This window comes from Frankia sp. Hr75.2 (assembly GCF_949319125.1).
Lineage (GTDB): Bacteria > Actinomycetota > Actinomycetes > Frankiales > Frankiaceae > Parafrankia > Parafrankia soli.
Window position 1 is genome coordinate 1 of record NZ_CASGGV010000299.1, and the last position, 115,343, is coordinate 115,343.

Consider the following 115,343-nt stretch of genomic DNA (forward strand, 5'->3'; position numbering starts at 1 on the left):
CTCGTCGAAGGCAATGATCTTCGGCATGGTGTCTGGGTCCTCCCAGGGGGATGGCAGTTCGATGGCCTGGCCACAACGACGCCCGCGACGGACGGCTCCGACCCGGCCCCCGTGCGAACGGAAGGATGACCAGGAAGCCTCGTCGTTTCAGCCCTTGGCACTCCCATGGGGAGAGTGCCAAGTCCTGTTTAGCACTCGGCATGGGTGAGTGCAAGCTCGCCCCCCGTGTCCCATCGGCGTGGCGGCAGGCCGCCGAGGCCTCCCCGCCTGCGGCGACATCCACGGGAAATCGGTGTGGCCCCAGGCGGAATCGGTGTCGAACAACGCCATCCTGACCAGCCGCGCACAACTCCCCGCCCGGCTACGCGCACACGACGCCGACCGACCACCACCGGGCTCGGTTCGGCCCGCGACCGGCCCACCACCGGTTCGGGCTGGTCCACCACCGGGTTCGGCCGGGCCATCGCCCGGTGCGCCCGGGCCCCACCGGCCCGTTCCGCGGGAGGCCCCGCCACCGCTGCGCGAGAGCCCCGGGCGCTGCCGCTCCGTGGGCCCGGGTGTCACCCGTTCTGCGGGCGCCCGGGAGCCGCGGTTTCGCGCGGGTCCGGGCGCCGACGCTTCGTCGGGGAGAGCGGGAGGCTAGTCGTCGCCGAGGCCGGCGGCCTCGAACGCGGAGAGCGAGGGCGGGATCGTGGCGGTGGGGCCACCTGTGGAGACCAGGGGGTCGAGGGTCTTCAGCCCGTCGCCGGTGTTGTAGATCACCGTCTCGACGTCCGGGTCGAGGAGGCCCTCGTTCAGCAGGCGGCGCAGGCAGGCGACGGTGACGCCGCCGGCGGTCTCCCCGAAGATCCCCTCGGTGCGGGCCAGGAGGCGGATGCCGTCCACGATCTCGTCGTCGGTGACGTCGGTGATGGCGCCGCCGGTGCGGCGGGCGACGTCGAGGGCGTAGGGGCCGTCCGCCGGGTTGCCGATCGACAGCGACTTGGCGATCGTCGACGGCTTCACCGGGGCGACCGTGTCGGCGCCGCGGGCGTAGGCGGCGGCGACGGGGTTGCAGCCGGCGGCCTGGGCGCCGAAGACCTTGTACGGGGTGGGCTCGACGAGCCCGAGGCGGCCGAGCTCGCCGAACGCCTTGTCGACCTTGGTCAGCAGGGAGCCGGAGGCGATCGGCACCACGACCTGGCCGGGGATGCGCCAGCCGAGCTGCTCGGCGACCTCGTAGCCGAGGGTCTTCGAGCCCTCCGCGTAGAACGGCCGGACGTTGACGTTGACGAACGCCCACTCGTACTCGCCGGCCAGCTCGCTGCACAGCCGGTTGACGTCGTCGTAGTTGCCCTTGATCGCGACGAGGGTGCCGCCGTACACGGCCGTCGACACGGTCTTGCCGGCTTCCAGGTCGTGCGGGACGAGCACGACCGAGCGCAGGCCGGCGGACGCGGCGTGGGCGGCGACGGACTGGGCGAGGTTCCCGGTGGACGCGCAGGCGACGGTGTGGAAGCCGAGCTCGCGGGCGGCGGTGAGGGCCACCGAGACGACCCGGTCCTTGAACGAGTGGGTCGGGTTCGCGCTGTCGTCCTTGACCCACAGGGTGCGCATGCCGAGCTCGGCGGCGAGGCGCTGGGCGGGTCGCAGCGGGGTCCAGCCGGCGTCGAGGGAGACGCGCCGTTCGGCGACGTGCCCGGCGGGCAGCAGGCCGACGTACCGCCACAGGTTGGACGGCCCGGCCTCGATCGACGCCCGGGTGACCTTGCGCAGCCGGTCCTCGTCGTAGGCGATCTCGAGCGGCGCGAAACACTCGACACAGACGTGGGTGGCCGACAGCGGGTAGGTGGCACCGCAGTGACGACAGGACAGCGAGACGGCGGGGTTGGCGGCGTCCGGGCTCGGGAGAGTGGCGCGCTCGGGCGCGAGAGTCATGCGGAACTCCTCATCTTTCCCGGGAGCCGGCTGCGTCCCGGGTCGGAATTAGCACCTGCCGCGCATGGATGCGACGGTGGTTGCCGGGGCTTCGCTGGGCCGTTCCCTCTGCCCCTCTGGATGAGCCAGATGAAGTTGTCTGTCCGTACTGTAGACCGCGTGCGGACAGGCGTGCACCGGAGTTCCGGCGGTTTGCCGTGTGCCACAGGTGCTTCGATGACACGTCCTGAGGTGGGCCGCGGTCGGGTCGAGGGGCCGTGTGCCCGCGTCACCTGGGCCGCTTGCCGCCGGCCGCGATCTCGCCGGACCGACACCAGGGAGCCCGAAGCGTGAGCGTTCGTGTGGTCTACACCGATCTCGACGGAACGATGGTCGGCCCGCGGGGCTGCTTCTTCCGGGCCGAGGGCGGCGACACCACCCTTGACCCCGCCCGCGCACTCGTCGACCTGCACGACGCGGACATCGCGCTGGTGCTGGTCTCCGGGCGGACGAGGCCGCAGCTCGTGGAGGCCGCCGGGATCTTCGGCGCCGACGGGTTCATCGGCGAGCTGGGCGCGATCATCGGATGGAACACCGGGCTCGACACCGAGATCCTGCGCGGCGCGATGCCCGACTCGTTCGAGCGGGTGCCGGAGAGCCTGCTCGACGAGCTGATCAAGCTGCACCCCGGCCGCCTGGAGCTGCACACCCCCTGGCACACCGGCCGCGAGGTGGACGTCATGCTGCGTGGCCGGATCGACGTCGCCGAGGTGGACGGCTGGCTGGCCGAGTCCGGTTTCGGCTGGCTGAGCATGCGCGACAACGGGCTCATCTCACCGGCGCACATGCCCGATCTCGGCGTGCACCCGCACGTCTACCACCTGGTGCCGGACGGCGTCAGCAAGGGCGACGCCGTCGCGCACGACCTCAGGCGGCGCGGGGTGGACCCGGCCGAGGCGATCGCCATCGGCGACTCCGCCAGTGATCTCGCGATGGCCCGTTCGGTGGGGCGGATGCACCTGGTGGCCAACGCGGTGCGCCACCCGGACATCGCCGCGCTGCTCCCGGCCTACGACAACGTGGTGGTCGAGGACGGCCCGCTCGGTGCAGGTTGGGCCACCGCGGTGCGCGCCGCGCTCGGCGCCGGCTGACCGCGGGCCCCGTCGCGGCGGCCCTGCCGGGCGGCATTCCGGCGGCGCGCACCCGCGGTGCTTGCGGGTGGCGCCCCGACAGGGCACTCGATGGCCTACGCTCCGCTGTGTGCGTCACATGCCGGGCATCGGGGAGTTCACGGCGCCCGGGAGCGAGTACCCGGCCCAGGCCGATCTGCTGATCGCGTCGAACCGGGGGCCGGTGTCGTTCGTCGTCGGCGACGACGGCCTGCTGCATCCCCGGCGCGGCGGCGGCGGTCTGGTCAGCGGCCTGGCCCAGGTCGTCCAGGACACGCCCGAGGACGGCCGGGAGATCGTCTGGGTCTGCGCGGCCCTCAGTGACGCCGACCGGCGGGCCGCCCGCTCCGCTCCGGGCGGCCGCATCGACCGCAGCGGCTACGACACCGGCGGCGCCTCGGTGCGGATGCTGGACCTCGACCGCGTGCTGTTCGACCGCGCCTACAACGCGGTCGCCAACCGGACGCTCTGGTTCGTCCTGCACCTGTTGCACGCGCCGGCGACGGAGCCGAGCTTCGGCGCGTCCTTCCGCAAGGACTGGGCCGCCTACGAGGCGTACAACGCGGCGTTCGCGGACGCGCTGGCCGAGCTGGCGGCGCCGGGGGCGTGCGTGCTCGTCCAGGACTACCACCTGACGCTGGTCCCCGCCCGGCTGCGCCAGATGCGGCCGGACCTGCGGATAGCCCATTTCAGCCATACGCCGTGGTCCCCGCCGGAGTACTTCCGGATGCTGCCCGACGACGTGTCCGCGGCGATCCTGCACGGCATGCTCGGGGCGGACCGGCTCGGCTTCCTCGCCCCGGCGTGGGCGGCGGCCTTCCGCGACTGCTGCGCCGAGATCCTCGGCGCCGAGGTGGTGGGCGACACCGTCACCGCCGGCGGGCGCACCGTGCGCACCAGCCTGTACCCCCTTGGAGTGGACGCCGCCGAGCTGCGGGACCGCGCCGCCCGCCCCGACGTCCGTGCCCGCGCGGCCGAGCTGCGCGAGCTGGCGGGGGGCTGCCGCCTGGTGGTCCGGGTCGACCGCACCGAGCTGTCCAAGAACATCGTCCGCGGCCTGGACGCCTACCGCGAGCTGCTCCGCTCGCACCCGGAGTGGCACGGTCGGGTCATGCACCTGGTGTGCGCCTACCCGTCCCGCCACGACCTGCCCGAGTACCGCGAGTACACGGCGGCCGTCCAGCGCCTCGCCGCCGAGATCGAGGACGAGTTCGGGACGGACACCTGGCTGCCGGTGCATCTGGAGATCAACGACGACTTCCCGCGCTCGCTGGCCGCCATGACGCTCGCGGACGTCCTCGTGGTGAACCCGATCCGGGACGGGATGAACCTCGTCGCCAAGGAGGGGATGGTGGTCTCGGTCGACGGCGGGGTCCTCGTCCTCTCCCGGGAGGCGGGGGCGTGCTCGCAGATGGGCGCCGACGCGGTCGTGGTGAACCCGTTCGACGTGACGGCCACCGCGGAGGCGATGCACACCGCGCTGGTCATGCCGGCGGCCGAGCGGCGCGAGCGGGCCCGGCGGCTGGCCGCCGTCGCCGGTGAGCTGCCGCCGCGGGCCTGGTTCCGGGCGCAGCTGGACGAGATCCGCGGCCACGCGCCGGCGGAACCGGACCGCGCCGGCTGATCCGGTTCCCCGGGCCGGGCCGGCCCCCGAGCCCGGTTCCCGGGTCAGGCCCCGAGCGGCCGTCCCGGGTCATGCCTCGAGTCGACGTCGCGGGTCAGGCGCCGAGGCGGTCGGCGAGTACCTCCAGCAGGGTGACCATGCCGGTCGGGCCGCTGACGACCAGATCCGCCCGCTCGCGCAGCACGTCGGGCACCTCCGGGCTGTCGCTGCACACGGTGATCGCGCCCAGGCCGCCGGCCCGCAGCTCGTCGACCGCCTCGAAGGCGGGGAGATCCCCGTAGTCGTCGCCGGCGACGAGGACGGACCGGGCCGCCCGCTCGGCGACGAGCCCGCGCAGGGCACGGCCCTTGTCGTGACCGGGCGGGCGCAGCTCCAGGACCCGCTTGCCCGGCGCCGCCTCGAGCCCGTGCTCCTCGGCGAGCCTGGTCAGCGCCGGGGTGAGCGCCGCCAGCGCGGCGTCGGGGTCGGCGGTCCGCCGCACGTGGACGACCAGCGCGTGCCGCTTGTCCTCGACCGACGTCCCGGCCGGGGCGTCGTGCAGTGCGTCTGGCAGGGCCGAGCGCAGCGCCTCCACCCCGGGCAGTGGTTCCGGGGCGGTGGTCTGCCGGGTCTCGGCGTCCCACCGCTGCAGCCCGTACTGGCCGAGGACGAGCAGGTGCCCGAGATCGGTGAACCGCTCCACCCCGGTGAGCTCGAGGACGGCGTCCACCGGCCGGCCGGTGATGATCGCGACGGTGCCGACGCGGCGGGAGATCCGCCCCAGCGCGGCCATCGCGCCGGGCGCGGGCACCGCGTCGGAGGGCCGGGAGACGATCGGGGCGAGGGTGCCGTCGTAGTCGAGGGCGACGAGCGCCTTGTCCGGCGTCGTCAGCAGGGCGGCCAGGCCGGCGCCGCCGGCCAGGGTGCGCGGGGCGGGGGCAGGCTCGGCGGTGGCGTGGGCACCCGCGGGAGCGGGCGGCGAGGGCGCGGAGGAGTCGGTCACGATCCCTTCCCGGTCACGTCGTTTGTGAGGGATGGTGGCTGCTGGTGGGCCGTTGTCAGGGCTGGTCGTCGGTCGGGAAGTCACGGGTGACGACCAGGATCAGGGTGTCGGTCTCGATGATCCTCGTTTCTGCGCGGGGCACCATGCGCTCGACGCCGGGAACCGTCTCGAGCAGGGTGCGCGCGGCGTCGGCGTCCTCGGGATCGTAGAAGACGGTCGAAACCGGCACGTTGTACTGGCCCAGGTAGTTGCCGACCCGTTCGACCCGGAAGCCGGCCGCCTCCACCCGGTTGGCGGCGCTGTCCGCGAGACCCGCGATCCGGGAGTTGTTCAGCACGACGACGGGCGCGAAGACCTTCGGCGCCCCGGTGGCCGGGGCCGCGGGTGGCTGCGCCGGGGCGGATTGCGGCGTCGGCGACGGCCGCGGGCCGGGTGTCGGGCTGGGCGACCGGCTCGGGGTCGCCCGCTCCGACGGCGTCGGGCTGGAGGAGTCCTCGGGGCGGTCTGCGCCCTGCGCCGGCTCGCCCGAGGGGGCGACGGGCTCGCCGGTCACCGCCGGGGCGGCGCCGTCGTCGGAGTCGCCGGACCCGTTGAACAGGTTCACCAGCAGAATTCCGGCCAGTACGGCCAGCACGGCCACCAGGGCGGCACCTGCCATGCGCAGGCGGTCACCACCCGGGTGCCGGGAGAAGTCGTGGGAGCCTCTGGGCACGGGCTCTCCTCAGGCGTCGTCGGAACCGTCGTCGCCGGGCTCACCGGCGTCGTCCACATGACCGGCGCGGGCGCGCCGGCGTTGCTCGCGCAGCCGCCGCAGTCGGCGGACGAGCATCGGGTCGGCGGCCAGCGCGGCCGGCGAGTCGATCAGAACGTTCAGGATCTGGTAGTAACGGGTTGACGACAGGCCGAACTCCGCCCGGATGGCGGCCTCCTTGGCGCCGGGATAGCGCCACCACTGGCTTTCGAAGGCGAGGACCCGGGCTTCCCGTTCCGTCAGCCCGTTGGCGCCGCGCCCGTTCTCGCCGGAGCCACCCTCGCCGCCGCCGGTCGCGCTCCCGCCTGCCGCCGCCTGGCTGGGCCCGGAGTTTTCCGGCCCTGAACCGGTTGGCCTGGAACCTGCGGGCCCTGGATCCGCGGGCCTGGATCCGGTGGGCCCGTGACCTACGGGTCCGGCGCTGGTGGGCCTGGAGTTCGCAGGCCCGGAACCCGCGGGCCTGGTGCCGGCGGGGCCGGAGCCGCCTGGGCCGGTGTGGCCGCCGGGGCCCGTGTCCGCGGAGCCGCTCCGCCCCGGGCGCGGCGACGAGGCCGGGCCCGGGACACTTCGGCGCCGGGCCTCGGCATGGGCGGCGTCCACGCTGGGACCTCCTTGTGGGCAGCCTCGCTACGGAGGCGCTCAAGCGGGCGTACGCGCACCACGGTCGCGTGGTCGCCGCCCACTATTTCACCCTGTGCGTCCGACATCCCCGTTCGTTCCCGGGACACACCCTGGCGCGTCGGTCACGCTGCCCCCGCACGGACCCGTCCGGTGGCACGGAGCCCGTCCGGTGGCGCCCGGGCCGGGCGGCCCGGGCGCGCCCTGCCCTACCGTTGAACTGTGCAACCGCCTGAGGACGGGCCCGGTGCCGCCCGGGGCGCCGACGACGGCCGCCGGTTCGCCCGGACGCCGGAGGACTTCGCGTGCCTGGTGTGCGGCGCCGCCGTGCGCGGCGACGGGTACACGAACCACTGCCCGGCCTGCCTCTGGTCGCGGCATGTCGACGTCAACCCCGGCGACCGCGCGGCGCCGTGCCGCGGGCTGATGCGTCCTGTCGGGGTGGAGATGCGTGCGCGCGAGACCGTCCTGACTCACCGCTGCGAGAGCTGCGGGCACCTGCGGCGCAACCGGACCTCGCCCGCCGACGCCGAGTCCGCGCTGTTCGCGCTGGCCGCCCGGGTCGCGGACGAGGTGAGCCTGCGGGGCCCGGGCGACGCCGGCCTCAGGGGTGGGGCGGCCGTCAGGGGTACAGGCCGCGGGTCCGGTGCGCCTCGGCGACGCGGGCGACCCCGATGATGTGGGCGGCCGTCCGCAGGCTCACCCGCCGTTCGCGGGCCAGCGCCGACACCTCCTGGTAGGACCGCTGCATGAGAGCGCGCAGCCGGTCGTTGACCTGGTCCTCGGTCCAGAAGTACGCCTGGATGTCCTGCACCCACTCGAAGTAGGAGACGGCGACCCCGCCGCCGTTGGCGAGGATGTCGGGGACGATCACCGTCCCCTTGCCCGTCAGGACGTGGTCCGCCTCGGCGGTTACCGGCCCGTTCGCGCCCTCGACGATCAGCGGTGCCCGGACGCGGTCCGCGTTGCCGATGTTGATGACCCCCTCCAAGGCGGCGGGGACGAGCATGTCGACGTTCAGCTCGAGCAGCTCGGTGTTGGTGATCGTGTCGGTGCCCGGGTAGCCGACGACGGTGTCGGCCCCGCGGGCCAGGTGGCGGATCAGCGCGGACGGGTTCAGCCCCGCCCGGTTGTGGATGCCGCCCTTCACGTCCGACACCGCGACCAGCCGGCAGCCGGCGTCGTGCAGGTACTGGGCGGCCAGGGCGCCCACCTTGCCGAACCCCTGGACGGCGACCGTGGTCTCCCGAGGGTCCCGGCCGAGCTCGCGCAGCGCGGCGAACGCGGCGAGCTGGACCCCGCGGCTGGTCGCCCCGGCACGCCCGGCGGACCCCCCGATGGACAGCGGCTTGCCCGTGACGACTCCCGGGGCGGTGTGGCCGGTGTGCGTCGAGTAGGTGTCCATGATCCAGGCCATGGTCTGCTCGTCGGTGCCGACGTCCGGGGCCGGGATGTCCTTGTCCGGCCCGATCAGGGGGACGAGCTCGGCGGCGTACCGGCGGGTCATCCGCTCCCGCTCCTGCCGGGAGAGCAGCCCGGGCTCGACCGCGATGCCGCCCTTCGCGCCGCCGTAGGGGATCCCCATCAGCGCGCACTTCCACGTCATCCACATGGCCAGCGCCTTGACCTCGTCCAGGTCGCAGGCCGGGTGGTAGCGCAGCCCGCCCTTGGCCGGCCCGCGGGCGAGGTTGTGCTGAACGCGGTAGCCGGACAGGACGAGCAGCTGCCCGTCGTCCCGCAGCAGCGGGACGGAGACGGTGATCGACCGCCGCGGCGTGCGCAGCAGGTCGTGCATGCCGTCGTCGAGACCCAGGTGCTGGGCCGCGTCGGCGAGCTGCACGCACGCCGTGTCCCAGGCGGAGCCGGTCCCGAGGATCACAGAACACCTCCGCGGCGCGTCCGGCCACCCGTAACGCGCGGAGCGCGCCGTCGGGCTCCGCGCTCACGGGCGCAAATGCGCACCGTGGAGTGACTCCTGCTGTCGGTAGCAGGTACGTGGGCTCGAGGCACGTAACCGCTCGTGTGACGCTAGGTTGCGCAGCGTACTCGCATGGCTACGACTGTCCCACGTCGGTACCGCGCTCGCCGCCGCGACCGGTACCTTCCGGGGATCGTGAACAGCGCGGGAGTAGCAGGTCCGGCAGGACGGGCGCGCGGCCCGGCACGCTGGTACGCGGCCCTGCGAGGACGGCCGCTGGTCGTCCGGTGGGTCGTCAGCCGGGCCCTGCTGCTCACCCTGGCGCTGGCCGGCCAGGTGTTCGGCGCGCAGCAGAGCGTTCTCGGTGATGTCGATCTCTACCGGGAGTGGGGCCACACGCTCGTCGGTGACAGGACGGTGCCCGGGGACGAGAAATGGCAGTACCCGCCGGGCGCGGTGGTCGTCCTGGCGCTGCCCGCGGTGCCGCGCGAGCTGGCCGGCGTCCCGTATGAGGTGTCCTTCTACCTGCTGATGCTCGTCGTGGACGCGGTGCTCACCCGGGCGCTGGCCCGCCGCTCACCCGCGGCAGCCCGGTACTGGCTGCTGGCCACGCTCGCCCTCGGCCCGGTGATGCTGACCCGGTTCGACCTGGTGCCGGCGGCCGCGGCGCTGGCCGCGGTCCTCGCCCTGGACGGCTCCGCGCCCGGTGGCACCCATGGCTCCGGTGACGCTGAGCCTCCTGATGGCGCTGGTCGGCCGGGGCACTCCCGGCGCCTCCGCCCGTTCAGTTTTTTCGGTGCGCTTGGTTCACTCGGTCGTTTCGGTGGCTGGGTGGCGCTGGGCGTGGCGGTGAAGGTGTGGCCCGGGTTGCTCCTGGTGGCCCTGGGACGACGCGGGCTGACGCGCCCGGGCTCGCCGGTGCTGGGCCGGGTGGCGCGGATCGTGGCGGGTGCGGGTGTGACGGCGGCCGTCCTGGCCGCCGTCCTCGTGCTCGCCGGTTGGTGGCGGGGCGCGCTGGGGTTCCTGGACGCGCAGAGCGCCCGCGGCCTGCAGATCGAGGCGGTTCCGGCCACCCCGTTCGTCGTGGCGCGGATGCTCGGGATCGGCTCCGCCCCGGAGTACTCCTACGGGTCACTCCAGTTCGACGGCGGGCTCGCCAGGGCGGTGGCGACGGCCTGTTCGCTCGCCGAGGTGATCGTGATCGCCGCCGCGGTCCTGTGGTGGTGGGCGCGGCGGTCCCCTGGTCGGGCCGTGGACGCCTCCCCCCGGCCGGGCGGGGACGGTTCGATGGACGCGGAGGGCACATCGTCGGTTGCCGGGCGTGGCCTCGCGCTGGTCCTGCTGATTGTGATCACCTCGCGGGTGCTCAGCCCGCAGTACCTGGTCTGGCTGCTCGTCCTCACCGCCGCCGCCGCCGCCGTCCGCCCGTCCACCGCCGGCGCCGAGCGTGTGCGGGCCGAGTCATCGGACCACTCCGAGAGCACAGGCGGCCGGCTCGGGTGGTCCGGGTGGCGTGGGTGGCGTGGGCGGAAGGTCGACGCGGCGGGGCTGCTCGCCGTCTGCGCCGTGCTGTCGCAGGTCGTCTACCCGTGGCGCTACAACGACGTCGTGCAGGGGCGGGTCGTCGGCGGGCTGCTGCTGGTCGCGCGCAACGCCGTGCTCGTCACCGCGGCCTGGTACGCGCTTCGGGCCGCGGCGCGGGAATCGTCCGGCGACGGACAGTCGTCCGGCGACGGACCGCCGGCACAGTCGCCGCCGACACCACTGCCGCCGACACCACCACCAGGGCAGCGCCGAGCAGCGGGTCGGCCCGGCCGAGCAGTCGCCAGGTGGCGGCGAGCGGCGACAGCGTCGCGAGGCACAGCCAAACCGACGTGACGGCGATCAGCCCGACGGCCGCGCGGGTCTGCCGTCCGGGCGGGGATGGGGCGAGTGCGACCAGCGCGGCCAGGAACGGCACGCTCAGAGCGAGATACCACGGGTAGACCACGGGGGAGCCGAGCACCAGGGCCATCCCCCCGAAACCCACGACAACCAGGTCGTCCCGGCGGCCGGGCTCCGGCCCGGTCGGCCTGACGGCGTCGGGCGTGAGCGGCCGGGTGGCCTGTGCCGCCGGTCGCGCCGTCGCTCGCGCCGGCCAGGTCCGCAGCGCGAGCCAGGCTACGGTCAGGCCGACAACGGCCAGCACGAGGGCGCGGGTGGCGCCGAGCACGGCGTCGGAGTCTCCGGGCCACTCGAGGCCGACGATCCGCGGCGCCAGGTCGACGAGGGTCGCGAAGACCGAGGCGGGCGCGATGCCGGTCTCGAGCTTGCCCGAGGTGGCCAACGCGCCTATCCAGGTCGGCCCGAATCCGCCTGCGGCCATCCCGGCCAGCAGCGCCAGGGCCGCTGCCACGGTGTCCGCGGCGAGCGCCGTCCCGATCGTCGCCGCGCGCCGGCCGGGCCGCCCGGTGGCCGCGGCCGGTCCGGAGTGCCAGGCATCGCGGACGTGGACGAAGACCAGCCAGCCGGCGCCGAGGAACGCGGTGGCCTTCACGCTGCCCGCCAGACACGCGAAGGCCACTGCGGTGGCGCCGAGAGCCCAGCTGGGAGCGCGACCGGTCCCGCGGCCACGGTCGATCACCAGCGCCGCGACGAGCAGCGCTGCGGCGAGGGCGTCCAGGTGCGCGCCGCCGACCAGATGAATGATCACAAACGGGTTCGCCGCCAGCAGCGCGAGCACGATCGCCACCGTTCGACCAGAACGGCACCGACCAGAACGGCCACCCTGGTCCGCTCGGCGCGGGCCGCCGGGCAGCCTCAGGGCCAGGGCGACCAGGAGCACGGTCGAGATCAGGGCGACCACCCGCAGCGCGGCGACCGTCCCGGCCGCGCCGGTCCCGAGCAGGTCACCGAGCGCCGCGCACGCGCGTTCGACACCCACCCCCAACCCCCCGTAGGGGGCGTGTGTGTCGCGCCACCGCGGATCGACCGCGGCGATGAACAGACCCCCGCCTGCCTCCCGCGAGAGCAGGCTGTTGATGCCGTGCGTCGCCGGGTCGAGACCGTGCCGGGCGAGCTCGCCCTGGGCGGCGTAGGCGTAGACGTCCCGGCTGAACAGCGGCGGTCCCACCGCGAACGGGACGGCCCACGCGAGCGCGGCGGCGCCGGCCGCCCGCGGCGAGATCGTCCCGCGGCGCGCGCGTGCCAGCAGGAGCAGCCAGCTCAGGCAGAGCCCGATCACGGCCAGCCCGGCTGTGGCGGCAAGCACGCCCCTGGCCGTGTCCGCGGGCTGTCCGGATGGGAGAATTCCCCACCAGGACGACGGGTCGGCCACTTCAGGATCTCGCGGCCCGAGCCGAGCCTCACTGATCATGGCGAGCGCGGCGGCGATCGCGCCGGCCAGGATCAGCCGCCACGCGGGCCGGTCGCCGGCCCCTCGGTCGACGCGGCCGTGCCGCTCGGGATGGGATGGTCCCACGAGCTCGGCGGGGCCGTCCGCCCGAACGGCCGCGCCCCGACGGGCGGCCCGTGGGTCGCCCTGGGTGGTCACGGCGCCGGACGGACCGGCGGCGGAAGGTGGGGAGGTGGCGGGTGGGTCTGCTCGCGACGCCCGAACCACCGGTCGGAACCACCGTGGACGCCCCGGCCGCGTCGGGGATCCCCCGGCCGGGCGGAACCGGGCGTCGCCACGACTCACTCGCACAGACCTCCTGCCTCGCCGTGGGACCCCGTCGCCGTAACAGGCTGGTCGAGGGGGCCGTGACCCTGGGTACGGCGGTGCGGCGGCGCCCCTGGCTGCTGACCGCCGTCCTGTGCCTGATCTGCGTGTGCCTCGATGTGACCGGCCCCGACACCCCTGCCCAGGAGTATCGGGTGTGGCTGTTCGAGCACGGCGGCGCGGTGCTGTGGGACGACGGCTGGTACGGCGGCCATACGATACCGGGCTACAGCGTCCTGTTCCCCCCACTGGGCGCCCTCCTGGGTGTGCAGGCGGTGGGGGCGCTCGCGTGCGTCGCGTCGACCGTCGCCGTCACCAGGCTGTTGCGCGGGCCGGGGGTGCGCCGCGGTCAGGACCTGCCGCTGCTGTGGTTCGCGGTGGCCACCGTGGCCAATCTGGTGGTCGGCCGGATGCCCTTCGCGCTCGGGATGGCCTTCGGCGCGGTCGCGCTGGTCGGGGCACGCGAGCGCCGGGTGTGGCTGGTGTGGGCCGGGGCGGTGTTGGCCTCGCTGGCCTCGCCGTTGGCCGCCGGGTTCGTGCTCATGGTGGGGCTGGCGCTGGCGCTGACCGGGTCGCTGCCCCGCCGCGTGATCCTCGCCTTCGGCGGGGCCGGAGCCGGGATCATCGTCGCCCTCGCCTTCCCGGAGGAGGGCTACCAGCCCTTCCCGGCTGTGACCTTCCTGTCGTTGCTCGCCCTGATCGGTGGCGGGCTGCTCCTTGTTCCGAAGGAGCACCGGGCGGTCCGCAACGGGCTGTTGCTGTGGGCGGGCGCGGCGATCGTGTTCTTCTTCGTGCCCACCCAGGTCGGGGGGAACATCACCCGTCCGGCGACGCTTCTCGCCGGTCCCGCCGCCGCGGTGTTCCTGGCCACCCGGCCGCGGGCGCTCGCGCTGGTCGCCATCCCGTTGATCGGATGGCAGATCGGGCCCATCCACGGCGCGTTCGTGACTCATGGTGATCCGTCCGCCGCTCCTGGGTACTACACCGACCTGCTGGGCTACCTTGACAACGGCGGGCCGGTACCGGCCGGGCGGGTCGAGATCCCCTTCACCCAGGCGCACTGGGAGGCCCGGTACGTCGCCCCGAAGCTGCCCATGGCCCGGGGCTGGCTTCGCCAGCTCGACAGCAAGTACAACGCCCTGTTCTACGACGGGACGCTCACCGCCGAGACCTACCACGAGTGGCTGCTGGCCCGCGGCGTCACGTATGTCGCGCTGCCCAACGTCGACCTCGACCCGTCCGCGGTCGCCGAGGCCAAGCTGCTCCGGTCCGGCCTGCCCTACCTGGAGCTGGCCTGGCAGAACGCCGACTGGAAGGTCTGGCTGGTCCGGGATTCGTCCGGCCTCGTGCGGGGCCCGGCGACCCTCACCGAGCTGGGCGTCAGCTCTGTCGCGGTGTCGTTCGCCAGCCCGGGGGTCGCCACGGTCCTGGTGCACTACACGCCGTACTGGCAACTGACTGAGGGTGACGCCTGCGTGTTCCGGGCCGCGGGGGGCTGGACGGGCATCCTCACCCAGTCGGCCGGCGCCGTGCGCCTGTCCGCCCGGCTCTCCGTGGACGGCCTGACCCGGGCCAGCGCCCTTGACTGCCCGGCCGACCACCGCCTGCACTGACGCAGCGGGTCCAGCCAGGCGAGCGGTCAGCCGGGTGGGCGGTCGGGTGGGCGGTCAGTCGGGTGGGCGCGGTGTCATCCGCACGATGCGCAGGCCGGCTGTGGCCAGCACCTGGGGCATGTTGCGCACCACGTCGCGGTCGCGGTCCTGGTCCGCCGGGGAGAGCTGCTCCCAGTCGACGAGGGACGGGTGACGCGGATCGGAGCCGCCCCGCTCCACCGGCCCGTACCGCACCCCGCGGCTCTCCCGCTCGCGCCGCCAGCGGGCATGCTCCGCCTGGGCCAGCTCCTCCAGCTCCTCCGGCGTGAAGACGAACTCCGGGTCGTGCTCCCCGGCCGGCATCAGCATCCAGTTCCGCCGGCGCAGGACGTCGCTGTACCCGATCGCCTGCGCCAGGTTGGCGGCCCGCAGATCGTCGTCCAGCTCGTCCCAGGGGCGCAGGCTCCGCCGCGAACGCAGGACCGCGCCGCCGGTCATCTCCTTGAACAGGTACTTCTCGTGGATGATCCGCGCGAAGCGCTCGATGAGGTCGTTCGCCCCGGGATCGAGGGGCAGCGCCTCGTCGTTGACCGCGAAGAACCGCAACCCGCCCTGGACGTCGTCCAGCAGCGCACCGCCGCCACGCCGCCCCGGGCCGGGCGGCGGCGGGACGGGCGCGTCCGGGTCGTCGTCGGGGCCGTCCGGGTCGGGCGCCTCGCGCGGGCCGAAGACGTCCTCGAAGCTGCGCTGCCGGCCGGTGCGCACGACGACCCGGGTGCCATGCTCGCCGAGGCTGGCGGCGCCCAGCGTGCGCGCCACCTCCAGCCCGCGCAGCAGCGCCTCCTCCTCGTCGCCGTGGCAGACGTAGACGAACTCCGGCGGGACGGTCCGGGTGCCCTCGACCGGGTCGTCGAGCTCGAGGACCGCCACGGGCAGCTCCCCGGACGGACTGTCGTTGGCCAACAGCTCGACCCGGGCCAGCGCCGGCTCCCGCGAGCGCATGGCCGCGGCCTCGACGGTCGCGTTCCGCCCCGACAGGACGATCCGCAGCGGTGGCGAGCCGGGCGAGCTGTAGTCGCGCCAGCGCCGCGCCAGCTCCATCACCACGGCCTGGCCCAGGTCGGACATCCCGAGAACGACGACCGGCGCCGGGCGCGCCCGCAGGTCGGGAAACTCGTCCGGCCGGGCCCAGGCAGGCGCGTTGCCGTTCAGCATGGCGTGCGCGCCGAGCACCTCCACCGCGAAGAAGTCGAGGCGGAAGCCAGGGTCGTTCTCCAGGCCGATGCGGCGGGCCCGCAGGTGCGGCAGCAACGAGAGGTCGCCCACCTGGGCCAGGCAGCGCAGCGGATGGTCCAGCCGGGCGGAGGAGATCCGGCGGCTGCCGGCCCGGCTGGTCCGCACGACGCCACGGGCGGTGAGCGCGACGGCGAGGTTGGAGGCGGTGTCGTCCAGGCAGCTGTAGACGACGTCGGCCCGCATGATCCCCGCGCTGGCCAGGACGAGCCGCTCCACCGGGTCACCGATGACCCGCAGCAGGTTCGGGGGCCGCTCCGCGTCGGGATACTCCCGCTCGGCGTCCTCGGCGACGAGCACGACCCGGCTGTTCCCGACGAGCTTGTCCACGAGCGCGGAGGCGGTCGGCCCGGTGCCGCAGACGATGACGTGCCGGTGCGCGTGCCGGGCGCGGAACCGTTCGAACCGGTGCGCGAACAGGGTGCTGGCGGCGTCGGCGACACCGACGGCCGTCGCCAGCGGGGCGAGGAAACGGGCGATCTCCAGCGCCGGGGGGAACTGCCCGCCGTTCTCGAACATCGTGCCGTCGGCGAGGAAGAGCGTCGAGGCGAAGAAGATCACGTTCGCCCAGGTGAACGTCTCGGGCTCCGCGGAGAAGTGCTGGTACGAGCCGATGAGGCTCAGCACGAGGGCGATCAGCCCGAGCACGAGGAACGTGCCGAGCAGGTGGCGGCGCAGCCATCGGCCGATCCGCCCCATCCGGCCGAACAGCAGCGTCGCGTAGAGCCGCGCCGCCCGCGCCACCACCCCCCCCAGCAGGTGGCGCGGGTCCAGTACCCGGGCGAGCCGGCCTAACCGGCCCGGTCTGCCGAACGGACCGGGAGGACCCGGACCGCCCGACGGACCTCGGGAACCGCCGGCGGTCACTCCGGGCGGTGAGCCGTCATCGCGCCGACGGCTCCGAGACCAGGTCTGCGACGACGATGGTCGTGTCGTCGCGGGCGCCGGCCAGCAGCGCCGCCTCGACCAGGGCGTCCGCGGCCCGCTCCGGTGGTTCCGGGCCGAGCTCGGTCATCAGCCCCAGCAGCTGCTCCGGGGTCATCACCTTCGTGATGCCGTCACTGGCGAGGATCACCCGGTCACCGGCCCGCACCGCCTCGCGCAGGATGTCGGCCTCGATCCGGTCGGCCAGGCCGATGGCGTTGAGCAGCGGGCCGTTCTTGATGGCGTGCGGCGTCGTGACCTGGCGCGGTCGGCCCTTCTGCGGCTGCAGCCAGACGGAGCTGTCGCCGACGTGGGCGATGAACAGCGTCTCGCCCGTCGACTGCTGGCGGCCGAGGATGACCACGTCGAGGGTGCAGGCCATACCTCGCCAGGACGGCTCCTGCCGGGGCTTCTCCCGCACGACCTGGTTCGCCCGGGCGACCGCCTGGCGCAGCCCGTCGGCCGGGTCCTCGGCGTACTGGGGACGGAACCCGGCCACCGTCGTGACCGTCAGCGTCGAGGCGATCTGGCCGGCGGCCTCCCCGCCCACGCCGTCGGCGACGGCGAGCAGGCCGTCGGACACGACGTAGGCGTCCTCGTTGGGGCCGCCGCGCTTGCCGCGCCGGGTGCGGCCGGCCGCGGCCAGCCGCAGGGCGGGAGCCGTGGTCTGGGCCGGCTCGGCCGCGACCAGGCCGGGCGCGGAGGGGTCGGGGGTGGGCACGGTCGGCGCGGTCATCGCAGGTGAGGCCGCCGCGGGCGGCGCGCCCCAGACCGTCTCGCCACCCACCGGGGCCGCCCCGTACCCGTCGGCGCCGGGCCCGGTCGGCGCGGTCGAGCCGATCCGCATCGTCTCGCCGGCCGTCGGGTCGGGGTAGGAGGCCGGTCCGGAGTACCCCGACGACCCCTGGTGCGGGAAGCCACCGGCGAGCGGGTCGTGGTCGTCGACCGCGAGCCGGTAGGCGGCGTCGTCCGTCTCGCCATGGTGCGGGCGCCCGCTGGGGGGCGGAGTCCACCCGGTGGCGTCCGGGTCTCGGCTGTCGTTCATGTAGGTGTCCCTGCCGCCTGAGTCGAGTCCACTCACGTCGATACCCCCCGTGCCGTGGGCACCGGCGTGGGGCCCGCCGGGCTGTGCGGCTCCGGCGAAGTACGCCCCCGCATGGGACGGATCCGCCGGCGCCGCGCCGGTATCGGCGCGTGACGTGTACGCGCCACCGATATTGTGACCTCCGGTCCCGCCGCTTTCCGTAGCGGACGCGACCGTGTCGGTGTCATTCGCTGTACTTCCCGCCGTGCCGGGAGGCCCGTGGCCGGGATCGCGCAGACTGTCGATGCGGGTGGCGTCGGCGTCGCCCCACCCGCTGTCGTCCCAGGCGGAACCGTCACTCCAGGCGGAGCCGGTGTCCGGGCCAGGATCGGCCGCGCTGCCGGTGCCGCGACTCGTGCCGTCCGCGGCCTGCGCCACCTCCACCGCGGCGGGAGCGCTCGCGGGCGCGGTGAAGCCGGGCACGACGCCGTCCGGTGACTGCGGGTCCGGCGCGCGCGTGTCCGGCGCGGCCGGAGCCGACGGCTCCGGGGCGTCGCGCAGCGGGATGCTGCCGGGCCGCGAGCGTCTCGTCTCCAGCGAGCGCTTGCGCCCGGATCCGTAGCCGGTGCGTGGTGCGCGACTGGACAGGACGACGAAAACCACCGCGCCCACCAGAAGCACCACGATGAGCATGATCGGTACCAGTGAGCTACCCATGGCCTCCGTCCCCGCCACGACAACCCGATCACGCTATAGGACGTGTCGGCAGCCGTCTCCATACATAACCAAAGGCAACAACTCGGCGAAGACCGGGCCGGTGTCAGGACTGCGACAGAAAGCTGCTGATTCCACCGGTGCCGCGTCAGGGGCCTGCCGGTCACCGGCAGCAGGTGTCGGGTTCCCGTCCGTATCACCCAAAGGTCAGTATCGCCGGAAGTGCGGCGTCACCGGAAGGGCCTGTCGATCCCGAAAACGGGTCGGGATGTGGCGCCGAGCGGGCGCGGCGGATGAGGTCGCGTCGGCGGGCGGGTACGGGGAGGTCGCCTGGCGCGCGGCGGATCAGGTCGCGTCGGCGCGCGGGCGGGCGAGGGTGAAGGTGTCGAAGGGCACGGGCACGGCGTCCGCCGAGTCGTAGACGGTGACCTGGATGCGGGTCGTCCCGCCCGGCTCGCCCGGATCGACCGTGAGCGCGGCGAACGCGTACGGATGCTCGGGGAAGCGGGCCGCCAGCCACGGGGCCGGCTCGACCGCACGGATCGAGGAGCGTTGCCGCTGCCCGGGCTCCCGTTCCCGCACCCCGACGACCACCCGGCAGGCCGGCGGGTCGAACAGCTGCCCGGCCGACGGCGTGGACGAGCCGCCGGTGCCGATCAGCATGTGCACCGTCCCGGCGGACGTGTCGAGCGTGGCAGTACCGCCCCCGCCGCCCCCCGCGACGGACACCGAGCCCGGGACCGGCCGCGGGGTCAGCGTCGCGCTGCCGTCCACAACCCCCCGTAGCGGGTGTGTGCGCTCGTAGTGGTGTTCGTGCCCGGAGATCACCAGGTCGACGCCGTACTGGTCGAACAACGGCAGCCAGGCCTCGCGCAGGCCGAGGTCCGCGCCGTTGTGGAACTCCGCTGTGGAGACTGCTGCCTGGTGCAGGACCACGATGATCCAGTCGACCGCCTGGTCCGCCCGGGCCTCGGCCAACTGCCGCTCGAGCCAGGCGGTCTGCCGACCCGAGCTGTAGCCGTGCAGGTAGACGCGGCCGGCGTCCTGGTAGCAGACGTCGTCGCCGCTGAGCACGACGAACCGTACGCCACCCACTGTGAAGGCGTACCAGAGGCCGGCCAGGTACGGCTCCTCGCCGTTGTCCGGCGGCTGGAAGTAGGTCTGGTAGGCGGCGAGGCCCAGCGCTCCGTTTCCCCGCTCGGTCTCGTGATTGCCGACACTCGGCATCCACGGGCGGCGCGCGGCCGAGGTGCTGATCATCGCGAACCAGTCCGCCCAGGCCCGCGGCGGGACGTCGCTGACGTTCGAATAGGCCAGATCGCCGTCGACCAGGGTGAACAGCGGGTCCACCCGCTCGACGCCGGCGACGAGCGCGCTGGAGGCCGGCGTGCCGAACGGGTTGTCGGACGCGTCGGTGCCGTGATCGCCGAAGCAGGCGAAGGTGAAGGCGGCCCGGCCGCGGGGGGCCGTCCGGAACGACGCCCGGCCCACCTCGCGGACGACCCCGGCCGCCGTGGTCTGGTACGTGATCTCGTAGGTGTACTCGGTGTCCGGCGCCAGCTCGTCCAGCAGCGCGTGGTGCGCGTAGATCTCCCACCCGGTAACCGCGTCCGTGTACGACCTGGTGCCGGCCCCGACCTCGCGGACTGCCTCGGCGGTGCCCGTGACCACCCGGGCCAGCGGCCGGACGACGGGCTCCCTGGTGATCCAGGAGACCACCATCGACGTCGCCGGATCCGCGCCGAAGGCGAGGTGCACCCCGTGCTCGGCGTGCGACGGCCCTCCGCCGGGCCGCGGCGGGGCGTCGCGTGGTGCGGCGTCTAGTGGTGCGGCGTCTCGTGGTGCGGAGGCCGGCGACTCGGAGGATCGTGACCGGGAACGTCGTGGACCGCGAAGGCTGTGAGGCATGACTTCCGGTGGCTACGGCTGGCTACGGGGCTGGCTGCGAATGGCTACGGCTGGTTGCTGATGGCCGCTCACGCCGAAGGGCGGCTGCGCTGGCGCGCAACCGCCCTTCGGATGGGTCTGGCCCGGGTGGGCGACGGCCCGCTCCAAGGCGGAACCGGCCGTCACCTCACGCGCTGGGCGTCCTGCGGCCCGATGTCACTCGCTGGACTTGGCGAGGTCGATCGGTGGGGAGTCCGGCACCGAGTTCGGCTTCGGCTCGCCGCGGAAGACGAACTTCGCCTCCTCGCCCTCACCCTCGACGTCGCCGACCACGATCTCGCCGGGACGCAGCGTCCCGTACAGGATCTTCTCGGACAGGATGTCCTCGATCTCCCGCTGGATCGTCCGGCGCAGTGGCCGGGCGCCGAGTACCGGGTCGTAGCCACGCTTGGCGAGCAGCGCCTTGGCGGCCGGCGTGAGCTCCAGCGCCATGTCCTTGTTCTTCAGCTGGCTGTCGACCCGGGCGAGCATGAGATCCACGATCTGGATGATCTCGTTCTCGGAGAGCTGGTGGAAGACGATGATGTCGTCGATCCGGTTGAGGAACTCAGGCCGGAAGTGCTGCTTGAGCTCGTCCTGGACCTTCGCCTTCATCCGCTCGTAGTCGACCGCGCCCTGGCCGGTGGCGAACCCGATGCCGGGGCCCTTGGAGATGTCCCGGGTGCCCAGGTTCGACGTCATGATCAGGACGGTGTTCTTGAAGTCGACCAGCCGGCCCTGGGAGTCGGTCAGGCGACCGTCCTCCAGGATCTGCAGGAGCGTGTTGAAGACGTCCGGGTGGGCCTTCTCGACCTCGTCGAAGAGGACCACGGAGAACGGCTTGCGCCGCACCCGCTCGGTGAGCTGGCCGCCCTCCTCGTACCCGACGTAGCCGGGCGGGGAGCCCACCAGCCGCGAGACAGTGTGCTTCTCCATGTACTCGGACATGTCGAGCTGGATGAGCGAGTCCTCGTCGCCGAAGAGGAACTCCGCCAGCGTCTTCGACAGCTCCGTCTTACCGACACCGGACGGGCCGGCGAAGATGAACGAGCCGCCGGGGCGCTTCGGGTCCTTCAGGCCGGCGCGGGTGCGCCGGATCGCCTGGGAGACGGCCTTGATGGCCTGCTCCTGGCCGATGACCCGGCGGTGGAGCTCGTCCTCCATGCGGAGCAGACGCGCGGTCTCCTCCTCGGTGAGCTTGAAGACCGGGATGCCGGTCCAGATCGCGAGGACCTCCGCGATCTCCTCGTCGCCGACCTCGGCGACGACGTCCATGTCGCCGGCCTTCCACTCCTTCTCCCGCTTGGCCTTCTCGGCCAGCAGGGTCTTCTCCTTGTCGCGCAGCGACGCGGCCTTCTCGAAGTCCTGCGCGTCGATCGCGGACTCCTTGTCCCGGCGGACGTTCGCGATGCGCTCGTCGAACTCCCGCAGGTCCGGCGGAGCGGTCATCCGGCGGATGCGCATCCGGGAGCCGGCCTCGTCGATCAGGTCGATGGCCTTGTCCGGCAGGAACCGGTCGGAGATGTAGCGGTCGGCCAGGGAGGCCGCGGCCACCAGGGCGGCGTCGGTGATCGAGACGCGGTGGTGCGCCTCGTACCGGTCGCGCAGACCCTTGAGGATCTCGATGGTGTGCGCCACCGACGGCTCCGCGACCTGGATCGGCTGGAACCGCCGCTCGAGAGCGGCGTCCTTCTCCAGGTGCTTGCGGTACTCGTCCAGCGTGGTCGCGCCGATCGTCTGCAGCTCCCCGCGCGCCAGCATCGGCTTGAGGATGGAGGCGGCGTCGATCGCGCCCTCGGCGGCACCCGCACCGACGAGCGTGTGGAGCTCGTCGATGAACAGGATGATGTCGCCGCGGGTGCGGATCTCCTTGAGGACCTTCTTCAGTCGCTCCTCGAAGTCACCGCGGTAGCGGGACCCGGCGACGAGCGCGCCGAGGTCGAGGGTGTAGAGCTGCTTGTCCTTCAGGGTCTCGGGGACCTCGCCCTTGACGATCGCCTGCGCGAGCCCCTCGACGACGGCGGTCTTGCCGACGCCGGGCTCGCCGATCAGGACGGGGTTGTTCTTCGTCCGGCGCGACAGCACCTGCATGACGCGCTCGATCTCCTTCTCGCGCCCGATGACCGGGTCGAGCTTGGACTCACGAGCGGCCGCGGTGAGGTTGCGGCCGAACTGGTCGAGGACCAGCGAGGTCGACGGCGTTCCCTCGGCCGGGGCGCCGGCGGTCGCCGGGTCGCCCTTGCCCTGGTAGCCGGACAGGAGCTGGATGACCTGCTGACGGACCCGGTTGAGGTCCGCGCCGAGCTTGACCAGCACCTGGGCGGCGACGCCCTCGCCCTCGCGGATCAGGCCGAGCAGGATGTGCTCGGTGCCGATGTAGTTGTGGCCGAGCTGGAGAGCCTCACGCAGGGACAGCTCGAGGACCTTCTTGGCCCGGGGCGTGAACGGGATGTGCCCGCTCGGCGCCTGCTGACCCTGCCCGATGATCTCCTCGACCTGCGACCGCACACCCTCGAGCGAGATCCCGAGCGACTCGAGGGCCTTAGCGGCGACGCCCTCGCCCTCGTGGATCAGGCCGAGCAGGATGTGCTCGGTCCCGATGTAGTTGTGGTTGAGCATCCTGGCCTCTTCTTGGGCCAGGACGACGACCCGACGTGCCCGGTCGGTGAACCTCTCGAACATGTGCGCTCCTTCGAGCTGCGACCGACCACACGACAGCCGGTATCCGCATGCTAGCTCCGCCGAGGCATGTCCTCACGCATCGAACAGAAACCTACCCGCCGGAACCGTCCCCCTCGTCGGGGACGGCGTCGCGGCCGGATTGCCGGCCGACCAGCGGAGACGTTCATCGCAACCGTGGCCGACCAGGCATGATTCCGTCACGTGGTTCCGCCAAGAGCGGAACGACATGGTGACCCCGACAGTTCGTGGCCGGGGCTCGACGGGCAGATGATCAGAACTTGTAACCGGAGCCGCGATGCTCCGGGAACGGTGGCGGGAACGGGTGTCTGGGGCCCTGGCCACCGGCTGGACCCGAATCCAGCACTACCGACGGTAACCGATACTCAGGTGGCCCTTCGGTGTGATTCAGGCCACGTTGAGATCACGTCTGACCAGGTCGGGTGCGCCCAGGCCCAGATCCGACCAGAGCGCATCCCACCGGAGCGCGCCCGGTCAGACCACGTCCGGCCAGACCACGCCCGGCCTCGTTCGAGCCTGCCCCGTGGATGTCGGCTCACACCGCCAGACCGCCGGGACCCTGGGTGTCGATCCACTCCCGGAGCCGGTTCTCGCGCTCCTCGGCGGCCACGAACGGACACGCCGTGCAGAACTCGGCGGTGACCCGGTGCGCCAGGCAGCACGAGCCGCGCCGCATGCCCGTGTACGGCCGGCCGCGATGGACGAACTGCTGCCAGGTCGGTCTCGCCCGCAGCGGCGGTGACGCGCTCGCGAAGAAGGCGTCCGCCTCCAGGCGGCCGGCGTGGGGATCACCACTCACCCGTTCGGTGAGAAGAAAGGCACGGCCGCACTGCGCGGCGACGGCGCCCCACAGCGCCGCGTGGCCGAGACGGGCCCGCGGGCGCAGGTCGGCGAGCACGGGCTCGAGGTGGCCGACGATCTGGCTCACCAGCCGCGCGCGCAGCGTCTCGACGTCGGCCACGGCCTCCACGACCTCGATCGGGTCGTCCGCTGTGATGCCCTCGGGGTAGCCGACGCTGTCCGGGTAACTGGCGCTGTCCGGGGGGCCGACGCTGTCCGGGTAGCGGTCGTAGGTGCCGGCCGGGAGCACCTGTTCGGTGACGGGGCCGCCGGCCTGGGTGATCAGTTCTGATGCGATCCGCGCCGGCACCGGCGCCGTCAGGACGGGATCCGAGTGCATGATCGTCATCCGCCGCGTTCGGAACGCGGTGGCGTCGAACCAGCCGCCTTCGCGACAGCGCACCGAGATCCCGGCCGGGTCGAGGTCGGGGACCCGGCGGGTGAGGACGAACGCGGTGACGGCCGGCCCGACGATGGTCGCCGCATACCAGGCGGTGAGGTAGCTGACGGCGACCTCGGCGCTGGCCTGGTGATGATCGCGGATGACGCCGAGCGCCGCGTCCAGCCCCGCGGGGCTGCGCAGGTCGGTGGCGTCGATCCAGCCGTCGGCCGGCTCGGGCGACCCGGCGATCGCGTGGCGGTGGTCGAGGGCCGGGGCCACCGCTCGCAGGGTGGAGCCGAAACCCGCCAGGCCGACGGGCCGGGTCGCGCAGTTCTGGGCCGGAATCATCTGCGTGGTCCGGCAGTCGATCGCGCCGCCACCGTCCCGCTGGGCGGGTGGGCCGGGCACGGCGTCGGGGACAGGGTCCTCGTCGGGAGGACTGCCACCGGGAAGGCCGCGGCTGGCCCTGGGTGCGACCGGGGAGGCGTTGCGGAAGACATGGTGTTAGGTAAGCCTAACTTGACCGTCTCCGTCAACTCGGCGTCGCCCACCCGCCGCCGCGCCGAGAACATCGCGGCTGGTCCCGGGCTCGCCGGTCGGCAAGATGGATTCGTCACAGTCCGCCGAAGGTTTGGCGCGCGTGATGTCCGGGTTCACCCGGAAACGTCCACTACCCAGCCGCGTCCGCCCTGGTGGACCCGGCCCGACCGCCGACGGCTCGGCGGACGGGCCCGCCGGGTGCCACCTTCTATCTTCTTTGCCTGCCCCGCGCGCAGGACCACTGAACCGACCGCGGACGGATTCGCCGTGGCCGACCTACGCGACTGGGCAACTCGGCGACCTGTGACCGATCTGACCTGTGACCCAACTGACCTGTGACGCGCCTGACCCGAGACTGACCCGACCCAGGGCCATGTCCACGAGATCAGCAAGTGAGGTTGACCTTATACCCCGCGCCCTCGGCGGTCCGGCATCACAGTGGGAGGCCGGGGTGGCGCCGACGCGACCTGCGCCACGGTTCCCTGATCCGGAGTTGGCCGAGTCAGCCGGCGCGGCCGGGGCGGGGGCGGTCGGGACGCACCCGGGGCATGGCGACGGTGGGTGGCAGCCCCGGCGGCAGGGGAGCGGCCATCGAGACCGGGCCGACGGAGTCCGGGCTGGTGGCGACGCTCGCCCCGGGGGCGACGGAGGCGCCGGCTATGACCGGCGCGCTGGGCGCACCCGCGACCGGCCCGGCTGGTAGGCCTGCCACCGGCCCTCCGGGCCGACCCGCGACCGGGCTGGTGGAGACGCTCGCGGCCGGGCCGGCGGCGAGCGTCGCGCGCGGAGCGGTCTCGCTCCGGGCGAGAGGAACCCGACTCAGGGCCACCTCGGCGTCGGGGCCGAGGGCCGGGCGCGGACCGCCTCCCGCCCCGAGACCTACCGTGAGGCCTGCAGCGGGACCTGCCATGGGACCTGCCGCCGGACCTGCCGTGGGGCTCGTGCCCGGCGGCCGTCCACCCGCGGGGCGGTGATCCACCCGAGGCGCCGGCTCCAGCTCCCGGGGACCGGGCTGCCGCTCGGCCTCGGCCATCCGGCGCGCGATCCGGACGGCCAGCGTGGAGAAGTCGCGGTAGGCGCGCTGTGTGGTCTGCAGGTGGCTTCCGACGATGCCGTCCGACGGGCGCAGCGCGAAGACCGGCCGCCGGGCGAGCTGCGCGAGCGGCATGAGGCTGCGGTAGTGCTGCACCTGGGCCAGGCAGTGCTGATCGACGGCGATGTCGACCGGCACCCGGGGAGCGACGCCGAGGACCTCCTGGGCGTAGACCGTCGGCATGCGGGAGATCCAGCGGCTGTGCGCGCGCGACGGCCGGTCGGAGCGCCCGTGCGGCGTCAGCATGACGTAACCGAGGGGGCGCATACCGCCACCTGGCAGGCCTGTGACGTCACGCGGGGCCCGGGCCAGCCGGTCGGCCCAGCCGTCGCGCCACGCCCGCAGGGCCGGGCCGAGGTTACGCAGGCCCTGCATGCTGAACAGGTCCGGGGCGAGCGGGACGACGACATGGTCGCTGGCCACCAGGGCGGCCCGGTTGATCACGCCGAGATTCGGGCCGACGTCGATCACCACGATCTCGACGTCGTGCAGGTCGGCCACCGCGCGCACCAGCCGGCCCAGCGCGCTCATGACGCGGAAGGCCCGGGGGTTGCCGGGCCCCTCGAGGCAACGTGGCCAGGCCTGCGAGAGCTCGTCCTCGAAGCCGGAGAGCTCCAGGTCGCCGGGGAGCAGGACGAGGTTGTCGCCGACCAGCTGGCCGGGCGCGGGCGCGATGTCGCCGGTGCCCTCGATCAGCGGGCGCAGCATCCCGTGGATGGTTCGCGCCGGTGCGGCGGACCGCCGGGCCTCGGGGTGCCACAGGCGTTCGAGCGTGTCCTCGTCCAGGAAGGAGGCGGTCAGGTTCGCCTGTGGGTCGAGATCAGCCGCGAGGACGCGCCGGCCGAGGTCGGCGTACATGTTCGCCAGGTGGTAGACGAGGGACGTCTTGCCCACGCCGCCCTTGTTGTTGAAGAACGCGACCACTGCGGCGGACATGCGCCTCCCCGTCGTCGACCGGAGGATCCCGCGGCCCCGGTCGTTCATAGTGGCACGGACGAGACATTCTTCCCGCAGTCGGCGCGCTCGCGGTGCCGATTCGGCAAGTCCGCGGGACGAGACGGCGCGGCCACCGAGACTTGGCAGCCATGACGACCTCACCGCGAGTGCTCTACCACGTCGTGTGCGCGGCGCTGCCCGCGCTGGCCGCCGCGGACTTCGCCACCGAGGCCCGCCGGGACGGCTGGGACGTGTGCGTCGTGACGACGCCGCGGGCCGCCGCCTGGCTGGACCTGCCTGCCCTCGCCGCGGCCACGGGACATCCCGTGCGCACCGACTACAAGTTTCCGGGCCAGCCCGACGTCCTCCCGCCGCCGGCCGCCTTCGTGGTGGTCCCGGCGACCTTCAACACGATCAACAAGTGGGCGGCCGGCATCGCGGACACCCTCGTGCTGGGGCTGCTCACCGAGGCGCTCGGCCTCGGTCTCCCGGTCGTCGCGGCGCCCTGCCTGGCGGAGCCGCAGGCGGCCCATCCGGCCTTCGCGGCGTCGTGCCGCACGCTGCGCGGCGCCGGCGTGCGGCTGCTCGACCGCTGGACGGCGCGCGATCCCGGCCTGGCCGCCGGCGGCTGGGAGACGGCCGACACCCGCCGGGTGCTCGCCGAGCTCCGGTCCGCCGCGGGCTGACGCCAGCCGTCAGCGGTCGTCGAAGAGGGCCCTGTGGACGGTTTTCGCCAGGGCCTCCTGGCCGGCCCGGGTCGGATGGGCGCTGAGACTCCGGCTCGCGCCGAAAAGGCCGATCGGATTCACCCAGGAGTCCTTGGTGCACATTTCATGCCCGCGCAGGGACCGATCGGTCGATACGTACTCGACACCGGCGTCGGACGCCGCTCTGCGGATAGTCCGGTTGAGCGCGTTGTTCAGGCTGGCGAGCTGGCGGCGCTCACTCTTGTCGAGCCATCGGCAGGTGTTGTCGCTCTGGGACCGCGGAACGACGGTGGGATACCCGACGACCACGATCCGGGAGTGCGGCGCCGCGGCCTTCACCTCTTTGTAGGTGGCGACCAGGACGTCGGGAAGCACGTCCTCGACGTAGTCCCGCCGGCGGCGGTCGTCGCCGTCCCAGAAGCACTTCCATGCGACACAGCTGAACATGACCTGGCTGAACCCGGCGTCGTTGCCGCCGATGGTCAGCGTCACCACGTCCGGTGGGGTCGGCAGGGCGCGCAGCTGTTCGAGCTGGGGCGGAGAGCCCCGCTGAGGCTTGGTCATGGCCTCTGTCGTCGCGCCCCCGCACGCCGCGTGCAGGACGTTGGTGGCCGGCGGGTCGAGGGTGGCGAGCAGCCGTGGCCACGCCCCGGCGCTGCGGCGGCAGCTCGCGAAGGCCGCTTCGAACGGGGGCGTTCCCTCACCGGAGGAGTACGAGTCGCCCAGCGCGGCCACGGTCAGCGTTCCCGGGGCCGCGGTCGCCGCCCCGGCCGTCCCCATCGGTGTCCCGAGGAGAACGAACAGTGCGGCCGAGACGAACAGTACCGTCCAGGTGAACGGCGCTGTTCGGTTGAACGTCGCTGTTCGGTTGAACAGTGCCGTCCGGCCGTGCCGGCCGTGCGGGCCGTGCGGGCCGTGCGGGCCGCCGAATCGTGAGGTCGCCCCCGTGCTGTGCCGCATGAGGGAAAGGCTAACCCGGGCACGCCGGTGCCGGACGGTTTCCTGCCCGGAACGGGGATGTAGCTGGCGGCGCGTCACCGGATTACCGCGGAGTCCGGCTGTTCCGTCCGGCGGCGCCCGGATGGTTGTCGGAAATCCGATAGAGACGGCGCGGACCGGGTCTTCCCGGACTTCGCCTCAGCGCGGTTCGGTGTTCTTCTCGAAGACAAGCCGCAGCCCGATCAGGGTCAGGTGCGGCTCGTGATTGTCGAGGGTCTCGCTCTCCTTGATCACCAGCGGGGCCAGGCCGCCGGTGGCGATCGTGGTGGCCGGTGTGCCCAGCTCGGCCCGGATGCGGCGGACCAGCGCGTCCACCTGGCCGACGACGCCGTAGATCATCCCGGACTGCAGTGCCTCGACGGTGCTCTTGCCGATCACCGAACGGGGGGTGGTCAGCTCGACGTTGCGCAGCTGCGCGGCACGGGAGGCCAACGCGTCCAGCGCGACCTCGATGCCCGGCGCGAACGCCCCGCCGAGGAACTCGCCCCGCGCGGACACCACGTCGATGTTCGTGGCCGTGCCGAAGTCGACCACGATCGCCGGGCCGCCGTAGAGGTGGTGGGCGGCCAGCGTGTTCATGATCCGGTCGGCGCCGGCCTCCTTCGGGTTGTCGATGAGGATCGGCACCCCGGTGCGGGTGCCGGGCTCGACGACGACGGTCGGCATCGCCGGGAACGTCCGGCTGACCATCCGGCGGATCTCCCGGAGGGCGGCCGGCACGGTGGAACACACCGAGACACCGCCGATCGGGTGGTCGCCGAGGAGGCCGCGGTAGAGCCAGCCCAGCTCGTCGGCGGTCGCTCTCGGGTCGGTGCGGACCCGCCACGAGTTGGCGAGCTGATCGCCGTCGAAAACACCCAGCACGGTGTTCGTGTTGCCTACGTCGATCGTCAGCAGCATGTTTCGGCCGTCCAGGGTCTGTCCGCTCGGGGGGTGGGGTGCGCGCGGTGCGCGGGCGTCAGCGGGGAGCCGGCACCGCGAGGTCGAAGCCGAGGTCCAGCGCGGGCGCCGAGTGGGTGAGCCCGCCGACGGCGAGGAAGTCGACCCCGGTGGCGGCCACCGCGGCGGCCGCGTCGAGGGTGAGCCCGCCGCTCGCCTCCAACAGGACCCCGGCCGGCCGGGCGACGGCGACCGACGCGCGCAGCTCGTCCAGGGACATGTTGTCACAGAGGATCAGGTCGGCTCCGGCGCCGACCGCCTCGACGACCTGCTCGACGGTGTCGCACTCGACCTCGACGGGCAGGTCCGGGTACCGGGCGCGCACCGCGGTGAACGCCGCCGCCACGCCGCCGGCCGCGATCACGTGGTTGTCCTTGACCAGCGCGGCGTCGGCCAGCGACATCCGGTGGTTGCGCCCGCCGCCGCAGCGCACCGCGTACTTCTCCAACGCGCGCAGCCCGGGCAGGGTCTTGCGGGTGTCGCGGACGGCCGCGCCGGTGCCGGCGACCGCGTCGGCCCACAGCCGGGTCACACTGGCCACCCCGGAGAGGTGGCAGAGCAGGTTGAGCGCGGTCCGCTCGGCGGTGAGAAGCCCACGGACGGGACCACGCACCCGGAGCACCTCCGTGCCCGGAACGACCCGGTCCCCGTCGGCGAGCATCGGCGTCACGGTGACCGCGGCGCCGAGCAGCACCTCGAACACGGCCGCGGCGACCGGCACGCCCGCCACCACGCCGTCCGCCCGGGAGACCACGGAACCGGTACTGATCAGCGCCGCGTCCACGGTCGCCGCGGACGTCGCGTCGACCGCCCAGGCCGGCTCGCCCACCTGCGGGGCCGCCTCACCACCTGGCGGGGCTGCTTCGTCCGCCGGCCGGGGTGCCCCGCTGACCTGCGGGGACGTGGCCACGGGAAGATCCTCGGCGAGGGCCCGACCGATCACGTCGAGGACCGCCGCCGCCTCCAGCCCCGCGGACTTCAGCCCCGCGAGGACGGCGGCCGAAAGCTGGTCGGGGCCGAGCGGCGGCCCCGGCCGCCCGCCACTCACGCCGACCGCGCCTGGGACGCCGTCGACCGGCCCGACGGGGCTGACGGGGCTGACGGGGCCTGCGACCGGGCCGACGGGCCCTGCGCCGCGCGTGCCCCGTTCGACCGTTCCTCGGCCGGCGGTGCCTCGTAGGTCACGATCAGCTTCCCCTCCTGATCCAGCCTGGTCAGCACATGCCCGCGCCAGTGCTCGTCGTCGCGGGCGCCGAAGTCCTCGCGCCAGTGGCAGCCGCGGGTCTCGGTGCGCAGCTCCGCCGCCGCGACCAGCGCGGTCGCCACCGTGCGGAGGTTCGTCATCTCCCAGGCCGCCGGCCCGGCCTGCACGGTCGCCCCGCTGACCCGCAGGTCACCGAGGCCGGCGAGCATCTTGGACGTCGCCCGCAGGCTCTCGGTGCTGCGCAGGACGCCCGCCCCGTCGGTCATCACCCGGGCCAGGTCACCGCGCTCGGTCGGATCGGTCAGGCCCGATCCCCGCGCGCCCGTCGGCTCCCCGGTGGACGGCGTGCCGCCAGGTCCGTCCACCGGGCGGACCCCGGGCAGCCCGGCGATGTGCTCGGCGATCCGTGCCGCGAACACCAGCCCCTCCAGCAGGCTGTTGGACGCCAGCCGGTTCGCCCCGTGCACTCCCGTGCAGGCGACCTCCCCGCACGCGTACAGCCCGGGGACGCTCGTGCGCCCCCACACGTCGGTGCGGACCCCGCCACTGGCGTAGTGCGCCGCCGGGGCCACCGGGATCGGTGTGGTCACCGGGTCGATGCCCGCGGCCCGGCACCGGGCGGTGATGGTCGGGAACCGGCGCAGGAGCGTCTCGGTGCCCAGGTGGCGGGCATCGAGGAACAGGTGGCGCACCCCCTGCTCGGCCATCACCCGCGACATCCGCTTCGCGACGACGTCCCGGGGCGCCAGGTCGGCCAGCGGGTGGACGCCGGCCATCACCCGCCGGCCGGCCGCGTCCACCAGCAGCGCGCCCTCGCCGCGCATAGCCTCGCTGACCAGCGGCTGCTGGCCCGACTCGTGCTCAGGCAGCCACAGTGCCGTCGGATGGAACTGGACGAACTCCAGGTCGGTCACGACCGCCCCGGCACGCAGGGCGAGCGCCACCCCGTCGCCGGTGGAGACCGCCGGATTGGTCGTCGACGCGAAGATCTGCCCCATGCCACCGGTGGCCAGGACGATCGCGCGTGCCGTCACGGCGCCGACGCCGTCCCGGCTGCCCTCGCCGAGCACGTGCAGCGTGGCTCCGACCGCCCGCCCGCCTCGGTCCGTGAGCAGGTCGAGGACGAGCGCGTGCTCGAGCACCTCGATGGACGGGTCGGCGTGCACGGCGGCGATCAGGGCGCGCTCCACCTCCAGCCCGGTGGCGTCGCCACCGGCGTGCGCGATGCGATCGCGCAGGTGGCCGCCCTCGCGGGTGAGTGAGAGCGCCCCGTCGGGCTCCCGGTCGAACCGGGCGCCGAGCGCCGCGAGCTCCCGCACCCGGGCGGGACCCTCGGTGACCAGGATGTCGACCGCCACCGGGTCGCACAGGCCGACCCCGGCCACGAGGGTGTCGCGGTGGTGCTCGGCCGGGGAGTCCCCGACGCCCAGGGCCGCGGCGATGCCGCCCTGGGCCCAGCGGGTCGATCCGGCGTCCAGCAGGGCCTTGGTGACCAGCAGGACGCGGCTGTCCGGGCTCGCCGCGCGCGCGTGCAGCACGGTGGTGAGCCCGGCGATTCCGGACCCGATGACCACGATGTCGGCGTGCCTGGTCCAGCCCGGACGGGGCGCGCCGAGTCGGTGCGGAAGAACAGGCACCTCGCTACGCCCCCCCGCCCAGGCCGCGAGCGCCGGCCGGGTCCAGGACGTCGCCCCGCAGGCTGGACGGATCGCCCGGCAGCGCCGCCGCCGGATCACCGCCCTGCCCGATGATCCGGTTCTCCGCGTCGACGAACAGGACCTTCGGGACGTGCCGGCGTGCCTCGGCGTCATCCATGATCCCGTAGGAGATGATGATGACGAGGTCGCCGGGGTGGACCAGCCGGGCGGCCGCCCCGTTGATCCCGATGATTCCGCTGCCGGCCGGGCCGCTGATCGCGTAGGTCTCCAGCCGGGCGCCGTTGTTGATGTCGACGATCGTCACCTGCTCGCCGGGCAGCAGGTCGGCGGCCGCCATCAGGTCGGCGTCGATCGTCACCGAGCCCACGTAGTGCAGGTCGGCCTGGGTGACCGTCGCCCGGTGGATCTTCGAGTTGAGCATGGTCCGGAACACCGGTCAGACCTCCTTGCCCTTGCCGGCGTCGTTGCGAGCCTCGTTGTGGTCTTTGCTGCGGGCTTCGTCGTCGACGGGGCCCGGCCCGGCCCCCGTCAGGACGAGTTCGACGTTGTCGATCAGCCGGGTGTTCCCGACCCGGGCGGCGACCAGCAGCAGCGCCGGCCCGACCTCGACCGGCCCGAGATCGGACGGGTCGGCCAGCGTCAGGTAGTCGACGCCCACACCCGGCTCGGCGGCCAGCACCGACCGGGCCGCGGACAGTACGGCCGCCGCGCCCGCTCCAGCCTGCCCGGTGCCGGCGGACAGTGCCCGGGAGAGCGCCAGCGCGCTGCGCCGCTGCTCCGGCCCAAGGTAGGCGTTTCGGCTCGACAGGGCGAGACCGTCGGTGTCCCGCACCGTCGGTACTCCGACGATCTCCACCGGGAACGCCAGGTCGGCGACCATCCGGCGGATGCAGACGAGCTGCTGGGCGTCCTTGCGGCCGAAGAAGGCCACATCAGGGCGCACGAGGTGCAGCATCGTGCCGACCAGGGTGAGCATCCCGTCGAAGTGGCCCGGCCGGGACGCCCCCTCGAGGACGTCGCCGAGCGGGCCGGCACTCAGGGTGACCAGCGGTGCGGGATCATGGACCTGGGTCGGGGCGTAGACGGCGTCGACACCCTCGCGCGCGCAGAGATCGAGGTCTGCCTCGAAGGTGCGGGGGTAGCGGTCGAGATCCTCACCCGGCCCGAACTGCAGCGGGTTTACGAAGATTGTGACCACCACCTGGTCGGCCCGGCGCCGGGCCGCTCTGATCAGCTCGGCGTGCCCGCGGTGCAGGGCGCCCATCGTCATCACGACGGCGCGCACCCCCCGCGCGGGGCCGTTCCCGACGGGGGACGCGGCGGGTTCGCTCAGCAGGGCGGCGAGCTCGGCGCGGGTGCGGGCGACGGTGGGCCGGCCCGTTCGGACCGGTGATCCGGAGGCGGTGGTCCCGCCCCCCGGTCCGGCTGACGCCGATGGCGAGGTCGGTGCGGCCGGCGAGGGCAGCGAGGTCGGTGCGGTCGGCCCGGAAATCGGGCGGGCGGGCGATTGGGCAGGCATGTGAACAGGCATCTGTCCGTTCCAGTCCTCGGATGGGGTACCGGACGTCGCCGGACACTGTAACCCGCATGCAACCTCCCCCGGCCCGGTCTGTGACCGGGCCGTCTTTCGCCGCGCAAGCCTGGCCGGGACGGCATCGGGCCGGCTCGCGCCGCGGCCGGAGACCCGAGAAGACACACCGCCCCCGGCCGCTACGGCGCGACCGGGGGCGGTGACTGGACGGAATCGGTGACTGGACCTGCGCGGTCAGTCCTGGCGGTGACGGGGGAAGTCGCCCATGCCGGAGAACGGGCCGTGGCCGGCGGGTGCGGGGGGCACGGCGGGCGCGGGGGCCTGCGCCGGGAGCTGCGGCCGGCGGTCACCCGCCGGCACCGGGACGGCCGTCCCCCGGTCGTCGTCGTCGGCGGCGACGGCGGCGGGCCGGCGGCGCCACGCCCGCTCGCCGATCAGCGTCAGGACGGCGGGCATCAGGATCACCCTGATCACGGTCGCGTCCAGCAGGATCGCCGCGCCGAGCCCCACGCCGAGCTGCTTCATGCTCACCTGCGACAGGGTGGCGAAGATGCTGAACACCGCCACCATGATCACGGCCGCGCTGGTCACCACCCCCGCGCTACGCCGGACCCCGACCAGCACCGCGTCGCGCATCGGCAGGCCCGAGTCGTAGGCCTCCCGGACCCGGCTGAGCACGAACACCTGGTAGTCCATGGACAGGCCGAACAGGATCACGAAGAGCATCAGCGGCAGCCAGTTGGTGATGGCCCCGGTCGAGGTGTAGCCGAGCAGGCCGTCCGCCCAGTGATGCTGGAACACCACCACGAGCAGGCCGTACGCCGCGGCCACCGACAGCAGGTTCAGCGCGACGGCCGCCGCGGCGACGATGGCGCTGCGGAACGCGGCCAGCAGCAGCAGAAAGGCCAGGACCAGCACGAATCCGATCACCAGCGGGGTGCGCCCGTTGAGCTGGGCGTTGAAGTCGGCCGAACCGGCAGTCCACCCGGTGACGTCCGCCGACATCCCGGAGACCGGGTCGATCGTGCTGGGGATGATCTCCCCGCGCAGCGTGTCGAGCACCCGCAGCGAAGCGTCGTCGGTGCCCTCGCCGGCGATCGGGATCGAGATCTTGGCGACCTGGCCGTCCGCGCTGATCTCGGTGGTGATCGGTTCGTACATCATTCCGCTGGCCAGCGCCCGCTCGCGCAGCGCGTCGATGGCTCCCACCGCCTGCGGCGCCCGCACGTCGGCGGCCGAGACCACGACGACCGCGGCCGTCTGCTCGCCCGGGAAGGCCGCCTGGACCCGATCGTAGGTCTGCATGATCGGAAGATCGTCGGGGATGTCGTCCATGCCCGGTTCGACGGTCCGCAGCCCCAGGGCGGGCACTGCCAGCAGGATCAGCAGCCCGCCGGTGACCACCGCGACGATGCCGGGGCGGCGCAGCAGTCGTCCCGTCAGGCCGGGCCGGGTCAGATCGACGCCAGCGGTGCCGGCGACGCTCGTGGTGCTCGTGGTCTTCCTGTCCGCGCCCGGGGCGCTGGCGGCGGCGGCGCGGGCGTCGGCGCGGCGGTGCCAGGGCAGCCGCAGGAGCTCGACCCGGTCACCCAGCCAGGACAGCACCGCCGGCAGCACCGTGAGCGAGCCGAGCACCGCGATCAGCACCACGATGACCGTGCCGCCGGCGATCCCGCTGAACACGCTCAGCCCGGTCAGCAGCAGGCCCGCCATCGAGACGGCGACCGTCAGCCCGGACACCAGAACGGCGTGACCCGAAGTGTCCGCGGCGATCTCCAGCGCGCGTTGCGGGCTGTGCCCGGCGGCCCGCTCCTCGCGCTCGCGGCGGATGTAGAACAGGGCGTAGTCGACGCCGACCGCCAGGCCGATGAGCAGCATGACCGAGGTCGCGGTCTCGTCCGTGGGCAGCAGCCGGCTGGTGAAGGCGACGACACCCAGCGCCCCGACGAACGCGGTCAGCGCGAGCACGACCGGCACCAGCGCGGCGACGACCGCGCCGAAGACGGCCAGCAGAATGCCGAGGGTGAGCGGGATGGCGAGCAGCTCGGCCCGCTTGAAGTCCTTGCCGATCGTGTCGCCGAGCGCCTTGTCGGCACTCGCCTCGCCGACCTCCTCGACGAGCAGCCCCGGATGCTCGTCGGCCGCGGCCGCGACGGCGGCCAGCACCGGGTCGATCCGGTCGGTGGCGGTGTCCTCGTCACCGCGCATCTCGAAGGTCACCATGACCGAACGACGGTCGTTGGACACCAGCCCGGGGTTCGCCTCCACCCCGGGCAGCGCGATCGGCGCCCGCAGGTTGGTCACCTCACCGGTGCCGTCGAGCCGCGCGGCGACGTCCGCGAGGGCGGCCCGCAGCTCGGGGTCGGCGAGCAGCTCCTCGGGGCTGGCAGCCTGCGCCGGCCGCTGGATCAGCACGTTCTCGTTGGCGGGGGAGGTGAACCCGTGCGCGTCCAGGGTGCTCTGGGCCCGCCCGTCCTCACCGACGCTGTAGTCGTCGTCACCGAGGGTGCTGGTCCCGATCAGGCTCCCCAGCAGAGTGACGAGCACGACGCCGAGGATCCAGCCGCCGATGGCGAGGCGGCGGTGCCGCACGCTCCACCGGGCCGCGCGGGCGGCCAGGTGGGTGGCGTGCGTGGGGCTGTCGGGGGACGCGCCGGTCGGCGCGGCCCGGTGAGCATGGCGTGGGCCGCGGTCGGCCGGCCCGTCCGAGGCGCCGGACCCCGACGGGGCGGGTGAGCGGCGCGGCGTCGATGCTGTCGGAGGTCTCGTGCGCATGGAACGACGATCTCGTTCCGACCGTTCCTGGTCACTGCGGAGAGCTACCAGGTTTGAGGTGCCGAAATCCTCCGGCACCCGGTGGGGTTCGCTCGCGACCCCAGGTGGGGCTAACCCCCGGCCGGCGGGGTGGTCACGCGGTGGACAGGTAATCCTTGAACGAGATCCCGGTCAGCCGCTCGTAGGCCTCGACATAGCGGGCGCGCGTCGACTCGACGATGTCGTCGGGCAGCTCCGGTGCCGGCGGGTTGCGGTCCCACCCCGTGCTGACCAGGTAGTCGCGGATGAACTGCTTGTCATAGGACGGCTGCGTGCCGCCCGGCGTCCAGGCGTCCGCCGGCCAGAACCGGGACGAGTCCGGGGTGAGTACCTCGTCGGCGAGCCGCAGCACGCCGTCCGCGTCGTGGCCGAACTCGAACTTGGTGTCGGCGAGCAGGATCCCGCGCTCGGCGGCCAGATCACTGGCGCGCCCGAAGATCTGCAGGGTGAGCCGCTCAAGCTCGGCCGCCAGCTCCGCGCCGACCCGGCCGGCCGCGTCGTCCCGGCTGATGTTCTCGTCGTGCTCCCCGATCGGTGCCTTCGTCGACGGCGTGTAGATCGGGTTCGGCAGCCTGCTGCCATCCTCCAGGCCGGCGGGGAGCGGATGGCCGCTGACGGTGCCGGAGCTCCGGTAGTCCTTCAGGCCGCTGCCGGTCAGGTAACCGCGGGCGACGCACTCGATCTGGACCATGTCGAGCCGGCGGCACAGCATCGAGCGCCCGCGCAGCTGCTCGGCGTAGGGCGCGAGTTCCGCCGGATACTCGTCCACACTCGAACTGATCACATGGCTCGGGACGAGATCACCAAGCTGGTCGAACCACCACAGGCTGAGCCCGGTGAGCACCGCGCCCTTGTCGGGGATCTCCGTGGGCAGCACGACGTCGAAGGCCGAGATCCGGTCGCTCGCCACGAGCAGCACCGCGTCATCCCCGACCGCGAACAGCTCACGCACCTTCCCCGAGCCGAGATGCGTCAGCCCGGCGAACTCCTCATGTGTCAGCGGCATGGTCCGACCGTACCGGTAGCCTCCTGCCCGGGACGCCCGCTCAACGTGCCTCTTCGTGATGCCCCCGCTCGGTTGCCCGGCGGCGGACCCGGGCCGGGGCGACCGGCCCGGGGTCCTGGTCGGGATGCGGATGCCGGCAGCCGCCGGCAGCATGTCGCCTTGTGGCGAGCGCCGGGGGCACCGCGGGCGGTTCAACGGCCGACGGCGTCTTCCGCGCCGCGGCCCAGGCCATCCTCTTCCCGCCAACCGGTCATCCCCGGCACGCCGTCTACGGGACGGTGCTGGCCGCCGGCCTGATCGCCGCCCAGGACCCTGATCAGGACTCGGCCGCCGAGATCATCGCCGCGGTCGCCACGACAATGGTCGTCTTCTGGCTGGCACACGGCTACGCCCACGCCATCGGCCACCGCGTCCGGCACGACACCGGTGACGGCATCGGGCGCGTAGCCGATCGCCGAGCCGACGCCGACGCCGACGCCGGCGCCGGCGCCGGCGCCGGCGTCGGCGCCGGCTGGTCTGGCGCCCGGCGCGCGCTGGTCGAGAACTGGCCGATGGTCCGGGCCTCGTTCCTGCCGCTCGCCGTGCTGGCAGTCGCCCGTGCGGCCGGCGCGAGCGTCAGTGACGCGCAGGAGGCGGCACTGTGGACCTCGCTGCTGCTGCTCTGCGCGTGGGGCCTGTTCTCCGGGCGCGCGGGAGGCCTACGCCGCTGGCGACTCGCCGGCTACACCGCGGGAATCGCCCTACTCGGCATCATTCTGATCGGCCTGGAGGTCGCCATCCACTGACCGTTGCCCAGAAGTAGCCGGCAACCGGCCAGGCGTGGCCGGTATTCGGGCATCCGCGAAGGTGCGGTGTGGGGGGAGGGTGGCTGGGATCCGGGTCGGTCCGGGCTGGTCCGGACCGATTCTGGCGCTCGGCTACTCGCCTTTTCGTTTCTTTCTCGCCGTTTCGGGTGGCTTTTCCGGTGGAACCCTGCCTGAAAGAGCGAGAAGGATGCCAAAGGGCGAGCAGGCTACCGGGGTGTGCGGCGTCGACCCGTGATCTCCGATCTCCGGGCCCCCGATCCCTGATCCCGGAGGCCCGATCCCGGAGGTCCGGAGGCTGGGCCCCTGGCCCCCAGGTCCAGAGGCTGCCGGCCCCGGGTTCCGAGGCTCCCCGGCCCCCGAGCACAGAGGTCGCCGGGCCCCAGGGGTCGCCGGGATGTACGAGGCCCGGGGTCGAGACCTCCGGGGCTGCCCCCGGCCCTTCGTCTCGCCGGCGCCTGCCCGGGATCCCTACCTCTGAAACCGGAAGACAAAAATATTGGGAAATCGTATTCGTGCTTATATCTTTAGTGCGCCTGACGGTTGGCTATCGAAGAATTTTCAGCCAGATCATCGATCGAGGGCTGGATATCGGCGCACGGCTGGATTTGCTCCTGGCACCGTGGAAGTCATGAGTCGCCACGACCCCGCGCTTGCTCGGGCCCTGGCGGTCGCGTGCCGCCAGAAGGGTGCGCTCACGCGCGTACAGGCGCGTTGTGCCGGCCTTACTGACCATCGCCTACATCAGCTGGTCCAGAACGAGGACTGGCTCAATCCCGTCCAGGGCGGATATGTCGTCCCCACCTGCGACACTTATCTTGGGCGCTGTCAGGCGGCGCTGCTCGTCCTGCCGTGCGCCACCCTCTGCGGCCTGACGGCAGCGCGCCTGCACGAGTTCCCAACCCTGCCGCCGTGCTCGGACGACGAGCCGATCCACCTGCTCCTGCCACCCGGTTCCTCGCGGCGGCGGAACAAGGGCGTCGTGCTGTGGTATGACGCGATGTCCGCCGAACAGCAGGAGCAGGTGCACGGCCTGCGGGCGACGAGTGCGGCCCGCACGCTCGTCGACCTGCTGGCGTCGGGATCACGTGACACCGCGGCCAGCCTGCTCGACCATGCGGCCGAGGGCGGCCTCGTCGCGCCCGAGGAGCTCGACGAGCTGCGCGGCGCCCTTGACACCCAGCCCGAGGCGACTCGGCCGGACCCCGTCCGGCCCGACACCTGACCTCGGCTTTCACCCGTTGCCCCCGACCCGACCCGACCGGCCTGGGCCAGGCCGGACCGGGTAGGGTCAGGCCCTTCCGTCCGGTCCGGCCCCGGTACGTCCGCTTCGCCTAGCTCAGCGCGGCCAGTCGGTCGAAGACGGGGGTGAGCCGCTCGACATAGCGTTCCGGTCGGCTGACCTCGTCCAGGCGAGCCTCGTCGAGCGGCAGGCCGCGGTCGCCCGCGTGCTTGCGCAGCGTCTCGCGGAAGGGGACGCCCGTCTGCCAGGTTTCCATCGCCGCCGCCTGGGTGACGGCGTAGGCGTCCTCGCGCGACAGCCCGGTTTCCACCAGCTCCAACAGCACCGCCGAGGTGTAGACGAGCCCGCCGGTGGCGTCGAGGTTCGCCCGCATCCGTTCCCGGTCGACGACGAGGCCGTCGACGAGCCGGGTGGTGAGGTGCAGCAGGTAGTCCACGCCGCAGGCGGCGTCCGGCAGGGCGATCCGTTCGGTGGAGGAGTGCGAGATGTCCCGCTCGTGCCACAGCGGGACACCTTCGAGGACGGGCACGTACTGGGCCCGGACGATCCGGGCGATCCCCGCGATGCGCTCCGACATGATCGGGTTCTTCTTGTGCGGCATCGCGGACGAGCCCTTCTGGCCCGACCCGAACGGCTCGGACAGCTCCCGGACCTCTGTGCGCTGCCCGTGCCGCACCTCGAGGGCGACCGCCTCGCAGACCGTCGCCAGGCCGGCGAGGGCCGCGACCCAGGAGGCGATCCCGTCCCGCAGGACGACCTGTGTCGCGACCGGCGCCGGGGTGAGGCCGAGCTTGTCCGCGACGTAGCCCTCCACGTCGGTGTCGATGTTCGAGTATGTGCCGACCGCTCCCGAGATCTTCGCGACGCCGACGTCCGCCCGCGCCGCGCGCAGCCGGTCACGGCAGCGGGCCATCCCGAAGGCCAGGTCGGCGACGCGGTGGCCGAACACCGTCGGCTCGCCGTGGATGCCGTGCGTGCGGCCGACCCGCAGGGTCCCGCGGTGCGCCAGCCCGAGGTCGCGCAGCGCGGCGACCAGCCGGTCGGCACGGGCGAGCAGCAGGTCGGTGGCCTCGACGAGCTGGCAGGCGAGCGCGGTGTCGAGCAGGTCCGACGAGGTCATGCCGAAGTGCACGTAGGCCGCGGCGGAACGCGGCTCGGTCTGGTCGGCCCAGGCGGTCAGGAAGGCGATCACGTCGTGCTGGGTGACGGCCTCGATCTCGGCGACGGCCTCCGGCGTCGGGGCCGCCGCGGCACGCACCGGGCCCACCGCGTCGGCCGGGACGCGCCCGGCCGCCGCGTGCGCCTCCAGGACCAGGACCTCGACCTTGCACCACAGCTCGTACTTGTTCGCCTCGGACCACACCCGACCCATGTCGGGCAGCGTGTAGCGACCGATCATGCGCGTGCCGCCGCGGTCGCCGCCGCCGCGACGTCAGCGAGAGAGTCGGCCGCTGCCTGCTCGAACTCGTCCTTGAACGTCGCGAGCTTCAGGCCGAGATCCGGGTCGCCCAGCGCCAGGATCTGGATCGCGAGGATCGCGGCGTTCGTCGAGTTGTTCAGCCCGACGGTGGCCACCGGCACGCCGGGCGGCATCTGCGCGATGGCGAGCATGGAGTCCATGCCGTCCAGCGCGCCACCGGAGATCGGCACGCCGATGACCGGCAGGGTCGTCAGGGCCGCGACGGCGCCCGGCAGCGCGGCGGCGAGCCCGGCGCCGGCGATCACCACCTGGATCTCCCGCGCGCGCAGCTTCCCGACGTACTCCGCGAGCGTGCGCGGGGCGCGGTGCGCCGAGAGGGAGACCTCCTCGTAGGCGACCCCGAAGCGCTCCAGGGTGGCGCCGGCCTTGCTCATGGTCTGGGTGTCCGACGGGGAGCCGTAGACGATCGCCACCCGCGGATCCGTCGAGCCGCCCCTTGCCCCGTTGCCCTGTGACGACTTGCCCTGCGACACGCTCACTCCTTCTTGTCCTGCTGGTCCTGCGACTGGTGAAGGTCGCCCACCCCGGAACCGGCGCGGTGGACGTCCACCGCGCCGCGCATCCGGGACGGGTCCCCGATGTCGGTGCGGTAGTGGGCACCGTCCAGCGAGATGCGGCTGATGGCCTCGTATGCCGATCCTCGCGCGGACTCGAGGTTCGAGCCGATGGCCGTGACGGACAGCACCCTGCCACCCGACGCGACCACCTGCCCCTGTTCGTCCCGGCGGGTCCCGGCGTGGAGCACGTCCACCCCCGCCAGCGCGCCGGCCGCGGCCAGACCACGGATGGGATCACCGAGCCGCGGGTTCGCCGGGTAGCCGGCGGCGGCGACGACCACGGTGATCGCGGCCCCCGACCGCCACACCGGCGGCCGCCGCCCGGAGAGCACGTCGGTCAGCGGCGTGTTGAGCAGTGCCAGGATCGCCTGTACCTCGGGGTCACCGAACCGAACGTTGAACTCGACCACACGAATGCCACGGGACGTCAGCGCCAGCCCGGCGTACAACAGACCGGTGAACGGGGTTCCCCGGCGGGCCATCTCGTCCACTGTCGGCCGGATCACCGTGCGGACCACCTCGGCGGTCAGGTTCCGCGGCGCCCACGGCAGCGGGGTGTAGGCCCCCATCCCGCCGGTGTTCGGGCCGGTGTCGCCGTCGCCGACCCGCTTGTGGTCCTGAGCGGGCAGCAGCGGCACCACCGAGCCGGACTCGGTGACGATCGCGAACAGCGAGACCTCGGGCCCGTCGAGGTACTCCTCGAGCACCACCCGGTCGTCCGGGCCACGCAGGCTCGCCCGGACGGCGTCGACGGCCGCGTCCCGGTCGGTGGTCACGGTGACGCCCTTGCCCGCGGCGAGACCGTCGTACTTCACGACGTACGGCGGGCCGAAACTATCCAGATCGGCCAGCGCCGAGGAGATCTCGGTGTGGTCCCGCGAATCGGCCGTGGGGACGCCCGCCGCTCGCATGATCTCCTTCGCGAACGCCTTGCTGCCCTCCAGCCGCGCGGCCGCGGCGGACGGGCCGAACGCCCGCAGCCCACGGGCCCTGATCTCGTCGGCCGCGCCGGCGACCAGCGGGACCTCGGGGCCGATCACCGTCAGATCGGCGCGCACCGACTCGGCGAGGGCGGCGACAGCATCCGGATCGTCGACCCGCAGCGGACGCGGCTCGGCCAACTCCGCCGTCCCCGCGTTGCCCGGGGCGCACACGAGCGAGCCGACATTGGGATCCCGGGCCAGCGCGCGGCACAACGCGTGCTCACGCCCGCCGGAACCGACGACGAGGACCTTCACAGCTCGGGGGAGGCCGGGGTGGCGGCCGCGGAAGTCACGGGGTCCAGGTTAGCGTGCACGTTGATCATCCTTTGCCTTGTGGCCCTGTCGGCGATGCCGTCCCGAGTGTCCCGGGGATCGACTGGTGCCAGCAATGTCCGCTTGCTCATCAGCAAGAAGAGACCACGACAGGACCCGTGCCGCCTCCACCGACCACCGCCGTGTCGCATGGTCCGGGCCCCCGCCCGGCGCCCGGCTCGGGCCGCGGGGCTCCGGGGGGCGCGCGTCGGCGCTGTCGACGTCCTTTTATCCGTTTCGATGAAGCGCGGCGACTGAATGAGTGCATGGACTCACTCGATCACCACACTTCTCTGTGCGCGCCGGAAACGGCGCCGGTGGTGGAGATGGAATTAGATGTGGCTAATAGATTAAGAAGGCGGAAGGGCTACAGGCCCACGCCGGCCTGCCAGAGCATGTGAGCCATTCCGTGCACCAGGTGAAGCGCGCAACGGCGGGCGTCCACCTCGGCCATGCCCTCGACTATCGACGGGGCGTCGACGGGCCACACCTGCACCTCACGGCCGAGCACCGTCAGCGGCGCGGGGGCGTCGCGGCCCTCGAAGGTGCGTCCGTCCGGTTCGACGAACAGGTGCAGGGAGCGTCCCGGGGCCGGGAAACTCTCGCAGCGCCAGTAGAGGAGCGGCCAGGCATGCAGCCGCTCGCGGCGAAGGAGCCGGCGGCGTGCCGGTGTGGTCCCCGACCGACGTCCGTGCCGGCCGGTGGGCGGCGGACTGGCGGTGTCGGGGTCCGCGTCGTCCTCGCCACGGCGACGGTCCTGTCTGGAGTCGTCATCCCCGGCCCGTGCGGCGGCGCGGTCCATGGTTGACGTCCGGAGTCGTGGCGTGCCGTTCCAGTCGGGGACATCGTCGTGGGACCGTTCGGCGCGGCGGCCGTTCGTGCGGACGATGACCGGTGGGGTGAGGCGCTCGGCCGCGCAGAAGCCCAGGAAGTCGTCGATCTGGGCCTGGACGTGCTCGGCGATCGCCGCCGCCCGCTCGAGGCGCTGGGCCTCGGCGCGCTTCGAGCTGCGGATGGCGTGACTGCCGCGCAGGAGAACGTCGGTCAGGGTCTCCGGCAGCGCCTCGCCGGTGGGGGAGAAACCGACCGGCCACGTCGCGGGGTCGATGCCGTGGCGTAGCGGATGGTCAGGATGGACGGTGGGTGACCAGCGTACCGGGCCTGGCTGGCGTGGCGCCGTCGCCGGCTCGAGTTCGGTCGAGGGTCGCGCGGTGGCGAGTGTCTCGTTCGTGATCTCGGAGCCGGCGCCGTCGGCGCCGTCGGCGTGCTCGTCGTCCCAGGAGGCCTGCGACGGGTATCCCGCCATCGCCACCACCCCCGGTCGTCGCCTACTGTGACCGGCCAAGCGTCGACCGTAACGCTCCGTAGCGCAACTCCGGCCCGACCCGATCACCGCGCGAGACTGTTCACCGCACGGGGGACCGGTCACGGCTCGGGTCTGGGCACGGCACGGGTGAGACTCTCGCCCGCGCGCCGGGCTGGTCGGGACCGGGCACGGCAGGGTGGACGGCTGTGGGGGCCGTGCCCGGGTCAGATCAGTTCGTTGATCACCAGGGTCTGGGCGCGGCCGGGGCCCACCCCGACCGCCGACACCGGGGCGCCCGCCATCTCCTCGAGTGTCGCCACATACGCCTGGGCGGCCTCGGGGAGATCGGCGAACCGGGTGACACCCGAGATGTCCTCGTGCCACCCAGGCAGCTCGACGTAGATCGGTTTCGCGTGGTGGAACTCCGTCTGCGTCATCGGCATCTCATCGGTGCGCTGACCGTTGATCTCGTAGCCCACGCAGACCGGCACCGTGTCGAAGCCGGAAAGTACGTCGAGTTTGGTGAGGAAAAGGTCGGTGAGGCCGTTCACCCGGACTGCGTAGCGGGCGATGACCGCGTCGAACCAGCCGGTGCGCCGGGCCCGGCCGGTGGTGACCCCGAATTCTCCGCCGATGCGGCGCAGCTCCTCGCCGACCTTGTCGTCGAGCTCGGTCGGGAACGGGCCGGCGCCGACCCGGGTCGTGTACGCCTTGATGATCCCGATCACCCGGTTGATGCGGGTGGGGCCGATGCCGGCGCCGGTCGCGGCGTAGCCGGCGGTCGGGTTCGAGGAGGTCACAAACGGATACGTGCCGTGGTCGACGTCCAGGAGGGTGCCCTGGGAGCCCTCGAGGAGGACGACCTTGCCCTCGCGCAGAGCGGTGTCGAGGAGCAGGCCGGTGTCGGCGATGTGCGGAGTCAGCCGCTCGGCGTAGGCGGCGTACTCCTCGACGACCTCGTCGACCTCGATGCGCCGCCGGTTGTAGACCTTGGTCAGGACCTGGTTCTTCTCCCGCAGCGCCAGCTCCAGCTTCTGCCGGAAGATGCCGGGGTCGAGCAGGTCCTGCACCCGGATGCCGGTGCGGGCGACCTTGTCCCCGTACGCAGGGCCGATGCCCCGGCCTGTCGTGCCGATCCGGGCCTTGCCCAGGTACCGCTCGGTGACCCTGTCCAGGGCGCGGTGGTGCGGCATGATCAGATGGGCGTCCGCGCTGATGAGCAGACGGGAGACGTCGACCCCGCGGGCCTGTAGGCCGTCCATCTCCGAGAGCAGCACACCGGGGTCGATCACGACGCCGTTACCGATCACCGGAACGCAGTCGGTGCGGAGCACACCGGACGGAATCAGGTGCAGGGCGTAACTCTCCGCACCGATCACCACCGTGTGTCCGGCGTTGTTGCCACCCTGGTAGCGGACGACGTAGTCGACGGCGCCGCCCAGGAGGTCGGTCGCCTTTCCTTTTCCCTCGTCGCCCCACTGGGCGCCGATGAGGACTAGTGCGGGCACCGGGCGAGGTTACTAGGGATATGGGCCCGTCGTGGTCCGTCCGCCAGACCCTGCGGGCCGGCGGCGGCGTTCCGTGGCCGGATGGCGGCTATGCGAGACCGAGTTCCGCGGCCGCGGCCGGGTCGCTGTCCGTGAGGAACTGCCGGCACCGGGCCGCCTCCTCGCCATCGTTGATCTCCGCCGCGGCGCGGGAGAGCGCGGCCAGCGCCCGCAGGAAGCCGCGGTTCGGCTCGTGGGACCACGGGACCGGCCCGTGCCCCTTCCAGCCGGACCGGCGGAGCTGGTCCAGGCCCCGGTGGTACCCGGTCCGTGCGTAGGCGTACGCCTCCACCGGGCGCCCGGCGCGCAGCGCGTCCTCGGCGAGGACCGCCCAGCCGAGGCTGATGGCCGGGAACCGGGCGGCGACCGTGTCCGGCGTGTCGCCGGCCCGCAGCGCGTCCGCGGCCGCCGCGTCGGAGGGCAGCAGCGTGGGCGGCGGGCCCGACAGGAGGTTCTGGTTCGCGGGCGGTGTCGTCATGACCTCATCCTGCCCGACGCCGGAGCCGTTCCGGGGCCGAGCCGCCCGCGGACGGCCACTGAACGGCCACGGACGGCCGCGGGCCCCGCCGGCATCGCGTCTGCGCCCCGTCTGCGCCCCGTCGGCGTCGTGCCGCCGCCGGCCCTGCTTCTCCTGTGTCGGTCGATTTCTTCCGTAGTCTGTCTGTTGGTTTTTAGATTTCTGCTTGACGGCAATCGAGGGCCGGGCGGACCACGGCACGGGCGCGGAGGCGAGATCGGGACCAGCCCGGGACCAGCGCCCTCGTGGAACCTCGTGCCAACGAGGCATAGCCCGACCTGCCAGACGGTCATGAGGACCCGGCGCCCGTCATCCGGAGGTACGCGTGGCCGCCGCAGGTCCGGCGCCGTCCGCGGTCCTGGCGGGTGGCGACGGCGATGTCAGGGGCTGTGCTCCGCCGGGCACCGCGGTCCCGCCCGGCCTGGCCCCACGCCCGGCCTGGTCTCGCTGCGGGTGGGCGGGCGCGCACGACGCCCGGCCCGGCGACATCCAGGCCCCGAGGCGCCTTGACATGGACGCCGCGCGACGTCCCGACGTGGCACCGCAGGCCGTCAGCGCCGGGCCGTGGCAGCCGCCAGCCGCTGACGGCGCTATCAGCCGCTGGGAGCGGATGCGGGTGCCCCGGCCGTCGGTCGTGCCGCCAGCCGGCTGACGGCGCTGTCAGCCACCTGGGGGTGCTGCCGACGGTGTGAGGGCGCTGCCGGCCGTCTCAGGGCGTGCGACAGCTGTCGACGCTGTCAGCTGTCGGCAACGTCCGCTGGCGCCGCCGACGTCGGCCGTCGACGGTGGTGTCAGGTGAAGCCGGCGGTGCCGGGGTGCCTGGCGGCGCTGTGCGTCAGGCGGCGCTGGTGGTGTCAGCCGCTGACGGTGACGTTCCACAGGTTCTGGCCGACCACGCCGGGCTGACCGTCACTCACTCGGGTGAGGTACGAGTAGAGCGCGGCGATGCCCTGCGATTCCGGGCCGAACTTGCCGTCGACGGTCAGGACGAACCGGCGGTCGCGCATCTCTGCCTGCCATATGAAGGCGTCCGCGCGCACGTCGTCGCCCATACCGACGTTCAGCGCCTCGCCGCCGAACTGGCCGCCGACCTCAGCCCGAGCGCGCTCGAGCGTCATGGGCGGCTCGGCCGGCGTCAGGGCCTGGGCGATCACGTCGCCGCCGGCACCGGACGACGCCGGCGCCGGGCCGTTCCTCGTGAGGCCGAGCTTGCTGGTGCAGCCGGGCCATGGTGACCAGCCGCGGCTGTTGTACAGCTTGTACGCGGCCTCGTCCTGCATCGCGGGAGGAGCCTGGTCGGGTCGGCCGGGGTAGCCCAGGCCCGTCCAGGTGCGCTGGTCGAACTGGTAGGCACCGTAGAAGCCGTTGCCGGTGTTGATGGCGTAGTTGCCGCCCGACTCGCACTTGCGGAGCTTCGCGAAGTCGTCGGCAGTCGCCGCTCCCGCGGGAGCGGCGGTCACCGCGAGCCCGGTGCCGACCAGCGCCGTCACGGCGCCGGTGGTGCGCAGGACCCGAGTCGCGGTGGACGGTCCCTGGGTCGCTCGGTGCCTTCCGCCACGGCCATTGGAACGGGCGGGAACACGATCATGCGATCGCATCAGAGTCCTTCCCGTCGCCTACGGGGTGAGCTGTCGGGTTCGGGCTGGAAGTTGCCCGGTCGGCGCCGCTGGCCCGGAGCCCGTCCTCGCGGATCGGTGTGCTCCCGGCCGCACGTTTCGCCGGCTTAACCCCTAGGACGCCGGGGGGCGTCCGGATGGTGGGTCCCCCGCTCCTGCCCGATGTTGTCCGTGCTCGTTCCGGCCATGGGGACGGGGGCAGGACTCGGCGTCCGTCCGCATGACCTCGCCCGGGGAGGCGAGTGGGCGGAACTGTAGCGAGATCTAGCTAGACGGCGCAAATTCGGGCGGCTAGTGGGGGATGCGAAAGGACCACATCGGAGCTACCCGAATGGGCTGATTGACGAGTGACGTAGCCGATTGTGACGAGACGCACTGATCCGGATGACGTTACCGCCAGGCCGCGGACGGCCGTCCGCCGGGGTGGGTCGGGCCGCGTGCCGTCGCGTCTGGACGGCTCCTCGAAAGTATGTTTGTCGTTCGTTTGTAGTTTTTTCCTAGATAATTACGTTTTGTATATCTAACATGACTATATGTAGGTTGATGGGGTTGTGGGCCCGGGGGCACGGGGCGCGGCGGAGGGAGGACCTGCACGGGCGACGGGATCGGGCTGGCCGTCCGCGGCGGGCGTGTCCCGGCCTGTGTGGGACACGCCCGCCTGCCGGGATCACCGGCGTGGACGGCTCCTCCTGCGGCCTGGGCCGGAGGAGATCATGCGGCGGGCTCGACCTAGCAGAGTCGGCGGCGGATCACGCGCCGCGGCGACTTGGCTGTCGGAGGGTTCGTCCGATCATCGGGTGGATCACGGATGAGAACACGGCCCCCGGCATCGGGACTTCGACGCCGGCTTGCCGCCTGAGTCCGTACCGCCTCCCGTGCCGCGCGGATCGTTGGGGCGATCCGCGCACCGGCCCCCGCCCGCACGGCGGGGTCTGCCCCGTGCGGGCGGGTCATACGGTCCTGGCGCCGGCGGGTCTTCGCCGCGGACGAACCGGGGCGACGCAGAGTGCCGATCTCGTGCTGGTGGGGGAATCGCGGTTGCGACAGCACGTGGTCGGCCGCGGGCGGGATGTCCGGAGACACACCGGCTGGGCGGAGTTGGAACACGGATGATTCGCCGGCGCCCGGTTCGAGGGCCTGAGTCCATGGAGGGATGGCTCACCGCAACGGGCGCGGGTGGGATGCCTCGTCCGGGGGAAGGACGCCTTGCGAAGGGGGCTCGACCGGTGCGTGGGGGCCACCGCGACCGGACGGCGGCGTGGGGGCGGCCGTCAGGAGGGTGCGGTGGGTCGGTTCAGGCCAGCGGGGGAGCGGGCGCCGCGTGCGGCGGTGGCCGTCAGACGGCCCGGCTGGTGACCGAGTGCGCCGGTCGGCAGACGTCAGCCGAAGGTGGCCGCCCAGGTCTGCGGACCCAGGACGCCGTCCACCACGAGGCCGCGTGCGGCCTGGAAGTCACGCGCCGCGGCCGCGGACCGTGGTCCGTAGCTGCCGTCGACCGTGAGGGGGTAGCCGAGGGAGGTCATCTTGGCCTGCCAGGAGCGGACTTCGTCGCTGACCTGGTTGACCATCGACGCGGTGTATGTCCGCGTCAGGTTCGGGACGCCCGCGGCTGCGGGCTGGGCGACCAGCGAGGTGCGCTCGGCCGCTCTGGACGCCTGGACCCCGGCGCCTGATGACGACGCGCCGGGCAGGAGCTGCTCGGAGCCCATTCCGCTCCCGCAGACCGGCCACTGGCCGAACCCGGAACGGAGTGCGAGTTGCAGTGCCGCTGCGTCCTGCACGGCGGGCGGAGCCGTGTGTGGCAGCCCCGAGTAGCCGAGGCTGCGCCAGGTGCCTGGCGAGAACTGGTAAGCGCCATAGTAGCCGTTACCGGTGTTCGTCGTGTAGTTACCGCCGGACTCGCATTGCCGTAGACCTTCCCAGGTCGTGGCGGCGTTGGCCGGCTGGCTCAGGGCGAGTGTTCCGCCGACCGCCGCGGCGATGACGGGGACGGAGACGAGAGTGCGGGCCCGGCTGCGGGTACTGCTGCGGCGTTGTCGGCCACTGGTACGTGCGTCGGACATGCGTGAGTTTTCCTTCCCCACGCCTGCGAGGTGAGCTGTCGGGTTCGGGCAGGGAAAAAGCCCGGCCGCCAAGTCAGGAACTCCGGAAATCCTGTGCCTTCGGCAACGGAGGACAAGCTTCCTCCTCGTGCCGTCGGCGTTAGCGGCTTCACCCCAAGGTCCCCAGAATCGGCGACCGGGTATTGGTTCCCCCGCTCCTGCCATCGGGTTTCTGTTTCCAACGGATGGGGGCAGGGATTCGGCGTGCCACCCGTCGGGTGCCCGGCCTGTCTCCGGGCACGGCGAAGACCATAACCACGCCGTCAGGTCGAATGACAAGCACTGAATGCCTCGGGTGAAAAAGAGCACACCGTCCGGTGGCTGCTTGAGGTTTGATCACGGTGCTGGTATCGCGCGCGCATGCGCGCTCATTAACTTGGCGACCGCGTCGTGGAGGGTGGTTCGTACCGACAGATCACACTGGTGAAAGATCGTTACCATTGGGCGTGCTGTCGGCAATCAAGCCGAATATGCGAGAAGGCTACCCGCGGCCGGCCAGGCCGTCATCAAGCAGCTAGAAAATTCATATCGTCGTGCTGATGCCGGCCCGCATGCCGTGATGTGTGAGAAACGCAACTGTAACTATGAGTTAACTTGTTGGGGTGTTTCTGTGACTTCTTGCGGGGTGGTGGCGTCCCTCGGGGTCGGGTCGGTACGTCCCGTTCGTCCCTCGGGTCGATCTTGGCTGAGGTGGGTCCGTGTGTGTCTCTCGCCCGTGATCGGGCGATCGCGTGGGCTGTCTGGTGCCTCTCTGCGTGCCCCGAAGTAGCCCCGTTCGGGCGGGAATCCGAGCTGTCCCGCGGGCCCGCGGGCGGGGCGGCTCGCGGTTCGGCCACGGGTGTGCGTCTCGGGGCGGGCCGGAAGAGGTATCACCGGGGCGCACGAACGGGTGCGCTCGGGTCACCGCGGCAGCAGCGTTCGGCGCGCGGCCGCATGTGTCGGCATGTGTCGGGTAGGACGCATCGGGGCCGCTGAGACACATAGGAGCCCACGCGAACGCTGCGTCCGGTGTGGACTCCGATGGGTCGTGCGCGTGGTCTCGGCAGGCTTTACCCGATCCGCAACCCATGAGGGGCCTGTGGTGGGCTGTGGGCTTCGGAGTGTCCTGGGTTGGTATGGGCGCCGATGTCGCGCCGACCGCCCGCACGATCTTCATGAGGCCTCGCCGGGCGGGTGACGCCTCGCGTCCACATCGAGGGTGCGCTTCCGCATGGATGGGAGCGGGTGCACACTCTGTTCCGAGTTGGCGCCGTGTGCTCCGCTGGGCACCGCGCGTCCACGATAGCTTTGTGTGCCTATTTGGGCACTATGCGTCCCGGGTGTCATTGGGTGTCCGGATGGCACTGAGCGTCCCGGGCGGCATCGGGCGGCACCGGGTGTCGGGCGGCACCGGGCGAGGGGCCCCGTCCCGGGTAAACGGTGCGTGTCCCGACAGGTACCTCATTGTTCCCGGGGAATGTGGTCCCCCGGGCGCGCGGCGCTCAGGGGGTTCCGGTGCCGCCCTCCGCGGCCGCGGACGCTCGGCCGACCGAAGAGCAATGAGGAGACACGGCGTCGAGACACAGGGAGAGCGGAGCCATGGGGAGAACAGTGCCATGTGCGGCCGAGGGTCACAGCCCGGGACACATGGACTCCGCGGGGCATAGATGTACTCCCGGGGACAGACGTCCCCGGGAGGGAGAGGAACGGATCAGGTGACCGTCGGGCCGTGAACCGGACGAGGCTGGTCAGACCCCGATCGACCGGCCGGCGGACCGCAGGTCGTCACAGGCCTGGGCGACCCGGGCGGCCATGGCGGTTTCGGCGGCCTTGCCGTAGGTGCGCGGGTCGTAGGCCTTCTTGACCCCGACCTCACCGTCCACCTTGAGGACACCGTCGTAGTTGCGGAGCATGTGGTCGACGATCGGCCGGGTGAACGCGTACTGGGTGTCGGTGTCCACGTTCATCTTGATGACGCCGTAGTCGAGCGTTTCGCGGATCTCGGAGAGGTCCGACCCACTGCCGCCGTGGAAGACCAGGTTGAACGGCTTCGCGTCGGCGGCCAGGCCGAGCTTCTCGGCCACGTGCTGCTGACCCTCGCGCAGGATCGAGGGTCGGAGCTTGACGTTCCCCGGCTTGTAGACGCCGTGCACGTTGCCGAACGTCGCGGCCAGCATGTAGCTGCCCTTTTCTCCGGTGCCGAGAACCTCGGCGGTGCGGAACATGTCGCCGGGGGTGGTGTAGAGCTTCTCGTCGATGGCGCCTACGACGCCGTCCTCCTCACCACCGACGACACCGATTTCGACTTCCAGCACGATGCGCGCCGCGCGACAGTCGGCGAGCAGCTCGTCGGCAATCTTGAGGTTCTCCTCGAGCTCGACCGCCGAACCGTCCCACATGTGGGACTGGAAAAGCGGGTCGCGGCCCTGCGCCACACGCTCCTTCGAGATGGCGATCAGCGGGCGGATGTAGGTGTCCAGCTTGTCAGCGGGGCAGTGGTCCGTGTGCAGCGCGATGTTCACCGGGTATGCCTTGGCGACGTGGTGCGCGTATTCGGCGAGCGCTTCCGCGCCCAGCACCATGTTCTTGATGGTCGTTCCCGAGAGGAACTCGGCGCCGCCGGTCGACACCTGGACGATTCCGTCGCTGCCGGCTTCCGCGAAACCCCGGAGCGCGGCATTGAGGGTCTGCGACGAGGTCACGTTGATGGCGGGGTAGGCGTAGGCGTTCGACTTCGCCCGGCTGAGCATCTCGGCGTAGACGTCTGGGCTGGCGATGGGCATCGGTGGAACTCCTCGAAAGGTGTAGGGGCGCCGCGGCCGGCTGGCGGCACACACCGCCCGCGGGCCTTGGCGCCGGCCGCGCCGCCGAACCCGCCACCGGATCCCTGGATCCCCATGAGTCCGGTCGCGCCCGACGCGTGCCGACGGCAGGTGTAGGCCGAAGGGTATGCCGTCGCGCGCCTCGGACGGGTGTGGTTCCACGCGACATCGCCGGAAGGCGGCTGGATGTCTCCTCCCCGCCCGCCGCGCCCGGCAGACTGGCCGAGTGGACATCGAGAGCCTCTCCGGGATGACCCTCTACGTCATCCTCTTCGCGGTGATATTTGCGGAGAGCGGGATCCTGGTCGGCTTCTGGCTTCCAGGGGACACCATCCTGTTCGCGGCGGGTCTGGTCGCCGCGGATCCGGCCGCGGACGTGTCAATCGTCGTGGTCGCGGTCGGTGTCGCGGTGGTGGCCAGCGCCGGCGCCGTGGTGGGCTATGCCACCGGCAGCCACCTGGGCCGGCCCTACCTGGAACGCCGACACGCGCGGGCACTCGGCCGAACCGAGGAGTTCTACCGCCGGTTCGGCGCGGTGACCCTGATCGCGGCCAGGTTCGTCCCCTGGGCGCGGACGTTCGCTCCGGTGCTGGCGGGCGCGGTGGCGATGCCGCGGCACCGGTTCGGTGTGGCCGTGGTCATCGGCGCCGTCGTCTGGGGGACGGGCCTGACCCTGCTGGGCTACGAGGCCGCCTCGATCCCGGGCCTGCGGGACGCGGCGCTGTGGATCGCGCTGGTGGTCATCGTCGTGTCCGTCCTGGCGGGGGCGGTCGGTGAGCTGCTCCGCCGGCGGGTAGCGCGGCCGCGGGGCCTGGCGGCTCCAGCGGGACCAGTGGGACCAGCCCGCACTGAGCGGGTCCCAGGAGATCCCGGCGACGGGACCACCTCGGACTGACCCCTTATATGCCTGGTCGGTGGGTTCGTCCTGGCCCGGCCGGACCCCTACGGCTACAGATCGCTAGTCTCTTCGGGTGAGCGAGCGGCCGGCAAGCCGATCACACAGAGGGTCCGAATGCACTCAGAGCGTCCTGAACGTGACCGGGCTGCGCCGTCCGGTCCGGGCTTGCGTGTACGGCCGGGCTCGCATGCGCGACCGGGCCGGCGTGCGCGGCCGGCCCTGCGTGCGCGGAGTTCGCGCGCCGCGGACCCGGCCGGCCCCGCGGGCCCGGTCCAGGACGTGGTCCGTGGCCGGCGGCACCGAAGACGTCCCACGCCCGGGCGGGCGGGCGGGCTGCGCGCCGCCGCGGGGCTGGTGGCGCTGACGCTGGTCACGCTCGGGCTCGTGGCGGCCTCGGGCGAGGTCCCCTCGACGTCGAGCGCGGCGGGCCGTGGCCTCTCCGGGTTCAACAGGGTTGTCGCGGGCGGGACCGGTGCGGGCACCGCGGATCACACCGCGGGCACGGATGCCGTCGGCGCACCGCCTGGCAGCGCGTCGCGGAGCGGGCGGGGCGCCCTGGCCGGGTACGGCGGGTCGCCCGCCGATCCGGTGTGGCCGGCCGACCGGGGGCCGGTGAGCGGTGTGCTGGTGCTGCGGGCCGATCCCGCGCTGCTCGCGATCATGGCCGCCGACGGGCAACCGGGCTCGGCACCGGGCGAGCCCTGGGTCCTCTACCTGCTCTCGGGCCCCGTGAACGTGACCCGGTGGGCGATGGGCGAGCCGTTCGAGGCAAGCATCGACACCCGGCAGCTGCCGAACGGCGACTACACCCTGTCCGAGGTGATCTTCCGCGCGACGCACGCCCCGCTGGTCCGCACCGGCCGGGTGCCCGTCGCGAACCCCCTCCCGCCCGGGGTGGACCAGACGGCTCCGGGCGGAGCCGCGCCGCGGTCAGCGGCGGCCGCCGCCGATCCGGGCGACGGCACGCCCCGGGGTACGCCGCCCGGCCCTGCCGGGTCGGCCTCCGCGGGAGTGTCCGGCTCCCCGACAGGCGCCGGTTCGCCGTCGGGCGCCGAGCCGGCGGCGGCCGCGAGCACCGCGGCGGGCGCGGTGGCCGGGCCGGCACCGGCCCCCGTCGCCTCCGGCGCCCGGCTCGCCGGGACCCCGACCGGCGCGGGCGGCGGTGCCGGGTCGGCGGCGACGGCCGCGCTGATCGAGGAGGTCGTCACGCGGACCAATGCCCAGCGCTCGGCCGCGGGCTGCCCGGCCCTCGCGGTCGACGCCCGCCTGGTGGCTTCGGCCCAGGAGCACAGCGCGGACATGGCGGCCCGGAACTACTTCGACCACAGCGGCCGGGACGGGCGGTCGCCCTTCGACCGGATCGCGGCGGCGGGCTACGTCTTCTCGATCGCGGCGGAGAACATCGCGGCCGGCCAGCGGACCCCGGCCGACGTCGTCGCGGACTGGATGGCGAGCCCCGGCCACCGGGCGAACATCCTGAACTGTTCGCTCAGCCAGATCGGTGTCGGGTTCGCCACCGGAGGTGACTACGGCACCTACTGGGTCCAGGATTTCGGCTCGCCGTAACGGCACCAATCGGGCGGCCCATTCCCGCTGGTGGTCTTTTGTCGACCCTTTTCTGTGGCCTTCGGGTGGCGTCTCGAAACCGCTCCGGAGGGTCCCGGTCGGCGCCCCGGACGGCGGCCCGCGCCGGCCCAGAACCAGGCGCCCTCATCGGGCCCGGTACTATCGCTCGCCATCATGCTCAGGCCGGCCGACTCCGCCGGCAGAGCGGACACCAAAAGATCACGTATCGTCTGGTCCGGAACAGGCCGGGTCGGGTAACCAGCCGCCGGTGGGCGTGGGTCGGCGCCGGCCGGCTGGCCGCGAAGCGGGTGAGGGAGGGCGAGCGTGGTGCGGTCGGTGGTCACCGGCGCGGCCGGATTCCTCGGCGGCGCCGTGGCGCATGAGCTCCGCCGACGCGGTGACGAGGTCATCGGGCTCGACGTGCGGCGCGCGCCGGGCGTCACCCTGGCCGACGTCACGACGTCCGGGAGCTGGGAGAAGGCGCTCGAGGGCGCTGACCTGCTCGTGCACGCCGCCGCCGTGGGCATGGGCGGCGTCGGGGAGCTGGCGCCGGTGCGGGCCGGCCGGGCGACCCCGCCCAGCGGCATCACCACCGCGCAGATGCGCAAGGTGCTGCTCGGCGGGACCGCGACGGTGCTCGACGCGGCCCAGCGCGCTGGTGTCCGCCGCGTGGTCCACCTGTCCTGCGTGAGCGCGCTCGGCGACGACGCACCGCACGTGGCCGACGAGTCCGCGCCGGTCGGCCTCACCGGCGAGCCGCGCGCCGACGCGATCGCCGCCGCCGAGCAGACCGTCAGCGCGGCCGCCGCCCACGGGGCCCCCGTCACCGTGCTGCGGATCGCCGACGCCTACGGCCCGCGCGCCGGCCGCTGGACGCTGTGGCCCGTGCTGCTGATGCGGGCCGGCCGGTTCGTCCTCGTCGACGGCGGGCGCGGCATGCTGAGCCCCGTCCACGTCGACGACGTGGTGAGCGCGGTGATGGCCGTCGCGGCCGCCCCGGGCGAGGCGGTGACCGGCCAGGTGCTGCACGTGACCGGTCCGGGCACGGCGACGGTGGCCGAATTCTTCGGGCGGTACGCCGCGATGGCGCAGGTGCGGGCGCCCCGGTCCGTGCCTGCGCGGCTGTGCGAGGTCGTCGACGCCGTCGACCGGCTGCCGAGCCGGCAGTCGGCGTCCGCGGGCGGCCGTCCGGGCCTGCTGCGCGGGATCGGCGCGGCCCTCATGGCCAACGTGGACCCGCGTGTCCGGGTCGACCTCGGCCCGCTGACGATCCAGGACGTCACCAGGCGCGGCACGGTCTCCGGGGACCGGATCGCCGCGCTCGTCGGCTGGCGGGGCGAGGTCGACCTCGACGAGGGCATGCGGCGGACCGGTTCCTGGCTGCGCGACCGGGGCCTGCTGGGGGTCCCGGAGCCGGCCCGCCGTGGGTGAGGGTCCCACCCTCACCACCGCGCGGCTGCGCGCACTCCCCCTCACCGTCTGGAACGCCGGGTTCGTCGCCGAGGAGCTCGCGCAGGCGATGGTCGCCGCCAACCACGGCGCGCCTGTCCGGCTGGCGGCCGGCGAGCTGTTCGGCGGCGCGGTCGACTCCGCGCCGGCCGATTCCACGCCGGCCGACTCGGTCGCCACGGACCCGACGGGTGTGCGCCGGGAGCTGCGGCGCAGGATCGGTGCCGGCCGGGGAATCCTGACCTGGGTGCTGCGTGCGGACGACGGCACGGCGCTCGGTCTGCTCGCCGCCGACATGCATGCCGCCCGGGCCGCGGTCGGCGTCCGGGTGAGCGCCGCCCACCGGCGCGACGGGTACGCCGCGGAGGCCGTCCGGGCCGTCGCAAGCTGGCTGGAGTACCGGGGGGTTCTGGTCGGGACGAGGGTCCGCGTCGGGGACACCGCCGCGAAGCGGCTCGCCCAGTCGACGGCGTTCGTGCCCACCGGCGTGCTGCTCACCGAACGCCGTCGGCTGTGGATCCGCCCGCCGCCCGGCTGACGCCGTCGGCTGCCCCGTCCCGGATGTCGCGGATGGTCGGCCAGTCACCTGAATGTCGCGGATGACCTGGCAGTGAGGGATATCCGGAATGGCCGGGCCTCGGCGGGGCAGCCCGGGATGGCCTGGCAGTGGTCTGACGATCGCCGCGTGACCCGGCATACATCGTTACTTAGAGTTAACGTTGTCGGCGTGTCGAGTGGCCTGGGTGTCCGCGGGCGCCGCGGCGCGAGCCGGTGGCGCGGCCCCGGGCGTCGACGCTCCAGGCGCCCGCTGTCCAGCGGCCGATCGCCCGAACGTGCCATCGGCCCTGGTCACCCTCTTTCCCTCACCCCCCGGGGGTGGTATTCCTGAGGGCCCCCCGAGGCTGGGGTGTCGGCTATCCGACACAGGTTTTTCATGGTTCCGTGAGACGGCGGGGCCGGGCCGGACACGCCGATACCACGGCCCCCTGTTCAGATCGTGACGTCCTGGGGCACCATAGGAACCGATGTCGCAACCGGTAGCCGGGTCCGCCCGGCCCCGGCGGGGGCGTCTGCGACGGGCCGCGGGCGGCGCGTCGCAATGGGGAGGGAGCCCGCACGTCCGGCGTCACCTGCGCCCTGGGAGGTCTGCACGATGAGCGTGGATGCCCGTCGGGAAGTTCCTACCGGAACACGGTCGAGCGAGGTCACGTACGACCATCTGATCATTCCGCCGCACTGGCGGCGGCCGGCGGGGCCCGGGCCGGGGGAGCCGAACCCGCTGTTCCCCGCGGGTGAGCAGGCGACGGCACCGCCGCCCGGGCCCGCCGTGACCGGCGCGTCTCCGATCAATCCGATGACCGGCCCGATGACCGGTCCGCTGCTGGTCGGCACGACTGCCCGCGCCTTCGCCAAGCTGGACGACATGGTCCGGCTCGGTGACGACGACCGCGCGGTGATCGACGACCGGCGGGCGGAGGCGGAGCGGGCGCTGCGGTCGATCTTCCCGCCGCGCTGCGCGCTGCCCCTGGTGGGCGTGGCCACGATCGGGTCCGCCGGGCGCGACACGATGATCCGTCCGCTCGACGAGGTGGACATCTTCGTGGTCTTCAGCGCGGCGAACAGCGCGTGGAAGCGCTTCCGGTGGGATTCTCGCGACCTGCTCGTCTGCGTCCGCAACGCCATCGGTGGCGACCGGGTGCAGACGATCGGCACCCGCGGCCAGGCGCTGCGCATCGTCTACGACGCCGCGCCGGACGTCCACCTCGTGCCGGCCTTCGACCACCCCCGCGCCGGCTACGTCATCCCGGACAGGGTGGGCGGCTGGCTGCCGACCCGGCCGGAGCGGCACGCGAGCTGGACGATGGACCTCGGCCCGCGGGTCATCTCGGCGGTCCGGCTGCTCAAGGCGTGGAACCGGGTGTGCGGCAGCCACCTGCGCTCGTTCCACATCGAGGCGCTCGCGGGGCAGGTGCTCGCGGGCCGCGGTCTCAACACGCGCCAGGGCCTTGCCGAGGTGTTCCGGCACATGGACGAGGTCGGCCTCGTGGTCGGCGATCCGTCCGACATCCGCGGTGACCTGTCCAGCTACCTTCGCCAGGACGACCTCGAGGATCTTGGCGCCTTCGTCCGCCAGGCGCGCACCTACTCGGCCAAGGCGGTCGCGGCCGAGCGCGCCGGGGACCACGAGGAGGCCGTCAGCCTGTGGGGCACCGTCTTCGGCCCGGAGTTCCCGACCTTCGGGTGACGTCGGCCCGCCGGGCCCGCCGGGCCCGCCGGGCCCGCTGATCACCGGCGGCGCCTGGCCGGTAGCCGGCCGGTGGCTCAGTGCACCGCGTCGGGGTCGCGTGCCCCGGACAGGGGGCGCAGCGGCGTCCAGGCCGGCGAGCCGGTCACGATCGGCACGGCGGCGACCCTGCTGAGCCGGGAGCGCTCGGCCTGCGCGGCCGCGATCGCGTGCGCCTGGCGGACGTCCAGCAGCCGGGCGTGGATCCGCACGGGGCCGCCCGCGCAGTCGAGGTGGACGTCCGCGAGGCGCAGCAGGCGATGGGCCGGGTGCTGCACGACCCTGATGCTCTGCACCTTGCCGTGCGGAATGATGTCGGTGCGCTGCCACAGCACTCCGCCGCGGACGACGAACACCCGGTCGTCCGCGCCACAGCGCATCCGGCGCCACCGGACCGGCGCGATCAGCCGGGCCCGGCCCGGCGGGCGCGGCAGCGCCATGCCGTCGACGTCCACGGCCGGCAGCAGCCGTTCGATCACGTTCACGGCCTGCCCGCGGGGGGCGACGGGCAGCAGCATGCTCCGGGCGTCGCCGGCGACGTTGATCTGGAGCTCCACCCAGCCGAGCCAGCGCCACAGCGGCGAGCCGCGCAGGCTCACCGCCTGGACCCGGCCGTGCGGCACGGTGTGATGGGCGCGGTCGAGCAGGCCGCCGCGGATGCGCAGGCCGTCCGGCGATTCCGACACCGTGAACCGGAAGCCGGTCGCGAAGCGGTCGAAGGTCGTCCGCCACACTCCGACCAGCGCGGGCGCGACCGCGATGAACCCGGCGAAGGTGCCGGTGAGCAGGGCCGGGGTGACCAGGATGAAGGCCGCGCCGAGTGCCAGCCACGGTGCGGGGGAGAGCGTGATCGCGGCTGCCAGGCGTAGCGGCGGAACGTACGCGAGCGGGCGTTCGGGTGCCTCTCCGGCTCCGGGCGCCACGCCGGCTGCGCGGGCGAGCAGCTCCGCCCGCAACAGCCTCGCGCGTTCGAGCGAGAGGTAGCTGAGCCTCGTGCCGGATTCCTCCGCGTCCCCGTCGTGCGTGCCGGCGAGATCCAGCCGCAGCACGGCGAGCCCGGTCACCCGGGCGATCAGCGGCTGGGCGACGTCCACCGACTGGATGCGGTCGAGCCGCACATGCCGGACACGCTTGATCAGCAGGCCGGTCTCCAGCCGCAGATCCTCGGCTTCCACGCGGTAACGGGTGAACCGCCAGGCGCAGTAGCCGTATGCCGAGGCCGCGGGCAGCAGCGCGGAGAGGGTGAGCGTGACACTGCGAACCGTCAGTTCCTCTGCGAAGTTCTTCAGAATACTGACGGCGACCGCCGCCACCAGCAGCCAACCGCGCAGCAGCGGCGTGAGCGGATGAAGATGGTGGTAGCCGTCGTCCGGCTCCGCACCGGCGGGCGGCGGCTGGAGCGGCGGAGCCGCGTCCTCGACCGACGGCTCCGGCTCGGCTCTCGTCATAACGCGGCCCTGGTCGCTGGCCCTGCCGTGCCCGCGAGCCCTGCCCCGCTCACCGGACGTTCCCGGTCACAGGACGGCCGCCTGGGCCTCGCCGCGCTCGGTCAGCGAATCCCGCAGCCGGGCCGCCTCGACCGGTGACAGCCCAGGGATCACGGCGTCCGTGGTGGCCGCGGCGGTGTGCAGCCGCACCTGCGCGATGCCGAACCGCTGCGCCAGCGGCCCGGCGGTGACGTCCACCAGTTGCATGCGGCCGTAGGGGACGACGACCAGCCTCCGGACGAAGGTGCCGTGGCTGATCAGGAGGTCCTCCTCGCGCTCGGCGTAGCGCCAGGCGCTCCAGGCCCGGCCGATCGAGCGCCAGCCCCACACTGTGGCCGCGGTCGGCACGGCCCCCACCGCCAGTCCGGGCAGCCCCAGGAACGCCCCGCCGATCAGGCTGACCAGCACGATCACCGGGATGGCGCCGATCAGCAGCAGCAGCCGGCGCAGGCGGCGCAGCTGCGGCGACAGGCCCCGCCAGCTACCGGGGTCGATCCGCCAGGAATGGGAGCTCCACCCCGGGCCAGGGGTATCGGCCGGAGCTGTGTGCATCTCGCAACCATAAGGTCTTGCGCGTGGCACGCTGAGCCATTTCGCGGCGCGACGGCCACGGCGGAACCACCACCGGGCCGTTGCCCCGGCCCGGTGTCCGCACCGTCTGGGCTGCCGGCGGCCTGTTTATCGGTTCGCTTCGGTGCCTTCGTCCTCCTCGGCTCGGGCTCGTTCCTCGGCACTGTCGAGGGCTGCGGCCGCGGGCTCCATCGCGCTCAGGGGAACACCGAGCGCTCCGAAGTCAGCGAGCGTCTCGTGGCCGGTGAGCTGGTCGGTGAGCTGGCCGGTGACTGGGCCGGCTGGCCGGGCGCGTTCCGGGTGGCTGGGCCACCACACGACGGGGCCGACGTCCAGTGCGAGCGCCGGCACGAGCACCGAGCGGACCACAAGCGTGTCGAGCAGAACGCCGAACGCGACCAGGAAACCGACCTCGGCGAGCTGGACCAGCGGGAAGATGAGCAGCACGGCGAACGTGGCGGCGAGCACGACCCCGGCCGAGGTGATGACCCCGCCCGTCACCGCGAGGCCACGGCGGACACCGGCGGCGTGCCCGATGCGCTCGGTCTCCTCCTTCACCCGGGTCATCAGGAAGATGTTGTAGTCGACGCCGAGCGCCACCAGGAAGATGAAACCGATCAGAGGCAGTGCCGGATCGATGCCGGGGAAGTCGAAGACGTAGCGGTAGACCAGCGCGCTCGCGCCGAGGGCGGCGAAGAACGACAGCACGACCGTGCCCATGAGCAGCAGCGACGCGACGACGGAACGCAGCAGCAGCCCGAGGATGAGCAGCACCACGACGAGCACGACCGGAATGATCAGTTCGCGGTCCCGCACGGCCGCGTCCCGGATGTCCAGGTTGACGGCGGTGTTGCCGCCGACGAGGGCGTCGGCGCCGGGTAGCGCGTGCACGGTCGTGCGCAGCTTCTCCACCGTCCGGAACGACTCGGGACTGTCCGGCGGCGCGTCGAACACGACCAGGAACTGGACGAGCTCGGACGTCCGCCCGCTCTCCGCCGCCGCGGCCACGCCGGGAGTCGCGCGGACCGCCTCGGCCACGGCATCGGCGCGCGCGCTGTTCGCCACCACGAACGTGGGCGCGGTGACGCCCGGCGGGAAGCTCCGCTCGGCCAGGCGCTGGCCCTGGACCGACTCGACGTTGTCGCGGAAGGCCTGGTCCTGGCGCAGGACGCCGGGCAGGACGAGCATGCCGATGACGAGCGCGCCCAGCACGGCCACGGTGGTGACCCAGACCGTCCGCGGGCGGCGCCCGATCACGGCGCCGGCGCGCGCCCACGCGCCGGCCTCCACCGACCGCTCCGCCTGGCCCAGACGCGGCACGAACGGCCAGAACAGCCGTCGCCCGCCGACCACCATCGCCGCCGGCAGCAGCGTGAGCATGGTGACCAGCGCGACCGCGATCCCGATCGCGCAGACCGGGCCCAGCCCGCGGTGCGAGTTCAGCTCGCCCAGCAGCAGGCACAGCATGCCGATGATCACTGTGCCCGCCGACGCCAGGATCGCCGGGCCGGCGCGGCGCAGCGCGACCAGCATCGCGGTGGCCGGCTCGGCGTGCCGGGTCAGCTCCTCGCGGTAGCGGGAGATGAGCAGCAGCGCGTAGTCGGTGCCGGCGCCGAAGACGAGCACCCGCAGCATGCCGGCGCTCTGGCCGTTCACCGTGAGCCCGGCGTGCTCGGCGAGAAGGTAGATCAGTCCGGCCGCGGTCTGGTCGGCGATGCCGACGGACAGCAGCGGCACGACCCACAGGAACGGACTTCGGTAGACCGCGAGCAGGATCACGGCCACGATCGACGCGGTCACGAACAGCAGCGCGCCCTCGATCTTCACGAACACGTCGTAGGTGTCGGAGACCAGGCCCGCGGGCCCGGTGACCGCGGAATCCAGGCCTGGTTCCGCGGCGGCGGCCTGCCTGGCGATCGTCCGCATGCGCGCCACGTCGGCGGTGAAACGGTCGGCGTCCGTGGTCTGCGGCATCGGGACGGTGATGATCACCGCGCGATGATCCGGCGCGGGGATCACTCCCGGGATCGTCGTCGCCGCGAACCCGGCGAGCTCGGTGCGCAACGTCGTCGCGACGTCCAGGTCGGCCTTGGTCAGGCCGCCGTCACGGGCCAGGACGACCACCGCCGGCACGGCGTCACCGCCGGGGAGCTGCCGCTGGGCCTCCAGCAGACGGGTCGACTCGGCGCCCTCGGGGAGGAAGGCGGCCGCGTCGTTGGTCTCGGCGTCGGTGAGCATCAACGCGAGCGGGCTGACGGCGACGCCGATCAGCAGCCACACCAGGACGACCGCCCAGCGGAACCGCCGCGTGTGGAGCGTGGCACCGGGACGCGGCAGGCCCATCAGGCGTGTCCTCCTCCCGTGTCCCGCCGGTATCCCTCCTGATGCTGCCAGCTCAAAGCTTCGGACGCCCACCCAGCTACGACGTACACCGCCTGTCGCCCGCGGCCGAGACGCTCCGCGTCTGATCGGTCGCGTGTCCGATCGGTCGCGCACCGCCTTTGACGGGGTGCGAACGGTTGATGCGGTGCGAATGGTGGAAACGCCCGGCCATGTCAAGGGGGGTACCAAGCTCCCCGACCGGCCGCCGGCTGTCCCTACGACGACAGAAATCATGGTGTCCGCAGTCGTATTTATGCGGCATCGTGGATGGGGCCGCCAATGCGGCGGGAAACCGCAATGACGCGGAATTCACGGTCCGACTACTCGACTCGGGCCGCCATTCTTGGGGGTTCAACGATGGACGTGCGGAATTCGGGATCGTGGAGGCCGTGGCGGTCGCGACAGTCGCCGAGGTCGTCGCGGCCGTGGCGGAGCGGACCGGCGAGTGCCGGCCGCGGCGGGCTGGCGCTGGCCGCCGCCGCGCTGGTCGTGGCCTCGTGCCAGAGCGGCGGGAGCGGCGCGGCGGGCATCGTGCCCGCGGCGACCTCCGCGCCGCCCGGCCCGTCGCAGGCACCGGTCGTCTCCCGGACCCCGGCCGAGCCCATGCTGCGAGCCGAGGACTACGTGCTCACCGAGGGCGCGATCACGGCCGGGTTCACCGCCTCTCCCGCGGACCCGCAGTCGAACTCCGACGACCTGACCATGGTCCAGGTGGCGCAGTGCCTCGGCGTACCCGCCGAGCAGTTCAGCGACGAGCACCTGGACACCGCCGACGGCCCGGACTTCACCAGCGACGTCGACGAGCTCGTGACGATGTCGTCCTCGGCGCAGATCGTGACCGAGGAAAAGGTCGCCGCCGACCTGGAGATCCTGAACAATCCGCGGTTCGCCGAATGCTTCGGCCAGACAATGCAGGCGGAGTTCGACGCCGACACCGGCAGCGGGGCCACGGTCGAGATCGTCGCCGCCGAGTCTCCGGCCCCGCCCGCGGGGGCGAGCGGGCTACTGCGCATTTCCATGGGTGTGACGGCCGGCGGCGAGACCGTGGGCCTGGTCCTGGACAACGTGTTCTTCTTCGAGGGGCAGGTCGAGGTTGTGGTCAACTACGCGAACGTCGACAACACCCCGCCGCAGGTCCATCTGCAGCGTATCGCCGACCAGATTTCCGGAAAGCTCCAGATCCAGTAATCCCGCGGCTGGCCCAGTGGTCAGCCGGCGGCCCAGGCGGTCGCGATCTCGGCCGCGACCGCCACATTGCTCCGTACTACGGCGACATTCACTTCCAGGCTCGCGCCGGCGGTCTCGGTGTGGAAGGTCTCCAGCAGGAACGGTGTGACGGCCTTCCCGCGCAGCCCACCCGCCTCGGCGCGGCGCAGCGCCTCGGCGAGCACCCGGTCATGGACGCCGGGGTCGAGCGCCTGCTCGCGCGGCACCGGGTTCGCGACCACGATCGCGGACGTCAGCCCGAGGCGGTCGCGGGCCGCCATGGTGCCAGCCACCTGCCGGGCGTCGTCCACCCGCCAGTCCAGACGGTGGCCGGAGCCCGGGAGGTAGAAACCCGGGAACTCCGAGGTGCGCCAGCCCAGCAGCGTGATCCCGAGGGTCTCCATCCGCTCGAGGGTCGCGCCGACGTCCAGGATCGACTTGACGCCGGCGCTGACGACGGTGATCGGGGTGCCGCCCAGCGTCGGCAGGTCGGCGGACTCGTCGAAGGACTCGCCCGCCCCGCGGTGCACGCCGCCGAGCCCACCCGTCGCGAACACCCGGATGCCCGCACGGGCGGCCAGCATCGACGTGGACGCGACCGTGGTTGCGCAGGTGCGCCTCAGCGCGGCGGCGGCGGGCAGGTCGCGCACGGACGCCTTGGCCACCGCCGGGTCGTCGGCGACGCGGCTGAGCGTGGCGTCGTCCAGGCCGATGGTGGGCACTCCGTCGATCACTGCGACCGTCGCGGGGGTGACGCCGCGTTCGCGCAGCATCTCCTCCAGTTCCACGGCGACCGCGCGGTTGCGCGGGCGCGGCAGGCCGTGGGCGATCAGCGTCGACTCCAGGGCGACCACCGGCCGGCCGGCAGTCAGCGCCGCCGAGACCTCGGCGGAGACGGCCAGGCCCGGACCGGGTGAAATCATCCGCCAACTCTAGGCGTAGTGCCGCGCACCACCGACCGCTCGGTGCCTGATGGTCACCGCTCGCGGTTCGCGGGGGTCGTCGCCGGTGGACGTCAACGCTGCACGATACGAAACTCTGTATACGGATAGCCATTCGTCGGCGGTCGGGGCAGGGTTTCTTGTCGTTGGACGGACAGTATTAACGGGTTATCCGCAGCGATGACCCGAATTATCCTTCTTGTTGTGAGAGCGATGAAATCAACGGAAATACCGCGTGCGGGAGCCCCCGGCCGGCGGCCGTGGATTCCCGGGATGTCGATGGCCCTGCGGGCCGGCGTCGGCCTGCTGGCGCTGCTCGTCGTCGCGACCGCCTGTACCGGCGGGAGCTCCACCCGGACCCGCGGGGCGGACCGGCGCAGCGACTCGACCGAGGCCGACGTCGGCGTCGAGGACGTCAACCGGGGCGGGACCAACGGCGCGGGCGGCCGGCGGACGCCGTCACCAGCGCCGTCGCCGCTGACGGCGGCGGACTTCGTGCTCACCGCCGGCCCGGAGACCGCGGGATTCAGCCAGGACCCGCCGCAGCCGGCGAGCGGCCCCAACTCGGTCGCCAGCGCACCGTCGTCGATGTTCGACGGCGCGGTGGCGACGTGCGCCGAGGCGACCGACGCGCAGATCGGCGCCTCGTCGACCGGTGACGCCGACGGCCCCGTCTTCACCCACGACACCAGCGGGGCGGATCTCCGCTCCTTCGCGTCGGTCTACGCGGAGACCGCCACCGTCGCGGGGCATCGGGAGATCGTCCGGCTCGACCGCTTCGCCGGGTGTTACGGGCGGGCCCTCGTCGACGAGCTCGACTCCGACGAGCTCGGGGCCACCCTGATCGGCACGGAGACGGTACCGCCGCCGCCCGGGGCGACCGACCGGATCACGGTCACCATCGACATCGTCACCGCGCAGCAGCAGAGCTTCCGCACCTACGTCGACCTGATCATGATCTTCACCGGTCGGGCGGAGGGGACGATCAGCCTGGTCACCCCGTTCCAGCCGGCGGATCCGGCCCTGCTCGCCACGCTGACCGGCCAGGTGGAACGCAAGATCGCCGCCCAGTGACGGCCCCGCACCGGCCGGGGCCGACCGGCCCCGGCCAGCCCCGGCCGCGCGTGCTCAGATGGCCTGCGCGCGGGCCGTGGAGTGGACGCTCAGCGCCGAGCGCTGCCCGTCCACGTCGACCACGACCCCGTCGCCGTCCCTGATCTGGCCGGCCAGCAGCTCGCGGGCGAGCTGGTCGCCGATCGAGGTCTGCACCAGGCGGCGCAGCGGCCGCGCCCCGTACACCGGGTCGTAGCCGGCGTCCGCGAGCCAGACCTTGGCGGCGTCGGTCACCTCGAGGGAGATCCGGCGGTCGGCCAGCCGCCTGCGCAGCCGGTCGATCTGGATGTCGACGATCTTCGTCAGATCGTCCCGGCCGAGCTGCTCGAAGACCAGCACGTCGTCGAGCCGGTTCAGGAACTCCGGCTTGAAGGCGTCGCGCACGGCGACCATCACCGAATCGTGGCGGACCTGCGGGGGCAGGGTCGGGTCGGCGATGTAGACCGACCCCAGGTTCGAGGTCAGGATCAGGATGGTGTTCCGGAAGTCGACCGTGCGGCCCTGGCCGTCGGTCAGCCGGCCGTCGTCGAGCACGGCGAGCAGCACGTCGAAGACGTCCGGGTGCGCCTTCTCGACCTCGTCGAGCAGGATCACGCTGTACGGGCGGCGCCGGATCGCCTCGGTGAGCTGGCCGCCGGACTCGAAGCCGACGTAGCCGGGAGGCGCGCCGATCAGCCGCGCCACCGAGTGCTTCTCGGCGTACTCGCTCATGTCGATGCGCACTACCGCCCGCTCGTCGTCGAACAGGAAGTCGGCGAGCGCCTTGGCCAGCTCCGTCTTGCCCACACCCGTCGGCCCGAGGAAGAGGAACGAACCGGTCGGCCGGTCCGGGTCGGCGATGCCGGCCCGCGCGCGGCGGACGGCGTCCGCCACGGTGCGCACGGCCTCGTCCTGCCCGATCACGCGACGGTGCAGCTCCGTCTCCATGCGCAGGAGCTTGCTCGTCTCGCCCTCGAGCATGCGACCGGCGGGGATGCCCGTCCACGACGCGACGACCTCGGCGACGTCGTCGGGACCGACCTCCTCGCTGAGCATCGCTCCGCCGGGCGAGTCCGATCCGGCGAGCGCGCCGGTCGCCTCGGCGAGCCGCTTCTCCAGCGTCGGGATCGTTCCGTACCGCAGCTCACCGGCCTTGGCGAGGTCGAGGTCGCGCTCGGCCATCTCGGCGGCGCGGCGGGCGTTCTCCAGCTCCTCCTTGATCTTCTGGACCTCGGAGATGGAGTTCTTCTCCCGCTGCCACCGCGCGGTCAGCGCGGAGAGCTCCTCGCGCTTCTCCGCCAGCTCGCGCTGCAGCCGGTCGCGCCGTTCCCGGGACGCGTCGTCGTTCTCCTTCGAGAGTGCCATGTCCTCGATCTCGAGACGGCGCACGGCCCGCTCGAGCTCGTCGACGGCGACCGGCCGGCTGTCGATCTCCATCCGTAGCCGGGACGCCGCCTCATCCATCAGGTCGATCGCCTTGTCGGGGAGGAACCGGGCGGTGACGTACCGGTCGGACAGGGTGGCCGCGGCCACCAGCGCCGAGTCGGTGATCCGCACCCCGTGGTGGACCTCGTAACGCTCCTTGAGTCCGCGCAGGATGCCGATCGTGTCCTCCACGGACGGCTCCCCGACCATCACGGGCTGGAAGCGGCGCTCCAGTGCCGGGTCCTTCTCGATGCGGGTGCGGTACTCGTCCAGCGTCGTCGCGCCGATCATGCGCAGTTCACCGCGGGCGAGCATCGGCTTGAGCATGTTGCCGGCGTCCATCGCGCCCTCGGCCGCGCCGGCGCCGACGACGGTGTGCAGCTCGTCGATGAAGGTGATGATCTGGCCCTCGGCCTCGCGGATCTCGGTGAGCACCGAGGTCAGCCGCTCCTCGAACTCACCGCGCAGCTTGGAGCCGGCGACCATCGAGCCGAGGTCGAGCGAGACGATCCGCCGGCCGCGCAGCGACTCCGGGACGTCGCCCGCGGCCACCCGCAGCGCGAGCCCCTCGACGATCGCCGTCTTGCCGACGCCGGGGTCGCCGATCAGGACGGGGTTGTTCTTCGTGCGCCGGGAGAGTACCTGCACGACCCGGCGGATCTCGGTGTCGCGGCCGATCACCGGGTCGAGCTTGCCGTCGCGGGCCCGCGCGGTGAGGTCGATGGAGTACTTCTCGAGCGCCCGGTAGGCCCCCTCGGGATCCCTGCTGGTGACGCGGCGGGCGCCGCCGCGGACGCGGTCGAACGCGCCGCGCAGGGCGTCCGGGGTCGCGCCCGCCTCGGCGAGGATGCGGGACGCCTCCCCGCCCTCCTCCGCGAGCGCCACGACCAGGTGCTCGACCGAGGTGTACTCGTCGCCGAGTCGGGCGGCCTGGCGCTCGGCGTTGTTCAGGACGGCGACGAGCTGCCGGGACAGCTGCGGCGGCGCCACGTTGGCCCCGGCGGCGCGGGGGAGCCGGCCCACCGCGGCCTCCGCCCGGGAGCGGATGTCCGCCGCCGGGGCGCCGACGGCCTCCAGCAGGGCGGCACCGACACCGTCGGGCGCCTCGAGCAGGGCGGTCAGCAGATGCAGCGGGTCGACGAGCGGCGATCCGTCGCCGGTGGCACGGCTGATCGCGGAGGACAGAGCCTCCTGCGAGCGGGCGGTGAGACGGTCAGCGTTCATGGCGATCCCTGTGTCTCGAGGCGATCCGATGTCGTGCGGTCTTCAGTCACTGGTCCCACGCGATCTCGCGGTTCGGTGGTCGCGACATCGCGTGGAACCGCGCCCGCCAGCTACAACGCTCAGCATACCTGAGTCATTCCCACTCAACTTGCTGGACATGCGTCGGTATGGCCGGCTTTCAGGTGCCGGGGTGTCGTTGTTGTGGAGACGCGGACGGGTCCGGGGCCCGCGCCCGGATGAGCTGCCCGGCGACCGCGGCGCCGGTCCGGGTACCGACGCCGCGTCGCTGCCCGGCCCGGCCCGGCGCCCGGTACCGGCACCCGTGTCGGACTTGTCGTCGGCATCGGACCGGGCTTCGGACCTGGTCTTCGGACTCTGTGTCTGGTGGGGTCGGGGTCAGCGGCGATGGCCCGGTCGCCAGACGACGACCGCGCCTCGCTCGATGGGGACGAGGTCGCGCCGGTGGCTGGCGTGGGCCTCGGCCACCCGGCGGTCCGCGTCGGCCCGGGCCTCGGCGAGCTCCTCCGCCAGCTGACGGACCTGCGCCTGCAACGCGACCACCTGGGCACCAAGGTGCAGAATCTGCCGGATGCCCTCGAGGTTGACGCCCTCCTCCTGGGAGAGGCGCTGGACCTCGCGCAGCAGGGCGACGTCACGGGCGGAGTAGCGCCGGCCACGGCCCGCCGTACGGCCGGGGGTCACCAGCCCGAGCCGGTCGTACGACCGCAGTGTCTGGGGATGCATCCCGGCGAGCTGCGCCGCGATGGAGATCACGTACACCGGGGCGTCGTCGTCGTGCGCCGGGCCGGCCGCGGGGCCGGGCGGCTGGTAATAGGTGGCACCGGGGTCGTGCACCGTGCCACTCCCGTTCATGGGGCTGTTTCTGCCGGGAGACGGCGGCACCATGCCGGCGGGGCCCCCGCCCACCGCCGGCCCGGCAGCCCTCGTTCCGGGGCCTGCACCCGCGCCGCGCGGGGAGCGCGGCGGATCGGACGTACGGTTCGGACGCGCGTTCATGCCCGTCCCTCCATCTGGGCTATCAGGGATTCACGAGGGTCCTCGGGATGCGCCCGCGCGAACTCCTGGAGCGCGGTGCGCGCCTTGGGCGAGAGCTCGGACGGCTTGGGAACGGTCACCTCGAGCGTCACGATGAGGTCACCGTTCTCCCCACCGGGGCGCGGGACGCCCCGGTTGCGGGCACGCAGCCGCCGTCCGCTCGAGGTGCCGGCCGGAACCTTGACCGTCAGCGGGGTGCCGTCGATCGTCGGTACCTTCACCGAGGCGCCCAGGGCCGCCTCGGTGATCGTCACCGGCAGGTTGATCGTCAGGTTGTGGCCCTCCCGCCCGAACACGGGATGGCTCTGCACGTGCACGGTGACCTCGAGGTCACCGGCCGCGCCGCCGCGCTCGCCGGGCGAGCCGCGCCCGCGTACCCGCAGGCGCTGACCGTCGCTGACCCCGGCCGGGATGCGGATGCGCTGCTCGCGCTCGCGGCGGCCGGTGCCGTGGCAGTCGGGGCAGGGGTGGTCGATCAGGCTGCCCTTGCCCAGGCAGTCGCGGCACGGCTCGGACAGCGCGAACCCGCCCTGCGACCGGGAGATCACGCCGAGGCCCCGGCAGACCGGGCACGTCCGGGGGGACGTCCCGGGGCGGGCCCCGATGCCGGCGCAGGTGGCGCAGGTGGCGGCCCCGGGCAGCCGCACCGTCGCCTCGAGGCCGGTCAGCGACTTCTCGAACGAGATGGTCACCTCCGCCGCGATGTCCGTGCCGCGGCGCGGGGCGCGCCCGGTCGGTGACCGCTGGAAGAGGTTGTCGAAGATCCCGCCGAGCCCGCCGCCGCCGTTGCCGTTGAGCAGGTCGTCGAGGTTCAGGTTCCCGGCACCCGGGCCGTAGCCGCCCGGCGTCCCGAACCCGCCCATGCCGCCGCCGCGCCCACCCGCACCCGGGTGGGAGCCGGAGGCGAACAGCGCCCGGGCCTCGTCGTACTCCCGCCGGCGGTTCTCGTCGGAGAGGACGTCGTAGGCCTCGGACACCTCCTTGAAGCGTGCCTCCGCCTTCACATCCCCGGGGTTCTTGTCCGGGTGCAGCTCCCGGGCGAGCTTGCGGTACGCCTTCTTGATGTCGGCCGCGGACGCGTCCTTGGGGACACCGAGAGCGGCGTAGTAGTCCTTCTCAACCATGTCGCGAACACTCACGGCGCCCCTCCTTCCGTCATGAAAGAGCCCGGCGCGCGGGCATCGGGAGCATCCGGGCGCCGAGGGCCAGCCGGCCGCCGGTCAGGTCGGAACGAGCCGTCCCGCCCGGCGCTGAGCACCGGGCGGGAGGCACGCGAACGGTCCATCGGCATGGTTCAGTAGGCCATCTCTTCAGTCGGCGCTGACGGTCGGTCCCCCGCGGTCCGGACCCGGAACACTGCCGGTGTCGTCCGGCAGGGGAGCGTTCTCCCTTCCGGGAGACGCGCCGGCGGCCGGCTGACCCTCGGCGGCGTCATACTCCCCGGGTGGCCCGACCTCGGTCACCCGGTCCGAGATGCCCGCGTCCGGCCCGTCCTCGTACAGCGCGTCACCGCCGTCCTCGGACGGTTCCGCGACCGCGACCTGCGCGGCCCGGAGCACGAAGTCCCCCCGGCGGTAACCCGCCCGGAAGATCTCCACGCAGGTCGTCTCGGCGACGTCCGACCGGTACGAGTGCATCAGGGCGTGGTGCAGGTGCGGGTCGAACACCTCGCCCGGCGCGCCGAACCGCTCCAGGCCCGTCGACTCCAGCGCGGTCTCCAGCGCCTCGGCGATGGCCTTGAATGGCCCCTCGAGATCACCGTGGTCGCGGGCGCGGCCGATGTCGTCGAGTACCCCGAGCAGCCCGCCGAGCAGCTTGGAGACGGCCTGGTCACCGGCGGCGTCGCGCTCGCGCGCGGCGCGCCGGCGGTAGTTGTCGAACTCGGCCTTGAGCCGCTGCAGGTCGGCGGTCCGCTCGCCCAGCTGGCCGCGCAGCGACGCGACCAGCTCGGAGTCGGCGTCGGCCGGGCCCGCCCCGGCCGGGCCCAGGGGCTCGGTGCCGGGGGCGGCCGCACCGGCGGCGGTCCCACGGACCTGGCCGGTCTCCGGGTCGATGCGCCGCCTGTCCTTGACGATGGGCTCCTCCGGGCCGCCGTCCCCGCCGGCCCGGCTGTCGTCCAGCCGGTGCTCGCCGTGGGCAGAGGTCACTTCTTGTCCTCCTCGTCGACGATCTCGGCGTCCACCACGTCGTCGTCGGCCTGGCCCGCCCCGGCTCCGGGAGCGCCCGGGGCACCCTGCGCGCCCGCGGCCTGGGCGTACATCGACTCGCCCATGGCCTGGCTGGCCTTGGTCAGCTCGTCCGCCGCCTCGCGGATCGCGGCGATGTCCGTGCCGCCGACCGCGCCGCGCAGCGTGCTGAGCTTCTCCTCGACGTCGGACTTCACGCCGGCTTCGATCTTGTCGCCGTTCTCGGCCAGGAACCGCTCCGTCGAGTACACGAGGGACTCGGCGCGGTTGCGGGTCTCGGCCTCCTCCCGGCGCTGGCGGTCCTCCTCGGCGTACTGCTCGGCGTCCTGCACCATGCGGTTGATGTCGTCCTTCGGCAGCGCCGAGCCGCCGGTGATCGTCATCGACTGCTCCTTGCCGGTGCCCAGGTCCTTCGCGGACACGTGCACGATGCCGTTGGCGTCGATGTCGAAGGTGACCTCGATCTGCGGCATGCCGCGGGGGGCCGGGGGCAGGCCGGTCAGCTCGAACATGCCGAGCTTCTTGTTGTAGGCCGCCATCTCGCGCTCGCCCTGGAAGACCTGGATCTGCACGGAGGGCTGGCTGTCCTCGGCGGTGGTGAAGATCTCCGAGCGCTTCGTCGGGATCGTCGTGTTCCGCTCGATCAGCTTGGTCATGATGCCGCCCTTGGTCTCGATACCCAGGGACAGCGGGGTGACGTCGAGCAGCAGGACGTCCTTGACCTCACCCTTGAGGACACCGGCCTGCAGGGACGCGCCGACCGCGACGACCTCGTCCGGGTTGACGCCCTTGTTCGGCTCCTTGCCGCCGGTCAGCTCGCGGACGAGGTCCACGACGGCGGGCATCCGGGTCGAACCGCCGACGAGCACGACGTGGTCGACGTCGCTGATCTTGATGCCGGCGTCCTTGACGGCCTGCTGGAACGGGCCCTTGCAGCGGTCGATCAGGTCCTGCGTCATCCGCTGGAGCTCCGCCCGGGACAGCGAGACGTCCAGGTGCAACGGGCCCTCGGCCGACGCGGTGATGTACGGCAGGTTGATCGAGGTCTGGGTGGACTGCGACAGCTCGATCTTGGCCTTCTCGGCGGCCTCGCGCAGGCGCTGCAGCGCCATCTTGTCCTTGCCGAGGTCGACGCCGTGCTGACCGTTGAAGGTCTTGATCAGGTGGTCGGTGATGCGCTGGTCCCAGTCGTCACCACCGAGCTGGGTGTCGCCGGAGGTCGACTTGACCTCGACCACGCCGTCGCCGATCTCGAGCAGGGACACGTCGAACGTGCCGCCACCGAGGTCGAAGACCAGGATGGTCTGCTCCTTCTCACCCTTGTCCAGCCCGTAGGCCAGCGCCGCCGCGGTGGGCTCGTTGACGATGCGCAGGACGTTCAGACCGGCGATGGTGCCGGCCTCCGTGGTCGCCTGCCGCTGGGCGTCGTCGAAGTAGGCCGGGACGGTGATGACGGCGTCGGACACCGACTCACCCAGGTAGGCCTCGGCATCCCGCTTGAGCTTCTGCAGGATGCGGGCGCTGATCTCCTGGGGGGTGAACTCCTTGGAGTCCACCGTCATCTTCCAGTCGGTGCCCATGTGACGCTTGACCGACCGAATGGTCCGCTCGACGTTCGTCACGGCCTGCCGCTTGGCGACCTCGCCGACGAGCACCTCGCCGTTCTTCGCGAAGGCCACGACTGACGGAGTCGTCCGGGAACCCTCGGCATTGGCGATCACCGTGGGCTCTCCACCCTCGAGCACGCTCACGACGGAGTTCGTGGTGCCGAGGTCGATACCGACCGCTCGTGCCATGTCTGTATGCCTCTCGATCATGCTGGCCCGCCTGGTGGAGACCGGCGGGACGCCCTAGTTGGTGTGAGCCCCGGACTGCGTCCTGCGCCGAAGCGTCGGTCGTGTGCGCGGCTGCGTTGGTGCGGATGTTGGTGGTGCGACTGTGGCGATGTGGCGGTGTGGCTGTGGCGCTGCTGTCTCTCGCTGCCACCCGGCTCCGGTCGCGCGCACCCGCGCCCGGATCCGACTTGAGTACGGTCGACTCAGGATGGACGCTCTTAGGATAACCAGACGAACCTGAGTCCTGTCCACTCAATATTGCTCCGTCGGACGGACTTGCAGGGTCGGACACCTCAAGTATCACCTTATGTGGTCGAGACGTCGCTCCTGATGCAGGGCCGGTGCCGCCGCGACTTCCGCCCGGTCGCGGGGCATCCGGCGTCACGGGTATGCCGGGGCCTTGGCGTCTCGGGGTTTTCGGGCATCCTGCGGTTTCGGACTCCAGGGGCTTCGGGCTTCAGGGGCCTCGGGCTCCGGGGCGCGCGGCCTGAGGGCGGGCGCCGATCACCGCGAGGAGGCGCCAGGACAGCCCCGGAGCGCCCGGCGGAGCAAGATCCAGAAAAGCGCGGCGGTTCAGCGACGGCCAGGACTCACCCAACCGCCACGCTTTGCCCGGGAGGGGCTGTGGGGTGATCTTTGAGGGTGGGAGCCCGGGCGTGAGCCGGTGGCGCTGATCAGGGCTGTGCGGCCGGTCGGGGGCGCGGGGCTGTCAGGTTCTTCGAGTCGCCGTGCTGCCCGAGACGCGCCGGCAGGACGGGCCTACGACCCGGATCCGGGCCCGGAGGGCGGGTGGGCGCGGTCGTCGCCGGGGGCGGGGGGCTGGTCGCCCTTTGCCGTCGTCGGGCCGTCGCCTCCGCGGGGCCGGCTCGACGTGCTGATGGACTCGCTGCCCCGTGGCTGGCGGACGGCGGCCAGGATGCGGCCGCGCCGGCCCTCGCCGGGGCGGGCTCGCGGGGGTCCCTCCAGGGACTTGGCGGCGCCTGTTCCGTCCACGTCCAGCAGGCCGATCGCGTCGGTCGCCGTGTCCGTCCCGGAAGCGGGCGGTGGGCTGTCGGTCGGGCCGTCGGGCTGGTCGGCGGCCCGGGCGAGGGGCATGCCGGCGCGGTCGATGAGATCGGCCTGGCGGCCGAGGTCGGCTTCGATCTGGGCGAGGCGCTCGAGCATCTCGGAGGCGTCGCCGCCGCGCTCGCGGATTGTGCGCAGGGCGTCCATCAGGGTGAGCCACTGGTCGCGGTCGACGACGACGTGCTCGGCGAGCCGGTTGGAGGAGTACGGCGGGAAGAGCCGCTGGGCGGCGGCGAGGACCTGCTGGACCTGCCCGGGGTTGAGCCGCCCGGGCTTGCTCCGGACGTACTTGACGACGTCCTTGACGCTGATGATCGTGACGCCGTCCAGCGCGCCGTCGCTCCACAGGACGCTCGCCTCGACCATCACGAGGACCGGGTAGACCGGGATCTTCGTGGTGGGCAGGGCGGCGCGGACCTGGTTGCGCACCTCGCCGCCGAGCCATGAGGTCTTGTCGATCGCGGGCTTGAGCGACTCGCCGTCCACCATGGCACCGCCCTTGGTGTAGCGGACGATGCCCTTGTTGGTGTCGCTGCCGAGGATCATGACGCCGCCGGGACCGATCAGCAGGTGCCCGATTGTGGCCTGCGAGTAGGGGACGGCCCGGTCGTGCATGATCACATAGCCGTGTCGGCGGAGCCGGGAGATCGCGCGGGCGGTCTTGCGCTCAGCCTCGGCCGCCTCGCGCAGGGTCTCGACGTCCGGCGAGACACCGAAGGCGGCCACGGCGATGCCACCGGGCCAGACGATGAGCAGGACCACGAAGACGGCCACGCCGAGACCGGGCAGCCCGAGCCCGAACCCGATGACCAGGCCGAGGCCCATGCCGACCACCGCGGCGCGGATGGCCGCGCGCGGCACCTCGCGCGCCAGGCGGTCGCGTCGGACCATCGCCTGGTTCTCTCGCGCGCGCAGGTATTCCGTGTGCTGGGAGAACCCGGGCCGCCCGGCCCGGGGCGTCGCCGGCCTGGTGCTCGTCGCCATCGTGCCCACCATGGATCGCAGGGGTCGTCAACGTGGTTGGAGACCGTTCTCCGGAGCGCGCCGGGCGTCGTCGCGACAGCGCTGTAGCCGGCCGGCTGAAACCTCTGGCCCGACCCGGTCACGGCGTGATCCCGTGACCGCCCGGACCGAGGCACCCACCCATGGTGCGGGGAGGCTCATGGTCATCACAAGAGTTGACATCAGCGCTCTGGATGATCCACGAGCAACAGGCCGCCGGCCGGCGGAGTGCCACAACACGTGCCACCCGGCGATTGGACCATGTGGTCCCACCTGGGGCTCGTGGGGTGGCCAGACGAGAACGGACGGTGCGGAGAGTCGTGGTTCGGGCGGTTGTCTGCCACTCAAAGTAGCAGGCTCCCCGGCACGCCGGGCAAGATCAGCCCAATAGGTCCCCGATCCCGCCCCACTCGGACCACGTCGTGGCAGGGTCGGGGGTGTTCGGGGTCAGGAGCGGGGGATCTAAAGGTGATGGCCCCCGGGAGCCACCCCGGATGGTGTCGTTGTGGGACTTTCGGAGGGGGAGTGATGCGTGTCCGGTGATCGTGACGTGTCTCTGGTCACTCCGCTCGTCGCGGGTCGTACGGTCACGGGAAGGCTTGCGCTTCGGAGTGGGCCCGATGGCCGTCACGCGGGTCGCGGTGGCAGCGGAACGCTCCGCGTTGATGGCCAAGGGTGGGGCGGCCGTCGCGCTCAGGAAGTTACCGGCGGGTACGGGTAGGCTCGCCGCGTCGCCGGGCGGCACCGGTTGTCGTCGGTCAACACCGGTCAGCACTGACCGGATAGCACAGATGGAGGACCTGTGAGAATCGCGATCGGTCTAGCGATCACGCTGATCGCTCTCGCGGTGGCCGGCCGCCGCGTCTTCTGGCTGACCAGACTGATCAGGTCCGGTCAACCGGCGGAGGGCCGGCTCGACGACCTGCCGACCCGGATCTGGACCGAGATCAGCGAGGTGGGCGGCCAGCGCAAGCTGCTCAAGTGGTCGGTGCCCGGCCTGGCGCACGCCTTCACCTTCTGGGGCTTCACCATCCTCGGCCTGACGATCGTCGAGGCGTACGGGGCCCTGTTCGACCACGACTTCCACATTCCGCTGTTCGGGCACTGGGCGGCCATCGGGTTCCTCGAGGACTTCTTCGCAGTCGCCGTGCTCGCGGGCCTGATCACCTTCACGGTCATCAGGCTGCGCAACGCCCCGGCCCGGCTTGACCGCAAGTCCCGGTTCTACGGCTCCCACATCGGCCCGGCCTGGGTCATCCTCGGGATGATCACACTGGTCATCGTGACCCTGCTGATCACCCGTGGCGCCCAGTTCAACGCGGGCACCCACCCGCAGGGCGACACCAAGTGGGCGTTCGCGTCCTGGCTGGTCAGCCTGCCGCTGGATGCCTTCTCGGAGCACACCAACGAACACATCGAGACGGTGTTCCTGCTCCTCAACATCGCGATCATCATGGGCTTCCTGGTGCTGGTGGTCTACTCCAAGCACCTGCACATCGGCCTGGCGCCGATCAACGTCATCCTCAAGCGGGAGCCGGTCGCGCTCGGCCCGCTGGGCACCACGCCCGACATCGAGAAGCTGATGGAGGAGGACGAGCCGATCGTCGGGGTCGGCAAGGTCGAGGACTTCTCCTGGAAGGCCATGCTCGACTTCTCCACCTGCACCGAGTGCGGGCGGTGCCAGAGCCAGTGCCCGGCCTGGAACACCGGCAAGCCGCTGTCGCCCAAGCTCCTGATCATGGACCTCCGGGACCACCTCTTCGCGAAGGCTCCCTACCTGCTCGCGCCCAAGGGCGCCGAGGACGGCGAGAGCGCCGAGGAGACCACGAAGGCGGCCGCCAGCGCGTCCGAGGACGGCTCCGGCAAGCACAAGGTGCACCACCACGTGCCCGAGTCCGGCTTCGGCCGTGTCCCCGAGCCCGGTCAGCCCCAGGTGGACCGCCCGCTCGTCGGCACCGCGGAGGAGGGCGGGGTCATCGACCCCGACGTCCTGTGGTCGTGCACCAACTGCGGGGCCTGTGTCGAGCAGTGCCCGGTGGACATCGAGCACGTCGACCACATCGTCGACATGCGCCGCTACCAGGTCATGATCGAGTCGGCGTTCCCGTCCGAGGCCGGCGTGATGCTGCGCAACCTGGAGAACAACGGCAACCCGTGGGGTGTCTCGCCGCGCTCGCGCACCGAGTGGACCGACAACCTGCCGTTCGAGGTGCGTATCCTCGACGAGGGCGAGCAGATCCCGGACGAGGTCGAGTACCTCTACTGGGTCGGCTGCGCCGGCGCCATCGAGGACCGGGCCAAGAAGGTCGCGCGCTCCTTCGCCGAGCTGCTGCACACCGCCGGGGTCGAGTTCGCCATCCTCGGCAGCCAGGAGTCCTGCACCGGTGACCCGGCGCGCCGCCTCGGCAACGAGTACCTCTACCAGGAGATGGCGAAGGCCAACATCGAGCTGTTGAACGAGACGGGCGTCAAGAAGATCGTCGCGACCTGCCCGCACTGCTTCAACAGCCTCGCCCGGGAGTACTCCTCGCTCGGCGGGACGTTCGAGGTCGTCCACCACACGCAGCTGCTCGGCAAGCTCGTCGAGGAGCGCAAGCTCGTCCCGATCACCCCGATCGACTCCTCGGTGACCTACCACGACCCGTGCTTCCTCGGCCGGCACAACAAGGTCTACACCCCGCCCCGGGAGATCCTCGAGGCCATCCCGGGCATCCGTGGCCAGGAGATGCACCGCTGCAAGGACCGTGGCTTCTGCTGCGGCGCCGGCGGCGCGCGGATGTGGATGGAGGAGAAGATCGGAAAGCGGGTCAACGTCGACCGCATGGAGGAGGCCCTCGGCCTCGATCCCGATGTGGTCTCGACGGCCTGCCCGTTCTGCATCGTGATGCTCTCCGACGCCGTCACCGAGAAGAAGCTCGCCGGCGAGGCCAAGGAGAGCGTCGAGGTGCTCGACGTCTCGCAGCTGCTGGCCCGCTCACTGGTCGCGCCGACGCCCACGCCGACAGCGGAGCCGCTGAGCAGCTGAACCGGTAGCGAGCGGATCAGGCAGTAGCCACGCCGTCGCGGCCGCCCCCGGGGATTCGGGGGCGGCCGTCGTCGTGTGTGCGGTCAGGCGCCGTGTGATCCGTTGGGGATCTCGGGCACGGCCGCCCGGGTGAAGTCGCGGTAGGCACGGGACGGCGTCGGCCCGCGCTGACCCTGGTACCGGGAGCCGTAGACCGCCGAGCCGTACGGGTGCTCGGCCGGCGTCGACAGCCGGAACAGACAGAGCTGGCCGATCTTCATCCCGGGCCAGAGCTTGATGGGCAGCGTCGCGACGTTCGACAGCTCCAGCGTCACGTGGCCGGAGAAGCCCGGGTCGATGAACCCGGCGGTCGAATGGGTCAGCAGGCCCAGCCGGCCCAGGCTCGACTTGCCTTCGAGTCGGCCGGCGAGGTCCTCCGGGAGCGTCACGACCTCCAGCGTCGACCCGAGCACGAACTCTCCCGGGTGCAGGACGAACGGCTCGTCGCCCTCGGGCGCCACGAGCTCGGTGAGATCCTCCTGCTCCACGGCCGGGTCGATGTGGCTGTAACGGTGGTTCTGGAACACCCGGAACGCGCGGTCGAGCCGCAGGTCCACGCTGGACGGCTGGATCAGCCCCTCGTCGTAGGGGTCGAGCCGGACGCGGCCGGCGGTGATCTCGGCCCGGATATCCCGGTCGGACAGCAGCACGTTCGTGGACGCTACCGCAGCCGCCTGGACGTCCTGCCGGCATGAGCCCGGTGGATCATCGCGGCCCTCTGATGGCGGGATGTGCGGACTGCGGTGATTTCGCCGCCGTCGCGGTGTGGGAGTCGTGGTGTCTCGGGTAGGAGCATCCCGGACGCGTGCGAGGTTGCCGTCACGGGACATCGCCTTCGGTGACACTCTGACTGCGGAGGGAACTGCCGTGCGGAGAGGGAACCGGTCCGCGCGAGGGAGCTGGCGACGCAGCCGGACGACGATCCAGGATGGGGACCGATGCTGGGGCTACCGGATCACATCGAGGCATGCCTGTTCGACCTGGACGGGGTACTGACCCGTACCGCCGCCGTCCACGCCGCGGCGTGGAAGGAGATGTTCGACGACTTCCTCGAGAACTGGGCTAGGCGGTCCGGTGACCCGTTCGTCCCCTTCGACATCGCCACCGACTACGCCGACCATGTGGACGGCCGCCCGCGCGCCGACGGCGTGCGCGCGTTCCTGGACTCCAGGGGCATCCACCTCCCGCCCGGAGTGCCCGGCGACCCGCCGTCCGGGATGACGATCCAGGCGCTCGCCACCCGGAAGAACATCCTGCTTCTGGAGAAGCTGAAGGAGATGGGCGTGGAGGTGTTCGCCGGCTCCGTCCGCTACCTGGAGGAGCTCGAGCGTGCCGGCGTGCCGCGTGCGGTCGTGTCGTCCAGTGCGAACTGCGCCGAGGTGGTGCGGGCCGCCGGCATCGAGCACCTGCTGCTGGCGCGGGTCGACGGCCTGGTCGCCGAGGAGCGCGGCCTGGCCGGCAAGCCGGCCCCCGACACCTTCCTGGCCGGTGCCGAGGCGCTGGGGGTGGCCCCCGGCGCCGCCGCCGTCTTCGAGGACGCCATCGCCGGGGTGCAGGCGGGCCGGGCCGGTGGCTTCGGCTACGTGGTGGGGGTCGACCGGGTCGGCCACGCCGAGGCGCTGCGCGGCAACGGCGCCGACCGGGTGGTCGAGGACCTCGCCGAACTGCTCGGTGGAGGTTCGACCGGCCCGGCCTCCGCTGGCTCCGCGTCTGGCGGCTCCGCGTCTGCCGGCCCGGCCACCGGTGGGGGCGACGCGTGATCGGCAGGCCCTCCTACCCCATCGAGTCCTGGTCGCTGACCGAGCACGGGCTCGACATCGACGACCTGGCCCGCTCCGAGTCGCTGTTCTCGCTGTCCAACGGGCACGTGGGCATGCGCGGGAACCTCGACGAGGGCGATCCGCACGGGCTGCCCGGTACCTACCTGAACTCCGTCCACGAGCTGCGGCCGCTTCCGTACGCCGAGGCGGGATACGGATACCCCGAGTCCGGGCAGACGGTCATCAACGTCACGAACGGCAAGATCGTCCGCCTGCTGGTCGACGACGAGCCGTTCGACGTCCGCTACGGGGACCTTCTCGCGCACACCCGCACGATCGACTTCCGCGAGGGGGTGCTGCGCCGGGAGGCCGACTGGGTCTCCCCGGCCGGGCAGCGGGTCAGGATCCGCACCCAGCGTCTCATCTCCTTCTCCCAGCGCTCCGCCGCCGCGATCCACTACGAGATCGAACCGGTGGGCGACACCGCGCGGGTCGTCATCCAGTCCGAGCTGGTCGCCAACGAGCAGCTTCCGGGGCGCAGGGGCGACCCGCGCGCCGCCGCCGTCCTGGAGTCGCCGCTCATCTCCGAACGGCACCGCGCCCGCGAGACCATGGTCGAGCTCGTCCACCGCACCCGGCACAGCGACATCCGGGTCGCCGCGGCGATGGACCACATCTTCGACGGCCCGCGTTCGCTCGGTGTCACCTCGGAGAGCGAGCCCAACACCGGCTGGGTCACCGCGACGGCCGTCCTCAAGCCGGGCGAGACCCTGCGGATGGTCAAGTTCCTCGCCTACGGCTGGTCCGAGCAGCGCTCCCTGCCGGCGCTGCGCGACCAGGCCACCGCCGCCCTCGTCGCCGCCCGCCAGACCGGCTGGGACGGCCTCGTCGCCGAGCAGCGCGAGTATCTGGCGGACTTCTGGCGCCGGTCCGACGTCGAGGTCGACGGGGACGCCGAGGTGCAGCAGGCCGTCCGGTTCGCGCTCTTCCACGTCCTGCAGGCCGGCGCGCGGGCCGAGCGCCGGGCCATCCCCGCGAAGGGGCTCACCGGCCCCGGGTACGACGGTCACGCCTTCTGGGACACAGAGAGCTACGTCCTGCCCGTCCTCACCTACACCGTGCCGGCCGCCGCCGCCGACGCGCTGCGCTGGCGGCACTCGATCCTCCCGCTGGCCCGCGAGCGTGCCCAACTACTCAACCTCGACGGCGCGGCCTACCCCTGGCGCACCATCCACGGCGAGGAATGCTCCGGCTACTGGCCCGCCGGGACGGCGGCCTACCACGTCAACGCCGACATCGCCGACGCCGTCCTGCGCTACCTGTGGGCCACCGAGGACGAGCAGTTCGAGCTCGAGGTGGGTCTGGAGATCCTCATCGAGACGGCGCGGCTGTGGCGTTCCCTCGGCCACCACGACCTCTCCGGCCGTTTCCGCATAGACGGTGTGACCGGCCCGGACGAGTACTCCGCGCTCGCCGACAACAACGTCTACACCAACCTGATGGCCCAGCGGAACCTCGTCGGGGCGGCCGACGCCGTCCGGCGCCATCCCGAACACGCCCGGGCCTTCGGGGTCGACGCGGAGACCGCCGCGAGCTGGCGCGACGCCGCCGAGGACATGTTCATCCCGTTCGACAAACGCCTCGGGGTCCACCCGCAGTCCGAGGGATTCACCGAGCACCAGGTGTGGGACTTCGAACAGACCAGGCCGGAGCAGTATCCGCTGCTGCTCCACTTCACCTACTTCGACCTCTACCGCAAGCAGGTCGTGAAACAGGCCGACCTGGTACTGGCGATGCAGCGCCGCGGCGACGCGTTCACCGCCGAGCAGAAGGCGCGCAACTTCGCCTACTACGAGGCGCTCACCGTCCGCGACTCGTCGCTTTCCGCCTGCTGCCAGGCCGTCATGGCAGCCGAATGCGGTCACATGTCCCTCGCGCACGACTACCTGCGCGAAGCTGCCTTCATGGACCTGAAGGACATCGAGCACAACACCGGCGACGGCCTGCACATGGCCTCGCTGGCCGGCAGCTGGATCGCGCTCGTCGAGGGCTTCGGCGGGCTGCGTGACACCGGTGAGCTGCTCTCCTTCAGCCCCCGCCTGCCCGAAGGCCTCAGCCGGCTCGCCTTCGGCCTGCGCGTGCGCTCCCGCCAGCTCCGCGTCGAGGTGGTCGACTCGTCCGCCACCTACACGGTGCTCGAGGGCGAGGCGATCACGATTCTGCACCACGGCGAGAAGGTCCGCGTCTCACCCGACCAGCCCTGCAAACTGGACGTCCCACCGGTGCCGGCACAGGAACGCCCGAGGCAGCCCGCCGGCCGGGAGCCGCTGCGGTTCCTGCACCAGGGCAACGGCACCGAGGTCACCCGCGCGGCCGACGTCCACCCCGTCGACGGGTGACCGGGCCGTGGGCCGACCAGGGTGACAGACCGGGGCGGACCAGCCTGAGCGCGAAGTCCGGGGGTGGCGGTGGAACACGTGCCGCCCGAGTCCAGTAAGATGCGGTAGCACCATGCGGGCGTAGTTCAGAGGCAGAACACGAGCTTCCCAAGCTTGCAACGCGGGTTCGATTCCCGTCGCCCGCTCGAGCCGGTTCGCTGTGGTTGCCGCCCCTGGGGGGCGGCTTCCCGGGGGGCCGTTGTTTTTTTCGGGGGGCGACCCCCGAAGCCCCCGAGCGGCGGGCCTGGTTGGCTGGTGGGGGTGGTTCTCCCTCTTGGGGGTGGGTCCTGCCTCGGTGCGCTGCAGTCGTCCGATCCTCGCGGCACGTTCAACAGGATCGTTCGTGTCGAGCTACCTTCGGCTGAGCCGTTCAGGCACGTTCACTCACCGGGAAGCCCCTGGTCGACGACGGCGTCGAGGTCAGCGAAGAAGCTGTCGGCGTCGAGCGGCGCCTCGTGCGCGAACATCGCGAGGACCTACGTCGCCCAGCTCGTAGCCGGGCAGCGCCGCCGCCACCCGCGCTCGGTCAATCATCATGATCGGGCGCCCGGCCTCCGGTGATGCTTATCGGAGACCATCGCGAAACCGCCCGTTTCCCCCGGCACGATGAGTGATCCTATGGCTGCGCACCGGACGACCGGACGGCAGGGCCACGCCGTCCCAGCGTTCCGCCTCACCGACCGGCACCGATGATGCTGTGGCGTGCGCTGACATACTTCCGGGGCACCCCCGGTTCCTGTCCGCGGGGGAGCGGCGGTCCGCGGTGGCAGTTTGCCCGGTTCCAGCCGGGGGAGCCTGCCGGCGCAGGCACACGTCCCACCATCGAGGAAAGGCTGATCGCATGGGCGTTTCGATTGAAACCCTCTCGCAGGGAGACGGCAAGACTTTCCCCAAGAAGGGGGACCGGGTGACGATTCACTACGTCGGCACCCTGCGTGACGGCCGGCAGTTCGACTCGTCCCGTGACCGGGGCGCGCCGTTCGTCACCGAGATCGGTGTCGGCAGGGTCATCAAGGGATGGGACGAGGGGGTTCCCCAGCTTTCCCTCGGTGAGAAGGCCGTGCTCACCATCACGCCCGACTACGGGTACGGCCCCGGCGGTTTCCCGCCCGTCATCCCGCCGAACTCCGACCTCCTCTTCGAGGTGGAGCTTCTCGCCATCAACTGACCTGGTGACAGAGCTGGGAGCGCGCGGACCGGCGGCAGCCCGCGCGGGCCGCCGCCGGCCGCGTTCCACCTGGCGGCCGAGAGCCGCGTCAGGGAGATGGGCAGCTCACGGTGATGTGCAGGTCACGGTGATGGGCAGGTGGCGCCGGCCCATCCCATGACCATGCAGTAGGTGCCGCGGCTGACCTTCCACTCGCCATCGACGATCAGGGCGTTACCGTTCTGCTCCCCGAAGTCGATCCCGCCCTGGTAGGCGATGCGGAAACGAAGCGCCGCGTGCCGCGGGTCGGTGAAGACGATGTCGCTCGTGGTCACAGCGGCGGTGTGTGTCGCCTCGGGGAAGTTCTGTATCGCCTGCGCGAGGGTGTCAGCCAGGTCCGGGCCGTCCTCGACCGCGGCGAGGCTGTGCGCCGGGTCCTGGCCGCCGGTGAACGCCTGCGCGTAGGCCGCCTTGACGGCGGCCTCCGCCCGGGCGCGGACGAACGGCTGGGGTCCGTTTCCCCCGGCCAGGGCCGCCTGCGCGGGGATCATGGCCGAGACCGCGGCGACCAGGAGCGTCAGTGCGGCCAGGTGCCGCCTCCGGCGCGTGCGGGTGGTTCCGTTGCCGGCCGGGCGTCGGCCCGGTCGATCGGACATCGTCATCGAGTCCTCCTCTGCGGCGTGGTTGCCGCATTCGGATAGATGCCGGCATGTCCGGTCAGGTTGACGCGAAACGGGCGGAATCTCCTGGGGCAGGGACGATCGCCTGGATGTGCACCGTGAACAGCGATTCGCCTGCCGGCGGACAGCGCGCGGTGCTGTGCGGAGTGGCGAGTGGTGTCAGCGGTTGACGTACGTGCCGTCGCAGCTGTAGATCCGCGTCCTGCCGTCGTCGTTGTCGTCGACGTAGCTGAGCTTGAGGCTTCCGTCGTAGATCCAGCCGGCGGTGGTGGAGCCGTCCAGGCGGGCCCACCACCACAGGTTGTTGTGGCCGTTGACGACGCTGCAGTGCAGCCAGACCTTCTTGCCCTTGGCCAGGCTCGCGACCGCGCCGCATGCCGCGTACGGCCCGCTGCGCAGCGAGGAGGCCTCGGTCAGCACGCCGTACCCGTCGCCGTTGTAGCCGTGGCTCGGGCTGCCGGGGCATCCGCTCACGGCCGTGCTGGACGGCGCCGGTTTCGGGGTGGGGGCCGGTGCCTGTGGCGCGGTCGCTCCCGGCGTGGTCGCGGCCGGCGGTGGGGTGAGGGGAGTCGCGGGGCCGCCCGCGCCCGCGGGCGGTGAACCGGGCGCGCCGGCTCCCAGCCCACCCGGTGGGGTGCCGGGAACGGGCAGGCCCGGCCCGGGCGCCACCGGACCGGGGAGGCCCGCCTTCGGATCGAAGGGCGGCCTGGCGGGGTCCGCCGTGGGCCCGTTCACGGCCGAGGCGACCATGGGCGTGGAGGGCGACGGCTCGTCGGAGCGGGTGAGCAGCACGGCGGCGAGCGCGCAGACCACGACGAACGCGACCGCGCCGATCGCGCCGACCAGCCAGGGACGGCGGCCGTGGCCGGACCGGCGCGGTGCCCCACCCGCCGCGACGCCGCCGGCCGCTGGGATGCCGCCGGCTCCGGCGGGGGCGGCGGTAGGCGGTTCGGTGAAGGCCGGGGACGGAGCTGGAGCTGGAGTCGGGGGTGGGGTGGGCAGCGGGGCGAGGTGGTAGCGGGTTACCTCGGCGGCGACGGTGGGGGGCAGCCACCCCGCGCCGGTGGTCAACTGTTCGTCCGAGGTCAGCCGGTCGATCGGGGCGATCAGTCGGCAGAGCTCGATCAGCTCGGTGGGGGTCGGCCGGCGCGCGGGGTCCTTCTCCAGGCAGTGGGCCAGAACGTCGCGTACCTGCGGCGGGCAGCCATCCCAGTCGGGCTGCTGGTGCTCGATGCGGTGGAAGACGGCGGCGTCGACGCCGAACGGCGGCCGGCCGGTCAGGGCGTAGTAGGCGGTGGCCCCGAGGGCGAAAATGTCACCGGATCGGTCGAGCTGCGCCCCGCGAACCTGTTCGGGAGCCATGAAGGCGGGTGTTCCGAGGCGCGCTCCGGTCTGTGTCATCGCGGCCGTCGCGGCGTCGAGGGCGCGCGCGACACCGAAGTCGATGACGCGCGGGCCGTCCGCCGCGAGAATGACGTTTCCTGGTTTCAGGTCGCGGTGGATCACCCCGACCCGGTGAATGGACTGCAGGGCCTCCGCGACACCCGCGATCAGCATCAGGACGGTCGTGGCGGGCAGCGCACCCGTCCGTGCCACGGCTATCGCGAGCGACGGGGCGGGGACGTAGGCCGTGGCGATCCACGGGCGCACCGCGTCGGGATCGGCGTCGATGACCGGAACCGTGTAGGGGCCCTGCACCCGCTGTGCGATCGCGACCTCTTTCGCGAACCGGGCGCGGAAGTCGGGGTCGGCGGCGAACTCCGGACGGACCACCTTGACCGCGAGCGGTCGTCCGCCGGGGGTGTGCGAGAGGTACACGGCGCCCATGCCGCCCTCGCCGATCCGGGCCCGCAGCGGGTAGCCGCTGATCTCGTCCGGGTCGTGCGCGGTGAGCGGGGTGAAGACGGCGTCCCAGGCACGGGTGAACGTTCCGCCCGCCGCCGACGTCCCGCGTGTCGGCGTCTCGGGTGGGAGGGACGCGGGTTGCGGTGCGTGGCCACCGGATGGCGGCGGGTGCGGGTCGCTTCCCACCGTCCTCGGTGGCGTGCTGCGCATCATGCCCTCCGGATGCCGGCCCGCTTCGGTTCCGGCATGCCGGCTGAGACCGCCGGAACCGGATGAAGATCGTCAAAACCAGTCGAGACTGCAGAAACCGGTCGAGATCATCGGAAAATGCCGATCTTCATCATATTGGCCGGTCAGCGGGCGGCCAGCGGAGGGTGGAGCCCCGGGACGCGCTACCGGGGCGCGTGCGGCTCCTGACCGGCCGCCGGCGCCGGGGCTTCCGCCGGACGTTCCAGGCGCGGCCAGATGTCCGGTTGTGACCCGTCGACGTCGGTGAAGCCGTACTCGGCCGCGAGCTGGCCGGAGGTCACCGAGCGCTGGTTCCAGCGGGCCCGTCCCGGATCGGCGGCCAGCGCGGCGACGGCGCGCCCGACATAACGCGGCGACTCGGAGAACGCGAAGTCCGGCGGAGCACCGCCGGTCGAGGCGCTGTCGGGCGGGGCGAGGGCGTCGCGCCAGGTCTCCTCGGTGACGCCGAACGCCTCGAGCATCATCTCCGAGCGCAGCCAGCCGGGCGTGACGGCGACGGCGGTCCCGCCGTGCGGGGCGATCTCGTGGCCCTGCGAGAAGGCGAGCCGGTTCACGGCGACCTTGGCGAGGTCGTAGTACACGGAGATCCGGTAGTTGGCCGCGTTGTAGTCCGTCGTCCCGTCGGTCACCTCGACGACCAGCCCGCCCGGGCGGTCGATCAGCAGCGGGAGCAGGTGGTGGGAGGTGATCAGGTGGGTGTCCACGGCGAGCCGCAGGATGCGCATCCCGCGGTCGAGGCCGTGTTCCCAGACCGGCGTGTCCCACTCGCTCGGCCCGCCCTTGAGGACCTCGCCGCCCCAGATGTCGTTGACGAGCACGTCTAGGTGCCCGTGCTCGGCGCGGACGCGGTCGGCGAGCCGCCGCACCTGCTCCGGGTCCAGATGGTCGACGGGGACGGCGATGCCGGCACCACCGAGCCCGGTGACGAGCTCCGCGGTCTCCTCGATCGTCTCGGCGCGGTCGTAGTCGGAGCGCAGGACGCCCGTCCTGCTGCTGCGGCCGGTGCAGATGACGGTGGCGCCGGCCTCACCGAGGGCCGCCGCGATCCCGCGACCCGCGCCGCGGGTGGCACCGGCGACGACGGCCACGCGCCCGCGAAGGGCGCTCCTGTCGGGAGCCCAGGGCGTGCGGACCGCCGCGGCCGCCGTGCGGACCGTCGCGGGTGGTGTCGCCTGCGCGGACATGGGCCCGAATATGCCAGCGGGCGGGTCAGTGGCGGAACTGGACCGGATCGACGGCGAGCCGGTTCGTGGCCGCCCAGTCCCGGCCCCACTCCCACATCGCCTGCAGCACCGGGCCGAGGGACCGGCCCTGCGCCGTCAGCGCGTACTCGACGTGCGGCGGTGCCGTGCTGACGGGTATCCGGTCGACGATTTGGATCGCCTCGAGCTCCCGCAGCCGCTGCGCCAGCATCTTCTCGGTGATGTCGGGGATGAGCCGGCGCAGCTGTGCGAACCGTAGCCGGTCGTGTTCCTTCAGATGGGCGAGGACGACCGGCGTCCACTTCCCGCCGATGACGTCGACCGTGACCTCGACGTGGCAGTGATAGCTGCGGCCGGGCCGCGCCGTGCCCGGGGGCTGGGGCGTGTCCGGGGACATCGTCACCACTCCTCACCACTCCTCGCGGGACGCCGTGCCCGCATGGTACGCACTTTTTTGTGCGTACCCCGCGGATCGCCTATGCCAGGTTTCCCGCTGATAGTTTCGGGTTCTCCCCAGTCGCCGGAGGTGAAAAGGTGATCCGGCTGTGATCGTTGAGTACATCCGATACCGGATACCGGAACACAGTACTGACGAGTTCGAGAAGGCGTATTCGCGAGCCGCAGCGGTGCTCGAGCGGTCGCGGAACTGCCTGTCGTTCGAGCTCACCCGCTGCGTCGAGACGAACGTCCAGTACATCCTGCGCATTCAGTGGGATTCGGTCGCCGGTCATCTGGACGGCTTCCGGCGGAGCGCGGAGTTCCGTGAGTTCCTGGCGCAGATCGGGCCGTACGTCGAACACATCGAGGAGATGCAGCACTATTCTCCCACGGCGGTCGCCGGGCGGGGCGGGGGAGCACCCGAGCCGCCCACCCTTTACGAATGGGCCGGCGGCGCCGAGGCCTTCGAGCGGCTCCTTACCCGTTTCTACGAGACCGTCGTCGAGGACGACCTTCTCGCGCCGCTGTTCGCGGGCATGAATCCGGCGCACGCCCACCACGTGGCGATGTGGCTCGGCGAGGTTTTCGGTGGCCCGGCCGAGTACACCGAGAAACGCGGCGGGTACGAGAACATGCTCGCCCACCACGTCGGCAGGGCCATCACCGAGCCGCAGCGCCGACGGTGGGTGAGCCTGCTCGTCGACGCGGCGGACGAGGTCGGGCTGCCGGGCGATCCCGAGTTCCGGGCGGCGTTCATGGGCTATGTCGAATGGGGCACCCGCCTCGCCGTCGAGAACTCCACGCCCGGCGCCACACCCATGCCGCACGCGCCGGTTCCGCGTTGGGGCTGGGGCGTAGCGCCGCCCTGGCAGCCATCCTGAGCCGCTTTCAGTCGGTGGGTGGTGGCGGCGGTGCCGCTCGCGCGAGCCGGCCGGCAAGCTCGCGGACGCGGTCGACGAGCTCGGGCGGTTCGAGCACGTCGAAGTCCGCGTCGACGAGGCTGAGGTAGATCGCGAGCGCGTCCAGCGAGTTGGAACCCGTCCGGACCAGGCAGCTCTCGTCGTCGAGTGCCTCGATCACGGCGGAGGTCGGGCTGAGCGAGGCGGCGATCACCCCGGCGGGTGCGTGGTAGCGCACGCGGGCCTGGTACCGGTACCCGGCGGTGGAGACCGACCAGGACGTGTACGCCTGGATGTCGTCCGCGGGTGGGTCCCGGGGGGTGAACCTCGGGCCGGTCGGGGTCTTCGGCGCGATGCGGTCGAGGCGGAAGTTGCGCCAGGCGCCACGGCCGACGTCCCAGGCGATGAGGTACCAGCGCCACCCGGTGTGGACGAGGGTGTGCGGTTCGGCGATCCGCGCGGTCGGTGTCCCGTTGTGGTCGCGGTAGTCGAACCGCAGCTGCTGGTTCTCGCGGCAGGCGGTCGCCACGGCCATCAGGACGTCCGGGTCGACGGCCGCGGGATTCGTGCCACGCAGGGAAACTGTGACCGAGTGTAGCGCCAACACCCGGTGCCGAAGCCGGGTCGGCAGGACCTGCTCGAGCTTCGTCAGCGCACGGATGGCGGACTCGGCGATGCCCTCGACCGAGCCGCCGGCGGCGGTGCGCAGGCTCACGGCGACGGCGACGGCCTCGTCGTCGTCGAGCAGCAGGGGCGGCAGCTGGGCACCCGCGCCGAGGCGGTAGCCACCGGCCGTGCCGGGTGCGGCGTGCACGGGGTAGCCGAGGCTGCGCAGCTTGTCGACGTCCCGCCGGACGGTGCGGGCGGTGACCCCGAGCCGGTCGGCCAGGTCCGCCCCGGACCAGTCTCGGTGGGTCTGCAGCAGCGAGAGCAGCCGGAGCAGGCGGGCCGAGGTCTCGAGCATGTCCCGAGTCTGCCGTGGCCAGCGGACAGCTTCGGTCCGCGATCGGCCGCTTCTCGTCGGATGCTTTACGACTGATCCGGTTGATTGTCCGGAAAGTGGTAGGGCCGCATGAGGCCACAAGTGGACACATGTCACGTTCCCGGGCCCGGCGTGATCCCGTGGATCGGGGGGATGGCCCAGAAGACGCCACGAACCCTGACCGGTCAGCTACCTTCCCCTACATGCGCGGTCTGGGGCGTGGTGGATCATCACTTTCCGAGATGGGACCGTCGCGGTGCGAGGAGGTCTGATATGTGTCATCTGTTCGCGATGAGCAGCGGCGGCGAGCGGATCCAGGCGACCTTCTGGCTGCTGGACGCGCCAGACAGCCCGCGGGCCCAGACCCGCCGTCCCCCGGACGGCGCGGGCTTCGGCTTCTTTGACGACGAAGGCCGGCCCGAGGTGGTCAGGCAGGCGATTCGTTCCCGCGCCGACACGGCGTTCGCCCGCGAGGCGCAGCAGGTCACGTCGTCGACGTTCGTCGCGCATGTGCGGCACGCCTCGACCGGGCGGGTCGATGACCGCAACACACACCCATTCGTCCAGGATGGTCGGATCTTCGCCCACAACGGGGTCATCGAGGGGCTGGGTAAGCTCGACGCAGAGCTTGGCACGACATGCTCCGGCGTGCTCGGCGACACCGACTCGGAGCGCTACTTCGCCCTGATCACCCGCGAGATCGCGGCGCGGGACGGCGACGTCGCGGCGGGCATCACGGCCGCGGCGAACTGGATCGCCGAGAACCTGCCGCTCTACTCGATCAACATGATCCTGGCCAGCGGGGACGATCTGTGGGCGCTGCGGTATCCCGACACGAATGGTCTGCATGTGCTCCAGCGGGCCCCGGGCGGGCGTAACAACCGTCACCTGGATCACGCCAGCCCGTTCAGCGAGATCCGGGTCCGCTCGGTCGACCTGACGACCCGCCCCGCGGTGGTCGTCGAGAGCGAGCGGATGGACGAGGACCCACGGTGGCGGCTGATGGCCAGCGGGGAACTGCTGCACGTCGGCCCGGACCTCAAGGTGACGTCCAGCATCGTCGTGGCCGGCCCGCCGGCGCATCCGCTGACCCTCGACGACCTTCGTCCCGAGGCGGCCGCGTCGCAGACGACCGCCGTCCCCGACCTCCCGGTCTCGGCCTGAGCGCGGGCACGGTCTGAGCTCGGAGCGGTCTGAGCGGGCACAGCCGGGGCGGGCGGCCGGGGCGGGGAGCGTGCCGGCCATGACTTCACCACAGCCTGTGGATAACTTGTGGAAAGTGTGTGGAGAGCTGTGGACAGCTGCGGCCCCCGCCCGCGCCACCCGGCCGCCCCGCCAGACCGGCATCCCTGGTGGGGCAGGCTTTTCGAGCTGGCTCCGGCGCGCGCCGCCTGCCCCGTCCGGCGGTGGACGGCCTGTTGACGGCGGACAGCACCGGGCGGGCATCGGGCGGGCGCCGTGGCACTACCCGGAGACGGCGGCCTACGGCCCGATCGGGCCAGCGTGAGCACCACTTCCGGGCGGGCCCGTCGACACCGGGCGGGAGCGGCGCGACCTGGATGACTCGCTTCCGTTTCGCCGGACGACGTCCCGCGGGGGGGCCGCACGGTCCCCGTCGGCCGTGACGATTGTCCCCTCTCGTGGTTATGGTCGACTCAGGGCCCTCCCCGCTCGAACCGCCGCCGTGGTGGCATCCCGGTCATCCCGGGGCGGCACTGCCGAAACGTCGAGTACGCAAAGCCGGTCAGATACGCAATACCGGCCAAGTGCGCTATATCAGTCAAATACGTAAAGGCCGGTCGAGTACGCAACGCCGGAGTTCAGGCCTTGGCCGGCCCGAAAGCGCCGATCGCCTGGATGAATCATCGCACCGCATGGCCGGATGGTGGGGTCACCTGAGCTCCGGGATTCCGGCTTCCAGCCGGAACACCCGTCACCGGACACCGTGGATCCGCGGCCGTTGGTGTCACCGGCGGCCGTTGACCGACATGAAAGACATCGACGACCTGCGACGACACCCGCGACCGCGGTGGACAGAGTGGACAACCCGGACTGGCAGCTCGGACGGACAAGGGACGGACGTCCCGAATCGCCGGGGTGACATACCCATCAGGACCACGTCGAGACGTGAGGAGGACCGCGGCATCGGGTAGGAGGACCCGATCGGATCGCGACGTCGATGACGACGATGTGACCAGCGAGAAGGGATCACGAGTGACCATAAATGTCGCCAGGACCGGGCTCTGGATGCCCGCCGGGCAGTGGCCACGTGGCACGGCCGAACGTCGCGACACCGCCCAGGAGCTCGAGGAGCTCGGCTACGAGATGGTCTGGTTGGGCGGCGCGACGGCGGACCTGGAACTACCGGCGGCGCTGCTGGAGTCCACCGAGAACCTGTGTGTAGGCACCGGGATCCTGAACATCTGGACCGAACCGGTCGACCTGCTGGCCGACACCTACGGCATGTTGGAGAAGGCCCATCCCAGCCGCCTGCTGCTCGGGGTGGGAACCGGGCACGCGAAGCGGGTCGAGGCGACGACGGGTCGCCGCTACCACCACCCCTACGGCGCCGTCCTGTCCTACCTCGACGCGCTCGACGCGGTGGGCATCCCCGTCTCGGCGCGGGTGCTGGCAGCGCTCGGGCCGCGCATGCTCGGCCTGGCCGCGCAGCGGGCAGCCGGGGCGCACCCCTTCCTCGTCACACCGGAACACACCCGGATGGCACGGGAGATCCTCGGCGGCGGCGCACTGCTCGCGCCCGAGCAGAAGATCATCCTGGAGACGGACGCCGACCGGGCCCGCGCGATCGGGCGGGCCGCGCTGGCGGTCTACCTGGACCTGCCGAACTACACGAACAACCTGCGGCGGCTCGGCTTCACCGATGCCGACCTGGCCGGCGGCGGCAGCGACCGCCTGGTCGACGCCCTCGTGGCGTGGGGCGACATGGACACCATCCGGGCACGGCTGGACGAGCACCGCGCGGCCGGCGCGGATCACGTCTGCGCGCAGATCCTCACCGGCAGCCGGGAGCTGCCGCGGGAGCAGTGGCGTGACCTGGCCGCGGGGCTCGACCTGAGGCCGCGGGCGGGCGCCGGAGCTCACGGAACCGGCCTCTGACCGCGGTGGAAAGGCGGCCGCCGGGTTCGCGGTGACCTCGGGGCCCCGAGGTCACCAAAAAGATCCACTGGCAGTCTTGCCTGCGAAGGTAGTACCTTCGCAGAACCGAGTTCGTGCTGCCCTGTGTCTGCGGCCCTGTCACGGAGTGTGACGTATGCCCGCAGATCGTTCTTTTCTCGACGAAGCAGCCCGCACGGGAGCAATCCGCACACCGGCGGCGCCAACCCCGGTTGGTCCGGCCGATGCCTCGGCGCGTCCCACGCCTTCTGCCCCGGCCGAGGTTCCGGCCACTCCCGCCCCGGCCGGTAAACCCGATGGATCCGAGGGCGCACCTCGTCCCCGAGCCGCCGCGGACGCCTCCTGCGAGGTGTCCGCGGCGGGGCCCGCGAGTGGGCCCGCGAACTTCCTGAGCGAGAGCGGCGGCCTGCTGGACAGCCTGATGACCGGCATGGACGTCGGCGAGCGCTCCCGGATGCTCGGGATGATCAGCTCGAGCGTGGAGGCCGAGCGGGAGGCCGCGCTCGACGGCCGGATACGTCGCCAGGTCGACGTGGGACCTCGCCACCGGCGGCGGCGTGAACCAGGTCAGGAGCCCGATCCGGCGTCGGCCGGCGCGGGCCCGGATGACGTCTCCGACCCCGCCGAGCGTTCCGGGCGCGTCGACCGGTGATCCCCGAGGGCTTCCTGGTTGCTCTCGATGATCCCATGGCGCTGAAGATCACGGTACGGCTGAACCCGTGGGGTGCCACGGCGGCGCTCGACGGCGACCTGGACATGGCGACCGAGGCGCCGGCCGGGGCCGCCCTCGACGCCGTGCTGACCGCGGTCGCCGCCCGGCGTACGCGCTCTCCCGGGCCTGTGGGACCTGTGGGGCTGGTGCTCGACGTGTCCCGGGTGTTCGCCGACGTCCGCGGACTCACTGTGCTGCACCTGCTGTGGCGCGCCGGGGAGCGCCGCGCGGTCGCCGTCGCGCTCAGCGGAGCGGGGCCGCTGCTGCACCGTATGGTGGAGCTGCTCACGTCGCCTGGAGTTCCGCTCTACCCTGACGTCGCCGAAGCCTGGAACGCCGTGCTGACCACGTCCGAGCGGGTGTAGTCGGCGGTCGTGCCGACGGTGCCTCTCCGCGCCCTCCGGCCAGTCGCGGGAGAACACATGGAGATCGAAAAGGCGCGCCTGGACGCCAGCCTGACCCGGCTGCACCACCTCGTCCCCGAGCGGGTAGAGCTCGGTGAGCTGCTGTCCGAGGCCGTGCGCGCGATCACCGACGTCTTCGGGCTCGACGGCGCCGGCATCCTCGTCGTCGACGCCGACCGGGCCCTGCGCAGCGTCGCCGCGAGCAACAGCAGCGGGCGCCTGCTGGAACAGGTGCAGGAGGAGCTCGGCGAGGGCCCGTGCGTCGAGTCCTTCGTCCTGGACGAGCTGGTGGTGAGCCCGGATCTCGCGGGTGAGGCCCGCTGGCCGCAGGCCAGGCCCAGGCTGCTCGCCGGCGGGGTGCGGGCGGTCCTCGGCGTGCCGATCCGGATGGGCGGCGGCCCGATCGGGACGTTGAACGTCGCCGACGACTCGCCCCGGGAGTGGACCTCCGCCGAGCGCGAGGCCCTCGAGCGGTTCGGGCAGGTGCTGGAGAGCATCCTGCTCGCCGGTATGGTCGCCGACCGCAGCACCAAGCTGGCCCGCCAGCTGCAGTTCGCCCTCGACTACCGCGTCCCCATTGACCGGGCCGTCGGCTACCTGATGGCCGTCTGGGACACGGACGCCGTCACCGCCTTCGAACGGCTGCGCCGCGCGGCGCGCAGCAGCCGCCTACGGGTGTCCGAGCTGGCCGAGGAGATTCTCGCCGGGCGGGTCCGGCTCTGAGACCCGCGGGTCCGGCTCTGGGTCCGCGGGTCCGGCTCCGAGGCCCGCGAGGCCGTCGTCGCCCGAGGCCCCCGGTTTCCCCGAAGCCTGCGGCTGTCTCGACCCCGCTTCCGGGGGTTAGCCCGATGGCTGCCGCGCCTCGTGTTCTTGTTCACTGTCCGCGGGGAAGCTTCGGGTTGTCACCAGACCGACAGGCCACATGTCTACCGCTTGCTCGCCTGGTCGGGAAGTGTCGGCCCCTGATGCCACCATCCGGTGAGTGATGGCCGTGGATTTCCCCACGGCAGAGACGAATTAGCTAGAGGAATAACGAATGATCCAGAAAGGAGGGTGATGATCGAGGCACGAGGGCTGACCAAGCGTTACGGCCGTACCGTTGCCGTCAACGACCTGACCTTCACGGTGCAGCCCGGCAAGGTGACCGGCTTCCTGGGCCCCAACGGCGCGGGTAAGTCGACCACGATGCGCATGATTCTCGGGCTCGACCACCCGTCGGCCGGCAAGGTCCTGATCGGCGGGCGCAGGTACCGGGAGCTCAAGGAGCCGCTGCGCGAGGTCGGCGCGCTGCTCGAGGCGAAGTGGGTCCACCCCAACCGCTCGGCGCGCGCACACCTGCGCTGGATGGCCGCTTCCAACCGGCTGCCCGCCAAGCGGGTGGACGAGGTCCTGGAGATCGTCGGTCTCACCGGGGTGGCCGGGCGCCGGGCCGGGGGCTACTCCCTCGGCATGGCCCAGCGCCTCGGGATCGCGGTCGCGCTGCTCGGTGACCCCGGGGTGCTGCTGTTCGACGAGCCGGTGAACGGCCTGGACCCGGAGGGAATCCTCTGGATTCGCCAGTTCATGCATCGGCTCGCCGATGAGGGTCGCACGGTGTTCGTGTCCAGCCATCTCCTCTCCGAGATGGCGCTGACCGCCCAGGAACTCATCGTCATCGGCCGCGGGCGACTCATCGCGCAGACGAGCACCAAGGAGTTCATCAACTCGGCGTCCGACTCCTCGGTGCGGGTACGCGGCCCCGAGATGGAGCGGCTGCACAGTGTCCTCACCGGCCAGGGCCTGGCGGTCCAGGAGACACCCGCCACCACCGACATCCCGGCCGCCCTGGTGGTTCGCGGCAGCTCCACCGAGCAGGTGGGCGAGCTGGCCGGCACCGTCGGGCTGGTCCTGCACGAGCTCTCCGAGTCGCGTGGCTCGCTGGAGCAGGCGTTCATCCAGATGACCGGCGGCGACGTCGAGTATCACGCGGGCGGTGTCGGCCCCACCGGGCCGCTCGTCGGCACCGGGCCGGCCGGCGCACCCGGTGTTCCCGGGTTTGCCGGCCCGCCGCCCGGCGCGGTGCCACCAGGGGGTGCTCCTCCCGGCGCTGTGCCCGCTCCCACCCCTCCGGGCGCGACACCCGCCGGACCATCGGGCCCCGGCGGCCCGTCGGTACCGGCGCCTACCAGCCCCGGTACCGATGCCTGGACGGGGGTCAACAAGCCATGACGCTGCTCACCGTCGAGCGGATCAAGCTCTTCTCCACCCGCTCGCCCTGGTGGTGCATGATCCTCGCGGTCGCGCTCACCGTCGGCCTCACCGCGGTCTTCAGCGCCGCGACCAAGCCGAGTGACCTCGCCGATCTGACACCGAGCGTGACGCAGTTCGCGTACAACTTCGGGCTCGTCGTGATGATGGTGATGGCGGCGCTGGCCGTCACCACTGAGTACCGCTTCGGGACGATCAGGTCGACGTTCCTCGCCGTTCCCAGCCGGACGCCGGCGCTGCTGGCGAAGACGGTCGTCGTCGCCGGGCTCGCCGGGATCGTCGGCGAGATCACCGCGGTGGCCTCCTGGGGCGTCGCGCGCCTGATCCAGCCGGACGCCCCGCTGGTCCTGAACACCAGCCAGGAGTACCGCAACGTCTTCGGGATCGGGCTGATCTACCTTCTCGCGGCAATCTTCGCGATCGGTCTCAGTCTGTTGATCCGGCACAGCGCGGGCGCGATCGTGGTCATGCTCGTCTACCTGTTCCTGGCGGAGAGCCTGCTGCCGGTCATCCCGCGCATCGGTGACCACATCCAGGACTGGCTGCCCTTCATCGTCGGGAACAACTTCATCGTCGCGGGGCAGCCGGAGACGAACGACGGGCCGCCGGTGGTCGGGGGCCTGCCCTTCGGGCCCTGGGGATCGTTGATCTACTTCGCCGCAGTCTGCCTCGGCATCCTGGCGATCGGCCTCGCCGCCGCCAAGCGGCGGGACGCCTGACCCACCGCGGGAAGTCTGGCCCCCAGCGGGTCGCCTGACCCTCTGGGGAAGTCGACTGATCGGGGCTGCGGGGGCCCGGCCGGACGTCGTTCCGGTCGGGCTCTGTGGCGTCGGGCGCTGTGGAGTCGGTCCTTCTGGAAGCCGGGCTCGGGATGCTCGGTCGAGATTGTGCCGATTGCTGCCTCCAGGCAGGCAGTTTGTGGTCTGAAGCAGGGCCCGCGCGCATCCCGCGCCGCTACTGTGGGTAGCGAATACTCTGATGCGACAGCTGTGGTGGCGGGGAGCGGCTCGTCCGCGGCTGTTCGGAGCATTCGACAGCGACCCCGGGCATTTCTGCCTCACCTCGGCGGCCCGCGTCGCGATCGTCGCCCCCGCCCTGCTCGCCCTCGTCTCCACGCTTGTCGGCGATGTGCGGATGAGCCTGTTCGCCTGGTTCGGCGCCTACGCGCTCCTCGAGTTCGTCGACTTCGACGGGCCCCGACCGGCCCGGCTCACCGCCTACCTCACGCTCGCCACCACCGGTGCCGGGATGGTCGTCCTCGGCACGCTCGGCTCGCGCTCGCCCTGGCTGGCGGCGTCGATGACCGCGGTCGTGGCCTTCGTTGTGATGTTCTCCGGCGTGCTGAACGCCAAGGTCGCCGTCGCCGGCCGATCCGCGTTGCTCGCCTTCGTGCTGCCTGTGATGACACCCGGCCCGATCTCGGCGATACCGGAACGGCTGGTCGGCTGGGGGCTGGCCTCGGTCGCCTCGATCACCGCCGCGATGCTGCTCTGGCCGCGCCGCCCGCCGGACCGCCTGCGCGCGGAGACGGCGGACGTCTGCCACGCGCTCGCGACGGCCGTGAGCTGGCAGCCCCAGGTGCCGGACCCGCCGGCGGCGGTGTCGCGCGGTCCGGCGGCCGACGTGTCGCGGCGTCCGGCGCCCGATCTCTGGCCGGCGCTGCGGCGGCTGCGGCGGCAGTTCGTCGCGACGGCCCACCGCCCGACCGGGGTCGGTGGCCGTGCGGCGGCGCTCGGCCACCTGGTGATGGACGTCAACTGGCTGGTGCCGTTCGCCCTTCCGTGGCCGGAGCGGGACCGGACCGCCCGCGCCTGCTTTCCCGCGGAGGCCGCCGAGCTGCACGCCGCCGTCACGGCGACGCTGCGCGCGGCGGCCACCCGCATCGGACCGTCCGACCACGGTCAGCCCAGGCCCAGGCCCAGGCCCAGGCCCAGGGCCAGGGCCGACGGCGGGGGTGGTGGGGTGCGGGTCGGGGACGATCGGCTCGGGATCGCGCGACTGGAACGGTCCGAGCGGGCGATGCGGTCGGCGTTGCTGCGGCAGCTGCGGGAGCCGGCGCCTGCCTGCCCACCGGACCTCGCCGCGGCCGAGGCGTTCCGCCTGCGCCGGCTGGCCCGGGGGGCCAGGGAACTGGCGCTGAACGTGCTGCGGGTGACCGGCCCCCTCCCGCCCCGCCCGCCTGCGAGTCCCGTCCGGCGCACCGTGGACGCGTTCCATCACGCGCGCCGGCTGGTGCGCGAGCGGGGAACCGCCGCGACCGATCTCGCCGCCGGCTACGCCAGCCCGCGGTCGGTGTGGTTCCGCAACAGCGTGCGCGGCTCCCTCGGCCTCACCACGGCGGTGATCATCGCCCAGGCCGCCGGGCTCCAGCACGGCTTCTGGGTCGTGCTGGGGACCTTGTCCGTCCTGCGCTCGAACGCCATGGCCACCGGTTCCGCCGCGGTACGCGCGCTCGCCGGCACCGGAGTCGGCATCGTCGTGGGTGGCCTTTTCGTGGTCGCCGTCGGCACCCACACCGCCGTCCTGTGGGCGGTTCTCCCGCTCGCCGTGCTGCTCGGGAGCTACTCCCGCCGCAGGTCGGGGTTCGTACTGGGCCAGGCGGGCTTCACGGTCGCCGTGCTCATGCTGTTCAACATCGTCGAACCCGCCGGCTGGCGGGTGGGCATAGTACGGATCCAGGACGTCATGATCGGGTTCGGGGTGAGCATCGTCGTCGGTGCCCTGCTGTGGCCCCGCGGTGCGGTCGCCGTGATCCGGACCCGCGCCGAATCCGCCTACCGAAGTGCGGTGACGTTCCTCGATCTCGTCGTCCCGCACGCGCCGGGTGCCCCCGAGCATCCGGCCGTGGCACCGGCCGCCCGCGAGGCGATCCGGGCCGGCCGCCTCCTCGACGACGCCGTACGCCAGTTCCTCGCCGAGCAGCCGCCGGGCCGCTTCGACGTCGACGCGCTGATGACGATCGCCGCCGGCGCGCTGCGTATCCGGCGGACGGCGCAGCTCCTGTGGAACGGGGACGTCCCCTGGCCGCCCGATCTGACGCCCGATCTCCCACGCGCGGCCGGCGCCGGCCGCGCCGAGGCCACCGGCTTCGCCGTCGCCCAGGGCATCCTCATCGAGGACATGCGGGACCTCTGCCGTTGGTACACCGCCTACGCCACGGCCCTCGGCGCCGCGCGGCAGCCACCCGAGCCCGAAGCCGGCTCCGGCCGGGCCGCTACAGCCGGGCTGATCATGATCCACAGGGCTGCCCGCGCGCACCGCGGCCCCGAGATCCTCGCCGGTGCCGCGCTGACCTCCCGGGCCGCCTACCTGGACATCCTGCGCGACCTGCAGCCCCGGCTGACGGCCGCCGCCACGGCGCTCGACCGGACGTCCGACGGCGGCCGGGACCGCCCGCGCAAGCCGGTCGATCAGGCGCCGGGGCCCCAGGGGTCGCGGCCGGCCCCGGAACGCTCGCGAGCCTTCATCCGAGCCTCGTAGACGTGCCGCTGGCCGTCGGTGAGCAGGGCGCGCACTCGTTCCTCCGTGCTGACGAACGGCCGGTAGTACAGGTCGTCGTACTCCTCGACGATCTGGAACGTCCACCGTCCGTCCAGCACGTTGCGGCCGTGCAGCTCCCGCCGTACCTCGGCCGCCAGCCGCGGGTGCCCGGCCTCGCACAGGGCGTCCAGCGCCTCGCCGAGAATGAGATCGGCGCGGCCGGAGAGCTGGTGGAAGGAGTACAGCGCGCCCCGAGCGCGCTCCACCCACTCGAGGGCCTCGCTGAGCTTGCCGGCCGCCGCAGAGGTCGCGTCGTCGACCTGCGGGACCGTCCGATCAGCCGCGGGCTCTGCGAGCTCTGCGGGTGTGGCGGGCGTCGCGGAGGACGGGGGCGGCGTGGGTGCGGCGCGCGCTGTGGGCTTCTGGGCCGCCCACGAGGTGTGGCGATCGTGCCGCCCCGCGGTGTTCGGTGCATGGGCACTGGTCACAGTCCTGGCGTGCCCGGCCGGGCCGGACACAATCAAACCGATCTTGCGCGGACCACCTGAGGCGACCGGCACGATGGGCGTGGCGCGAGGCCGACGACGGAGGAGAACACGGTGGACCACGAAGACACTGATGGTCCGTGGTGGGTGCACTGCCGGTGCGGTGAGCTCAACGGCGAACATCCGACCGAAGCCGACGCCCGTGCGGCGGCGGATGGCCATTCGGCCTCGGACAGGCGATGCGGCGAGATCTCGATGAGCGCCTGCCGACCGGGCGTCGGCTTCGTGCCGATGTTCCTGCTGGGCGACGACAGCTGCACCGACGCGACGACCGACCAGGAGGCCGACGGCCAGTGGCAGGTCACCTGCTCCTGCGGCGCGCTGGACAGCCTGCGTTTCCTCACCGCACAGGACGCCCAGGCGGCGATGGGTGATCATCTCGATGCCGAGGACGACCGCGCCCGCGCGCTCTTCGAGCAACTCGCCGGGGACGGCTTCGAGGGCCGCCTCCGCCGCGGCTGACGAGCCGGGGTCAGGGGCCTTTCGTCTCCCGACCGAGACAGTCGGGTGATGTCCCGGACACCACGGCCGCGGGCTGTGAGACCCTGGTCAGGTACCCGGCGGGCACATGACAGACGAACTCCGGCAAGCCGGACACAGCCTGGCAGAGTCTCCGCAGGTCAGGAGGGCTCGCCTAGTGGCCGATGGCGGCGGTCTTGAAAACCGCTATGGGGAGTGATCCTCATCGTGGGTTCGAATCCCACGCCCTCCGCTCTGTGATGTCTCGGGACATCGGCATAGCCCTGAACCCACGATCCTGGGTTCAGGGCTTCGTGGTTTTCGGGCCCGGCCATGCGGGATCTCCCGGAGGGCCGGACCCCCGGGCGGGGGACGGGCGGGCGGCGCATATGGGGTCGTGACGGCATCGGGGGGTGGCGGCAGACTCGGTGATGGCAAGCGGGTGACGGGGGTAGGGCGCTTTGGTCGGGGGGTCAACGTCCAATCACACCCGCGGCCTGGGCGCACGCCGGCACGGGGGCGGCGTGCGGTAGGTGGTGGGCACCAGTCCGGGGGGATCCGGTGCCCACCACCCATCCGAACGGACCGGTGAAGTGATCGTCCGGCCTCACCCGATCAGGCCAGGTCCCCCCGGGAGGTGGACGCGCCCCGCAGGTGGGTCTGCGGCGCGATCGCGCGGTCCTTCGCGCGGGAGCCCAGGTAGCGGGCCTGCGTGGCCGCCTGGAAGGGCCAAAAGCGGACCGTACGAACAAGAACTCTGAAGAGTCGACGCCCGGTTGCGTGACGCTTGTGCCGGTGTACGACAGGATGGCCCGGTGCCTCCCCGCCGCTCTACTGGTCGGCGCGCGATCCCGGCCCCGCTCGCGCCGAACACCGCCCCACGTGCCGTTTCGGTGACGTTGCCGATCCGTCCGGGCCCGTCCGCCCAGCAGGCGCTGCCCATGCCGGTCGAGTCCTCCCGTCAGCCCGCGCGCCTGCGCGACTTCCCCACCGCGATGAGCTGTGGCGGCTGCGCCGAGCACTGGTCCGATCTTGAGGCAGCACACTGCCGGGCGTGTCATCAGATCTGGCCGTCGGCGGTCGGGTTCGACGATCATCTCGTCGAGTGCCCGGCCGCGCCCGAGATCGCCCCGCGTAAGCCGAAGCGGATCCCGGACCAGCGCCGACGTCCAGCAGAGGGCGCGGAGGCCGGGCCCGATGTCCCCGCGGACGCCGCCCGCGACGAGTGGAACGTCGCCTGACACCGACCGGCTGACGGGTCCCGCGGGGCAACCTGGCGCGGACGAGCCGGCCATCGGGCGCAACGGCCCGGTCGGCGGGTCCTCGAGCTGCTACGTTCCGGCGCGGGAGCGCGGTTGGGCGTTCCGCTAGGGCGTGCGCGGGGCGGGAGGACGGCATGACCGTGTGCGGGCTGCTGCGGCTGGACGGCGCGGATGTCCGTCGCTCGGCGCTGACCGGGATGCTCGCGGCTTCCTCGATCGGTCTGCCCGCCGCGCGTCGCGTGCACCTGGATGGTCCGTTCGGGGTGGTGACGGCCGCTGACAGCGCCGCCGGCCCGATGCCGTCCGTGCTTGTGGGGCCGTCCGGGCTGGTCATCGTGATCGCGGAGCATGCCGCGGACGGGTGGGTCGTCCCCGGCGTGGGGTCGGTGACCGTGCTACGGCCGGGGAGATCATGGCGGCCGGTGCCGCTGCGCTCGCTGCGCGGGGGGAAACCGGACGGAGACGCCGTCCACCTCGGAAAACGGAGGAACCCAGGTGATCTGGGTGATGCCGGCGGGGCTGTTGACGATGAGCTCGGTGATCTGGGATCGCGCGGGGAGCGGGACCGGGCGGCTGACGGAGATCACGGCACGGGAGTCGCGTCCGCGCTGATGCGCGCGTACCGGGCGGCTGGCCAGCGCGCGCTGGAGACGCTGGGGGAGCATCTGCTGGCGATCGTCTGGGAGCCGGGCCGCCGGCGGATGATCGTGAGCCGCGGTGGCCGGCGTGCGGAGGAGCTTGTGGTCTGGTCCGACGGGCGGTACTTCGCGTTCGGGATGGAGCGGGCTCAGGTCCTCGCGGCGCGGCCGTTCGGGCTCGCCCGGCCGCGCCGACTCGCGGCCGGGGAGACCCTTCCCGTCACCGTCGCGACCAGGATCCGGCGCCCGCCGTTCGTGGACCTCCCCGAGCCGCGGGGGAGCGAGGCCGACGTCCCGGCGACCTGACGACCTGGTCCGCTGCCGGCAGCGGCGGGGTGGGCGCGGTGCCTAGACGGGCGCCCGGCCGGTGCCGGCAGCGCCGGCGAGCCCGGCGCGGACGAGCCCGGCGATCTTCCGCTCCGCGACGAAGGACAGGAAGGGGATCGTGCCCGCGAGCATGACCAGGACGGTCCGGCTGGCCGGGAGGCGGATCCGGCTCGCCAGATCGAGCGTCGCCGCCAGGTAGACCATGTAGAGCACGCCGTGGATCGGCCCGATGGCCGCCACGACGGACGGCTCGTCCGCCAGGTACTTCAGCGGCATTCCGACCACGACCAGCGCGATCAGGACGACGCCGACCACATAGGCGATGATCCGGTAGCGCAGGAGCGCGGACCTGACCGCGGCGGGCGCGGAACGCCCCCCACCGGGTGTTGCCGGCCGACCGGACGCCGGGGCGGCCGACCGTGACGTCACGGGGTCGGAGGATGCCGTCACCGGCGGTCTCCCTTGGTGTCGTTGTCGGAGCCAGCGGCGTCGCGTTCGTACAGCGACGCCAGATAGCGGTTGTAGGCGGCGAGCTCGCGGTCCTCGTCGGTCTCCACCTCGGCCAGCGGATCACCAGCCGTCGGACGGCCGAGCCGGGCCGGCGGGGGCGTCACCGCCACGGTTCCGGCTTTCCCCTGGCGCGGTACGGCCACGAGTGAGCCTGGTCCGTTCAGAGGGTCGCCGCCCGTGGGAGCGGGCGCCTCGGGCGCGATGCGCCCGGCCTTGCCCCACTGGGGTCCCGGATCGTCGGGGTCGCGTGGGCGGAGATCCTCGGAGATCATGCGATACCACCAGTAGGCGACGAACGCGGCGAACATCGGCCATTCGACGCCGTAGAAGAGGTTCTGCATGCTGCCGTGATCGGATTCGCCCTTCGTCCACTGCCAGACGCCCATCCGGAGGAAGAACGCGATCAGTGCGAGCGCGAGCGCGTGACGGGCGAGCCACCACGGGGAGAGCAGGATCCTGCGCACGGGACCGACGCTACCCGCCGGGTTGGGCCGGCGGGTACAACAGACGATCCGGACGTGGCGGACGCCTCCTGCCGGGGCCGCTCCGACTGGTCCGACCGGGCGATTGGCACGGATCACAGTGTGATCCGTGCCAAGGGCCACCGGGAGGTGCCTGACTGGGCCGGCCGGCGGGGGAGGGCACCATGGGGAAGTGTGGTGGGAGGGCCTGACGGGCGGAAAGCAACCCTCCCACCGGACGGAGCTCTGGTACCGCTCGGCGGAGGGCACTTCGTTTGCCGAGCGGCGTACCTGGTGTTCGAGCTTCCGCGCTGTGTGCGGCCCGCCCGCCCGGCTGGGGGGGGTTAGCGGGGATCGGGCGGGCCGGAACGACCACCGCAACCTGGCGCGGAGTACGGCGGTGCGTTCATATGTCCAGTCGCTTCGGACCGTGTGCCAGGTTGCCATCTTTCGCGATGTTTTTTTCTGTTGTCTGGGAAGAGTCCTTTGATGGGCCTCGGTGTTTGCCTGGTGTCTGTCATGTTCTTTGGTTGGCTACTGTGTGGCGTGGCTGAAGCGGTTCGGAACCCGTGCCGCGGCAGTCCTCAGTAGAGGACTCCCGCCGCGAGCGTGAGCAGCCCGACGCCCGAACCGGCCGCCACGGTGACGGCGATCGAGCCCTGACCGCGGGGAAGCCACACGGAGAGCACCCCGTCGGCGTCCCCCCGCTGCCGGGCACTTAGTGCCACGCTGCGCGACCAGGCGTTCCGACCATCGCCCACGGTGACGCGCACGCTGCCGTCCGGGGAGCCCAGATAGAGATCGAGGCGCCGCGCCTGGCCGGCCAGGGCCACGTCCAGCCGTACGGAGCCCTCGATGACCAGTCGGTCGTCGTCGCGGGAACCGGAGCTGACGGGCCGGCCGCCGTGCCAGGAGAAGCGGTTGGCGAATCCGCCCGAGCCAGAGCCGGGGCCGCGCTCGATCCGGGCGGTGCCGATCCCGGGCCGCGGGATGTCGGCCCGGGTCTGGACGCCGTCCGCGCCGAACAGGACCCAGTCGAGGCACCCCGCCGTCGGCAGGCTCACTTCCTGGCCGTGGCTGAACGGCGCCGTGGACACGCTGACACCGCCCGAGCCACCGGAGCCGCCGGAGCCACGCCGTGCGCCGTCGCGACCCGGGGGCGTGTCGGCTTCGCCGGCTCCGCGGTCCGCGGAGCCGGAGCCGTCCCGGCCGCCGGAGTGGCGCGACTCGTCGCGGCGGGGAGCGGCGCCGTTGTCGCCGCTGCCGCCGCTGCCCGGCCGGGTGTCCCGCGGCGCCGATCCGCCCGTCCCCTGGTCAGATTGGGACGCCGGTCCGTCCGGCGCGCCGGACGGTGCCGCGCTCGTGCCCGCGCCCTGGGACGGAAGACCTTCGGGGCTCAGCACGGCCGGGTCCCCGTCGCCCGGCGCCGGACTCGGTGGCCCGGCGCTGCTCGGAGCGGGGGTGACGCCGAGGCTGTCGGCCGGTGGCGCATTTCCGGCATCGGCGGAGGCCGCGCGGGGAATCCGGGTCGGCGCGGCCGTCACGGTGCCCGTGTCCGGCCGGGGGGTGAACAGGGTGCCGCTCAGCAGGACGACGCCGACCAGGGCGGTCGCGGCCGTGCCCACGACCGTGGGGATGAGCAGGCGTGGGCGCGTCCGGCGAGGGCGGCGCTGGCGCGCGGTCGCGCGCGGGCGTGCGGCTGCTCCCGCTGGCGGTGGGGTTCCTGCCGGTCCTGGTTCTACTGGTCCTGTCGACGGCGTTGGTCCTGTTGGCGGCGGTGCTCCTGCCGGGGACGTCGTCCCTGCCAGCGGCGTCGTTCTCGGCGCCGGGATCACCGGGTGATCGACCGACCGGGCCGCGGGCGCCAGGTGCCGGGCTGCCGACGGGTCCATCGCGGCGATGCGGGCACGGATGCGTTCTGTGTCCGGATCGTGCTCCGTGAGCTCGCGGTCCAGTAGGGACCGCAGCGTGCTGGTGAAATCTTGGGAGGACGGCGGCGTGGCCGTGGCCGCTCCGGAGCCGTCGCTGACGGGCGCCGAGGCCGCCACCGAGCCGGTCTCAGCTCGATCGCCGGTGCCAGCCTGATCGCCCGCGGTGCCGTGACCGTCCACCCGGCGGCGGGAAGAGCTCGAGATGAAACGGTCCCTGATCATGACATGTCCATTATGAGACCCGCGATCGTCGTGGGTACCGCTCACCGCCGTACACAGTCATGGTGTGAGGTCTCCAGGATCCGAGGGCGTCTCGCCGGAGGAACGTGCTGGTGGGTCCTCCTTTGTGCGCTCCGGGGTCTTGGGAGTGTTCTCAGCCCTCGCTGCCGCGGAGCCGTCCGGGTGCCTCGCTGTCGCGCAGCCGGTTCAGCGCCGACCGGGCGACGCTCGCCGGATCCGTTCCGCCGGCCGCACGCCGGCGGCCGCGAGTGGCGCCGGCTCGGCGCGGTGCCTGCGGGGCCAGGGGGCGCGCGTCCGGTTTTCGGGCCGGGGTGCCGTCCGGCGGGTCGGAGTGGGTCAGTTCGGGCCTGGTGCCGAGTACCCGTTCGAGCTCGGCCACCGCCTTGGATGTCTGGCTCTTCACCGTTCCGACGGAGATTCCCAGCGTCCGGGCAGTGTCCGCCTCGGACAGGTCGAAGGCGTACCGCAGCACGACACACGCCCGCTTCCTGGCTGGAAGGGTCATCAGCGCGGCGCGCAGGTCCACGGCGGCGGGAACGTCAGCGTCATCCGGAGCGTGCTCGGTGCGTTCGGCCAGCATGCCGAGGACGGTCATCCCCCGGCGTTCCCGGATCACCCGCCGCAGCCGGCTGGTGGCCAGATTCGCCACGATGCGCCGCACGTAGGCGAGTGGGCTGTCCGCGCTGCTGACCCGCTCCCACTTGGACCAGGCAGCCGTGAGCGCCTCGGCGGTGAGGTCGTCAGCCGCGTCGTGGTCGCCGGTGAGCAGGTAGGCGAAACGCGACAGCTCGCGGTGGTGGCGCTCGAAGAACTCCCGGAACTCGACCGGCGCGTTCGGGGGCGTGCCCGTGCCGCCGGCAGATTCCGGCCCAGCCGCCTCGCCCGGAACAGGCTCGGGGTCCTCCAGGTCGGACCACCCCGCCTCGTCCCGGGCCGTGTGCCGGCCCGGGAGCCGATCGTCGGAGCCGGTGAGCCCGTCGTCGGAGCCCTGGCGCTGGGGCGGGGCGCCGCTGGCGGCCGCATCGGTGCTCACGCCCGCGGCCAGGGAGTCCGGGTACCAGTGCGATCCGCGTCCACGGTGCGCCCCCGCGCTCTGGTCCGGTCGTGGCGGACGCGCCCGGCCGGTGGGCAGGCGTGGCGCATGGACGCCGACGTCCGCGGCGCTGTCCACACTCACCAGGCACACTCCCACGGCTGGTCTTGGCGATACTCGTGTGTCCACGGGCGTCTCCGCCGCGGCCGCGGGAGATCCTTGTTAACGGGTACGACATCGCCGCTCGACCGGACGGTACTCCGTGCCGGAAGTATTGCGAAAGGGGTACATCCCGACGAAATCGCCTCCTGGCCGGATTCGTTTCCTGGCTGGGCGCGTGACCTGGCGGTACCCGTTCCAGGCTCGGGCGGTGGTGTCTCGTGCCGGGCTGGTGCCGTCCCTCCTGGGTTCACGCGCCTGGGGCTGTCGGAGGCGGGGCTGTCGAGCCAGGGCTGTTGCGGCCGGGGGTTTCGCGGCGGGGGCTTGGTGGCCGTCGTCGCTGAACGGCGATGTTTCCCGCGGACGAGGTGCGGGGTAGGCGATGTCTATGTCTGCGCTGACTGCTCGGGTGCCGTCTGCCCTGGAGCTGACCGCTCGAGTACCGCCTGCCCTGGAGTCGCCCGGCCCGGCGCGCGCGCCGGGCGCCACTCCGCGGCGGCCCGACCCGCCCCCGCTCGACCCGGACGCCCCGATACCGGACGATCCCGGGCCGTTGCTCCCCGACACCCCAGATCTTCCGCCCGCGCCGCACGAGCCGTCCCCTTTCACCCCGCCGGCCCCCGAGCGGCCGGAACCGGAGCCGGAACCCGTCTGAGCTCGCGCCGGCGCACCCGGCCCGCGCCGTACAGTGAGGTCCGTGCATGCGGTGACGGTGAGCGCTCCCGGTGGACCCGACGTCATGAGCTGGTCGGAGGTGCCCGACCTCCCGCCGCCCGGCAACGGTGAGGTCACCGTCGACATCGTGGCGACGGCCGTCAACCGGGCGGATCTGCTGCAGCGGCAGGGCTTCTATCCCCCGCCCCGCGGCGCGACCGAGATCATCGGGATGGAGTGCTCCGGCCGGGTGGCCGCGCTGGGCCCCGGGGTCGACGGTTTCGCCCTGGGTGACGAGGTGTGCGCGCTGCTGGTGGGCGGGGGATACGCGACCCAGGTCAATGTCCCGGCGGCCCAGCTGCTGCCGGTTCCCTCCGGGGTCGACCTCATCCATGCCGCGGGCCTGCCCGAGGTCGCGTGCACCGTGCACTCCACGGTCTTCGAACGCGCGGCCCTGGCGGACGGCGAGGTCTTTCTCGTCCACGGCGGCGCGTCCGGCATCGGCACCTTCGCGATCCAGGCTGTGCGGGCGCTGCGCCCGTCCGCGGTGGTCGCCACGACGGCGGGCAGCGCGGAGAAGCTCGTCCGCTGCCGCGAGCTCGGCGCGCACATCACGGTCGCCTACCGGGACGAGGATTTCGTCGCCCGGGTGCGGGCGGAGACCGGCGGCCACGGCGCCGACGTCATTCTCGACAACATGGGCGCGTCGTACCTGGAGCGCAACGTGGACCTGCTGGCGACCGAGGGCCGCCTCGTCGTGATCGGGCTACAGGGCGGAACCAAGGGCACCCTGAACCTGGGGGCCCTGCTCCCCAAGCGGGCCAGCGTGCACGCGCTCTCGCTGCGCGCCCGTCCGGACGCGCAGAAGGCCCGGATCGTCGCGGGCGTGCGCGAGGAGTTCTGGCCGGAGGTCGCCGCAGGGCGGATCCGGCCAGTGATCGACCGTGTCCTGCCGATAACCGAGGTCGCCATGGCCCACCGGGTGCTGGAGGAGTCCGGGCATGTGGGCAAGGTCGTCATGACGGTGGGCGGCTGAGCCGGCGGTTCGGCCGCCGGGGTGAACTGCCGTGACCGGACGAGATGTTCGCCGTGCCACCGGATGGATTCGTCCGACCAGGAGGGCAGGATGGTGGGCATGACAGACCAACCGGAACCCCGTGTCGTCGTCGTCGGCCCGGACGGCGCCCTGCAGGAGGCCCCCGGCGCGGTAGGCGTCCCGCTCACGCCCTCCGCGGGGCACGGCGGGCGGGCCGGCGCTGATGGGCCGGGCGAGGGCAAGAACCCCTTCGCCGGCATGGTGTCCCAGCCGGACAAGGTCATGCGGATCGGCACCATGATCAAGCAGCTGCTCGAGGAGGTGCGGGCCGCACCGCTCGACGACGCCAGCCGCGTTCGGCTCCGGCAGATCCACCAGAGCTCGATCACCGAGCTCTCGGACGGGCTCGCCCCGGAGCTACGCGCGGAGCTCGACCGCCTGTCGCTGCCGTTCGACGAGGACGCGACCCCCTCCGACGGGGAGCTGCGGATCGCCCAGGCGCAGCTCGTCGGCTGGCTCGAGGGGCTCTTCCACGGGTTGCAGACCGCGCTGTTCGCCCAGCAGATGGCGGCGCGGGCGCAGCTCGAGGAGATGCGTCGCCGGGCTCTGCCCAGCGGGCAGCAGCAGGGCGACAACGAGCCGTTCGGCGGCGCCTACCTCTGACGCCGGCGACGCCGGCACCCGCCTGGTGCCGGCGTCGGGCGGGTCAGCTCGCCGGGCTCACCGAGCTCATGTTGAAGTCCGGAATCCGCAGCGCGGGCATTCTGGCCAGCGTGAACCAGTCGGCCCACTCCCGCGGCATCGTCCGCGTGCTGGCACCGATCTCGGCGATGCGGCCCAGCAGGTCCACCGGCGACTCGTTGAACCGGAAGTTGTTGACCGCCCCGACGACCTCACCGTTTTCGATGAGAAAGACGCCGTCCCGGGTGAGGCCGGTGAGTAGCAGGACCTGAGGGTCGACCTCCCGGATGTACCACAGGCAGGTCAGGAGCAGGCCGCGCCGCGTCGAGGTGATCATCTCGTCCAGGGTGGCGGTGCCGCCGCCGTCGAGGAGCAGGTTGTCGACGAAGGGGGTCACGGCGATGCCCTGACCGGCGAGGCCGGCCGCGCCGGCGCTGATGCCGTTGCCGGAGCTGTTGCTGGTGCCGTTCGGCGCGGCGGCCGGGGCGGCCAGGCTCGCGGCGCGCGCCGACGAGCGGGTCTGGACAAGCGCGTTGAGACGACCGTCCCGGATCCAGTCGGTCGGTCCCAGCGGCAGCCCGTTGTCGAAGACACTCGAGGTCGCCGAGGACGCACCAGCCGTCACGAACGGCGCGGTCGTCAGGCCCGCCGCGCTGGGGTCGCTCCACAGGCGCAGGCCGGCGGGGCCGAGCGCCTCGCCCACGCGCGTCCCGCCGCCGGCGCGGCTGAACACCGTGCGTCCCTCGGCGGCGTCCCGCCCGGCCGCCGACCAGTACAGGTAGACCATGAGGTCGGCGACGGCGGAGGGGGGGAGAAGCGTCTCGTACCGACCGGCCGGCAGCTCCACCGACCGGTCGCACCAGCGCAGCCGAGCCCGCAGACGCGCGTCGGTCGCGGCGACGTCCACATCGGTGAAGTCCTGGGTGGACTGCCCGTGCCACACGGAGCCACCGGGGGCGGCGCTCTTCGCGTTCCACTCCACCGAGCCGGTGGGCTGGCTGTGCCGCAGCCGCAGGCCGGTCGACGTCCCGAGCCAGGTCGTGGTGTGGTCGTGCTCGGCGAAACCGAACAGGCGCCGGCCCTCCGCCCGCGCCGCGCCGAACGCCTCGGCCAGGTCGCCGGCGAAGGAGGCGAACACGTCGCTGCTGGTCCGCTCGGCCGGGTCGGTGAAGGACCGGCCGCCGACCGCCGCCGCCGCAGGCACGACCAGGTCGCTGTAGTCCTCGGCGTCGTCTGATTCGCGTGCGGCCGCCTCGGAGGCGCGGACCAGCGCCTCCAGGCCCGCCAGATCGGCCCCGCCGCCCGGCCCGTCCACCGTCGAGGTGGAGCGCACCCCGAACGAGCGCCCGATCACGCTGATGATGGTCACGGAGCGGTCACGCGCGGCACCGTTCGTGGTGAGCGTGTTGTTCGCCCAGCGCAGGTTCACCGTGCTCGACTCGCTGGCGATCACGATCGCGCCGTCCGCGCGGGACAGCTCCAGCGCCCGTTCGACGATCTCGTGCGAAGCACGGATCGCCTGTGTCGTGCCCGTCACCGGGAGCCCCTCGCTCATCGGCCGCCCTCGCGGCGCGTGTTCAGGATGTTGACGTCGCGGAACAGCGCCGACGGGCAGCCGTGGCTGACCGCCGCGACCTGGCCGGGCTGGCCCTTGCCACAGTTGAACGCCCCGCCCAGCACGTAGGTCTCGGGGCCGCCGACGGCGTCCAGCGAGCCCCAGAAGTCCGTGGTGGTCGCCTGGTAGGCGACGTCGCGCAGCTGGCCGACGATCCGGCCCTTGCGGATCTCGTAGAACCGCTGCCCGGTGAACTGGAAGTTGTAGCGCTGCATGTCGATCGACCAGCTTCGGTCGCCGACCACGTAGATCCCCCGGTCGACCCGGCCGATCAGGTCCTCCGTGGACGGCCCGCCGGGCGCGGGGAGCAGTGAGACGTTCGCCATCCGCTGGAGCGGTACATGCCCGGGGGAGTCCGCGAAGGCGCAGCCGTTGGAGCGGTCCACGCCGAGCGCGGACGCGTTCTGCGCCGCCATCCGCCGGTCGAGCTGGTAGCCGACCAGGACACCGTCGCGGACGATGTCCCAGCGGCGGGTCTGCACGCCCTCGTCGTCGTAGCCGATGCTGGCCAGGCCGTGCGGTGCCGTCCGGTCGCCGGTCACGGTCATCGCCGGTGATCCGTAGCGCAGCGACCCGAGCTTGTCGAGCGTGGCGAAGGAGGTCCCGGCGTAAGCGGCCTCGTAGCCGAGAGCCCGGTCGAGCTCGGTGGCGTGCCCGACCGACTCGTGGATCGTCAGCCACAGGTTCGACGGGTCGATAACCAGGTCGTAGCGCCCCGGTTCCACCGACGACGCCTTCGCCTTCTCTGCCAGCAGCGAGGGGATGAGCTCGATCTCGGACTCCCAGTCCCAGCAGCCGGCCGCCGGGCCGCTGACCATCCACTCCCAGCCGCGGCCGGCCGGAGGCGCGATGGTGCGCATGGACTCGAAGCCACCCGCCGGGTCGACCCGGGTCGCCTCGAGCTGGCAGAGCACGCGGACCCGCTGCTGGGTGGTGTCCGTCCCGGCGGTGTCGGCGTAGAACTTGTTCTCCATGACGGCGGCGAACCGTCCGTCGACGTGATCGACGTCCTCGGCGGAGTACAGCGACCGGCACAGCCCGCCGATCCGCTCGACCTGGTCGCGCGGATCGACCGAGAACGGGTCCGTGGCGTAGCTGGAGACCCAGGCCGCGCCGGCGTGGACGGGCTCGTCGGCCAGCTCGACCGGCTCGGAGTTCAGCGGCCGCGCCACCTTCGCCATGGCGACGGCCTCCCGGGCGACCCGCACGGCCTCGTCCACGGTCAGATCCACACCGGCGGCGAAGCCCCAGGTCCCGTCGTGGACGACGCGGACGGCGAAGCCCGCGGTGACACCGTCCGAACGGCTCTCCAGGCCGGCGTCGCGGAACGACAGCGACGACTCCTTGAGACGTTCGATCCGGATGTCGGCGTGGGCGGCACCCAGGTCTCGGGCGGCCTGGAGTGCGGCGTCGGTGAGGGCCGCGGTGGGCAGCGCGCGGAACTCCTCGTCGATCTCGTGCGGCGGCAGGGCCGGCTCGGCCGGATCCCGGGGAACGGAGGTCGCCATGCTCCTATCCTGGCCTCCCCGACCGTCGGCAGTGCCGTCGCATGCGACTCCACCCGGGATCCGCGTCGCCGGGGGTACCGGAGCCGGTGACAGAGCCACAAAGGGGCACGCGAGCGGGTCTCCGGGTCGGCCTCCCCCCGAGCTGAGGCCGACCCGGAGACGCGCGGGCGCCGACATCAGATGTCGACGCGATTCGGATGGGTCGCCGTGGGCCCGTGGCCGGGCCGGCCGGGCGATCGGAAGCGATCAGGTGCGGTCGGGCCGATCAGGTGCGGTCGGGCCGGTCGGGCCGGTCGGACTCGCGAGGGCTGCTGGGCCCGTCGGGCTCGTCGGGTTCCGCCGGTCGGTCGAGCTCCGGGCGGATGCGGTGGTTCCTCGCGGGATGCTCGCCCGGCAGCCTGCGGCGGCGCCGGTCGCCGTCGCTGTTCGCGCCGCCGGGCACCAGCGGGAGCGCGGGCCGTGGGGGAGGCGCGGGCCGTGGCGGTATCCGCAGCCGGTGCTTCGACGCTGCCGTGGGGCGTGGCACGTCGGCGTGCTCGTCGGTGCTTTCGGTATCGCGGGCCGGGCGTCCCGGGGCCGGTCGGGGTGGGGCCGCCGACGGCGCCCTGGCCGTCTCGGCCTCGTCCGGCGTGTTCGGCCCGATCCGGGTTCCGATGACGGCGTCCCACCGACGTTCCACCTCGCGGACGGCTTCGACGAGCGGTTCCATCCGATCGGCCGGGGCCGTGCCACCGAACAGGTCCAGTGTTGTGGTCAGTGCACTGACGAAGTACTGGGCGTCCGGCGCAAGCAGATCGACGCGGGCCGGACGACCGGGCCGGGGCGTCACCGCGTTCAGATACAGGCCGACGATCCGGTCGATGCGGGCCGCGATGTTCTCGAAGAACGGGTCGGTCGGCTGGTCCCGGTGATTCCGCCGGCTCCGCGGTTGGCCGGGCCCGCCCATCGTGCTCTCCCTGCCATCGGCAGGTGCGGTTTCCGGCGCCCATGCGTTCAGGTCCGGCGGCGTCTGGTGCTGGACGGGTAGATCGGGGTAAAAGTCGTCGTCCAGCTCCGACAGGGACACGGGGAGGTCGGAGTGTGTCCACCGCAGCGCGGTGGGATCCGGGAGCGGAACCGGCCCGGTCTCGTTCCCGTTTTCGAACCGCTCGCCGTGTCGCCGGGACCAGCTTGCCCACACAACCGTA

At 72.5% G+C, this 115,343-nt stretch carries 87 protein-coding genes, 2 tRNA genes and 2 riboswitches (1 of these 91 running past the window's edge); of the genes, 36 read left to right on the forward strand and 53 right to left on the reverse strand.

The window, feature by feature from the left end; translation table 11 throughout:
* Positions 1-639: 639 nt before the first annotated feature.
* Positions 640-1,917: a threonine synthase gene (gene thrC / locus AC559T_RS23620; protein WP_012157620.1), complete on the reverse strand. Its 1,278-nt coding sequence runs from the start codon at positions 1,915-1,917 to the stop codon at positions 640-642.
* 7 nt (positions 1,918-1,924) lie between these two features.
* Positions 1,925-2,044: riboswitch (SAM riboswitch) on the reverse strand.
* 202 nt (positions 2,045-2,246) lie between these two features.
* On the opposite strand from thrC, the gene AC559T_RS23625 reads away from it, so the two are divergent.
* Together AC559T_RS23625 and AC559T_RS23630 are read left to right on the forward strand one after the other, a co-directional pair.
* Positions 2,247-3,047: an HAD hydrolase family protein gene (locus AC559T_RS23625; RefSeq protein ID WP_248831507.1), complete on the forward strand. Its 801-nt coding sequence runs from the start codon at positions 2,247-2,249 to the stop codon at positions 3,045-3,047.
* Between the two features lie 118 nt (positions 3,048-3,165).
* Positions 3,166-4,689 carry an alpha,alpha-trehalose-phosphate synthase (UDP-forming) gene (locus AC559T_RS23630; protein ID WP_498870211.1) on the forward strand — a complete coding sequence of 508 codons (1,524 nt, stop codon included), beginning with the start codon at positions 3,166-3,168 and terminating at the stop codon, positions 4,687-4,689.
* A 94-nt stretch (positions 4,690-4,783) separates the two neighbouring features.
* On the opposite strand, the gene otsB is transcribed toward AC559T_RS23630, so the two are convergent.
* Genes otsB through AC559T_RS23645 form a run of 3 tightly spaced genes read right to left on the reverse strand, consistent with a single transcriptional unit; the run spans position 4,784 to position 7,022 of the window.
* The gene (otsB, locus tag AC559T_RS23635) at positions 4,784-5,671 is read right to left on the reverse strand and encodes a trehalose-phosphatase (protein ID WP_071060784.1); all 888 of its coding nucleotides are present in this window, start codon (positions 5,669-5,671) and stop codon (positions 4,784-4,786) included.
* Between the two features lie 55 nt (positions 5,672-5,726).
* On the reverse strand, positions 5,727-6,383 hold the full coding sequence (locus tag AC559T_RS23640) for a LytR C-terminal domain-containing protein (protein ID WP_498870154.1): 657 nt from the start codon (positions 6,381-6,383) through the stop codon (positions 5,727-5,729).
* A 9-nt stretch (positions 6,384-6,392) separates the two neighbouring features.
* Positions 6,393-7,022 carry a DUF3263 domain-containing protein gene (locus AC559T_RS23645; protein ID WP_071060788.1) on the reverse strand — a complete coding sequence of 210 codons (630 nt, stop codon included), beginning with the start codon at positions 7,020-7,022 and terminating at the stop codon, positions 6,393-6,395.
* Between the two features lie 240 nt (positions 7,023-7,262).
* Here AC559T_RS23645 and AC559T_RS23650 point away from each other — a divergent pair, with 240 nt between their 5' ends.
* Positions 7,263-7,718, forward strand: a complete 456-nt coding sequence (locus AC559T_RS23650; protein WP_498870155.1) for an RNHCP domain-containing protein — start codon at positions 7,263-7,265, stop codon at positions 7,716-7,718.
* Here AC559T_RS23650 and AC559T_RS23655 read toward each other — a convergent pair.
* Together AC559T_RS23655 and mptB are read right to left on the reverse strand one after the other, a co-directional pair.
* A complete protein-coding gene (locus AC559T_RS23655; protein ID WP_071060792.1) occupies positions 7,663-8,919 on the reverse strand; it encodes a Glu/Leu/Phe/Val family dehydrogenase in 1,257 nt (418 codons plus the stop codon). The genes AC559T_RS23650 and AC559T_RS23655 overlap by 56 nt on opposite strands.
* Positions 8,920-10,621: 1,702 nt before the next feature.
* Positions 10,622-12,490, reverse strand: coding sequence for a polyprenol phosphomannose-dependent alpha 1,6 mannosyltransferase MptB (gene mptB / locus AC559T_RS23660; protein ID WP_498870156.1), 1,869 nt, complete (start codon positions 12,488-12,490; stop codon positions 10,622-10,624).
* Between the two features lie 41 nt (positions 12,491-12,531).
* On the opposite strand from mptB, the gene AC559T_RS23665 reads away from it, so the two are divergent.
* Positions 12,532-14,271: a hypothetical protein gene (locus AC559T_RS23665; RefSeq protein WP_368952009.1), complete on the forward strand. Its 1,740-nt coding sequence runs from the start codon at positions 12,532-12,534 to the stop codon at positions 14,269-14,271.
* Positions 14,272-14,325: 54 nt separating this feature from the next.
* Here the strand turns inward: AC559T_RS23665 and AC559T_RS23670 are convergent, their stop codons facing one another.
* From AC559T_RS23670 to AC559T_RS23695, 6 genes are all read right to left on the reverse strand, one after another.
* Positions 14,326-16,290 (reverse strand): NAD-binding protein, encoded by a 1,965-nt coding sequence (locus AC559T_RS23670; RefSeq protein ID WP_498870157.1) that lies wholly within the window; start codon positions 16,288-16,290, stop codon positions 14,326-14,328.
* A 136-nt stretch (positions 16,291-16,426) separates the two neighbouring features.
* Positions 16,427-18,208, reverse strand: coding sequence for a PP2C family protein-serine/threonine phosphatase (locus tag AC559T_RS23675; RefSeq protein ID WP_112104735.1), 1,782 nt, complete (start codon positions 18,206-18,208; stop codon positions 16,427-16,429).
* A gap of 342 nt (positions 18,209-18,550) precedes the next feature.
* The gene (locus AC559T_RS23680; RefSeq protein ID WP_112104723.1) at positions 18,551-20,113 is read right to left on the reverse strand and encodes a purple acid phosphatase family protein; all 1,563 of its coding nucleotides are present in this window, start codon (positions 20,111-20,113) and stop codon (positions 18,551-18,553) included.
* Between the two features lie 195 nt (positions 20,114-20,308).
* Entirely contained in the window at positions 20,309-22,813 is a 2,505-nt protein-coding gene (locus AC559T_RS23685; protein WP_012157634.1) for an ATP-dependent Clp protease ATP-binding subunit, read from the reverse strand.
* A gap of 553 nt (positions 22,814-23,366) precedes the next feature.
* The gene (locus AC559T_RS23690) at positions 23,367-24,461 is read right to left on the reverse strand and encodes a Fe-S oxidoreductase (protein WP_498870158.1); all 1,095 of its coding nucleotides are present in this window, start codon (positions 24,459-24,461) and stop codon (positions 23,367-23,369) included.
* A gap of 634 nt (positions 24,462-25,095) precedes the next feature.
* The gene (locus tag AC559T_RS23695; RefSeq protein ID WP_498870159.1) at positions 25,096-26,622 is read right to left on the reverse strand and encodes a ParA family protein; all 1,527 of its coding nucleotides are present in this window, start codon (positions 26,620-26,622) and stop codon (positions 25,096-25,098) included.
* A 149-nt stretch (positions 26,623-26,771) separates the two neighbouring features.
* Here AC559T_RS23695 and AC559T_RS23700 point away from each other — a divergent pair, with 149 nt between their 5' ends.
* Entirely contained in the window at positions 26,772-27,308 is a 537-nt protein-coding gene (locus tag AC559T_RS23700) for a flavoprotein (protein ID WP_071060805.1), read from the forward strand.
* Between the two features lie 9 nt (positions 27,309-27,317).
* Here the strand turns inward: AC559T_RS23700 and AC559T_RS23705 are convergent, their stop codons facing one another.
* From AC559T_RS23705 to AC559T_RS23740, 8 genes are all read right to left on the reverse strand, one after another.
* Positions 27,318-28,289 carry an SGNH/GDSL hydrolase family protein gene (locus tag AC559T_RS23705; RefSeq protein ID WP_498870160.1) on the reverse strand — a complete coding sequence of 324 codons (972 nt, stop codon included), beginning with the start codon at positions 28,287-28,289 and terminating at the stop codon, positions 27,318-27,320.
* Positions 28,290-28,466: 177 nt separating this feature from the next.
* Positions 28,467-29,228, reverse strand: a complete 762-nt coding sequence (locus AC559T_RS23710; RefSeq protein WP_012157640.1) for a type III pantothenate kinase — start codon at positions 29,226-29,228, stop codon at positions 28,467-28,469.
* Between the two features lie 58 nt (positions 29,229-29,286).
* On the reverse strand, positions 29,287-30,315 hold the full coding sequence (nadC, locus tag AC559T_RS23715; protein ID WP_498870161.1) for a carboxylating nicotinate-nucleotide diphosphorylase: 1,029 nt from the start codon (positions 30,313-30,315) through the stop codon (positions 29,287-29,289).
* On the reverse strand, positions 30,312-32,108 hold the full coding sequence (locus tag AC559T_RS23720) for an L-aspartate oxidase (protein ID WP_498870162.1): 1,797 nt from the start codon (positions 32,106-32,108) through the stop codon (positions 30,312-30,314). Before AC559T_RS23720 ends, nadC begins: the two co-directional genes overlap by 4 nt.
* A gap of 4 nt (positions 32,109-32,112) precedes the next feature.
* The gene (gene panD / locus AC559T_RS23725) at positions 32,113-32,562 is read right to left on the reverse strand and encodes an aspartate 1-decarboxylase (RefSeq protein WP_071060811.1); all 450 of its coding nucleotides are present in this window, start codon (positions 32,560-32,562) and stop codon (positions 32,113-32,115) included.
* A gap of 3 nt (positions 32,563-32,565) precedes the next feature.
* Positions 32,566-33,648, reverse strand: coding sequence for a pantoate--beta-alanine ligase (panC, locus tag AC559T_RS23730; RefSeq protein ID WP_498870163.1), 1,083 nt, complete (start codon positions 33,646-33,648; stop codon positions 32,566-32,568).
* Between the two features lie 246 nt (positions 33,649-33,894).
* A complete protein-coding gene (locus AC559T_RS23735; protein WP_498870164.1) occupies positions 33,895-36,435 on the reverse strand; it encodes an MMPL family transporter in 2,541 nt (846 codons plus the stop codon).
* 133 nt (positions 36,436-36,568) lie between these two features.
* Positions 36,569-37,480 (reverse strand): phosphoribosylaminoimidazolesuccinocarboxamide synthase, encoded by a 912-nt coding sequence (locus AC559T_RS23740; protein ID WP_112104730.1) that lies wholly within the window; start codon positions 37,478-37,480, stop codon positions 36,569-36,571.
* A gap of 161 nt (positions 37,481-37,641) precedes the next feature.
* Between AC559T_RS23740 and AC559T_RS23745 the strand changes: the two genes are divergently transcribed.
* Positions 37,642-38,265 carry a hypothetical protein gene (locus AC559T_RS23745; RefSeq protein WP_498870165.1) on the forward strand — a complete coding sequence of 208 codons (624 nt, stop codon included), beginning with the start codon at positions 37,642-37,644 and terminating at the stop codon, positions 38,263-38,265.
* Between the two features lie 649 nt (positions 38,266-38,914).
* Positions 38,915-39,508, forward strand: coding sequence for a type IV toxin-antitoxin system AbiEi family antitoxin (locus tag AC559T_RS23750; protein ID WP_071060819.1), 594 nt, complete (start codon positions 38,915-38,917; stop codon positions 39,506-39,508).
* Between the two features lie 109 nt (positions 39,509-39,617).
* Here AC559T_RS23750 and purB read toward each other — a convergent pair whose 3' ends face one another.
* The 6 genes from purB to AC559T_RS23780 all read right to left on the reverse strand — a co-directional run bounded on the left by purB (position 39,618) and on the right by AC559T_RS23780 (position 46,189).
* Positions 39,618-40,925, reverse strand: coding sequence for an adenylosuccinate lyase (purB, locus tag AC559T_RS23755; protein WP_248831525.1), 1,308 nt, complete (start codon positions 40,923-40,925; stop codon positions 39,618-39,620).
* Positions 40,922-41,485: a 5-(carboxyamino)imidazole ribonucleotide mutase gene (gene purE / locus AC559T_RS23760; protein ID WP_071060823.1), complete on the reverse strand. Its 564-nt coding sequence runs from the start codon at positions 41,483-41,485 to the stop codon at positions 40,922-40,924. Before purE ends, purB begins: the two co-directional genes overlap by 4 nt.
* On the reverse strand, positions 41,482-42,801 hold the full coding sequence (gene purD, locus AC559T_RS23765; RefSeq protein ID WP_012157652.1) for a phosphoribosylamine--glycine ligase: 1,320 nt from the start codon (positions 42,799-42,801) through the stop codon (positions 41,482-41,484). Before purD ends, purE begins: the two co-directional genes overlap by 4 nt.
* 424 nt (positions 42,802-43,225) lie before the next feature.
* Positions 43,226-44,164, reverse strand: coding sequence for a hypothetical protein (locus AC559T_RS23770; protein ID WP_498870166.1), 939 nt, complete (start codon positions 44,162-44,164; stop codon positions 43,226-43,228).
* 224 nt (positions 44,165-44,388) lie between these two features.
* Positions 44,389-45,672, reverse strand: coding sequence for an adenylosuccinate synthase (locus AC559T_RS23775; protein ID WP_012157655.1), 1,284 nt, complete (start codon positions 45,670-45,672; stop codon positions 44,389-44,391).
* 88 nt (positions 45,673-45,760) lie between these two features.
* The gene (locus AC559T_RS23780; RefSeq protein ID WP_071060827.1) at positions 45,761-46,189 is read right to left on the reverse strand and encodes a DUF3151 domain-containing protein; all 429 of its coding nucleotides are present in this window, start codon (positions 46,187-46,189) and stop codon (positions 45,761-45,763) included.
* Positions 46,190-46,553: 364 nt separating this feature from the next.
* Between AC559T_RS23780 and AC559T_RS23785 the strand changes: the two genes are divergently transcribed.
* Positions 46,554-46,880, forward strand: coding sequence for a hypothetical protein (locus AC559T_RS23785; RefSeq protein ID WP_498870167.1), 327 nt, complete (start codon positions 46,554-46,556; stop codon positions 46,878-46,880).
* A 202-nt stretch (positions 46,881-47,082) separates the two neighbouring features.
* Here AC559T_RS23785 and AC559T_RS23790 read toward each other — a convergent pair whose 3' ends face one another.
* From AC559T_RS23790 to fbaA, 3 genes are all read right to left on the reverse strand, one after another.
* On the reverse strand, positions 47,083-47,826 hold the full coding sequence (locus AC559T_RS23790) for a transglycosylase family protein (protein WP_498870168.1): 744 nt from the start codon (positions 47,824-47,826) through the stop codon (positions 47,083-47,085).
* 1,397 nt (positions 47,827-49,223) lie between these two features.
* Positions 49,224-49,907, reverse strand: coding sequence for a transglycosylase family protein (locus AC559T_RS23795; protein ID WP_112104739.1), 684 nt, complete (start codon positions 49,905-49,907; stop codon positions 49,224-49,226).
* Between the two features lie 5 nt (positions 49,908-49,912).
* Positions 49,913-50,133: riboswitch (cyclic di-AMP (ydaO/yuaA leader) on the reverse strand.
* A gap of 1,540 nt (positions 50,134-51,673) precedes the next feature.
* Entirely contained in the window at positions 51,674-52,708 is a 1,035-nt protein-coding gene (fbaA, locus tag AC559T_RS23800; RefSeq protein ID WP_012157661.1) for a class II fructose-bisphosphate aldolase, read from the reverse strand.
* Positions 52,709-52,973: 265 nt separating this feature from the next.
* Here fbaA and AC559T_RS23805 point away from each other — a divergent pair, with 265 nt between their 5' ends.
* The 5 genes from AC559T_RS23805 (at position 52,974) to AC559T_RS23825 (ending at position 58,905) form a co-directional block, all read left to right on the forward strand.
* Positions 52,974-53,642, forward strand: coding sequence for a DedA family protein (locus AC559T_RS23805; protein WP_498870169.1), 669 nt, complete (start codon positions 52,974-52,976; stop codon positions 53,640-53,642).
* 282 nt (positions 53,643-53,924) lie between these two features.
* Entirely contained in the window at positions 53,925-55,211 is a 1,287-nt protein-coding gene (locus tag AC559T_RS23810) for a CAP domain-containing protein (RefSeq protein ID WP_498870170.1), read from the forward strand.
* A gap of 324 nt (positions 55,212-55,535) precedes the next feature.
* On the forward strand, positions 55,536-56,642 hold the full coding sequence (locus AC559T_RS23815) for an NAD-dependent epimerase/dehydratase family protein (RefSeq protein ID WP_071060835.1): 1,107 nt from the start codon (positions 55,536-55,538) through the stop codon (positions 56,640-56,642).
* Positions 56,635-57,198 carry a GNAT family N-acetyltransferase gene (locus tag AC559T_RS23820; RefSeq protein ID WP_071060837.1) on the forward strand — a complete coding sequence of 188 codons (564 nt, stop codon included), beginning with the start codon at positions 56,635-56,637 and terminating at the stop codon, positions 57,196-57,198. The genes AC559T_RS23815 and AC559T_RS23820 overlap by 8 nt, the downstream gene beginning before the upstream one ends.
* Before the next feature lie 615 nt (positions 57,199-57,813).
* On the forward strand, positions 57,814-58,905 hold the full coding sequence (locus AC559T_RS23825) for a nucleotidyltransferase domain-containing protein (protein ID WP_012157666.1): 1,092 nt from the start codon (positions 57,814-57,816) through the stop codon (positions 58,903-58,905).
* A gap of 77 nt (positions 58,906-58,982) precedes the next feature.
* Here AC559T_RS23825 and AC559T_RS23830 read toward each other — a convergent pair whose 3' ends face one another.
* From AC559T_RS23830 to AC559T_RS23840, 3 genes are all read right to left on the reverse strand, one after another.
* The gene (locus AC559T_RS23830) at positions 58,983-60,392 is read right to left on the reverse strand and encodes a PH domain-containing protein (RefSeq protein WP_112108092.1); all 1,410 of its coding nucleotides are present in this window, start codon (positions 60,390-60,392) and stop codon (positions 58,983-58,985) included.
* A gap of 66 nt (positions 60,393-60,458) precedes the next feature.
* Positions 60,459-60,983 (reverse strand): PH domain-containing protein, encoded by a 525-nt coding sequence (locus AC559T_RS23835; protein WP_071060843.1) that lies wholly within the window; start codon positions 60,981-60,983, stop codon positions 60,459-60,461.
* 126 nt (positions 60,984-61,109) lie between these two features.
* Positions 61,110-63,344, reverse strand: coding sequence for an MMPL family transporter (locus AC559T_RS23840; protein WP_498870171.1), 2,235 nt, complete (start codon positions 63,342-63,344; stop codon positions 61,110-61,112).
* 396 nt (positions 63,345-63,740) lie between these two features.
* On the opposite strand from AC559T_RS23840, the gene AC559T_RS23845 reads away from it, so the two are divergent.
* Positions 63,741-64,571, forward strand: a complete 831-nt coding sequence (locus AC559T_RS23845) for a hypothetical protein (protein WP_498870172.1) — start codon at positions 63,741-63,743, stop codon at positions 64,569-64,571.
* A 20-nt stretch (positions 64,572-64,591) separates the two neighbouring features.
* Here the strand turns inward: AC559T_RS23845 and AC559T_RS23850 are convergent, their stop codons facing one another.
* Complete coding sequence (locus AC559T_RS23850) at positions 64,592-65,512, reverse strand: pseudouridine-5'-phosphate glycosidase (RefSeq protein WP_248830893.1); 921 nt, start codon at positions 65,510-65,512, stop codon at positions 64,592-64,594.
* Positions 65,513-65,803: 291 nt separating this feature from the next.
* Here AC559T_RS23850 and AC559T_RS23855 point away from each other — a divergent pair, with 291 nt between their 5' ends.
* Positions 65,804-66,604 carry a hypothetical protein gene (locus tag AC559T_RS23855; RefSeq protein ID WP_498870173.1) on the forward strand — a complete coding sequence of 267 codons (801 nt, stop codon included), beginning with the start codon at positions 65,804-65,806 and terminating at the stop codon, positions 66,602-66,604.
* Between the two features lie 54 nt (positions 66,605-66,658).
* Here the strand turns inward: AC559T_RS23855 and clpB are convergent, their stop codons facing one another.
* From clpB to AC559T_RS23885, 6 genes are all read right to left on the reverse strand, one after another.
* Entirely contained in the window at positions 66,659-69,271 is a 2,613-nt protein-coding gene (clpB, locus tag AC559T_RS23860; protein WP_112108094.1) for an ATP-dependent chaperone ClpB, read from the reverse strand.
* Between the two features lie 396 nt (positions 69,272-69,667).
* A complete protein-coding gene (locus tag AC559T_RS23865; RefSeq protein WP_112108095.1) occupies positions 69,668-70,288 on the reverse strand; it encodes a heat shock protein transcriptional repressor HspR in 621 nt (206 codons plus the stop codon).
* Positions 70,285-71,466 carry a molecular chaperone DnaJ gene (dnaJ, locus tag AC559T_RS23870; protein ID WP_112108096.1) on the reverse strand — a complete coding sequence of 394 codons (1,182 nt, stop codon included), beginning with the start codon at positions 71,464-71,466 and terminating at the stop codon, positions 70,285-70,287. Before dnaJ ends, AC559T_RS23865 begins: the two co-directional genes overlap by 4 nt.
* A gap of 171 nt (positions 71,467-71,637) precedes the next feature.
* Positions 71,638-72,474 (reverse strand): nucleotide exchange factor GrpE, encoded by an 837-nt coding sequence (gene grpE, locus AC559T_RS23875; protein ID WP_112108097.1) that lies wholly within the window; start codon positions 72,472-72,474, stop codon positions 71,638-71,640.
* On the reverse strand, positions 72,471-74,309 hold the full coding sequence (gene dnaK, locus AC559T_RS23880) for a molecular chaperone DnaK (protein ID WP_012157677.1): 1,839 nt from the start codon (positions 74,307-74,309) through the stop codon (positions 72,471-72,473). Before dnaK ends, grpE begins: the two co-directional genes overlap by 4 nt.
* 798 nt (positions 74,310-75,107) lie before the next feature.
* On the reverse strand, positions 75,108-76,397 hold the full coding sequence (locus tag AC559T_RS23885; protein ID WP_498870174.1) for a nuclease-related domain-containing protein: 1,290 nt from the start codon (positions 76,395-76,397) through the stop codon (positions 75,108-75,110).
* An 820-nt stretch (positions 76,398-77,217) separates the two neighbouring features.
* Between AC559T_RS23885 and AC559T_RS23890 the strand changes: the two genes are divergently transcribed.
* Positions 77,218-79,440 carry a (Fe-S)-binding protein gene (locus AC559T_RS23890; RefSeq protein WP_498870175.1) on the forward strand — a complete coding sequence of 741 codons (2,223 nt, stop codon included), beginning with the start codon at positions 77,218-77,220 and terminating at the stop codon, positions 79,438-79,440.
* Between the two features lie 83 nt (positions 79,441-79,523).
* Here AC559T_RS23890 and dcd read toward each other — a convergent pair whose 3' ends face one another.
* Positions 79,524-80,129, reverse strand: a complete 606-nt coding sequence (gene dcd, locus AC559T_RS23895) for a dCTP deaminase (protein ID WP_071060864.1) — start codon at positions 80,127-80,129, stop codon at positions 79,524-79,526.
* Positions 80,130-80,417: 288 nt separating this feature from the next.
* Between dcd and AC559T_RS23900 the strand changes: the two genes are divergently transcribed.
* The 4 genes from AC559T_RS23900 (at position 80,418) to AC559T_RS23915 (ending at position 84,845) form a co-directional block, all read left to right on the forward strand.
* Positions 80,418-81,239, forward strand: a complete 822-nt coding sequence (locus AC559T_RS23900) for an HAD family hydrolase (RefSeq protein WP_071060866.1) — start codon at positions 80,418-80,420, stop codon at positions 81,237-81,239.
* Complete coding sequence (locus tag AC559T_RS23905; RefSeq protein ID WP_112105567.1) at positions 81,236-83,638, forward strand: glycoside hydrolase family 65 protein; 2,403 nt, start codon at positions 81,236-81,238, stop codon at positions 83,636-83,638. Before AC559T_RS23900 ends, AC559T_RS23905 begins: the two co-directional genes overlap by 4 nt.
* A gap of 114 nt (positions 83,639-83,752) precedes the next feature.
* Positions 83,753-83,823, forward strand: a tRNA-Gly gene (locus AC559T_RS23910).
* Positions 83,824-84,518: 695 nt separating this feature from the next.
* Positions 84,519-84,845, forward strand: a complete 327-nt coding sequence (locus tag AC559T_RS23915) for an FKBP-type peptidyl-prolyl cis-trans isomerase (protein WP_071060870.1) — start codon at positions 84,519-84,521, stop codon at positions 84,843-84,845.
* A 122-nt stretch (positions 84,846-84,967) separates the two neighbouring features.
* On the opposite strand, the gene AC559T_RS23920 is transcribed toward AC559T_RS23915, so the two are convergent.
* From AC559T_RS23920 to AC559T_RS23935, 4 genes are all read right to left on the reverse strand, one after another.
* Positions 84,968-85,486: an MTB12 C-terminal domain-containing protein gene (locus AC559T_RS23920; RefSeq protein ID WP_498870176.1), complete on the reverse strand. Its 519-nt coding sequence runs from the start codon at positions 85,484-85,486 to the stop codon at positions 84,968-84,970.
* A gap of 177 nt (positions 85,487-85,663) precedes the next feature.
* Complete coding sequence (locus AC559T_RS23925; protein ID WP_131622074.1) at positions 85,664-87,559, reverse strand: serine/threonine-protein kinase; 1,896 nt, start codon at positions 87,557-87,559, stop codon at positions 85,664-85,666.
* A 182-nt stretch (positions 87,560-87,741) separates the two neighbouring features.
* The gene (locus tag AC559T_RS23930) at positions 87,742-88,782 is read right to left on the reverse strand and encodes an SDR family oxidoreductase (protein ID WP_498870177.1); all 1,041 of its coding nucleotides are present in this window, start codon (positions 88,780-88,782) and stop codon (positions 87,742-87,744) included.
* A 25-nt stretch (positions 88,783-88,807) separates the two neighbouring features.
* Positions 88,808-89,197: a winged helix-turn-helix transcriptional regulator gene (locus tag AC559T_RS23935; RefSeq protein WP_112109007.1), complete on the reverse strand. Its 390-nt coding sequence runs from the start codon at positions 89,195-89,197 to the stop codon at positions 88,808-88,810.
* 148 nt (positions 89,198-89,345) lie between these two features.
* On the opposite strand from AC559T_RS23935, the gene AC559T_RS23940 reads away from it, so the two are divergent.
* Positions 89,346-90,119, forward strand: coding sequence for a globin domain-containing protein (locus AC559T_RS23940; protein WP_498870178.1), 774 nt, complete (start codon positions 89,346-89,348; stop codon positions 90,117-90,119).
* A gap of 7 nt (positions 90,120-90,126) precedes the next feature.
* Here AC559T_RS23940 and AC559T_RS23945 read toward each other — a convergent pair whose 3' ends face one another.
* Positions 90,127-91,101, reverse strand: coding sequence for a helix-turn-helix transcriptional regulator (locus tag AC559T_RS23945; protein ID WP_498870179.1), 975 nt, complete (start codon positions 91,099-91,101; stop codon positions 90,127-90,129).
* A 291-nt stretch (positions 91,102-91,392) separates the two neighbouring features.
* Here AC559T_RS23945 and AC559T_RS23950 point away from each other — a divergent pair, with 291 nt between their 5' ends.
* From AC559T_RS23950 to AC559T_RS23985, 8 genes are all read left to right on the forward strand, one after another.
* Positions 91,393-92,283: a class II glutamine amidotransferase gene (locus AC559T_RS23950; RefSeq protein ID WP_498870180.1), complete on the forward strand. Its 891-nt coding sequence runs from the start codon at positions 91,393-91,395 to the stop codon at positions 92,281-92,283.
* Between the two features lie 1,050 nt (positions 92,284-93,333).
* Positions 93,334-94,236 carry an LLM class F420-dependent oxidoreductase gene (locus AC559T_RS23955; RefSeq protein ID WP_071060878.1) on the forward strand — a complete coding sequence of 301 codons (903 nt, stop codon included), beginning with the start codon at positions 93,334-93,336 and terminating at the stop codon, positions 94,234-94,236.
* Between the two features lie 367 nt (positions 94,237-94,603).
* Positions 94,604-94,906, forward strand: a complete 303-nt coding sequence (locus tag AC559T_RS23960) for a hypothetical protein (protein ID WP_071060879.1) — start codon at positions 94,604-94,606, stop codon at positions 94,904-94,906.
* A 35-nt stretch (positions 94,907-94,941) separates the two neighbouring features.
* Positions 94,942-95,331 (forward strand): anti-sigma-factor, encoded by a 390-nt coding sequence (locus tag AC559T_RS23965; RefSeq protein ID WP_498870181.1) that lies wholly within the window; start codon positions 94,942-94,944, stop codon positions 95,329-95,331.
* Positions 95,332-95,388: 57 nt separating this feature from the next.
* Positions 95,389-96,093 carry a GAF domain-containing protein gene (locus AC559T_RS23970; RefSeq protein WP_498870182.1) on the forward strand — a complete coding sequence of 235 codons (705 nt, stop codon included), beginning with the start codon at positions 95,389-95,391 and terminating at the stop codon, positions 96,091-96,093.
* Positions 96,094-96,426: 333 nt separating this feature from the next.
* Positions 96,427-97,578: an ABC transporter ATP-binding protein gene (locus AC559T_RS23975; protein WP_071060885.1), complete on the forward strand. Its 1,152-nt coding sequence runs from the start codon at positions 96,427-96,429 to the stop codon at positions 97,576-97,578.
* The gene (locus tag AC559T_RS23980) at positions 97,575-98,336 is read left to right on the forward strand and encodes an ABC transporter permease (protein ID WP_071060886.1); all 762 of its coding nucleotides are present in this window, start codon (positions 97,575-97,577) and stop codon (positions 98,334-98,336) included. The genes AC559T_RS23975 and AC559T_RS23980 overlap by 4 nt, the downstream gene beginning before the upstream one ends.
* Positions 98,337-98,595: 259 nt before the next feature.
* Complete coding sequence (locus AC559T_RS23985; RefSeq protein WP_498870183.1) at positions 98,596-101,097, forward strand: FUSC family protein; 2,502 nt, start codon at positions 98,596-98,598, stop codon at positions 101,095-101,097.
* Here the strand turns inward: AC559T_RS23985 and AC559T_RS23990 are convergent.
* Positions 101,028-101,585, reverse strand: coding sequence for a hypothetical protein (locus tag AC559T_RS23990; protein ID WP_235014742.1), 558 nt, complete (start codon positions 101,583-101,585; stop codon positions 101,028-101,030). The two genes, AC559T_RS23985 and AC559T_RS23990, sit on opposite strands and share 70 nt — an antisense overlap.
* 111 nt (positions 101,586-101,696) lie before the next feature.
* Here AC559T_RS23990 and AC559T_RS23995 point away from each other — a divergent pair, with 111 nt between their 5' ends.
* The 4 genes from AC559T_RS23995 to AC559T_RS24010 all read left to right on the forward strand — a co-directional run bounded on the left by AC559T_RS23995 (position 101,697) and on the right by AC559T_RS24010 (position 104,307).
* Entirely contained in the window at positions 101,697-102,104 is a 408-nt protein-coding gene (locus AC559T_RS23995; RefSeq protein WP_498870184.1) for a hypothetical protein, read from the forward strand.
* 161 nt (positions 102,105-102,265) lie between these two features.
* Positions 102,266-102,354, forward strand: a tRNA-Ser gene (locus tag AC559T_RS24000).
* Between the two features lie 640 nt (positions 102,355-102,994).
* Positions 102,995-103,342: an FDXHR family putative zinc-binding protein gene (locus AC559T_RS24005; protein WP_235014917.1), complete on the forward strand. Its 348-nt coding sequence runs from the start codon at positions 102,995-102,997 to the stop codon at positions 103,340-103,342.
* Positions 103,343-103,497: 155 nt separating this feature from the next.
* Complete coding sequence (locus AC559T_RS24010) at positions 103,498-104,307, forward strand: hypothetical protein (protein WP_498870185.1); 810 nt, start codon at positions 103,498-103,500, stop codon at positions 104,305-104,307.
* Positions 104,308-104,349: 42 nt separating this feature from the next.
* Here AC559T_RS24010 and AC559T_RS24015 read toward each other — a convergent pair whose 3' ends face one another.
* From AC559T_RS24015 to AC559T_RS24030, 4 genes are all read right to left on the reverse strand, one after another.
* Positions 104,350-104,778, reverse strand: a complete 429-nt coding sequence (locus AC559T_RS24015; RefSeq protein ID WP_083390808.1) for a DUF3817 domain-containing protein — start codon at positions 104,776-104,778, stop codon at positions 104,350-104,352.
* A complete protein-coding gene (locus AC559T_RS24020; protein ID WP_498870186.1) occupies positions 104,775-105,302 on the reverse strand; it encodes a hypothetical protein in 528 nt (175 codons plus the stop codon). The genes AC559T_RS24015 and AC559T_RS24020 overlap by 4 nt, the downstream gene beginning before the upstream one ends.
* A gap of 581 nt (positions 105,303-105,883) precedes the next feature.
* Positions 105,884-106,924: a hypothetical protein gene (locus tag AC559T_RS24025; RefSeq protein WP_498870187.1), complete on the reverse strand. Its 1,041-nt coding sequence runs from the start codon at positions 106,922-106,924 to the stop codon at positions 105,884-105,886.
* Positions 106,925-107,603: 679 nt separating this feature from the next.
* On the reverse strand, positions 107,604-108,647 hold the full coding sequence (locus AC559T_RS24030; RefSeq protein ID WP_498870188.1) for a SigE family RNA polymerase sigma factor: 1,044 nt from the start codon (positions 108,645-108,647) through the stop codon (positions 107,604-107,606).
* A gap of 397 nt (positions 108,648-109,044) precedes the next feature.
* Between AC559T_RS24030 and AC559T_RS24035 the strand changes: the two genes are divergently transcribed.
* From AC559T_RS24035 to AC559T_RS24045, 3 genes are all read left to right on the forward strand, one after another.
* Positions 109,045-109,317, forward strand: a complete 273-nt coding sequence (locus AC559T_RS24035) for a hypothetical protein (RefSeq protein WP_498870189.1) — start codon at positions 109,045-109,047, stop codon at positions 109,315-109,317.
* Between the two features lie 42 nt (positions 109,318-109,359).
* Entirely contained in the window at positions 109,360-110,352 is a 993-nt protein-coding gene (locus tag AC559T_RS24040) for an NAD(P)H-quinone oxidoreductase (protein ID WP_112105033.1), read from the forward strand.
* Positions 110,353-110,451: 99 nt separating this feature from the next.
* Entirely contained in the window at positions 110,452-111,015 is a 564-nt protein-coding gene (locus AC559T_RS24045) for a bacterial proteasome activator family protein (protein ID WP_083390817.1), read from the forward strand.
* A 43-nt stretch (positions 111,016-111,058) separates the two neighbouring features.
* Here AC559T_RS24045 and AC559T_RS24050 read toward each other — a convergent pair whose 3' ends face one another.
* From AC559T_RS24050 to AC559T_RS24060, 3 genes are all read right to left on the reverse strand, one after another.
* Positions 111,059-112,588 (reverse strand): metallopeptidase TldD-related protein, encoded by a 1,530-nt coding sequence (locus tag AC559T_RS24050; protein ID WP_071060898.1) that lies wholly within the window; start codon positions 112,586-112,588, stop codon positions 111,059-111,061.
* On the reverse strand, positions 112,585-114,156 hold the full coding sequence (locus AC559T_RS24055; RefSeq protein WP_498870190.1) for a TldD/PmbA family protein: 1,572 nt from the start codon (positions 114,154-114,156) through the stop codon (positions 112,585-112,587). Before AC559T_RS24055 ends, AC559T_RS24050 begins: the two co-directional genes overlap by 4 nt.
* Positions 114,157-114,421: 265 nt before the next feature.
* Positions 114,422-115,343 carry the 3' portion of a hypothetical protein gene (locus tag AC559T_RS24060; RefSeq protein WP_498870191.1) on the reverse strand. It continues 323 nt past the right edge of the window, so 922 of the gene's 1,245 nt are visible here — the last part of the coding sequence; its start codon lies beyond the right edge, outside the window; it ends in the stop codon at positions 114,422-114,424.

Bases quoted from the DNA above. Each gene is read 5' to 3' on its own strand.
- thrC (WP_012157620.1), bottom strand. From the start codon at position 1,917: ATGACTCTCGCGCCCGAGCGCGCCACTCTCCCGAGCCCGGACGCCGCC.
- AC559T_RS23630 (WP_498870211.1), top strand. From the start codon at position 3,166: ATGCCGGGCATCGGGGAGTTCACGGCGCCCGGGAGCGAGTACCCGGCC.
- AC559T_RS23675 (WP_112104735.1), bottom strand. From the start codon at position 18,208: ATGGGTAGCTCACTGGTACCGATCATGCTCATCGTGGTGCTTCTGGTG.
- AC559T_RS23680 (WP_112104723.1), bottom strand. From the start codon at position 20,113: ATGCCTCACAGCCTTCGCGGTCCACGACGTTCCCGGTCACGATCCTCC.
- AC559T_RS23685 (WP_012157634.1), bottom strand. From the start codon at position 22,813: ATGTTCGAGAGGTTCACCGACCGGGCACGTCGGGTCGTCGTCCTGGCC.
- AC559T_RS23695 (WP_498870159.1), bottom strand. From the start codon at position 26,622: ATGTCCGCCGCAGTGGTCGCGTTCTTCAACAACAAGGGCGGCGTGGGC.
- AC559T_RS23700 (WP_071060805.1), top strand. From the start codon at position 26,772: ATGACGACCTCACCGCGAGTGCTCTACCACGTCGTGTGCGCGGCGCTG.
- AC559T_RS23705 (WP_498870160.1), bottom strand. From the start codon at position 28,289: ATGCGGCACAGCACGGGGGCGACCTCACGATTCGGCGGCCCGCACGGC.
- AC559T_RS23710 (WP_012157640.1), bottom strand. From the start codon at position 29,228: ATGCTGCTGACGATCGACGTAGGCAACACGAACACCGTGCTGGGTGTT.
- panC (WP_498870163.1), bottom strand. From the start codon at position 33,648: ATGCCTGCCCAATCGCCCGCCCGCCCGATTTCCGGGCCGACCGCACCG.
- AC559T_RS23735 (WP_498870164.1), bottom strand. From the start codon at position 36,435: ATGCGCACGAGACCTCCGACAGCATCGACGCCGCGCCGCTCACCCGCC.
- AC559T_RS23740 (WP_112104730.1), bottom strand. From the start codon at position 37,480: ATGCCGCTGACACATGAGGAGTTCGCCGGGCTGACGCATCTCGGCTCG.
- AC559T_RS23750 (WP_071060819.1), top strand. From the start codon at position 38,915: ATGAGTCGCCACGACCCCGCGCTTGCTCGGGCCCTGGCGGTCGCGTGC.
- purB (WP_248831525.1), bottom strand. From the start codon at position 40,925: ATGATCGGTCGCTACACGCTGCCCGACATGGGTCGGGTGTGGTCCGAG.
- AC559T_RS23770 (WP_498870166.1), bottom strand. From the start codon at position 44,164: ATGGCGGGATACCCGTCGCAGGCCTCCTGGGACGACGAGCACGCCGAC.
- AC559T_RS23780 (WP_071060827.1), bottom strand. From the start codon at position 46,189: ATGACGACACCGCCCGCGAACCAGAACCTCCTGTCGGGCCCGCCGCCC.
- AC559T_RS23790 (WP_498870168.1), bottom strand. From the start codon at position 47,826: ATGCGATCGCATGATCGTGTTCCCGCCCGTTCCAATGGCCGTGGCGGA.
- AC559T_RS23795 (WP_112104739.1), bottom strand. From the start codon at position 49,907: ATGTCCGACGCACGTACCAGTGGCCGACAACGCCGCAGCAGTACCCGC.
- fbaA (WP_012157661.1), bottom strand. From the start codon at position 52,708: ATGCCCATCGCCAGCCCAGACGTCTACGCCGAGATGCTCAGCCGGGCG.
- AC559T_RS23825 (WP_012157666.1), top strand. From the start codon at position 57,814: ATGAGCGTGGATGCCCGTCGGGAAGTTCCTACCGGAACACGGTCGAGC.
- AC559T_RS23830 (WP_112108092.1), bottom strand. From the start codon at position 60,392: ATGACGAGAGCCGAGCCGGAGCCGTCGGTCGAGGACGCGGCTCCGCCG.
- AC559T_RS23835 (WP_071060843.1), bottom strand. From the start codon at position 60,983: ATGCACACAGCTCCGGCCGATACCCCTGGCCCGGGGTGGAGCTCCCAT.
- AC559T_RS23840 (WP_498870171.1), bottom strand. From the start codon at position 63,344: ATGGGCCTGCCGCGTCCCGGTGCCACGCTCCACACGCGGCGGTTCCGC.
- AC559T_RS23845 (WP_498870172.1), top strand. From the start codon at position 63,741: ATGGACGTGCGGAATTCGGGATCGTGGAGGCCGTGGCGGTCGCGACAG.
- AC559T_RS23850 (WP_248830893.1), bottom strand. From the start codon at position 65,512: ATGATTTCACCCGGTCCGGGCCTGGCCGTCTCCGCCGAGGTCTCGGCG.
- AC559T_RS23855 (WP_498870173.1), top strand. From the start codon at position 65,804: ATGTCGATGGCCCTGCGGGCCGGCGTCGGCCTGCTGGCGCTGCTCGTC.
- clpB (WP_112108094.1), bottom strand. From the start codon at position 69,271: ATGAACGCTGACCGTCTCACCGCCCGCTCGCAGGAGGCTCTGTCCTCC.
- AC559T_RS23865 (WP_112108095.1), bottom strand. From the start codon at position 70,288: ATGAACGCGCGTCCGAACCGTACGTCCGATCCGCCGCGCTCCCCGCGC.
- dnaK (WP_012157677.1), bottom strand. From the start codon at position 74,309: ATGGCACGAGCGGTCGGTATCGACCTCGGCACCACGAACTCCGTCGTG.
- AC559T_RS23885 (WP_498870174.1), bottom strand. From the start codon at position 76,397: ATGGCGACGAGCACCAGGCCGGCGACGCCCCGGGCCGGGCGGCCCGGG.
- AC559T_RS23900 (WP_071060866.1), top strand. From the start codon at position 80,418: ATGCTGGGGCTACCGGATCACATCGAGGCATGCCTGTTCGACCTGGAC.
- AC559T_RS23915 (WP_071060870.1), top strand. From the start codon at position 84,519: ATGGGCGTTTCGATTGAAACCCTCTCGCAGGGAGACGGCAAGACTTTC.
- AC559T_RS23920 (WP_498870176.1), bottom strand. From the start codon at position 85,486: ATGACGATGTCCGATCGACCGGGCCGACGCCCGGCCGGCAACGGAACC.
- AC559T_RS23925 (WP_131622074.1), bottom strand. From the start codon at position 87,559: ATGCGCAGCACGCCACCGAGGACGGTGGGAAGCGACCCGCACCCGCCG.
- AC559T_RS23930 (WP_498870177.1), bottom strand. From the start codon at position 88,782: ATGTCCGCGCAGGCGACACCACCCGCGACGGTCCGCACGGCGGCCGCG.
- AC559T_RS23935 (WP_112109007.1), bottom strand. From the start codon at position 89,197: ATGTCCCCGGACACGCCCCAGCCCCCGGGCACGGCGCGGCCCGGCCGC.
- AC559T_RS23945 (WP_498870179.1), bottom strand. From the start codon at position 91,101: ATGCTCGAGACCTCGGCCCGCCTGCTCCGGCTGCTCTCGCTGCTGCAG.
- AC559T_RS23950 (WP_498870180.1), top strand. From the start codon at position 91,393: ATGTGTCATCTGTTCGCGATGAGCAGCGGCGGCGAGCGGATCCAGGCG.
- AC559T_RS23965 (WP_498870181.1), top strand. From the start codon at position 94,942: ATGGCGCTGAAGATCACGGTACGGCTGAACCCGTGGGGTGCCACGGCG.
- AC559T_RS23970 (WP_498870182.1), top strand. From the start codon at position 95,389: ATGGAGATCGAAAAGGCGCGCCTGGACGCCAGCCTGACCCGGCTGCAC.
- AC559T_RS23975 (WP_071060885.1), top strand. From the start codon at position 96,427: ATGATCGAGGCACGAGGGCTGACCAAGCGTTACGGCCGTACCGTTGCC.
- AC559T_RS23980 (WP_071060886.1), top strand. From the start codon at position 97,575: ATGACGCTGCTCACCGTCGAGCGGATCAAGCTCTTCTCCACCCGCTCG.
- AC559T_RS23985 (WP_498870183.1), top strand. From the start codon at position 98,596: ATGCGACAGCTGTGGTGGCGGGGAGCGGCTCGTCCGCGGCTGTTCGGA.
- AC559T_RS24010 (WP_498870185.1), top strand. From the start codon at position 103,498: ATGACCGTGTGCGGGCTGCTGCGGCTGGACGGCGCGGATGTCCGTCGC.
- AC559T_RS24035 (WP_498870189.1), top strand. From the start codon at position 109,045: ATGTCTATGTCTGCGCTGACTGCTCGGGTGCCGTCTGCCCTGGAGCTG.
- AC559T_RS24045 (WP_083390817.1), top strand. From the start codon at position 110,452: ATGACAGACCAACCGGAACCCCGTGTCGTCGTCGTCGGCCCGGACGGC.
- AC559T_RS24050 (WP_071060898.1), bottom strand. From the start codon at position 112,588: ATGAGCGAGGGGCTCCCGGTGACGGGCACGACACAGGCGATCCGTGCT.
- AC559T_RS24055 (WP_498870190.1), bottom strand. From the start codon at position 114,156: ATGGCGACCTCCGTTCCCCGGGATCCGGCCGAGCCGGCCCTGCCGCCG.